Annotated in this window: 101 protein-coding genes (1 of these 101 only partly in view); 53 read left to right on the forward strand and 48 right to left on the reverse strand. The window is 72.4% G+C overall.

Annotated features, from left to right (window positions below; genetic code table 11):
* Positions 1-59 precede the first annotated feature (59 nt).
* The 4 genes from BSZ37_RS09045 to BSZ37_RS09060 all read left to right on the forward strand — a co-directional run bounded on the left by BSZ37_RS09045 (position 60) and on the right by BSZ37_RS09060 (position 3,895).
* Positions 60-1,031: an AAA family ATPase gene (locus tag BSZ37_RS09045; RefSeq protein ID WP_095512349.1), complete on the forward strand. Its 972-nt coding sequence runs from the start codon at positions 60-62 to the stop codon at positions 1,029-1,031.
* A gap of 69 nt (positions 1,032-1,100) precedes the next feature.
* Entirely contained in the window at positions 1,101-2,117 is a 1,017-nt protein-coding gene (gene hprK, locus BSZ37_RS09050; RefSeq protein WP_095510240.1) for an HPr(Ser) kinase/phosphatase, read from the forward strand.
* Positions 2,118-2,472: 355 nt separating this feature from the next.
* Positions 2,473-3,456: a M23 family metallopeptidase gene (locus tag BSZ37_RS09055; RefSeq protein ID WP_095510241.1), complete on the forward strand. Its 984-nt coding sequence runs from the start codon at positions 2,473-2,475 to the stop codon at positions 3,454-3,456.
* A gap of 220 nt (positions 3,457-3,676) precedes the next feature.
* Entirely contained in the window at positions 3,677-3,895 is a 219-nt protein-coding gene (locus BSZ37_RS09060; RefSeq protein WP_095510242.1) for a DUF2795 domain-containing protein, read from the forward strand.
* A 210-nt stretch (positions 3,896-4,105) separates the two neighbouring features.
* Here the strand turns inward: BSZ37_RS09060 and BSZ37_RS09065 are convergent, their stop codons facing one another.
* Both BSZ37_RS09065 and BSZ37_RS09070 read right to left on the reverse strand, forming a co-directional pair.
* Complete coding sequence (locus BSZ37_RS09065; RefSeq protein ID WP_095510243.1) at positions 4,106-4,324, reverse strand: hypothetical protein; 219 nt, start codon at positions 4,322-4,324, stop codon at positions 4,106-4,108.
* Positions 4,325-4,501: 177 nt separating this feature from the next.
* The gene (locus tag BSZ37_RS09070; protein WP_095510244.1) at positions 4,502-7,021 is read right to left on the reverse strand and encodes a hybrid sensor histidine kinase/response regulator; all 2,520 of its coding nucleotides are present in this window, start codon (positions 7,019-7,021) and stop codon (positions 4,502-4,504) included.
* 197 nt (positions 7,022-7,218) lie between these two features.
* Here BSZ37_RS09070 and rlmD point away from each other — a divergent pair, with 197 nt between their 5' ends.
* The 5 genes from rlmD (at position 7,219) to BSZ37_RS09095 (ending at position 11,365) form a co-directional block, all read left to right on the forward strand.
* Positions 7,219-8,685, forward strand: a complete 1,467-nt coding sequence (gene rlmD, locus BSZ37_RS09075; RefSeq protein WP_095510245.1) for a 23S rRNA (uracil(1939)-C(5))-methyltransferase RlmD — start codon at positions 7,219-7,221, stop codon at positions 8,683-8,685.
* A gap of 115 nt (positions 8,686-8,800) precedes the next feature.
* The gene (locus BSZ37_RS09080) at positions 8,801-9,883 is read left to right on the forward strand and encodes a M42 family metallopeptidase (protein WP_095510246.1); all 1,083 of its coding nucleotides are present in this window, start codon (positions 8,801-8,803) and stop codon (positions 9,881-9,883) included.
* Positions 9,883-10,161 carry a hypothetical protein gene (locus BSZ37_RS09085; protein ID WP_095510247.1) on the forward strand — a complete coding sequence of 93 codons (279 nt, stop codon included), beginning with the start codon at positions 9,883-9,885 and terminating at the stop codon, positions 10,159-10,161. Before BSZ37_RS09080 ends, BSZ37_RS09085 begins: the two co-directional genes overlap by 1 nt.
* Before the next feature lie 105 nt (positions 10,162-10,266).
* On the forward strand, positions 10,267-10,908 hold the full coding sequence (locus BSZ37_RS09090) for an HmuY family protein (RefSeq protein WP_095510248.1): 642 nt from the start codon (positions 10,267-10,269) through the stop codon (positions 10,906-10,908).
* Positions 10,909-10,999: 91 nt separating this feature from the next.
* Positions 11,000-11,365 carry a copper-binding protein gene (locus tag BSZ37_RS09095; protein WP_179299545.1) on the forward strand — a complete coding sequence of 122 codons (366 nt, stop codon included), beginning with the start codon at positions 11,000-11,002 and terminating at the stop codon, positions 11,363-11,365.
* Here BSZ37_RS09095 and BSZ37_RS09100 read toward each other — a convergent pair.
* Positions 11,362-12,081, reverse strand: coding sequence for a transporter (locus BSZ37_RS09100; protein ID WP_095510250.1), 720 nt, complete (start codon positions 12,079-12,081; stop codon positions 11,362-11,364). The two genes, BSZ37_RS09095 and BSZ37_RS09100, sit on opposite strands and share 4 nt — an antisense overlap.
* Before the next feature lie 57 nt (positions 12,082-12,138).
* On the opposite strand from BSZ37_RS09100, the gene BSZ37_RS09105 reads away from it, so the two are divergent.
* From BSZ37_RS09105 to BSZ37_RS09130, 6 genes are all read left to right on the forward strand, one after another.
* A complete protein-coding gene (locus BSZ37_RS09105; protein WP_095510251.1) occupies positions 12,139-12,807 on the forward strand; it encodes a metal-dependent transcriptional regulator in 669 nt (222 codons plus the stop codon).
* Entirely contained in the window at positions 12,804-13,796 is a 993-nt protein-coding gene (locus BSZ37_RS09110; RefSeq protein WP_095510252.1) for a metal ABC transporter solute-binding protein, Zn/Mn family, read from the forward strand. Before BSZ37_RS09105 ends, BSZ37_RS09110 begins: the two co-directional genes overlap by 4 nt.
* 10 nt (positions 13,797-13,806) lie before the next feature.
* Positions 13,807-14,616 (forward strand): metal ABC transporter ATP-binding protein, encoded by an 810-nt coding sequence (locus BSZ37_RS09115; protein WP_095510253.1) that lies wholly within the window; start codon positions 13,807-13,809, stop codon positions 14,614-14,616.
* On the forward strand, positions 14,613-15,764 hold the full coding sequence (locus BSZ37_RS09120) for a metal ABC transporter permease (RefSeq protein ID WP_218830457.1): 1,152 nt from the start codon (positions 14,613-14,615) through the stop codon (positions 15,762-15,764). Before BSZ37_RS09115 ends, BSZ37_RS09120 begins: the two co-directional genes overlap by 4 nt.
* Complete coding sequence (locus BSZ37_RS09125; protein ID WP_095510254.1) at positions 15,761-16,867, forward strand: metal ABC transporter permease; 1,107 nt, start codon at positions 15,761-15,763, stop codon at positions 16,865-16,867. Before BSZ37_RS09120 ends, BSZ37_RS09125 begins: the two co-directional genes overlap by 4 nt.
* 67 nt (positions 16,868-16,934) lie before the next feature.
* Entirely contained in the window at positions 16,935-17,654 is a 720-nt protein-coding gene (locus BSZ37_RS09130) for a hypothetical protein (protein WP_095510255.1), read from the forward strand.
* Position 17,655: 1 nt separating this feature from the next.
* Here BSZ37_RS09130 and BSZ37_RS09135 read toward each other — a convergent pair whose 3' ends face one another.
* The 5 genes from BSZ37_RS09135 to BSZ37_RS09155 form a co-directional block, all read right to left on the reverse strand.
* Complete coding sequence (locus tag BSZ37_RS09135) at positions 17,656-18,777, reverse strand: serine hydrolase domain-containing protein (RefSeq protein ID WP_095510256.1); 1,122 nt, start codon at positions 18,775-18,777, stop codon at positions 17,656-17,658.
* A 175-nt stretch (positions 18,778-18,952) separates the two neighbouring features.
* Positions 18,953-19,639: a hypothetical protein gene (locus BSZ37_RS09140; RefSeq protein WP_095510257.1), complete on the reverse strand. Its 687-nt coding sequence runs from the start codon at positions 19,637-19,639 to the stop codon at positions 18,953-18,955.
* Between the two features lie 100 nt (positions 19,640-19,739).
* Positions 19,740-20,858, reverse strand: coding sequence for a glycoside hydrolase family 2 protein (locus BSZ37_RS09145; protein ID WP_095510258.1), 1,119 nt, complete (start codon positions 20,856-20,858; stop codon positions 19,740-19,742).
* On the reverse strand, positions 20,855-21,556 hold the full coding sequence (locus tag BSZ37_RS09150) for a response regulator transcription factor (protein ID WP_095510259.1): 702 nt from the start codon (positions 21,554-21,556) through the stop codon (positions 20,855-20,857). Before BSZ37_RS09150 ends, BSZ37_RS09145 begins: the two co-directional genes overlap by 4 nt.
* On the reverse strand, positions 21,549-23,162 hold the full coding sequence (locus BSZ37_RS09155) for a sensor histidine kinase (RefSeq protein WP_095510260.1): 1,614 nt from the start codon (positions 23,160-23,162) through the stop codon (positions 21,549-21,551). Before BSZ37_RS09155 ends, BSZ37_RS09150 begins: the two co-directional genes overlap by 8 nt.
* 222 nt (positions 23,163-23,384) lie before the next feature.
* Between BSZ37_RS09155 and BSZ37_RS09160 the strand changes: the two genes are divergently transcribed.
* From BSZ37_RS09160 to BSZ37_RS09195, 8 genes are all read left to right on the forward strand, one after another.
* Positions 23,385-25,085 (forward strand): S41 family peptidase, encoded by a 1,701-nt coding sequence (locus BSZ37_RS09160; RefSeq protein ID WP_179299546.1) that lies wholly within the window; start codon positions 23,385-23,387, stop codon positions 25,083-25,085.
* Positions 25,086-25,337: 252 nt separating this feature from the next.
* Complete coding sequence (locus BSZ37_RS09165) at positions 25,338-26,102, forward strand: MotA/TolQ/ExbB proton channel family protein (RefSeq protein ID WP_095510262.1); 765 nt, start codon at positions 25,338-25,340, stop codon at positions 26,100-26,102.
* 60 nt (positions 26,103-26,162) lie between these two features.
* On the forward strand, positions 26,163-26,429 hold the full coding sequence (locus BSZ37_RS09170; RefSeq protein WP_095510263.1) for a hypothetical protein: 267 nt from the start codon (positions 26,163-26,165) through the stop codon (positions 26,427-26,429).
* A 72-nt stretch (positions 26,430-26,501) separates the two neighbouring features.
* Positions 26,502-27,053, forward strand: a complete 552-nt coding sequence (locus tag BSZ37_RS09175; RefSeq protein ID WP_095510264.1) for an ExbD/TolR family protein — start codon at positions 26,502-26,504, stop codon at positions 27,051-27,053.
* 100 nt (positions 27,054-27,153) lie between these two features.
* The gene (locus tag BSZ37_RS09180) at positions 27,154-27,606 is read left to right on the forward strand and encodes an ExbD/TolR family protein (RefSeq protein ID WP_095510265.1); all 453 of its coding nucleotides are present in this window, start codon (positions 27,154-27,156) and stop codon (positions 27,604-27,606) included.
* 202 nt (positions 27,607-27,808) lie between these two features.
* Entirely contained in the window at positions 27,809-28,828 is a 1,020-nt protein-coding gene (locus BSZ37_RS09185) for an isocitrate/isopropylmalate dehydrogenase family protein (protein ID WP_095510266.1), read from the forward strand.
* A 75-nt stretch (positions 28,829-28,903) separates the two neighbouring features.
* Positions 28,904-29,320, forward strand: coding sequence for a DUF4293 family protein (locus BSZ37_RS09190; protein WP_095510267.1), 417 nt, complete (start codon positions 28,904-28,906; stop codon positions 29,318-29,320).
* Positions 29,320-30,201: a DMT family transporter gene (locus BSZ37_RS09195; protein WP_095510268.1), complete on the forward strand. Its 882-nt coding sequence runs from the start codon at positions 29,320-29,322 to the stop codon at positions 30,199-30,201. Before BSZ37_RS09190 ends, BSZ37_RS09195 begins: the two co-directional genes overlap by 1 nt.
* Here the strand turns inward: BSZ37_RS09195 and BSZ37_RS09200 are convergent.
* Positions 30,182-31,228, reverse strand: coding sequence for a glycosyltransferase family 2 protein (locus BSZ37_RS09200; protein ID WP_095510269.1), 1,047 nt, complete (start codon positions 31,226-31,228; stop codon positions 30,182-30,184). The genes BSZ37_RS09195 and BSZ37_RS09200 overlap by 20 nt on opposite strands.
* A gap of 260 nt (positions 31,229-31,488) precedes the next feature.
* Between BSZ37_RS09200 and BSZ37_RS09205 the strand changes: the two genes are divergently transcribed.
* On the forward strand, positions 31,489-33,432 hold the full coding sequence (locus BSZ37_RS09205) for a RecQ family ATP-dependent DNA helicase (RefSeq protein WP_095510270.1): 1,944 nt from the start codon (positions 31,489-31,491) through the stop codon (positions 33,430-33,432).
* Here BSZ37_RS09205 and BSZ37_RS09210 read toward each other — a convergent pair.
* The 20 genes from BSZ37_RS09210 to BSZ37_RS09305 form a co-directional block, all read right to left on the reverse strand.
* Positions 33,429-35,021, reverse strand: coding sequence for a choice-of-anchor B family protein (locus tag BSZ37_RS09210; protein ID WP_095510271.1), 1,593 nt, complete (start codon positions 35,019-35,021; stop codon positions 33,429-33,431). The two genes, BSZ37_RS09205 and BSZ37_RS09210, sit on opposite strands and share 4 nt — an antisense overlap.
* A gap of 150 nt (positions 35,022-35,171) precedes the next feature.
* Complete coding sequence (locus BSZ37_RS09215) at positions 35,172-36,509, reverse strand: choice-of-anchor B family protein (RefSeq protein WP_095510272.1); 1,338 nt, start codon at positions 36,507-36,509, stop codon at positions 35,172-35,174.
* A gap of 43 nt (positions 36,510-36,552) precedes the next feature.
* On the reverse strand, positions 36,553-37,083 hold the full coding sequence (locus BSZ37_RS09220; protein ID WP_095510273.1) for an asparaginase domain-containing protein: 531 nt from the start codon (positions 37,081-37,083) through the stop codon (positions 36,553-36,555).
* A 9-nt stretch (positions 37,084-37,092) separates the two neighbouring features.
* Entirely contained in the window at positions 37,093-37,464 is a 372-nt protein-coding gene (locus BSZ37_RS09225) for a hypothetical protein (protein WP_143537608.1), read from the reverse strand.
* Positions 37,461-37,814: an AtuA-related protein gene (locus tag BSZ37_RS09230; RefSeq protein ID WP_095510275.1), complete on the reverse strand. Its 354-nt coding sequence runs from the start codon at positions 37,812-37,814 to the stop codon at positions 37,461-37,463. The genes BSZ37_RS09225 and BSZ37_RS09230 overlap by 4 nt, the downstream gene beginning before the upstream one ends.
* Before the next feature lie 105 nt (positions 37,815-37,919).
* Positions 37,920-38,843: an ATP phosphoribosyltransferase gene (gene hisG, locus BSZ37_RS09235; protein WP_095510276.1), complete on the reverse strand. Its 924-nt coding sequence runs from the start codon at positions 38,841-38,843 to the stop codon at positions 37,920-37,922.
* A 55-nt stretch (positions 38,844-38,898) separates the two neighbouring features.
* On the reverse strand, positions 38,899-40,008 hold the full coding sequence (locus BSZ37_RS09240; protein ID WP_095510277.1) for a DUF4837 family protein: 1,110 nt from the start codon (positions 40,006-40,008) through the stop codon (positions 38,899-38,901).
* Positions 40,005-40,823, reverse strand: a complete 819-nt coding sequence (trpA, locus tag BSZ37_RS09245; RefSeq protein WP_095510278.1) for a tryptophan synthase subunit alpha — start codon at positions 40,821-40,823, stop codon at positions 40,005-40,007. Before trpA ends, BSZ37_RS09240 begins: the two co-directional genes overlap by 4 nt.
* Complete coding sequence (locus BSZ37_RS09250) at positions 40,820-41,317, reverse strand: GNAT family N-acetyltransferase (RefSeq protein ID WP_095510279.1); 498 nt, start codon at positions 41,315-41,317, stop codon at positions 40,820-40,822. The genes trpA and BSZ37_RS09250 overlap by 4 nt, the downstream gene beginning before the upstream one ends.
* Positions 41,314-42,594, reverse strand: a complete 1,281-nt coding sequence (gene trpB, locus BSZ37_RS09255; protein WP_095510280.1) for a tryptophan synthase subunit beta — start codon at positions 42,592-42,594, stop codon at positions 41,314-41,316. Before trpB ends, BSZ37_RS09250 begins: the two co-directional genes overlap by 4 nt.
* Positions 42,595-42,837: 243 nt before the next feature.
* A complete protein-coding gene (locus tag BSZ37_RS09260; protein WP_095510281.1) occupies positions 42,838-43,473 on the reverse strand; it encodes a phosphoribosylanthranilate isomerase in 636 nt (211 codons plus the stop codon).
* Positions 43,470-44,294 carry an indole-3-glycerol phosphate synthase TrpC gene (trpC, locus tag BSZ37_RS09265; protein WP_095510282.1) on the reverse strand — a complete coding sequence of 275 codons (825 nt, stop codon included), beginning with the start codon at positions 44,292-44,294 and terminating at the stop codon, positions 43,470-43,472. The genes BSZ37_RS09260 and trpC overlap by 4 nt, the downstream gene beginning before the upstream one ends.
* On the reverse strand, positions 44,294-45,334 hold the full coding sequence (gene trpD / locus BSZ37_RS09270) for an anthranilate phosphoribosyltransferase (protein WP_095510283.1): 1,041 nt from the start codon (positions 45,332-45,334) through the stop codon (positions 44,294-44,296). The genes trpC and trpD overlap by 1 nt, the downstream gene beginning before the upstream one ends.
* Before the next feature lie 12 nt (positions 45,335-45,346).
* Positions 45,347-45,946: an anthranilate synthase component II gene (locus BSZ37_RS09275; RefSeq protein WP_095510284.1), complete on the reverse strand. Its 600-nt coding sequence runs from the start codon at positions 45,944-45,946 to the stop codon at positions 45,347-45,349.
* A gap of 28 nt (positions 45,947-45,974) precedes the next feature.
* A complete protein-coding gene (gene trpS, locus BSZ37_RS09280; RefSeq protein WP_095510285.1) occupies positions 45,975-46,994 on the reverse strand; it encodes a tryptophan--tRNA ligase in 1,020 nt (339 codons plus the stop codon).
* An 88-nt stretch (positions 46,995-47,082) separates the two neighbouring features.
* A complete protein-coding gene (locus BSZ37_RS09285) occupies positions 47,083-47,553 on the reverse strand; it encodes a hypothetical protein (protein ID WP_095510286.1) in 471 nt (156 codons plus the stop codon).
* Positions 47,554-47,631: 78 nt separating this feature from the next.
* Positions 47,632-49,173: an anthranilate synthase component I gene (trpE, locus tag BSZ37_RS09290; RefSeq protein ID WP_095510287.1), complete on the reverse strand. Its 1,542-nt coding sequence runs from the start codon at positions 49,171-49,173 to the stop codon at positions 47,632-47,634.
* Between the two features lie 194 nt (positions 49,174-49,367).
* Positions 49,368-49,805 (reverse strand): hypothetical protein, encoded by a 438-nt coding sequence (locus BSZ37_RS09295; RefSeq protein ID WP_095510288.1) that lies wholly within the window; start codon positions 49,803-49,805, stop codon positions 49,368-49,370.
* A 2-nt stretch (positions 49,806-49,807) separates the two neighbouring features.
* Positions 49,808-51,535, reverse strand: a complete 1,728-nt coding sequence (locus tag BSZ37_RS09300) for a L,D-transpeptidase scaffold domain-containing protein (RefSeq protein WP_095510289.1) — start codon at positions 51,533-51,535, stop codon at positions 49,808-49,810.
* 27 nt (positions 51,536-51,562) lie between these two features.
* Positions 51,563-53,320 (reverse strand): L,D-transpeptidase family protein, encoded by a 1,758-nt coding sequence (locus BSZ37_RS09305; RefSeq protein WP_095510290.1) that lies wholly within the window; start codon positions 53,318-53,320, stop codon positions 51,563-51,565.
* A 216-nt stretch (positions 53,321-53,536) separates the two neighbouring features.
* Here BSZ37_RS09305 and BSZ37_RS09310 point away from each other — a divergent pair, with 216 nt between their 5' ends.
* Positions 53,537-54,331: a hypothetical protein gene (locus BSZ37_RS09310; protein WP_143537609.1), complete on the forward strand. Its 795-nt coding sequence runs from the start codon at positions 53,537-53,539 to the stop codon at positions 54,329-54,331.
* 40 nt (positions 54,332-54,371) lie between these two features.
* On the opposite strand, the gene BSZ37_RS09315 is transcribed toward BSZ37_RS09310, so the two are convergent.
* Positions 54,372-55,418, reverse strand: coding sequence for a TerC family protein (locus BSZ37_RS09315; RefSeq protein ID WP_095512351.1), 1,047 nt, complete (start codon positions 55,416-55,418; stop codon positions 54,372-54,374).
* A gap of 252 nt (positions 55,419-55,670) precedes the next feature.
* Between BSZ37_RS09315 and BSZ37_RS21980 the strand changes: the two genes are divergently transcribed.
* Positions 55,671-55,832 (forward strand): hypothetical protein, encoded by a 162-nt coding sequence (locus BSZ37_RS21980; protein ID WP_179299547.1) that lies wholly within the window; start codon positions 55,671-55,673, stop codon positions 55,830-55,832.
* Positions 55,833-55,843: 11 nt separating this feature from the next.
* Here BSZ37_RS21980 and BSZ37_RS09325 read toward each other — a convergent pair whose 3' ends face one another.
* The gene (locus BSZ37_RS09325; RefSeq protein WP_095510293.1) at positions 55,844-56,350 is read right to left on the reverse strand and encodes a hypothetical protein; all 507 of its coding nucleotides are present in this window, start codon (positions 56,348-56,350) and stop codon (positions 55,844-55,846) included.
* Positions 56,351-56,495: 145 nt separating this feature from the next.
* On the opposite strand from BSZ37_RS09325, the gene BSZ37_RS09330 reads away from it, so the two are divergent.
* Positions 56,496-57,554 (forward strand): endonuclease/exonuclease/phosphatase family protein, encoded by a 1,059-nt coding sequence (locus tag BSZ37_RS09330; RefSeq protein ID WP_095510294.1) that lies wholly within the window; start codon positions 56,496-56,498, stop codon positions 57,552-57,554.
* Positions 57,555-57,653: 99 nt separating this feature from the next.
* On the opposite strand, the gene cysS is transcribed toward BSZ37_RS09330, so the two are convergent.
* Positions 57,654-59,189: a cysteine--tRNA ligase gene (gene cysS / locus BSZ37_RS09335; RefSeq protein ID WP_095510295.1), complete on the reverse strand. Its 1,536-nt coding sequence runs from the start codon at positions 59,187-59,189 to the stop codon at positions 57,654-57,656.
* A gap of 687 nt (positions 59,190-59,876) precedes the next feature.
* Between cysS and BSZ37_RS09340 the strand changes: the two genes are divergently transcribed.
* Together BSZ37_RS09340 and BSZ37_RS09345 are read left to right on the forward strand one after the other, a co-directional pair.
* Positions 59,877-60,881 (forward strand): DNA topoisomerase IB, encoded by a 1,005-nt coding sequence (locus BSZ37_RS09340; protein ID WP_095510296.1) that lies wholly within the window; start codon positions 59,877-59,879, stop codon positions 60,879-60,881.
* Between the two features lie 283 nt (positions 60,882-61,164).
* Positions 61,165-61,629, forward strand: a complete 465-nt coding sequence (locus tag BSZ37_RS09345; RefSeq protein ID WP_095510297.1) for a hypothetical protein — start codon at positions 61,165-61,167, stop codon at positions 61,627-61,629.
* 28 nt (positions 61,630-61,657) lie between these two features.
* Here BSZ37_RS09345 and BSZ37_RS09350 read toward each other — a convergent pair whose 3' ends face one another.
* The 3 genes from BSZ37_RS09350 to BSZ37_RS09360 all read right to left on the reverse strand — a co-directional run bounded on the left by BSZ37_RS09350 (position 61,658) and on the right by BSZ37_RS09360 (position 65,720).
* The gene (locus tag BSZ37_RS09350) at positions 61,658-62,830 is read right to left on the reverse strand and encodes a hypothetical protein (RefSeq protein ID WP_143537610.1); all 1,173 of its coding nucleotides are present in this window, start codon (positions 62,828-62,830) and stop codon (positions 61,658-61,660) included.
* Between the two features lie 204 nt (positions 62,831-63,034).
* Positions 63,035-64,975, reverse strand: a complete 1,941-nt coding sequence (dxs, locus tag BSZ37_RS09355) for a 1-deoxy-D-xylulose-5-phosphate synthase (RefSeq protein ID WP_095510299.1) — start codon at positions 64,973-64,975, stop codon at positions 63,035-63,037.
* 160 nt (positions 64,976-65,135) lie between these two features.
* Positions 65,136-65,720: a 5-formyltetrahydrofolate cyclo-ligase gene (locus tag BSZ37_RS09360; protein WP_095510300.1), complete on the reverse strand. Its 585-nt coding sequence runs from the start codon at positions 65,718-65,720 to the stop codon at positions 65,136-65,138.
* Between BSZ37_RS09360 and BSZ37_RS09365 the strand changes: the two genes are divergently transcribed.
* A complete protein-coding gene (locus tag BSZ37_RS09365) occupies positions 65,719-66,078 on the forward strand; it encodes a carboxymuconolactone decarboxylase family protein (protein WP_095510301.1) in 360 nt (119 codons plus the stop codon). The genes BSZ37_RS09360 and BSZ37_RS09365 overlap by 2 nt on opposite strands.
* Positions 66,079-66,125: 47 nt before the next feature.
* Here the strand turns inward: BSZ37_RS09365 and BSZ37_RS09370 are convergent, their stop codons facing one another.
* Positions 66,126-66,989, reverse strand: a complete 864-nt coding sequence (locus BSZ37_RS09370; RefSeq protein WP_095510302.1) for a carboxylesterase family protein — start codon at positions 66,987-66,989, stop codon at positions 66,126-66,128.
* Positions 66,989-68,254 (reverse strand): tryptophan 2,3-dioxygenase, encoded by a 1,266-nt coding sequence (locus BSZ37_RS09375; protein WP_143537611.1) that lies wholly within the window; start codon positions 68,252-68,254, stop codon positions 66,989-66,991. The genes BSZ37_RS09370 and BSZ37_RS09375 overlap by 1 nt, the downstream gene beginning before the upstream one ends.
* A 160-nt stretch (positions 68,255-68,414) precedes the next feature.
* On the opposite strand from BSZ37_RS09375, the gene BSZ37_RS09380 reads away from it, so the two are divergent.
* A complete protein-coding gene (locus tag BSZ37_RS09380) occupies positions 68,415-69,281 on the forward strand; it encodes a L,D-transpeptidase (protein WP_179299548.1) in 867 nt (288 codons plus the stop codon).
* Between the two features lie 217 nt (positions 69,282-69,498).
* Here BSZ37_RS09380 and BSZ37_RS09385 read toward each other — a convergent pair whose 3' ends face one another.
* The gene (locus BSZ37_RS09385) at positions 69,499-71,070 is read right to left on the reverse strand and encodes a T9SS type A sorting domain-containing protein (protein WP_095510305.1); all 1,572 of its coding nucleotides are present in this window, start codon (positions 71,068-71,070) and stop codon (positions 69,499-69,501) included.
* A 108-nt stretch (positions 71,071-71,178) separates the two neighbouring features.
* Positions 71,179-71,652: a hypothetical protein gene (locus BSZ37_RS09390; RefSeq protein ID WP_095510306.1), complete on the reverse strand. Its 474-nt coding sequence runs from the start codon at positions 71,650-71,652 to the stop codon at positions 71,179-71,181.
* Positions 71,653-71,918: 266 nt separating this feature from the next.
* Here BSZ37_RS09390 and ffh point away from each other — a divergent pair, with 266 nt between their 5' ends.
* The 9 genes from ffh to BSZ37_RS09435 all read left to right on the forward strand — a co-directional run bounded on the left by ffh (position 71,919) and on the right by BSZ37_RS09435 (position 81,746).
* Positions 71,919-73,271 carry a signal recognition particle protein gene (gene ffh, locus BSZ37_RS09395; RefSeq protein WP_095510307.1) on the forward strand — a complete coding sequence of 451 codons (1,353 nt, stop codon included), beginning with the start codon at positions 71,919-71,921 and terminating at the stop codon, positions 73,269-73,271.
* A gap of 78 nt (positions 73,272-73,349) precedes the next feature.
* Entirely contained in the window at positions 73,350-74,564 is a 1,215-nt protein-coding gene (gene rpsP, locus BSZ37_RS22640) for a 30S ribosomal protein S16 (protein WP_143537612.1), read from the forward strand.
* Positions 74,565-74,628: 64 nt separating this feature from the next.
* Entirely contained in the window at positions 74,629-75,189 is a 561-nt protein-coding gene (gene rimM / locus BSZ37_RS09405) for a ribosome maturation factor RimM (protein WP_095510308.1), read from the forward strand.
* Positions 75,190-75,241: 52 nt separating this feature from the next.
* Positions 75,242-75,952: a tRNA (guanosine(37)-N1)-methyltransferase TrmD gene (gene trmD, locus BSZ37_RS09410; protein WP_179299549.1), complete on the forward strand. Its 711-nt coding sequence runs from the start codon at positions 75,242-75,244 to the stop codon at positions 75,950-75,952.
* Between the two features lie 95 nt (positions 75,953-76,047).
* Complete coding sequence (rplS, locus tag BSZ37_RS09415; RefSeq protein WP_095510309.1) at positions 76,048-76,401, forward strand: 50S ribosomal protein L19; 354 nt, start codon at positions 76,048-76,050, stop codon at positions 76,399-76,401.
* A gap of 85 nt (positions 76,402-76,486) precedes the next feature.
* Positions 76,487-77,248: an MqnA/MqnD/SBP family protein gene (locus BSZ37_RS09420; RefSeq protein ID WP_095510310.1), complete on the forward strand. Its 762-nt coding sequence runs from the start codon at positions 76,487-76,489 to the stop codon at positions 77,246-77,248.
* A 94-nt stretch (positions 77,249-77,342) separates the two neighbouring features.
* On the forward strand, positions 77,343-77,798 hold the full coding sequence (gene smpB, locus BSZ37_RS09425; RefSeq protein WP_095510311.1) for an SsrA-binding protein SmpB: 456 nt from the start codon (positions 77,343-77,345) through the stop codon (positions 77,796-77,798).
* Between the two features lie 172 nt (positions 77,799-77,970).
* A complete protein-coding gene (locus BSZ37_RS09430; RefSeq protein WP_095510312.1) occupies positions 77,971-80,370 on the forward strand; it encodes a tetratricopeptide repeat protein in 2,400 nt (799 codons plus the stop codon).
* A 38-nt stretch (positions 80,371-80,408) separates the two neighbouring features.
* Positions 80,409-81,746, forward strand: coding sequence for a T9SS type A sorting domain-containing protein (locus BSZ37_RS09435; RefSeq protein ID WP_095510313.1), 1,338 nt, complete (start codon positions 80,409-80,411; stop codon positions 81,744-81,746).
* A gap of 39 nt (positions 81,747-81,785) precedes the next feature.
* On the opposite strand, the gene purE is transcribed toward BSZ37_RS09435, so the two are convergent.
* Both purE and BSZ37_RS09445 read right to left on the reverse strand, forming a co-directional pair.
* Positions 81,786-82,304 carry a 5-(carboxyamino)imidazole ribonucleotide mutase gene (gene purE / locus BSZ37_RS09440; RefSeq protein WP_095510314.1) on the reverse strand — a complete coding sequence of 173 codons (519 nt, stop codon included), beginning with the start codon at positions 82,302-82,304 and terminating at the stop codon, positions 81,786-81,788.
* 78 nt (positions 82,305-82,382) lie between these two features.
* Complete coding sequence (locus tag BSZ37_RS09445; protein ID WP_095510315.1) at positions 82,383-83,504, reverse strand: 5-(carboxyamino)imidazole ribonucleotide synthase; 1,122 nt, start codon at positions 83,502-83,504, stop codon at positions 82,383-82,385.
* Positions 83,505-83,756: 252 nt separating this feature from the next.
* On the opposite strand from BSZ37_RS09445, the gene dacB reads away from it, so the two are divergent.
* Positions 83,757-84,947: a D-alanyl-D-alanine carboxypeptidase/D-alanyl-D-alanine endopeptidase gene (gene dacB, locus BSZ37_RS09450; RefSeq protein WP_179299550.1), complete on the forward strand. Its 1,191-nt coding sequence runs from the start codon at positions 83,757-83,759 to the stop codon at positions 84,945-84,947.
* 32 nt (positions 84,948-84,979) lie between these two features.
* Here dacB and uvrA read toward each other — a convergent pair whose 3' ends face one another.
* The 6 genes from uvrA to BSZ37_RS09480 form a co-directional block, all read right to left on the reverse strand.
* Positions 84,980-87,985 (reverse strand): excinuclease ABC subunit UvrA, encoded by a 3,006-nt coding sequence (gene uvrA, locus BSZ37_RS09455; protein WP_095510317.1) that lies wholly within the window; start codon positions 87,983-87,985, stop codon positions 84,980-84,982.
* A 147-nt stretch (positions 87,986-88,132) separates the two neighbouring features.
* Positions 88,133-90,478 carry a TonB-dependent siderophore receptor gene (locus BSZ37_RS09460; RefSeq protein ID WP_095510318.1) on the reverse strand — a complete coding sequence of 782 codons (2,346 nt, stop codon included), beginning with the start codon at positions 90,476-90,478 and terminating at the stop codon, positions 88,133-88,135.
* On the reverse strand, positions 90,479-90,955 hold the full coding sequence (locus BSZ37_RS09465) for a hypothetical protein (RefSeq protein WP_095510319.1): 477 nt from the start codon (positions 90,953-90,955) through the stop codon (positions 90,479-90,481). It abuts the gene before it with no gap.
* Between the two features lie 61 nt (positions 90,956-91,016).
* Positions 91,017-91,718, reverse strand: a complete 702-nt coding sequence (locus BSZ37_RS09470) for a VWA domain-containing protein (protein ID WP_095510320.1) — start codon at positions 91,716-91,718, stop codon at positions 91,017-91,019.
* Positions 91,719-91,792: 74 nt separating this feature from the next.
* Positions 91,793-92,968: an MBL fold metallo-hydrolase gene (locus BSZ37_RS09475; protein WP_218830458.1), complete on the reverse strand. Its 1,176-nt coding sequence runs from the start codon at positions 92,966-92,968 to the stop codon at positions 91,793-91,795.
* 9 nt (positions 92,969-92,977) lie between these two features.
* Positions 92,978-93,793: an oxidoreductase gene (locus BSZ37_RS09480; protein WP_095510322.1), complete on the reverse strand. Its 816-nt coding sequence runs from the start codon at positions 93,791-93,793 to the stop codon at positions 92,978-92,980.
* A gap of 123 nt (positions 93,794-93,916) precedes the next feature.
* Here BSZ37_RS09480 and BSZ37_RS09485 point away from each other — a divergent pair, with 123 nt between their 5' ends.
* Together BSZ37_RS09485 and BSZ37_RS09490 are read left to right on the forward strand one after the other, a co-directional pair.
* Positions 93,917-94,363: a MarR family winged helix-turn-helix transcriptional regulator gene (locus BSZ37_RS09485; protein ID WP_095510323.1), complete on the forward strand. Its 447-nt coding sequence runs from the start codon at positions 93,917-93,919 to the stop codon at positions 94,361-94,363.
* A gap of 181 nt (positions 94,364-94,544) precedes the next feature.
* A complete protein-coding gene (locus tag BSZ37_RS09490) occupies positions 94,545-95,510 on the forward strand; it encodes a hypothetical protein (protein WP_095510324.1) in 966 nt (321 codons plus the stop codon).
* A gap of 108 nt (positions 95,511-95,618) precedes the next feature.
* Here BSZ37_RS09490 and BSZ37_RS09495 read toward each other — a convergent pair whose 3' ends face one another.
* Complete coding sequence (locus tag BSZ37_RS09495; protein ID WP_218830459.1) at positions 95,619-96,215, reverse strand: DUF1684 domain-containing protein; 597 nt, start codon at positions 96,213-96,215, stop codon at positions 95,619-95,621.
* A gap of 62 nt (positions 96,216-96,277) precedes the next feature.
* On the opposite strand from BSZ37_RS09495, the gene BSZ37_RS09500 reads away from it, so the two are divergent.
* The 10 genes from BSZ37_RS09500 to BSZ37_RS09545 form a co-directional block, all read left to right on the forward strand.
* Positions 96,278-97,774 (forward strand): PQQ-dependent sugar dehydrogenase, encoded by a 1,497-nt coding sequence (locus tag BSZ37_RS09500; protein WP_143537613.1) that lies wholly within the window; start codon positions 96,278-96,280, stop codon positions 97,772-97,774.
* 97 nt (positions 97,775-97,871) lie between these two features.
* Complete coding sequence (locus tag BSZ37_RS09505) at positions 97,872-99,353, forward strand: PQQ-dependent sugar dehydrogenase (protein WP_095510326.1); 1,482 nt, start codon at positions 97,872-97,874, stop codon at positions 99,351-99,353.
* Positions 99,354-99,426: 73 nt separating this feature from the next.
* A complete protein-coding gene (locus BSZ37_RS09510; protein WP_095510327.1) occupies positions 99,427-100,317 on the forward strand; it encodes a choice-of-anchor V domain-containing protein in 891 nt (296 codons plus the stop codon).
* 192 nt (positions 100,318-100,509) lie between these two features.
* Positions 100,510-102,717, forward strand: a complete 2,208-nt coding sequence (locus BSZ37_RS09515) for a sensor histidine kinase (RefSeq protein WP_095510328.1) — start codon at positions 100,510-100,512, stop codon at positions 102,715-102,717.
* A 27-nt stretch (positions 102,718-102,744) separates the two neighbouring features.
* A complete protein-coding gene (locus BSZ37_RS09520; RefSeq protein WP_218830460.1) occupies positions 102,745-103,164 on the forward strand; it encodes a hypothetical protein in 420 nt (139 codons plus the stop codon).
* A gap of 154 nt (positions 103,165-103,318) precedes the next feature.
* Entirely contained in the window at positions 103,319-105,691 is a 2,373-nt protein-coding gene (locus BSZ37_RS09525; RefSeq protein WP_095510329.1) for a prolyl oligopeptidase family serine peptidase, read from the forward strand.
* A 92-nt stretch (positions 105,692-105,783) separates the two neighbouring features.
* Entirely contained in the window at positions 105,784-107,532 is a 1,749-nt protein-coding gene (gene ggt, locus BSZ37_RS09530) for a gamma-glutamyltransferase (protein ID WP_218830461.1), read from the forward strand.
* Between the two features lie 208 nt (positions 107,533-107,740).
* The gene (locus BSZ37_RS09535; protein WP_095510330.1) at positions 107,741-110,689 is read left to right on the forward strand and encodes a Kelch repeat-containing protein; all 2,949 of its coding nucleotides are present in this window, start codon (positions 107,741-107,743) and stop codon (positions 110,687-110,689) included.
* 505 nt (positions 110,690-111,194) lie between these two features.
* Entirely contained in the window at positions 111,195-113,276 is a 2,082-nt protein-coding gene (locus tag BSZ37_RS09540) for a Kelch repeat-containing protein (protein ID WP_179299551.1), read from the forward strand.
* A gap of 272 nt (positions 113,277-113,548) precedes the next feature.
* A protein-coding gene (locus BSZ37_RS09545) for a TonB-dependent receptor (protein ID WP_095510332.1) crosses the window boundary here: on the forward strand, positions 113,549-114,022 show its beginning. The gene runs 2,655 nt beyond the window's last position; 474 of the gene's 3,129 nt are visible here — the first part of the coding sequence; it begins with the start codon at positions 113,549-113,551; its stop codon lies off the right edge, out of view.

The raw sequence follows: 114,022 nt of genomic DNA on the forward strand, positions 1-114,022 counted from the left end.
CCGCGCCCACCGAGGCGGCCGCTCCGGCTCCGGCCGACGCCGGGCCCGACCTCCACGCGCTGACGGCCCGCGTCGCCGAGCAGTCCCGGTTCGTCCGCCCCCTCCTCGACGCCGTAGGGAGCGTGGTCGTGGGGCAGAGCCACATGGTCGAGCGGCTCCTCATCGGGCTCCTCACCGGCGGCCACGTCCTGCTCGAAGGCGTCCCCGGGCTGGCCAAGACGCTGACGGTCTCGACGCTGGCGCGCGCCGTCGACGCCCGGTTCCAGCGGATCCAGTTCACGCCCGACCTCCTCCCGGCCGACCTTCTCGGCACGCTCGTCTACAACCAGGCCGACGCCACCTTCCTCGTCAAGAAGGGGCCCATCTTCGCCAACGTGATCCTGGCCGACGAGGTGAACCGGGCGCCGGCGAAGGTTCAGAGCGCGCTCCTGGAGGCCATGCAGGAGCGCCAGGTCACGATCGGCGAGACGACGTACCCCCTCCCGCGGCCGTTCCTCGTCCTCGCCACCCAGAACCCGATCGAGCAGGAGGGGACCTACCCGCTTCCCGAAGCCCAGGTCGACCGGTTCATGCTGAAGGTCGTCGTCGACTACCCGACGCGGGACGAGGAGATCGAGATCATGCGGCGGATGTCGCACGGGACGCCGCCGCCGTCCGTCTCGCCCGTCGTGTCGCCGGAGCAGGTCCTCCAGGCCCGCGCGGTCGTCGGGGAGGTCTACCTCGACGCACGCGTGGAGGAGTACGTCGTCGACCTCGTGCTGGCGACGCGGGAGCCAGAGCGCTACGGGCTCCGGGACCTCCGCGGGCTCGTGGCCTACGGCGCCAGCCCGCGCGCTTCCATCGCCCTCGCGCTCGCGGCGCGCGCCCACGCCTTCCTCGAAGGCCGGGCCTACGCCACGCCCGACGACGTCCGTGCCGTCGCGCTCGACGTGCTTCGCCACCGAGTGGCTGTGACGTACGAGGCCGAGGCGGAGGACGTCGCCTCCGACCAGATCGTCCGCCGCGTCCTCGACACGGTCGAGGTCCCGTAGAGGGATCGGGAACGAGGGTGGGCCATGAGGGCCTCATCCCTCGATCCCGCATCCCGCATCCCCCTTGACATGCGCAAGCCTCAGCCCTTCCGGCGCGACAAGATCCTGATCCCGGCGCTGCTGACGCGGCTCCGTGACCGCGTCGGCGTCGAGATCGAGGCGTGCGGGGGCGGCGACGCCGAGGACCGCGCGGTGACGGTCCGCCACGTCCACCGGCCGGGCCTCGTGCTGGCCGGCTACACCGAGCACTTCGAGCACCGGCGCGTCCAGATCCTCGGCAACACGGAGTGTCGGTACCTCGGCTGGCTCGAGCCTGAGGCGGCTCGGGATGGGTTCGACCGGCTCCTCTCGTTCGACCCGCCGTGCGTCATCCTCACGGCCGGCAACCGGCTCGACGGCGACCTCGAAGCCCTCGCCGCCGACTACGGCGTCCCGCTCTACCGGACGCCCGTCGCGACGGTCCCGTTCATGGGCCTCCTCCGTGACGTCCTCGACGACCACTTCGCGGAGCAGCTCACGGTCCACGGCTCGCTCGTCGATGTTTACGGCATCGGCCTCCTCCTGACAGGCCCGGCCGGGATCGGGAAGTCCGAGATGGCCCTCGACCTGGTCGAGCGCGGCCACCGGCTCGTGGCCGACGACGTCGTGATGGCGACGCGGACGGGCTCGGGCGTGATCATGGGCGCCGGCACCGACCTCGCCGAGCACTTCATGGAGATCCGCGGGCTCGGCATCATCGACGTCCGGTCGATGTTCGGCGTCCGCGCGATCCGGTACCAGAAGCGGATCGAGGTCGTCGTCCAGATCCACCCGTGGGACGAGGACGAGGAGTACACCCGGATCGACATGGTGACCGAGACGGACTCGATCCTCGGCGTCGACCTCCCGCTCGTCAAGCTCCCCATCACGCCGGGCAAGAACGTGACGGTCATCTGCGAGGTGATCGCCATGAACCACCTGCTCCAGCACTACGGCTACGACCCGGCCGAGGCGTTCTCGACGAAGCTCCGCCAGCGGATCGAGCAGAAGTCCGACACGCCCGGAGCCGGCCGCGGGATCGACTGGTTCGAGCACGACTTCGAGTAGGACGAGGCCGGATCCTAGTCTGCCGACGCGGCCCGCCGGGCGGCCTCGTCTTGGGCGGGAGGACTTCGGAACGATCGGGTTCCGATACGGAACGGAACGGCCGGCGTATCGGGGAGATAGGGGAAAGCCGGGGGTCGAGGTTGCCGAAAGCCCGAAAGGGCGTCTATGTTTACCCCGCCTGTGAGAGCGCTCCCACCACCGGCCGGGGTCAGTCCCGCCGAGCGCGAACCCGGAGCTTCGGCCCGGTTGTTGCGGAACGGGAGCGTGCGCACGGACCGCCCCCTCCTCCGTCCGGCCGCCGTCACCCCCCTGTGGGGCCGCACCGGGGAGCCGCACCACCGTCTCCCTCTCCCGCATGCCTGACAACCGATACTTCTACTACGACCACGACGCGTGCACCTTCGTCGAGGTCGAGCCGAGCCGGAAGGGGCTCTGGCTTAAAGTCGGCGCCATCGCCTGCCTCTCGCTCGTGCTCAGCGCCGTCGGCGTCGGCGTCCTCTCGACGTTCCTCACCTCGCCGACCGAGATCGCGCAGGCCGAGGAGATCGACGCCCTCCGCGGCCAGCTCGCCTCGACGCACTCGCAGCTCACGTCGTTCACCGAGGAGCTCGAGCACCTCGCCGAGACCGACCGCGAGATCTACCGGACGGTCCTCAACGCCGAGCCGATCTCCGAGGACGAGTTCCGTCTCGGGGTCGGCGGCTCCGAGAACAACCGGTTCGCCCGGTTCTCGACGCCCACGGCCGAGCTCCTCACCGAGACGTCCGAGACGTTCGACCGCCTCGAGCGCCAGCTCGAGCTCCAGAGCCGGTCCTACGACGAAATCAAGAGCCTCGCGAGCGACCGCGACGCCGTGCTCCGTCAGCAGCCGGCCATCCTCCCGCTCAAGAACGCCCGCCTGACCTCCGGCTTCGGGATGCGGTACCACCCGATCCTCCGCGTCTCCCGGATGCACGCCGGCGTCGACTTCCCGACGCCCGTCGGGACGCCGCTCTACGCCGCCGGCGACGGCCGCGTCCGGTTCGTCGGCACCCGCGGGGGCTACGGCAACGTGATCGAGATCGAACACCCGCTGGCCGGCAAGATCACGCGCTACGCCCACCTCTCCCGCGTGGCCAGTGGCATCACCGAGGGCGCGCTCGTCCGCCGTGGGCAGACCGTCGCCTACAGCGGCAACACGGGCCTCTCGACGGCCCCGCACCTCCACTACGAGGTCCGCCTGATGAACGCCGAGGAGTCGCCGATCAACCCGGTCGCCACGTTCGTCCCCGACGTCACGCCGGCCCAGTATCGCGAGCTCGTCGAGGCCGCCCGCTCGCAGACGGTCTCCTTCGACTGACGCCCGGCTTGGACCGATGGAGCGACGGCCCGGAGCAACGTGCTCCGGGCCGTTTCCCGTTTCGGGGAACGCGGCGGAGCGTCGCCCGTGTGAGGCGCCATCGAAGACCCGATGTGGACCGCGTGCCTCCGCACGAAGCTCACGGAGCCGCCCCGTTGCATTTCCACAGGCCCGGTCCTATCGTGCCGGCCGACTCCTTTCTCCTGACCCCTCAGACCGCATGTACTGGACGCTCGAACTGGCCGCGACGTTGGAGGATGCGCCCTGGCCGGCGACCAAGGACGAGCTCATCGACTACGCCGACCGCACCGGCGCCCCCGCCGAGGTGATCCAGAACCTCGAGGAGATGGAGGACGACGGCGCGCCGTACGAGAGCATCGAGGAGGTCTGGCCGGACTACCCGACCCACAACGACGACTTCTACTTCGAGGACGAGTAGCGTCGACCGACCCCGTCCGCCTCGGCCCCGAGGCGGGCCGACACGCGACGAGCCTCCGGCCCACCACAGGCCGGAGGCTCGTCGTTTGAGGGAGGGGTACGGCCGGACGGCTCGGGCGCGGACGCGCCCACCCCCGCCGTCCGGTCGCGGGCCAGCAGCAGCAGCCTCCTCCCCGGCGCGCCCCTCCTCGGAGCGCGGGTCAGGCGGAGGCTAGGCCGCGTACGCGTTCGAGGCCGCGGCGAAGGCGCCGAGGGCGTCGTCCACGAAGCGCCGCGCGGCGCGCTCGGCGGCGTGGGGCGACCGGAAGTCGGGGGCCGACGTGTGGAGTGTCAGGTCGCGGTCACGGATCTCGAACGCGAACGTGCCGGCCTCGGCGCGAAGGCGGAGCTGGAAGCCACGGTGGGCGAACACGGCGCGGGAGGGGCTCACGGAGCGAGAGAGGGAGACGGTCGGCAACGGACTGGGGGGGTATCGGGAGGATGGGGGGCCCGATTGAGAAACCGGCGCCCCTAGCCGTTCGAGCTCGTCCAGCCTCCCCATTTGCCGCCGCTGGCGTGACGTTGAGGCCGAGTGTATCGAACCGGACCCCCACCAGGCCGTCCCGTCTCAGCCGGAGACGGGCCCACCGTTGGTGGGGGTGGGGGCGCCATCCGGAGACAGGGCTGCCAGAGCAGCTTCGGCGGAGTCTCGGAACCCGCCGAGCGCCGCGTCGAGCGCCGCGACGGCGCCGGTCACGTCGCGACCCTCGCGGACGTCGCGCTCGACCTCGAACGCTGCATGCGAGAGGGCGTCGGCCCCGAGCGTCCCGCAGGCCGACTTCAACTTGTGCGCCGCGCCGCCCGGGTCGCCGCCGGTGAGTTCGGCGCGGAGCGAGGGCTCGGTGCGGAGGTAGGCGCCGAGGATCTCGGTCGCGAGCGCGTCGTCGCCGTCGGAGAGCGCGCGGAGGTGGGCCGCGATCGCCTCGGGGGTCGGGAGGGCAAGTGCGTCGGTCTCGGGCGTGCTCTCGACCGAACGGTCGGCCGGGGCGGGGACCGGAGGGGGCGCGTCGTCGGTCCGTTCGGAGACCCCGCCGGCGAGGGCGATTTCAGCGCGGAGGTCCTCCAGCCGGACCGGCTTGGTGAGGAACCCGTCCATGCCGGCCTCGCGGCAGCGGGCGGCGTCCTCCGCGAACGCGTTGGCCGTGAGGGCCACAACGCGCGGCTGGCGCGCGGCGGGGAGCTCGGCCCGGAGCCGCCGCGTCGCGCCGATCCCGTCGAGGACGGGCATCTGGAGGTCCATCAGGACAAGGTCGTAGCGGTCGCGCCGGAGCGCGTCGAGCGCCTCGGCCCCATTCTCGGCCACATCGGGCGCGATGCCGAGGCGGGCGAGGAGGCCCGTGGCCACCTTCCGGTTGACCTCGTGGTCTTCGACGAGCAGCACCCGCAGCGGCCCCTGGACCGGGCCGGTCGCGAGCTTTTTCGCCGCCGGCCGGCGGCTCCCGACGAGCTGGGCCACGACGTCGGCGAACCGGTCGGCGCGGAGCGGCTTGGTAAGGACGGCGTCGAACACGCCGGAGGCCACGACGGCGCTGCCGAGTGGAGCGAGGAGGAGGAGCGGGAGCCCCCCGAGGGTGGGGTCCGTGCGGAGCCGGTCGGCGAAGCCGAAGGCCCCCTGGCGGTCGGCGTCGGCGTGGTCGGGGCGGTCGTTGGCGTTGAGCGCGAGGGCGGCGAGGTCGTACCGCCCGCCGTCGGCGATCCAGGCGGCGGCGGCGTCGACCGTGGCGAAGGCGGCGACGCCGAGCCCGTAGCTCTCGGCGAGCGCGACGGCGGCGTCGCGGGCCGCCGTGTGAGGCTCGACGATCAGGAGCACGGCGCCGGCCGGCGTCACCGGGGCGGTCGGGGGGGCGTCGACCTCGGGCAGCGGGATCCGGATCTCGAACGTGGACCCAACGCCGACCTCGCTCTCGACCGACACGACCCCGCCCATCTGCTCCGCCAGCCGCTTCGTGATGGCGAGGCCGAGCCCGGTCCCCCCGAAGCGGCGCGTCGTCGAGGCGTCGACCTGCGTGAACGAGTCGAACAGGGTGTCGAGGTGCTCGTCCGGGATGCCGATGCCGGTGTCTGAGATGCGGAGGGAGAGCTCGACCGTTCCGCCGCGGCGGCGTCGGGCGTCGAGCCGGAGCGCGACCGTGCCCGCCTCGGTGAACTTGACGGCGTTCGAGAGGAGGTTGAGCGCGACCTGCCGGAGCCGCGCGCCGTCGCCGAGGACGATGTCCGGGACGTCGGGCTCGACGTGGCAGACGACCTCGACGCCGCGCTGCGTGGCCGTCTGCGCCACGACGGCGACCGCGTCGTCGACGAGCGGGCGGAGGGCGACCGGCTCCGACTCGAGGTCGAGGCGGCCGGCCTCGATCTTGGAGAAGTCGAGGACGTCGTTGATGACGCCGAGGAGCGCCCGGCCCGAGGCCTGGATCGTCCCGACGTAGTCGAGCTGGTCGGGCGAGAGGGGCGTGGCGGCGAGCACGTCGGTCATCCCGATGACCCCGTTGAGCGGCGTCCGGATCTCGTGGCTCATGGCGGCCAGGAACTCCGACTTCGCGCGGGCGGCGTCGAGCGCCTCCTCTTTGGCGTCGTGGAGCGTCTGGAGCGTCTCCTCGCGGGCCCGCGTCACGAACACGCCGAGCGCGCCGAGCGCGCCGAGCGTCGCCAAGAACGCCCCGCGCGGGACGCCGGGCGCGTCGAGCGTGTACGCGGCGAGCGCCATCGACCCGACGAACAGGACCGTGTAGGTCGCCAGCCACCGCGACGTCTGGATCCCGGCCGAGCACCCGAGGAACACGAGGAGCACCCCGAACGCGGCCGTCGGCGTGAGCCCGCCGACCGTGGCGACGTAGATCTGCCACGCCGAGACGATGAGGAAGAGGCCGTAGACGAGGACGTACGCCTTGCTCCGGATCGTCGTGCTCGTGAAGGTGAGCGTGCCCAACGAGAGGGCCGAGAGGCCGATGGCCAGACGCCCCGCCAACGGGTCGACCGTCGTCGGGCCGCCGAACTGGTACTCCCACCCGATGGCGACGAACGCCGCGCCGCCCACGAACAGGAGCAGCCGGTAGATCCAGATCGGGAGGGGAGAGTCGTCGGCGGACACGGCGGGTGTTTCGGAGCGCCCCGGGCGATTTGGTAACCACCACCGGGACGGAGAGGGCAGGAGAGAGCCGTGGGACTCAGTTGCAAACGGCGGTCCACCCACCCGAACGCGCGGCCGAGGCGGTCGGACTCCTCCATTCCTCACCCGCGGTGGGTGGGGCGGTTGCCATCTTCTCCTTTCGCCCCGCCCGACGCCCGATGCCGACAGACACGCTCGCCCCCTCCGACCTCAAGCGCGGCCGCGAGGTCGAACTCACGCTGACGGACTTCGCCGACCGCGGCAAGAGCCTCGCCCGCGTCGGCGAGGGCGACGGCGGGTTCGTCGTGTTCGTGGCCGGCGCCGTGCCGGGCGACCGCGTCCGCGCCCGCGTGTTCAAACGGAAGAAGGGGTTCGCCGAGGCGCGGCTGCTGGAGGTCCTGGAGCCGAGCGAGCTCCGCACGGAGCCGCGGTGCGAGTACGCCGCGTCGTGCGGCGGGTGCAAGTGGCAGCACGTCGAGTACCCGGCGCAGCTGGCGATGAAGGGAGAGCAGGCTGTCTCGGCGCTCACCCGCGCCCGCCTCGACCTCTCCGCCGCCGACGTCCGCCCGCCGCTGGGCGGCGGCGCCTACGACGGGTCGGGCGGCGTCTACTTCTACCGCAACAAGATGGAGTTCTCCTTCTCCGCCATGCGCTGGCTGACGGACTGGGAGATCGCGACGGGGGAGGAGATGGACACCGACTTCGCGCTCGGCCTCCACGTGCCGGGCCGGTTCGACAAGGTCCTCGACCTGAAGGCGTGCTACCTCCAGAGCGAGTGGAGCGCCCGCCTCGTCAACGGCGTCCGCGCCTTCGCCAAGGCGCAGGGGTGGTCGCCGTGGCACCCGCGCGAGCACACGGGCTACCTCCGCATCCTCGCCCTCCGCACGCCGGGCCACACCGACGACCGGATGGTCAACCTCGTGACGTCGTTCTACGACGAGCCGCGCATGGCGGCCTTCGCCGACTTCCTCCGGGCCGAGTTCCCCGAGGTCACGACGCTCGTCAACACGATCAACTCGGGCGTGGCGCAGACGGCGTTCGGGGAGGCGGTCCACACGGTGTTCGGGTCGGGCCTCGTGCGCGACAAGATCGGGCCGCACACGTTCGAGATCGCCTCGAACGCGTTTTTCCAGACCAACACGGTCGCGGCCGAGGGGCTCTACGCGGTCGCCCGTGAGTTCGCCAACCTCCAGCCCGACGACGTGGTCTACGACCTCTACTGCGGCGCCGGCACGATCTCGCTCTTCGTCGCCGACCAGGTGAAGAGGGTCGTCGGCGTGGAGCTGGTGGAGGAGGCGGTTGAGAACGCCCGCGCGAGCGCCGAGGCGAACGGGGTGGCCAACTGCACGTTCGTCGCCGGTGACATGCTGGAGCTGCTCAAGCCGGAGCTCGTGGAGGAGCACGGCCGGCCGGACGTCCTCATCGTGGACCCGCCGCGGGCCGGGATGCATCCGAAGGTGGTCGGCCAGATCGCCCACCTCCGGCCGGAGCGGATCGTCTACGTCTCGTGCAACCCGCAGACGCAGGCGCGCGACCTCGCCATGCTCCAGGAGGCCGCGGCCTACACCATCGAGGCCGTCCAGCCCGTCGACATGTTCCCGCACACGCACCACGTCGAGAGCGTCGTCGGCCTCCGGCTGACCTAGGGCGGCCCCGCCCGCCTCGGCGAGCTCCTCCGGTTGGCGACCGAGGCGGACCGACTCCGCTCGAAACCTCGCCCACGGCCCGGCGCGTTTCGATCTGCCCCCCGATACTCCAGTTATGCCGCTTTCTGACGACGACCGAACCTTCCTTTTCGACCTCCTCCGCACGCCCTCGCCGACGGGCTTCGAGGCCCCCGGCCAGCGGCTCTGGGCCGCCCGCGCCGCCGAGCGCTCCGACCGCGTCGAGAGCGACGCCTACGGCAACGCCTGGGCCGTCCGCGACGGCAAGAAAAACGCCCCGACGGTCCTCCTCGAGGCCCATGCCGACGAGATCGGCTTCGCCGTCAAGTACGTCTCCGACGACGGGTTCCTCCGCGTCGACAGGATCGGAGGGAGCGACCACGCGATCGCGCGAGCGCGCCGGCTCGTGTTCATGGGCTCGAAGGGCCCCGTGCCTGGCATCCTCGGCAACACGGCCATCCACCTCCGCGACCGGAGCAACGACGAGAAGGCCCCGAAGATCGAGGACCTCTACGTCGACGTCGGCGCCAGCTCGCGCGAGGAGGTCGCCGACCTCGGGCTCCGCGTGGGCCACCCCGCGGTCTACGCCGACGCGGTCGAGATGCTGACCGACACCCGCGTCACGGGGCGCGCGCTCGACAACCGGCTCGGCGGGTTCGTCCTGACGCAGGTCCTCGGCGAGCTCCGGACGGGCAAGAAGCACGCGGCGACCGTCACGGCGCTCAACGCGGTCCAGGAGGAGATCGGCGGGAATGGGGCGAAGATGGCCGCCTACGCCATCGAGCCCGACGTGGCCGTCGTCATCGACGTGACGCACGCGACGGACTCGCCCGGCATCGAGAAGGCCAAGCACGGGGAGGTCAAGCTCGGCGAGGGGCCGACCGTCACGCACGGGACCGTCAACCACCCGGCCGTGGTCGAGCGGCTCATCGAGGTGGCCGAGGCGAACGACATCCCGCTCCAGCACGAGTCGTCGAGCCGGTACTCGGGGACCGACACCGACGTCATCTTCACGTCGCGGCGGGGCGTCCCGAGCGCGCTCGTCTCGATCCCGATGCGCTACATGCACTCGACCGTCGAGACCGTCGACCTCGGCGACGTCGAGCACACCGTCGCCCTGCTGGCCGCGTTCGCGCGGTCCGTCCGTGCCGACGACACCTTCCGCACCGCCGTCCTCTGATGCCCGAGACCGACCCGTCCATCTCGCCCCAGTGCGTGCGCTGCGGCTCCGACGCCCTCATCCCCGACGCGTTCTTCTACGCGGAGGGCTACGGGGGAGCGAAGCTGTCGGTCGGCGTCTACAAGAAGCCGGAGGCGGCGCTGATGAAGGGGCCGGTGCGGACGGAGCTCAAGCTCTCGGTCTGCGGCGACTGCGGCCACGTCGAGGCCGAGGCGGCCGACTTCCGGGCGCTCTGGGCGGCCTACGTCGAGCGCCTCTCCCGCGAGTTCGGGCGGTAGCGGACCCGCCCGCCTCGGCGCCGAAGCGGGCCGAGCCGGGCGCGGCGGAACACCCGGCCGAGCCTCCGCGACGGATCTAGCTTGATGCCCCTCTCTACGCCGATCATGTCCCGTCCGCTCCTGTTCGTCGCCCTCGCCCTCGTCTGGGGGGCCTGCGGGTCGAGCGCCTTCGACGCCGAGCCCTACCGCGGCACCGAGGCGGACGTCGAGGCTGGCGACGGCGCCGACGTCACCCTCTACTCCCTCGGGCGGCCGACGGCGGACTCCACGGCAGTCCCCCGCGTCGTCCCCGCGTCCGACTCGGCGACGACGCGGTGGGACCTCGGTTTCCGCGGCACGGAGATCCTGCTCAACGGCGGGTCGAGCGGACCCGGCGCCGGCGTCGGCGTCGTGGTCGACGTCCCGATCGAGGAGGTCGACGACGCGCTGAACGACGACTACGTCTACCGCCGCGACGGCGAGTCGCCGTGCCCGAGCGGCCCGCCGCGCGCCGTCTGCACAGCCCCGGGCGACGGGTGGTTCGAGGAGGTGGGGCTGCCCGGCGGCGGCACAGCCGTCGTCCCGGTCGAGGGCCGGACGCTCCTGCTCCGCCTCGGCAACGGACAGGGCTACGCCAAGGTCCGGTTCGTGAGCTACTACCGTGGCGCGCCCGACGTGGCCGCGATCGACGACGACTCCGAGGGCGGGGTCTACACGTTCGAGTACGTCGTCAACCCCGATGGGTCGTCGTTCGTGGAGACCGAGTAGCGCTCGGATCCGGCGGAACCGTCGGTTCAGGGGCGGCGAGGAGAACCGGCCGAGCCCCGGGGCGTGCACGGCGCCCGGTTCCCCGTCGCCCATGCGTTTCCCACTCCTCGCGCTGGCCGCGCTCGTCGCCTGCTCCGACGTGCCTCCCGCCGAGCCGCCCTCGGCGACGCTCGTCGTCCGCGCGGTGTACGTCCAGCCGATGTATGGGGGAGAGGCCATGCTGGTCAACCACGAGGCGATACCCAACCGGATGCCCGCCATGCAGATGGCCCTCCGCGTCTACACGCCGGCCCTGCTCGACAGCCTGACCGAGGGCGCCCGGGTCGCGCTCACGCTCGACAGCGCGTCGCTCGAAGTCGTCAACGTCGAAACGCTCCCGTTCGACACGGTCCTCGACCTCGAGCCAAGGGACGCCAGCGGACGGGGCGGGATCGTCCTGCCCGACACCGGCGGCTAGAACCGGACGCTCAGCCCGAGACCGCCGAACGCGTCGGGCGCCGCCGCCGTCAGGCCGAGGCCGCCGTGCGCGTCGAGCTGGAGATCGGGCGAGAGGAGGAGAGTCGCGCCCGTGTGGGCGAGCACGGCCGCCCCGTCGGGCGTCGTGCCGGCGGCGACCTCGGCGAACCCGCCGACGTGCTCGGCGAGCGGCACCCCCAAGACGGCTGTTCCGCCGACCTCGGTGCGGTCGGTGGTCCGGTCCCACACGACCTCTGCCTGCGCCCCGAGCGACACTGCCCCGAGGTCGCGGCCCACGATGAGGATCGCCAGCGGACTCACGCTCGCGTCGCTGTCGACCGGGATCGAGACCTCCACGATGGCGGCGACGTCCCACTCTGCGAACCGGGCGAGCCCGGCTTTCGCTCCGAGAGCGAGGTCGGTGAAGCCCCGATCATCCGGGCGCGTCACGTCGGCGATGCGGTAGCCGGGCAGGCCAAGGCGGGCCTCGAACCCATCCGCCAGCCCGAGGCGGACGAGAGCCTCCGGCCCGGAGACCCCGAACGCGCCGCCGCCAGCGCCGGTGTCGACGACCTCGAACGACGCGCCGGCCTCCACCTGGACCCGAGCCGTCGGAACGGCGACGGCGCTCTCGGTGAAATCGGGCCGGTCGGTGACGAGCTGCGCCGAGGCGGGGAGAGCTCCGACGAGAAAGGAGAGGACGAGGGGCCGGAACATGGGCAGAGCAGACTGGTTTAGGGTGGCCTAAATTAGCCGAGCCTAAATCCGGTTCCCATGCCGTCTCCCGCCGTCGAGGATTATCTCAAGGCCATCTACCAACTCGGGCGCACCGGCGACCCCGTTCGGACGTCGGCGCTGGCGGATCACCTCGGCGTGTCTCCGGCGTCGGTGACGGGGATGCTGAAGAAGCTCGCCGAGGCGGGCCTCGTGGCCCACGAGACGTACCAGGGCGCGCGCCTCACGGAGCCCGGCCGGCTCGTCGCCGTCGAGACGATCCGCCATCACCGGCTCGTCGAGACCTACCTCCACCAGGCGCTGGGCGTGCCATGGGACCGTCTCCACGACGAGGCCGAAGCCTGGGAGCACGTGCTCTCCGAAGACCTCGAGGCCCGCATGGACGCCGCGCTCGGCCACCCGACCCACGACCCCCACGGGGCCCCGATCCCCACGCCCGACCTCGAACTCGACGAGGAGGACCGGCTCCCGCTCGCCCGCCTCGACCCGGGACAGGAGGCGACCGTCGCCGAGGTCAGCGACCATGACGGCGCGCTCCTCCGGGCCGTCGGCGCGGCCGGCCTGTTCCCGGGCGTCCGGTTCCGCCTCGACGCGGTCGCCGACGACGGCGCCGTGGCCGTCCAGCTCCTCTCGGGCGACCGGGCCGGCGAGACCGTCCACCTCGGCGCCGACGCGCCCCCCTTCCTGTTTCTCGACGACATCCGATGAGCCCCCCCGACCGCCAGCGCACGACTGCCGTTCTCTCCTCCCTCGGGGCCGCAGGCCTGGCCCTGCCCGTCGTGGTCCTGGCCCTGAGCCTCGTCGGCTGTGGGCCGGCCGAGGGCGGGGCCTCCGGCCCGATCGCCGAGCGGACCGTGAACGTCGTCGCCACGACGAGCATGATCGCGGACCTCGCTCGCGAGGTCGGCGGCGACCGAGTCGAGGTGGAGGGCCTCATGGGAGCGGGCGTCGACCCGCACCTGTACCGGCCGCGGGAGAGCGACGTGGCGCGCCTCGTCGGCGCCGACCTCGTGCTCTACAACGGGCTCGAACTGGAAGGGAAGATGGGCGAGGTGCTGGAGCAGGTCGAGGGCCGTGGGATCGTGGCCGAGCCCATCGCCGAGGTGATCTCCGAGGACGTCCTCCTCTCGCCGCCGGAGTTCTCAGGCAGCTTCGACCCGCACGTCTGGATGGACGTCGCCCTCTGGAAGCGCGTCTCGACCGCCGTCGCCGACGCGCTCGCGGCGCTCGACCCGACGCACGCGGAGACCTACGCGGCCAACGCGGCTGCGTACCAGACCCGCCTCGACTCGCTCGACGCCTGGGTCCGCCAGCGGGTCGCGGAGGTGCCCGAAGACCGGCGCGTCCTCGTCACCGCCCACGACGCGTTCAACTACTTCGGCGAGGCGTACGGCTTCGACGTCCGTGGGCTGCAGGGGCTCTCGACGGCGACCGAGGCGGGCACGGCCGACGTCCGCGACCTCGCGGCCTTCGTGGCCGAGCGCCGGATCCCGGCCATGTTCGTGGAGTCGAGCGTGTCGCCGCGGAACATCGAGGCGGTCCAGCAGGCCGTCCGCGCACGCGGCTTCGACGTCGCCATTGGAGGCAACCTGTTCTCGGACGCCCTCGGCGACCCCGGCACGCCGGAGGGGACCTACGAGGGCATGATCCGGCACAACGTGAACACGATCGTCGGCGCCCTCGCGCCGGCCGAGTAGCATGGAACCCATGCAGCGCTTCGCCGTCACGCCGGCCATCGACGTCGCCGACCTCACGGTCGCCTACCGGGACGAGCCCGTGCTGTGGGACGTCGACCTGCGGGTGCCCGAGGGCGTGCTCATGGCGATCGTCGGGCCGAACGGGGCGGGGAAGACGACGCTCATCAAGTCGATCCTCGGCCTCCTCCCGACGGCCGCCGGGCGGATCGAGGTGCTGGGCGCGCCGCTGGCGGAGCGTCGCCGCGACGTGGCCTACGTCCCCCAGCGCGGCTCCGTCGACTGGGACTTCCCGACGAGCGTGCTCGACGTGGTGCTCATGGGCACCTACGGCCGCCTCGGGTGGATCAAGCGGCCCGGCGCCGAGGAGCGGGCGCGGGCGTCCGAGGCGCTCGAGCAAGTCGGCATGGCCGACTTCGCGGACCGGCAGATCGCGCAGCTCTCGGGCGGCCAGCAGCAGCGCGTGTTCCTGGCGCGGGCCCTCGTGCAGGACGCCCGCGTCTACCTCATGGACGAGCCGTTCCAGGGCGTCGACGCGACGACCGAGCGCGCCATCGTCTTGCTCCTCCAGCGGCTCCGGGAGGAAGGGAAGACCGTCCTCGTCGTCCACCACGACCTCCAGACCGTCCCCGAGTACTTCGACTGGGTCCTGCTCCTGAACGTCCGCCGGATCGCGGCTGGGCCGGTCGACGAGGTCTTTACCGACGCCAACCTCCGCGCGGCCTACGGCGGGCGCGTCCCGTTCCAGGCCGGCGGCGCGTCGCTCGCCGACCCCGCCCGCCTCGGCACCGAGGCCGAGGGAGCTACGCCGCCCGTGCCGTGATCGAACTGGACTACACGCTGCGGACCGTCGCGCTGGGCGCGGCCGTGCTCGGGCTCTCGTCCGGGTCGCTCGGCGCGTTCGCCGTGCTCCGCGGGCAGTCGCTCCTCGGCGACGCCATCAGCCACGCGGCCCTGCCCGGCGTCGCGCTGGCCTTCCTGCTGACGGCGAGCAAGGCGCCGCTCGTCCTCGTCGTCGGGGCCGGGCTGGCGGGGTGGGTGGGGACGCTCTGCGTGAGCGCGATCGTCGAGCGGAGCCGGGTGCCATACGACGCCGCGCTCGGCATCGTCCTGTCGGTGTTCTTCGGGCTGGGGATGGTGCTCCTCACGTACATCCAGGCGCAGCCGGACGCGAGCCAGGCCGGGCTCGACACGTTCCTCTTCGGGCAGGCCGCCGCGCTCGTCGGCCGCGACGTCGTGACGATGGCCGTGCTCGGGGCGGTCGCGCTCGTCGCGATGCTCGTCTTCTGGAAGGAGTTCAAGATCCTCCTGTTCGACCCCGACTTCGCCGCGTCGCAGGGCTTCCCCGTCCGTGCCCTCGACGTCGGGCTGACGACCCTCCTCGTGGTGGCGATCGTGATCGGGCTCCAGACGGTCGGCGTGGTGCTGATGAGCGCGCTCATCGTGGCGCCCGCGGCGGCGGCCCGGCAGTGGACCGACCGGCTGTGGGGCGTCGTGGCACTGGCGGGGCTGTTCGGCGCGCTCAGCGGGGCGGCCGGGGCGCTCCTCTCCAGTGCCACGGCCCGCATCCCGACGGGCCCGACGATCGTGCTCGTGGCGACCGCCGTCGTCGGCGTGAGCCTCCTTCTGGCGCCAGGTCGGGGGCTCGTGGCGGCGTGGGCGCTGGGGATCCGGAACCGGCGCGTGCTCCGCGTGGCCGGCACGCTCGAGGACCTCTACACGCTCGCGCTCGCCCACGAGGACGTCCACTACCCGCACCCCGCGGCGACGCTCCAGACCATGACCGCCCGCCCCGAGGCCGTCGGCCCGACCCTCGACCGGCTTCAGAAGCAGGGCCTCGTCGAGCCCCGCGACGACGCCTGGGCGCTCACGCCGCGCGGCCTCGCCGAGGCCCGCCGCCTCGCCCGCACGCGGGCCGATGAGCACGACCCCGCCCACCTCGGCGTCGAGGTCGAGGGACCCACCCCATGACGCCGCAGCTCGAGATCCAGCTCATCGCCTCCGTCACGGCCGCCGCCTGCGCGCTCGTGGGGGCGTTCCTCGTGCTCCGCAAGACGGCGCTGCTGTCGGACGCCATCAGCCACGCGATCCTCCCCGGCATCGTGCTGGCGTTCTTCCACACCGAAAACCTCAACTCGCCGCTCCTCCTCGTCGCCGCGGCCGTGACGGGCGTGCTCACCGTCGGTGCGATCGAGGCGCTGGGGCGGACGCGCCTCGTGAAGCAGGACGCGGCCATTGCGCTCGTCTTCCCGGCCCTGTTCTCGATCGGCGTCGTGCTGATCTCGCGGTACGCGTCGGGCGTCCACCTCGACATCGACGCCGTGCTCCTGGGGGACCCGGCCTTCTCGTGGATCCAGCGATTTGAGGTCGGCGGGTGGGACCTCGGCCCGCAGTCGCTGTGGCTCATGGGCACCGTGCTCGTCCTCGTCGCCGCGTTCGTCGGGCTGTTCTACAAGGAGCTGAAGATCAGCACGTTCGACGCGGCACTCGCGGGCGCGCTCGGGCTCGCGCCGGCCGCCGTCCACTACGCCTTGATGACGCTCGTGTCGGTCGTCGCGGTAGGCGCGTTCGACGTGGTCGGGTCGATCCTCGTGGTCGGGCTGATGATCGCGCCGCCGGCCGCGGCGTGGCTCCTGACCGACCGGCTGCCCGTGCTGCTGGGCCTGTCGGTCGCCCTCGGCGTGGCGAGCGCCGTGTCTGGGTATTGGATGGCGCGCTTGTTCGACGTGTCGATCGCGGGGGCAATGGCCGTGATGGCGGGCGTCCTGTTCGCGCTGTGCTTCGCGTTCGCGCCGCACCGCGGGCTCGTGGCGCAGGCCCGCCGCCGGGCCCGCCAGCGCGTGGCCTTCGCCGAGCGGATGCTCCTCGTCCACCTCCTCCACCACGAGCACACGCCCGAGGCGGACCGGGAGTGCCGCGTGAGCCACCTCCAAGAACACCTCCACTGGGCGCCGGCCCTCGCCAGCCGTGCCGTCCGCGCAGCCGAGCGCGGCGGCGCCGTCCGCCGCTCCGGCGACCGCCTCGCGCTGACGGACGACGGCCGGACGGCGGCCCAGCGAGCGATGGTGGGGTAGGGGAGCCGAATCGCCTTCCGACGCACAGGGCAACCCTGTAGGTTCGAACCCTTTCCGCCCCGGCCTGATGCCCCGACTCTCGGCCCTGCTGCTGCTCCTCTCGCTACTCGCCTGCGGGTCTGCCGACCCTGTCGACACGACGCCGGATCCGGGGTTCAACGTCCTGTTCGTCGGCAACAGCCTGACGTACACGAACGACCTGCCGGGCATGGTGGGCGCGATGCTGCCCACGTTCGGGGGGGAGGACGTCCACATCGGCACCGTGGCGTCGGCCGACGTGTCGCTTGAGGACCACTGGTACCTCGGCGGGGCACGCGAAGCGATCGCCTCCGGCGACTGGGACGTGGTGGTGATGCAACAGGGGCCGTCGTCGGTGCCGCAGAATCAGGTCCACCTCGCCACGTGGGTCGGCCACTTCGCTGACCTCGCTGAGACGCACGGCGTCCGCCCGGCGGTCCTGATGGTGTGGCCGCCGGAGGGCGACGAGGCCCGCGTCGAGGCCGTCGTCACGGCCTACGCGACGGCCGCTCGCGAGGCCGACGCCGCGCTCTTCCCGGCCGGCGCCGCGTGGCGCCTCGCCCGCGCCGAGGGCACCGCCGACCCGTACGGCCTCGACCGCTTCCATCCGAGCCCGGCCGGCACCTACCTCGCCGCCCTCACCGTCGTCGGCGGTCTGACCGAGGGGTCGACCGTCGGCCTTCGCGCGCTCGGCGGCGTCTCTGCCCCGACGGCCCGCGCCTTGCAGGTGCACGCCGACGCCGCGCTCGCGGCGTACCTGAGCGAGTGACTCACTCTGCCTCGGGGGGCGCGGCGACGAGGCGGACGAGGTCGTCGGGTAGGCCCGGCTGGTGGGACAGCGCGAAGAGGTTCGCGTCGCCCGGGTTCTTCAGCAGGATGACCGCGCGCCCCTGATCGGGCAGCAACACGTTGAGGACGCCGAGCGCCCCGAACGTCCCCTGCCGTTCGATCACCCGCACCCTCGCGTCACCGATCGGCTTCGTGTACGACCACGCGCCCTGCGCCACGAACCCCATCTCAGAGGACGACGCCCAGAGTGCGTCGAGCCGGTCGGGCGGGAGGAGGTCGCCGCTGATCAGCGCGAGGTCGAAGCGGGCGAGGTCGGCGGCCGTGCCGTAGAGCGCGGCGGCCCCGCCGTAGCGCCAGCGAGCGAGACATAGGCTCGGCTCGTCGGCGGCGTAGGCCGTCGCCAGCCGCTCGACGGTGCCGCTGGGGCGGAGGAGGCCGGAGTCGGTCATCCCGAGCGGGTCGAGGATCTCGTGTCGGAGGAGGGCCTCGAACGGCTCGCCCGTTGCCGCTTCCATCACCGCCTCGAGGACGAGGTAGTCGGCGTTGTTGTAGGCGACGGTCCCGCCGGGCGTCGCGCGGAGCGGGCCCGATCCGAACAGGCGGATCACGTCGGCCGCGATCGCCAGCGTATCGGGCTCGCCGGGGAGCGGGCACCGCCAGGCCGCCCCGCCGTCGGCGTCGAGGTCGGGGAGGCCGGACGTGTGGTTCAACAGGTAGCGCACGAGGACCGAGTCGCCGCCGGCGATGAGGCCGGGGACGTACCGGGCGACGGGCGCGCCGAGGTCGAGCCGGCCGTCCATCTCCAGCCGGTGGGCGACCACGGCGGCGACCTGCTTCGTGATGGACGCGAGCGGGAACCGGACGTCGGGCGTCATCGGGATGCGCCACGTCCGGTCGGCCAGCCCGAAGGCGCCCTCGTAGAGCACGCGGGGGGCGGCGGGCGTCCCCTCGACCACGAGCACGACGCCGTCGAACGCGCCCGCCTCGTGGACGGCGCGGACCGCCGCGTCGATCTTCCGGCTGAGCGGGTCGACCGGCGCGCTGGCCAGCGGCTGGGCGTGGGCGCCGACGGTGAACAGGGCGGCGGCGAGCAGGGCGCGCATGGCGGCAGGGGAGGGGCGGCGGAGGATAGCGCCCAAACAAGGCGACTCCGCCCGCCTCGGCGTCGAGGCGGGCGGAGTCGGAAACAAACAAAGCCACCGGGGTCGGGCGCGGGGCGCCGTCTCCCGGTGGCCGGCGGGGCGCACGGACCAACGCCGCCCCGCGTCGCGGCCGCCGCTACCGAACGGCCGAGAACGTGCCGACTTGGAGCGCGCCGACGCGGCCGTCGGCCTCGCGCTCGAAGGCGAGCGGGGCGGGCGCCGCGTGGGCCGCGAACGTGTCGGCCGCGGTCTCGCGGACGGACCCGACGACGACGGGGCTCAGGCCGCGCGTGATCGTGACGAGCCGGCCGTCCTCGTCCCAGACGAACGCGGCCCACTCGGAGCCCCGGTCGAAGAGGACCTGGACGAGCGTGGCCTCGCGGCCGTCGATCTGGCGGAACGTCCCGACGACGCTGCCGGCGACGACGTCGCCGTGGCCGCGGATCAGCGCGCTGCGGTAGGCGGCGAGGTGCTCGGCCGCGTCGGCCTGGCGGGCCGGGCGGACGGCGCCGACGACCGTGTCGAGGTCGCCGAGGATCCAGGCATTGAGGAGCGCGTCGGCGCGGGCGTCGGTCGCCTCGTCGGAGGCGGAGAAGGCGGCGAGGCGGGCGGCGACGGGTGCGCCGTGGGCCACGAGCACGAGGCCGTCGCGGCCGTCGCGGACCTCGACCATTCCGCCGTCGGCGGCGTAGAGGCCGACGTACGGCGAGGCGGCCGGGGCCGCGGAGATCGGGGCGGCGGTGAACTGCACCTGGGCCGAGGCGACGGGGGCGACGGCGAGGAGGGCGGCGACGGAGAGGGCGAGGAGAGTGAAGCGGGCCATGAGAGGGCGGGGGCTGAGTGATGACTCAGGTTCGAGATCTGGCCCCCGCACGTTGTCATCCGCTCGCCCGTGTTCGTCACCGCCGGTCGGCGTCCTGTCATCAGTCGTCATCGCCGGTCCGCCGCCGACGTTCGGCGTAGGCCTCGGGCGTCATGAGGGCGACCGGGCCGCGGTAGATCCCGCCGTCGATCATCCCGTCGATCACGCGGACGGCGACGACGTTCTCACCTTCACGCAGCACCGACGCCGGGACGGGGTAGGCCCGCTCGATCTGCCACTCGTCGCCCCGGATCTGCCCCGTCTCGACGTCGCCCGTGCTCCCGACGCGGACGCCGTTGACGAACGTCTCGTCGAGGTCGTCGATGGCGCCCAGCACGAGCACGAGGTCCGCCTCGGCCGCATCGGCGCCGAGGCGGACCGACTTGCGGTACCACGCGACGTGCCCGAGCTCGGGGTAGCCCTGGGACTCCCAGGTCGCCGGCACGCGGAGCGTGTCCCATCGCGCGTCGTCGAGGTCGGGCGCGGCCCAGTCGCCGTCTCCGGGCGAAAAGCGCCAGTCGCCGGCGAGGTCGGCCACGACCGGGGCGCCCTCGGGGTTGCGAGCGGTCGGGACGGCGAGTGCGACGGGGCCTTCGAGGATGCCGCCCTCGAGGCCCTCGTCGTAGACGCGGACGGCGAGGACGTTGGGGCCGTCGGTACGGAGGAGGGCGGGGGGGAGCCGGTAGATGCGGAAGCCGAAGGCCGCCGTCTGGTACTTCGGCGGCATCCGCCCGCTCCAGCCGACGGGCTCGCCGTTGAGCCACACCTCGTCGGCGTCGTCGATGCGGCCGAGGAGGAGGAAGGGCGAGGTGCGGAGCACGTCGGCATCTTTGGCGTCGAGCGTGAACGTGGTGCGGTACCACGCGAAGCCGTCGTAGCCGTGGTATCCCTCGTCCTCCCACGCGCCCGGCACGGCGATCCGGTCCCACCCGGCGTCGGCGCCGCCGGAGGCCCACCGGCGGGCATCGCCGATCCGGAAGTCCCAGGTCCCCGCGAGGTCCACGACGGTCGTCCAGTCGTCGGGCGAGGGGGGGCTCGTCTTCCACGGGTCGTCCCACGACACGTCGTGCGTCGCGCCTTCCCACCCGTCGAGGCGGTCGAGGACCGACGCCGCGACGCGGACGACGAGGCCGACGACCGCGATCAGGATGAGGGCGAGCAGGACGACGCGGCCGTTCATGGGAGGAACTTGTAGCCCACGCCGTGGACCGTCAGGAAGTGGCGCGGCTGGGCCGGGTCCGGCTCGGCCTTCTGGCGGAGCTTCAGGACGAAGTTGTCGACCGTCCGCGCCGTCGGCGCCACGTCGGAGCCCCAGACCTCGTCCAGGAGGTCGTCGCGGGAGACGACGGCGCCGGGGCGCGCGGCGAAGTAGCGGAGGACCTCGACCTCGAGGTGCGTCATGGCGACGGGCTCGCCGTCGGACGTCGCCTGGTAGGTCCCGAGGTCGACCCGGAGGCGGCCCACCTCGACGACGTCGCGGGCGAGGCCAGCGGGCGAGGCCGTCTGGGACTCGGTCCGGCGGAGGACGGCCTTGATGCGGGCCAGCAACTCGCCGAGGCCGAAGGGTTTGGTCACGTAGTCGTCGGCGCCGAACTCGAGGCCCCGGACCGTGTCGAACTCCTCGGCCTTGGCCGTGAGCAAGATCACGGGCGTCGCGACGCCGGCCGCGCGCGCCTCGCGGAGGACCTCGAAGCCCGACCGCTTCGGCATCATGACGTCCAGGACGACGAGCCGGTAGGCGCCGCCGCGGAGCTTTTGGAGGGCCTCCTCGCCGTCGGCCGCCTCGTCGACGGCGTAGCCCTCGAACTCGAGGTTGTCGCGGAGCCCTTCGCGCATGGCGTGCTCGTCGTCGACGACGAGGATCGGGAGGTCAGGCATGGGAGGGGAGGGAGATCCGGAAGACGCTGCCGCCGCCGGCGCGGGCGGAGACCGTGGCCGTGCCGTCGTGGGCCTCGGCGATGCGGCGGACGAGGGCGAGGCCGAGGCCGGTGCCCTTGGCCGTGTGGACGAGCCCGTCGGCGCTGGCGGGCTGGACGCGGACGAACGGCTCGAACACGCGCTCGCGGTCGGCGGGGGGGATGCCGGGCCCGCGGTCGGCCACCTCGACGAGCGCCGAGCCGTCGGCGCGCCGGGCCGCGACCTCGACCGGGCCGCCGTCGCCGTACTTCACGGCGTTGTCGATGAGGTTGACGAGGGCCTCCGCGAGGGCGTCGTGGTCGCCGAGGATGGGGAGGGCGCTCTCGGGCAGGTCGAGTCGGAGCGCGCACCCCTCGCGCTCGACGACGGGCCGGTACCGCTCGCCGATCTCGGCCGCGAGCGCGCCGAGGTCGAGGGGGCGGCGGTCGATCCGGGCCGTCCCGCGCTCGAACCGGTTGAAGTGGAGCACGTTGCCGACGAGCCGGCTCAGGCGCTCGGTCTCGGCCACGATCGTGGAGTAGTAGCGCGGCTTCTTGTCGTCGGGCACGCGGCCTTCGGCGAGCGACTCGCCATACATCCGGATGAGCGCGAGCGGCGTGCGGAGTTCGTGGCTCACGTTCGAGACGAAGTCCTCCCGCAGCCGGGCGACCTCGACCTCCTGGCGCACGCCGCGCCACGCGAAGAGCGCGCCGGCCCCGAGCACCAGCGTCACGCCGCCGAACAGGAGGACGCTCTGCCACGCCCGCCGGCGCAGCGCCTCCTCGGCCGACCCCTCCCCGACGCGCACGCCGACGACGTAGCCCGGCAGGAGCCACAGCGGTCGCTGGCGCGTGATCTCGGCGCGGCTCATGGCGGCCGTCGAGGCGATGGGCTCGGCCTCGCCCTCTCGGAAGACGCCGAACTCGACGCCGCCGCGGCCGACTTCCCGCAGCGTGGGCATCACGACGGTCTCGACGAATGGGCTCGGGTCGACGGCCATCCCGAGGATCCTCGGCGTTGGGCCGTTCACCGGCGCCGCGGCGAAGACGAGGAGCAGGCCGCCACTGTCGAGCGCGACCGGCTCCAGCTTCCGGTAGCCGAGGGCCTGCTGGGCGAGCAGCCGCTCCACGAGCGCGTCCGGCAGCGTTTCCCGGACGTCGATTTGCTCGGCGCCGGTCGCATACGGAGCGTAGAGTCCATAGCCGGTCGTGTCGCCCTCGGTGCGGACGGGCGCCGGCAGGCCGTAGTAGAGGACGTCGGCGCGGGCCGGGCTTGTGGCAAAGACGAACCGGACGGCCGGGGTGGCCTCGAGGAACGCGCGGGCGGCCTCCGCCGAGGACGAGCCCGACTCGACACGGAAGGACGGCTGCCCGAGCCGGTCGGCCCACGTCGAGGCCACGTCCCACGCGTTCTGGTTGACCGAGAAGAGGAGCCCGTCGAGTTGCTCGTCGCGGATCTCGGCGAGCCGGGCCTCGCTCTCGCTCTGCACGACGGCCTGGGCGGCCGCGAACGCCAGCGCGGGCACGATGGCGAGGGCGAGGAGGGCGCCCGCCAGTCGGCGGAGCGCGCGGGGTGGGGAGGCGGGCACGACGGCAAGCTACCGGGAGCGCTGCCGGTCGCTGTCAGGCGGCGGTCCGGGGTTGTCATCAAATGTCATCGCGCCGGCCCGGTCGGCCTCGATGCCGAGGCGGGGAGGGTCGGGAGACCGCGTCCCCTATTTTGATCGCGCGGCGAACTGCCGATGCGTTCTGCCGTACGGCACTACCGGCCGCGCCCGGCCGTTGGGCCCCTCCCGACTTCCCCCGCCTCCATGCTCCGATCCCGCTTCACCCCGATCCTCGGCGCCGGCCTCCTGGCTGTGGCCCTTCTCGTCGGCGTCCAGGTTCAAGACGCCGAGTCCGCGTCCGAGGATATGGAGCAGGTCCGAAAGATCGAGGAGGCCTACGAGTACATCACGCGCTCGTACGTCGAGCAGGTCGACTCCTCGGAGCTGGCCGAGGCCGCCATCGAGGGGATGCTCGCCAGCCTCGACCCCCACTCGATCTACATCTCGTCCGAGGAGATGCGCCGCGTCCGCGAGAGCTTCGACGCGAGCTTCGAGGGCGTCGGGATCTACTACGAGTTCATCGAGGGCCCCGAGGAGGCCGACACGCTCGTCGTCCTGATGCCCATCGCCGGCGGGCCGAGCGACGAGGCCGGGCTCCAGCCGGGCGACCGGATCGTTGAGATCGACGGCCAGAGCGCCGTCGGGATCGATACGGATGGCGTCCAGAGCCGCCTGAAGGGCCCGCGCGGGACGTCCGTCGACATCGTCGTCGAGCGCCCGGGCTACCGCGAGCCGCTCGACTACACCATCATCCGCGACCGGATCCCGCTCAACACGGTCATCGCCTCGTACATGGTGGACGACCAGACGGGCCTCATCAAGCTCCAGCGGTTCGCGCGGACGAGCCACGACGAGGTCCGCAGCGCCATCCGTGACCTCCAGGGGCAGGGGATGGAGCGGCTGATCCTCGACCTCCGCGGCAACGCGGGCGGCCTCCTCGAGCAGGCCTACGAGATCTCCGATGAGTTCCTCGGGTCGGGCGAGATGATCGTCTACACCGAGAGCCGGCACCCCTCGAACCGTCGCCAGTACCGCGCCACGGCCGGCGGGATCTACGAGAACGGCCCGGTCATCGTGCTGATCGACGAGAACTCGGCCAGCGCGAGTGAGATCGTCGCCGGCGCGCTCCAGGACCACGACCGCGCCTACCTCATCGGCCGGCGCTCGTTCGGCAAGGGGCTCGTCCAGCAGCAATTCCCGATGACCGACGGGAGCGTTCTCCAGATGACCGTCAGCCGGTACTACACGCCGTCGGGCCGTCTCATCCAGACGCCCTACCATGTCGGCGAGAGCGACGAGGACTACTTCGAGTCGAAGCGCGCGCTCCGCGAGGAGGGCCTCGAGGCCGACCTCATCGCCAACGGCGGGGCCGTCGACGTCGGCGCCTTCGGCGCGGAGGTACCGGACTCGCTCGTCTACCGGACCGACGGCGGGCGGACCGTCTTCGGCGGCGGCGGCATCCTCCCGGACTACATCGTCGCGCTCGACACGCTGGCGCCCGCGCTTCGGACCGTCATCGGCAAGAACCTCGACAACGCGTTCGCCCGCGTTGACCTCGAGCGCCGCGGCGACGCCTTCCGCGAGCAGTGGGAGGGCCGCCAGACCGAGTTCGTCCGCACCTTCCGGCTGAGCGACGCCGACTTCGAGCGGTTCCTCGACTTCGCCGAGGCCGAGGGGACCCCCGTCGTGACGACGCGGCCCGAGGGCGAGGCGGAAGACGTGCTCGTCCGCCGCGAGGCCCTCGCCGTCCGCTCCGACATCGAGACGCGGATTCGGGCGTTTATGGCCCGCCGCCTCTTCAGCGCCGACGCGTTCTACCCGGTCGTCGGGCAGATTGACCCGGCGCTCCGGGAGGCCATGGCCCACTGGCGCGACGCGGTGACGCTCGCGCAGGCCATCCGCTAACTCGCTGCGTTTCCAGGTATGGGCCCCGGGGGGAGCAACTCCCCCGGGGCCCACGTGTCTCTGGGGGCGACGGTCGGGTGCCTTCGGCCGGCACGAACCCCGGCCCTTCGCGTCGCGTTGACATTCCTGAGGGCTGGATGGATATTGACCCCCACGTCTAGCGCAGCCGCGCTGCCCCTCTCGCTCGTCCCCGAAGGCCGCAGGTGCGGCCTCCCAGACCCCACCCGTTTCCCCACCCCGAGGTACTCACCCATGACGCTTTCCGCCCTGCTCCTCATGCAGGAGGCCGCTTCCGGCGGCTTCGCCAACGACCTGGTCTTCCGCTTCAATGAGGGCGGCCCGTACATGTGGCCCGTGCTCATCACCCTCATCATCGGCTTGGCCATCGCCTTCGAGCGGATCCTCTCGCTCAACCGGGCCGACATCAACGCGCCGAAGTTCATGGCCCGGGTCAAGGAGGCCCTCGACAACGGCGGCGTCTCGGCGGCCGAGGACGTGTGCGCCAACACGCGCGGCCCGGTGGCTTCGGTCGTCCAGGCCGGCCTCACGCGCTTCGACGAGGGCATGGACGCCGTCGAGAAGGCGGTCGTCTCCTACGGCTCGATCGAGATGAGCTTCCTCGAGCGCGGCCTCGTCTGGCTCTCGCTCGGCATCTCGCTCGCCCCGATGTTCGGGTTCCTCGGGACCGTCGTCGGCATGGTCGAGGCGTTCGACGCGATCGAGCAGGCCGGCGACATCTCGCCGTCGCTCGTCGCCAACGGCATCAAGATCGCCCTCCTCACGACGGTCTTCGGCCTCATCGCGGCCATCATCCTGCAGGTGTTCTACAACTACTGCGTCTCCAAGATCGACCGGATCACGGCGGACATGGAGGAGGCCTCGGTCGAGCTCATCGACTCGCTGGCCATGATGTCGGTCGGCCGCCCGGCCCTCTCGGGCCGCACGCGGGCCACGCTCCCGGACCCGAAGCGCGAGCTCGGCACCGGCGACGACCTGACCCAGACCGACCTCTCGTAAGTCCTGGCCCCGGCGCCGGCTCGAAGCCGGCGCCGGGGCCCCTCCCAGACCCCACCCCCGATGGTTCTCGCCCTCGTCTGGCTCTGTCTCGCCCTCATCGGCGTCTCCCTGCTGATGATGATCGGGTTCGGGCTCAAGAACGCCGGCAACGCGCTCAACCAGAGCAAGCTTGGCCTGGCCGCCTTCGCCCTCCCGCTGATCATCTTCGTCATCGCCTACCTCGTCGACGGCACGGCCACCGGCGCGGCTGTCGCGACGGCCATGTTCATGTCGCTCTCCGGCTTCATCGCCCTCGTCATCTCTGGCGCGCGGAGCCTGTTCACCTAGGCCGCTGAGTGCGTTCCGCCGGCACGACCGACGCCGGCGGAGCGTTCTCTCCGCGGACCCCACTGCAAATCCATGCCGCTCCTCAAGAAGCGCGTCAAGCGTGACGCCGAGATCCCGTCGGCCTCGATGGCCGACATCGCGTTCCTGCTGCTGATCTTCTTCCTCGTCACGACGACGATCAACGCAGACAAGGGGATCTACATGCAGCTGCCCCCGCCGCTCGAGGACACGGAGCCGCCGGAGATCAACCAGCGCAACCTCCTCAACGTCCTCGTCAACGCCGACGGGCAGGTCCTCATCGACAACGAGGTGACGAACGTGGCGGCGATCCGCGATATCGTCAAGCGCCACATCCTCAACAACGGTCGCGAGCCCCAGCTCTCGACCGCTCCCGACAAGGCCGTGACGTCGTTCAAGACCAAGCGCGGGCTCCCCTACGAGACCTACATCGCGGTCCTCGACGAGATCAAGTCGGCCTACAACGACGTCCGCGATGACGCATCGCGCCAGGAGTTCGGTGCGCCGTACGGCGAGTACAAGGCCCGCCTCGGGGACGACGAGGAGGACGTGATCGCCGAGCGCTACCCGCTCAAGATCTCGCTCGCCGAGCCGGACCCCGACTGAGTGATGCGTGATGGGTGAAGGGGAGGAGCGGGCCTGACCCCGCCGTCCCATTCGCCCACACGGTCGCCCATCACACCTCACTCCTCACTCATACCCCGCCATGTCCGCCCACTTCAAGAAGAAGAGCGCCGGCACGAAGCAGGAGATCCCGACGGCCTCGATGCCGGACATCATCTTCATGCTGCTGATCTTCTTCATGGTGACGACCGTGCTCCGGGAGACGGAGCTCCTCGTCAACGTGTCGATCCCGCAGGCCGAGGCCATCGAGAAGATCGACCAGAAGCGGCTCATCCAGTACGTCTACATCGGGCCCGAGAAGCTCGAGTCGGGCGGCCTCGGTGAGCCGGCCGTCCAGATCGACGACGCCATCGTCCGCGAGCGGACGAACATCCGCCAGTTCATGTATCGCGCGCTCCGCGAGGAGCCGCGGACCATCGTCTCGATGCGCGTCGACCGCGACGTCGAGACGGGCCTGCTCTACGACGTCCAGCAGGAGCTTCGCGAGGCCGAGGCCCTCCGCGTCAACTACTCGACGACGCGCGAGGCCGAGTAGCCTGCCGGCTTCGTCTGACCCCGCCGGGGCGCCTCAGTTGGGGCGCCCCGGTTTTTTGTAGCGGCCAGATGCAAGCCGCTGCGAAGACCGTCCGCGGCGTGGCCGGGGCGGGCACCGGGGCGTCCTGCCCGCGTTTCGCCCGGACTCCACGCCGGGCCCGAAGCGGCTCCGGGTAGCTTGACTGCGAACCGCCCTCGACTCCATGGCCTACTCCGCGACCCTCATCCCCGGCGACGGCATCGGCCCGGAAGTCATGGACGCCGCCGTCGAGGTCGTCGAGGCGACCGGCGTCGCGTTCGACTGGGACCGCCAGGAGGCCGGCATGGGCGCCTACGAGAGCACCGGCGACCCGCTCCCGCAGGCCACGCTCGACTCGATCGCCGAGACGCGGCTCGCGTTCAAGGGGCCGCTCACGACGCCTGTCGGGACCGGCTTTCGAAGCATCAACGTCCGGATCCGCCAGCACTTCGACCTCTACGCGAACGTCCGCCCGTGCGAGACGCTGCCGAACACGCACGGCCCGTTCGAGGGCGTCGACCTGATGCTCTACCGTGAGAACACGGAGGGGCTCTATGCCGGCATCGAGTACTTCGACGAGCGGAACCAGATCGCCGACTCGATCAACCGGATCACCCGGCGGGGCTCGGAGCGGATCCTCCGCTACGCGTTCGAGGACGCCGAGCGCCGCGGCCGGAAGCGGCTCACGCTCGTCCACAAGGCGAACATCCTGAAGGAGACCGGCGGGATGTTCCTGGCCATCGGCCGCGAGATCGCCGAGGACCATCCGGACATCGCGTTCGACGACCGGATCATCGACAACATGGCGATGCAGCTCGTCATCCGTCCCGACGAGTACGACGCGATCGTCACGACGAACATGTTCGGCGACATCCTGTCCGACCTCATGGCCGGCCTCGTCGGCGGGCTCGGGGTGACCGGCTCGGCTAACATCGGCGACGACTGCGCGGTGTTCGAGGCCGTCCACGGCTCGGCGCCCGACATCGCAGGCCAGGGGATCGCCAACCCGACCGCCGTCATCCGCTCCGGCGAGATGATGCTCCGGTACCTCGGCGAGACCGACGCGGCCGAGGCCGTCCGCAAGGCGCTCCACGACGTCTACTCCGAGCAGGCGAACCTCACGCGGGACCTCGGCGGCACGGCCTCGACGTCCGACTTCGGCGCCCGCCTCGCCGACCGCGTCCGCGCGCACGTCGCGGCGTAGCCCTCCGCGCCGGCTCCCCGAGGCGGGAGCCCTCGCGATCCCGGCCGATCTCCTCCTCCGACTTCTGACCCCGGAATGATCCAGCGCATCCAGTCCCTGTACCTCGTCGCCGGCGCCCTGCTGCTGGCCCTGTTCGTGGCCCTCGGCAGCACGTGGGCGACGGCCATCGCCCAGGAGCAGGCGTGGCTCGGGACGCTCGGCTACGTGCTGGCCGGCGTGACGGCCCTCGTGGCGCTCGTGGCCGTGTTCCTGTACAAGAACCGGGAGCTGCAGCGGAAGGTGATCCACGCGGCCCAGTGGCTCGACCTCGCGCTCGTCGTGGTCGTCCTCGTTGGGCTCTACCTCGCCTTCGACAGCGACGACTTCGTGGCGCCGGTCGGGTACTACCTCGTCGCGCTCCAGCCGATCGTGGCCTACGTCCTGCTCCGGATGGCCCGCCAGCGTGTGACGGCCGACATCCAGATGGTCCGGTCGATGGACCGGATCCGCTAGTGGCGAAGGCGCCGGCGCGCGTCTGGGCGCTCATCGCGTTCGGGCTGCTGGCCATCGGGTCGTCGCCCATCCTGATCCGCCTCGCGGGCGACGTGCCCGCGCTCACGCTCGCGGCGTGGCGCACGATGGCCGTGACGGCCGTGTTCGTCCCGATCGCCGCCATGCAGTCGCGCGACGAGATCGCCGCGTTCAGCCGGCGCGAGTGGGCGCTCGCCATCGGGGCCGGTGTCCTGCTCGGGCTCCACTTCATGGCGTGGATCGTGTCGGTCCAACTCACGAGCATCGCCAGCGCGTCGGTGCTCGTGACCATGAGCCCCATCTTCATCGCCGTGCTCGGGGCCGTCTTCCTGTCCGAGCGGCCGTCGAGGCGGACGGCGGCGGGCATCGCCGTCGCGGTCGTCGGCGCGGTGCTGATCGGGCTCAGCGAAGGGAACGAGGGCGGTGCGTATCCGAACCCGGCCCTGGGCAACGTGCTCGCGCTGACGGCTGCCGTCCTGGTGTCGATCTACCTCCTGATCGGCCGCGCTGTCCGTCAGAAGACGACGTTCGTGGCCTACTTCGCGCTCCTCAATGGAGCCGCCGCGGTCACGTGCCTCGTCGGTTGCCTCGTGGCGGGCGTCCCGCTGGGCCTCCCGCTGCCGGTCGCGCTGTTGGCGATCGCGATGGGGATCGGCCCCGGACTGATCGGGCATGGCTCGTTCGCCTACGCGCTGAAGTACCTGCCCGCCGCGCTCATCGGTCTGCTGAGCCTCGCGGAGCCCGTGCTCGCGTCGACCGTCGCCCTCTTCTCGTTCCAGGAGGTGCCGTCGGCGCTCGGGGCGCTGGGGATGGCGATCGTGCTGGCGGCGATCGCCGCCGTCGTCACGTCGCGGGAGGCGTAGGCCGCCACCCCGGCCGGAACGCCGAGGCGGGGAGATCCGAGAACCGGCGCCGGCCGCGGAGGAAATAGTCGAGGACGACGCTGCCGCGGTAGGGGGGGAGGACGGGGCGCTCCGCCTCGGGCGGCCCGTCGACGGAGCGGATCCGCTCGCGGGCCTCGCGGACGGCCCGTCGGATGGCGTCGGCCTCGGCACGGTCGCCGCCGATCCACGACCGCGCCGCCGCGACGGCGTCGAGCACGCGCCGGCCCCGGAGCGCGCGGCGTGCCTCCCGAGGGGGAAGGTTCTTGGCCAGCATCACGAGGCTGTTGCGGACGTTGAAGAACATCTTGCGCGGGTCGCCCTGCGGCAGCGAGGCTCCGCCGAGGTGGTAGACCTCCGACGCCGGCTCGACGCGGATCCGCCCGCCGGCGCGCTGCATCCGCCAGCACAGGTCGATCTCTTCCATGTGCATCCCAAACGCCTCGTCGAACCCGCCCGCCGTCTCGAACGCGTCGCGGCGGACGAGCAGGGCGGCGCCGGTCGCCCAAAAGACGTCGCAGGCATCGTCGTACTGGCCCGTGTCGGGCTCTAGCGTGTCGAACAGCCGGCCGCGCGTGAACGGGTAGCCGAAGGCGTCCAGGACGCCGCCCGACGCGCCGGCGTACTCGAACTGCGTCCGATCGCCGTGCTGGAGCAGCTTGGGCTGGACGGCGACGACGCCCGGATCGTCGAGCGCGGCGACGAGCGGCGTCAGCCACCCGGGGGGGACCTCGACGTCGTTGTTGAGGAAGCACACGAGGTCGCCCGTCGCGTACGGGACTGCCGCGTTGTTGCCGCCCGCGAACAACAGGTTCTCCGCGTGCCGGGCCATGACCACCTCCGGGTGTGCCTCGGCCAGCCACTCGGCCGTCCCGTCCTCGGACGCGTTGTCGGCGACGACGACCTCGAGGTCCGGGTAGTCAGTCGCGAGGACGCTCGGAAGGAACCGCTCGAGGAGCAACCGGCCGTTCCAGGTGACGATGACGACCGAGACGCGGGGGACGGACACAGGGGAGGGGGCAGCCTCTGAAAGCTACCCCCTCCCCACGTGCCGTCCCTGAAACACAACCGGCGCGGCCCCTTCGACCCCACCACGGGCCCGGGCCGCGCCGGCTACCACCTTCAACGGATGCCGCTAGTGCGACGCCGATCGGCACCGGCATAGACTCTCCAGGGAGTCCGGCCTAACCTCCGGCCCCAAACTTTTTTTCGAGCCGGCGTGTCGCCCCTCCCGACGAGCAGGTCGAGGTGGCGCCGGTAGCTTGTCTCATGGCCGCCGAGATCCCCGACGACGCCCTCCGCACCCTCAGGGAGGTCTGGGGCTACCCCGCGTTCCGGACCGGGCAGGACGAGGCCGTCGCCGCCGCGCTCGCGGGCCGGGACGTACTCGCGGTGCTTCCGACCGGAGGTGGGAAGTCGCTCGTCTACCAGGTGCCGCCGGTCGCCCGGCGCGGGCTGGCCCTCGTCGTGTCGCCGCTCGTGGCGCTGATGCATGACCAGGTGGAGGCGCTCGCCCGCCGCGGCGTCCGAGCCGCCGCGCTGCATTCGGGCCTGAGTCGCCGCCAGTCGGACCAGGTGTGGACCGATGCCGAGCACGGGCTCTATCGGCTCGTCTACCTCACGCCCGAGCGGCTGCAGACCGACCTGTTCGTCGCCCGCGCGCCGCGACTCGACGTGAGCCTGCTCGCGGTCGACGAGGCGCACTGCATCTCGGAGTGGGGCCACGACTTCCGCCCGGCCTATCGCCGGATCGCGGAGGCTCGCCCGCTTCTGACGACCGCCGACGGGGAGCCGGCGCCCGTCGTCGCGGTGACGGCGACGGCGACGCCCGAGGTCCGGCGCGACGTCCTCGACCAACTGGCGCTCCGCGACCCGGCGATCGTCGTGCGCGGGTTCGACCGGCCCAACATCACGTGGAGCGTCCACCACGTGCAGGACCCGGTGGGGCAGGCGCTCGACGTATTCCGCGCGGTGCCCGGCCCGGGCCTCGTCTACGCGGGGACGCGGCGGGCGACCGAGGCTGTCGCGGCCCGGCTCCGCCGGGAAGGGATCTCGGCCGAGCCGTACCACGCCGGTCTCGACCGCGACGTCCGCGAGGCCACGCAGCGCCGGTGGCTCGGCGATGAGACGCGCGTCGTGGCGGCGACGAGCGCGTTCGGGATGGGCATCGATAAGCCCGACGTGCGGGCCGTCGTCCACACGGCGCTGCCGCCGACGTTGGAGGCGTACTACCAGGAGGCCGGGCGCGCGGGACGCGACGGCGATCGGTCGTACGCCGCGCTCGCGCTCGGACCCGACGCCGAGGCGTTCCCCCGCGACATGGCGGACCGCGGTCACCCGACGCCCGCCGACGTGCAGGCCGTGTACGCGGCGGCGGGAAGCCTCGGCCAGATCCCCCTTGGCAGCGAGCCCGACGGCCCCGTCACGCTCGACGTCGCCCGCCTCGCCGCCGTCGCCGGCCGACCCGAATCGCTCGTTCGCACGGCCGTCGACCGCTTGGGGGCCGACGGCGCGTGGACGGTCGTGCCGCCGCGGCCCGGTGAGGTCCGCGTGCGCCTTCCGGCCGGGCGTGACGGGTTGATGCGCGCGGCCGAGGCCGAGAGCCCGGCCGTCCAGGAGTTCGTCGACGCGCTCGTGCGGCGGCTACCGCCTGAGGCGGGGGAGGGGGCCGCGCTCCGCACCGCGCCGCTCGCGGAGGCCCTCGGGCTCCCGGAGGACCGCCTCGACGCGGGGCTCGACTACCTCGCCGCCCGCCGGCTCCTCGAAGTCTCTCGTCCCGAGGGCGGCCTGACGCTGCTCTGGCACGGCGCCCGGGCCCGGAAGGCGCCCGTCGACGTGACGGCGCTCGACCGCGGCCGTCAGCGTGCCCACGCCCGCCTTGACGACGTCGTCCGCTACGCCAACGCGTTCGGGTGCCGGCGTCAGCACCTCCTGGCCTACTTCGGTGAGCCCGCCCCCGGGCGCTGCGGCCGGTGCGACGTCTGCCTCGGCCGCCATCGCCCCGAGGCGGTCACCCCTGCTGACGAGAGTGCCCTCCGTACGATCCTCGACGGTGTGGCCCGCGGCGAGCACCCCGCCGGCCCCGAGGCCCCCCGACGGGAACGCGCCCTCGCCGACTGGCTCGTCGCCGAGGGCTATCTCCGCCTGACCGACCCGCTGGCCGTCCGGTTCGAGCTCACGCCGAAGGGCCAACGCCGGGCGTCCGCCGCCTAGCGAGCGATGACGATCCGCCGCGCGGCCTCGAACGTCTCGCCCGTCACGCGGAGGATGTACACGCCGGCCGGTAGCCCCGTGCCCGAGACGGTGAGCCGGACGGCCGCGCCCGTCGCAGCCGCCCCGTCGAACACGGCGGCGACGCGCCGCCCGGCGGTGTCGAACAGGTCGGCCTGGACCCGTTGGGCGGTTTCGACGCGCAGCGTCAGGCGCGAGCCGGAGGCCGTCGGGTTCGGGACCGGCTCCGTGAGCGTGTACCCCGAGATCTCGGGGCCGTCGTTGCGGTCCGTGCCGAGCGTCGGATCGGGGCGGAGGATGAAGAGGCCGTAGTCGCCGTCGTTCGCGATTACGAGCCCGCTCTCGAAGTACGGGTAGTTGCTCCACTGCCCGTTAAACGAGATGAGGTCTGAGTCGGGGAACGTGTCGAAAAAGGCGGCCTCGGTGATCGCCCCGCTCGCGGCCTGCGAGACGTCGAGGATGCGGAGGCCCGTCTCGTAGTTGCTCTGGTACGAGTATCGGCCGCGGACGTATTGGTTGTGGTCGATCGTCGTCAGGCCGGAGTCGTAGATGGACGCGACCTCGGGGCTGCCGAGGTCTTGCACGTCGATCACGATGGTGCGTTGCGGGATGCCTTGCGTCGTCTCGTCCAACTCGTCGTCGGCGAGGAAGTACCGCTGGTCCTCCGTGAGCCACCCCTGGTGTGTATAGGCCGGGTTCGGGTAGAACGCCTGCGACACGATCTGGACGTCCTGCTTGTCGGTCACGTCGAAGACCGTCACGGTCTCCTCGTTCGACGCGAAGCAGAGCTGCCGTCCGGCGTACTCGGCATCCGGGCCGCGGTAGACGAGGCACTGGGCGTCGTGCGTATACCCCGTCGGCCCGTTCTCGCGCGGGTCGATGGCGACGTCCGAGAAGCAACTTGCGAACGTCGGGTTCTTGGGATCGCGGATGTCGATCGCGTGGAAGCCTGGGCTGTCGCACTCGGCCGGGAGGCCGAGGTTGGCCCGCTCGCCTTCGGGGTACCGGAACCCGACGGCATACGCGAACCCGCTCTCCTCGTCGATCACAATGTTGTGGGCCGAGCGGATCCCCGTGTACACCGCGTCGGGCGTGAACGTGACCGGGTCGCCCGTGACGCCGCGGAGCCGGGTGAGGTCGAACACCTGCATCCCGTGGTCCCGCGCGTTGTCGGCCACGACGAACGCGTGATCGGCGTAGACCTTGATGTCGCGCCATACCGGGGCCAGCTCGTTCGTCGCTGGGAGCTTGCCCACGAGCCTTGGGAAGGCCGGGTCCGAGAGGTCCACGAAGCCCGTCCCGTTGTATGTCCCGACGAGGGCGTACTCCGTCCCGGTCTCGGGGTCCGTCCAGCCCCAGATGTCGTTGTTGCCGGCGGCGGCCGGCGAGCCCGGCGTCGCGAAGGTCGCAACGGAGAGGTACCCCACGAGGTCGACCCGGTCGCACGGGAACGCGCCGACGTCGGGGAGGACGGCGACGCCGTCGACGCACTCGGCGAGGGGGTCTTGCGCGGCGCCGGGAGCGGCAGCGAGGACAAAAACGGCGAGGGCGAGGAGCAGTCGGGACGACATGTCTGGAGCGTATGAACAACCGTCCGCCTACGCCGAGGCCGGGCGCCGGTTCGTCACGGGACGGGGCAAAAAAGGAGGCGGGGAGCCCCGGCGTCCAGGGCTCCCCGCGGGAGGGCGTCCACCTCGGCATCGAGGCGGGTAGGCCTACGCTTACATCGCCACGCGCGGCATGAGCACGAAGAAGCCGTTGTCCGAGTCGCTGGCGACCACGATGCCGCTCTCGAAGTACGGGTAGTTGCTCCACTGGCCGGCAAAGTTGACCTCGGTGCTCTGCGGGTACGTGTCGAAGTAGGCGACCTCGGTCATGTTGCCGTTGAGCACGTCCGAGTGGTCGAGGATGCGGAGGCCCGACTGGTAGTTGCTCTGGAAGTTGAGGTCGCCGAGGACGTAGAGGTTGTGGTCGATCGTCGTGATCCCCGAGTCGTAGATGCCGATGAACTCGGGCTCGTCGAGGTTCTCGACGTTGAACAGGAGCGTCCGCTGCGTCGAGACGTAGCCGTTCGACTCGTCGAGCTCGTCGTTGGCGAGGAACGCGCGGCGGTCCTCCGTGAACCAGCCCTGGTGCGTGTAGGCGTCCTGCGGGTACTCCGCGATCGAGATGATCCGGACGTCATCCTTGTCGGTCACGTCGAAGAACGTGACGACGTCCTCGTTCGAGCCGGCGCAGACCTCGCGGCCGACGTAGTCCTCGTCGGGGCCGTCGTAGTTGATGCACTGGGCGTCGTGCGTGTAGCCCGGCGCCGCGACCGGCGACGTGTCCTTGGCCGCGTCCGAGAAGCAGGTCACGAACGTCGGGCTCTGGGGCTCCTGGATGTTGATGACGTGGAACCCCGGGGCGCCGCACTCGGCCGGGAGGTCGTCGCCGCGCGAGCCGGAGCCGACGGCGTAGGCGAAGCCCGAGTCCTCGTTGATCACGAGGTTGTGGACGTTCGTCACGCCCTCGTAGAGCGCGTCGGCCTCGAACTCGCCCTGGTCGGAGGTGAGGCCGCGGAGCCGCGTGAGGTTGAACACCTGCATCCCGTGGTCGCGGGCCTCGGAGACGACGAACGCGTGGTCTCGGTACACCTTGATGTCGCGCCAGACGGTCTCGACGGTGACCGTCGGGAGCTTGCCGAGGAGGACGGGGTTCATCGGGTCGGTCACGTCGATGAACTCGGTGCCGTTGGAGAGGCCGACGAGTGCGTACTCGCGGCCGGTCTCAGGGTCGGTCCAGCCCCAGATGTCGTTGAGCTGGTTGGCGTCGAACTCGGAGAGCGGGACGAACGAGACGAGGTCGATGTTCGAGCACTCGAACGGGCCGTCGGCGTCATCGGCCGGGTCGTCGGTCGGGAGCGTGGCCAGGCCGTCGACGCAGGCCGCGACGACGTCGCCCGAGGCGGGCATGTTCGGGCCGTCGTCCGAGCCGCCGGGGGCGGAGGGAGCGGTGCTGGCGCAGCCGGCGGCGAAGAGGGCCAGCGCGAGGGCGCCGGAGAGGGGCAAGCGGGTCATCTGCTGAGGGAGGGGTGGGGGCGAAAAATTTAACGACGAGACGTCACGAAGGGGAGGAGACGGGCTCGAAACGGTTCAGGTTGCGGTCTTTCCGGACGTGGTGGGGGTCGAAGACGCGCCCGTTCATGGCAACGTACGCCCCGGGCGGAAGCGTCTGCGCCGCGGCCGCCGCGAAGCCGACGTTGAACTCGGCATCGGTCGCCTTGAACCGGGCCGGGGCGAGGGAGCCGACGAACACGACGGTCTTGGCGGCCTCGGCAGCCACGAGGGCGGCCGCGACGACTCGGGCGGTCTCGGCCATCGTGTCGGTCCCGTGCGTCACGATCACGCGCTGGTGCGGCGTCGCGAGGATCCGGTCGGCGATGAGGTCGCGGTCGGCGTCGGTCAACTCGAGGCTGTCCTTCCGCATGAGCGCCTCGACGTGGAACGGGAACGCCACGCCGGCCTCGCGGAGGAGCGTGCCGATCTGGGGCTCGCCCACCTCGTAGGCGCTCTTCGCGTCGAAGTACTCCTTGTCGATGGTCCCGCCGGTGGTGAACACCTGGACGGTTTCGGGGGACGCGAGGTCGGACATGCGCGTGAGTCAGAAGCCGGGAGCCGGCGGTGCTTTGAGGGAGTCGGGGCGGGGCGCGGGCGACCCCTGGCGCTCGCGGACGAGCCGGGTCTCGACAGAGTCGTACGTGGCCTCGGCGAGGGCGGGGGCGCCGGCGAGGGCGTCGAGGCGAGTCTCGAACGCCGCCGAGTCGAGCCCGTGGGCCTTGAGGGCCACCCGGCGGAGGCTCTCGGCGAGAGCGGGACGCCGGGCCTCGACGGTGTCGAGCGCCGCGCGGGCGTCGGCGAGGTGGAGCTCGACGAGGGCGTCGACGAGGTCGGGGTCGACGTCGTCCCCGCCGTCGGCGCCGTCGCAGGCGGCGAGGCCGACGAGCGAGAGCATCGCCAGCAGCCCGCGGGTCACGCCGCCTCGGCGTCGAGGCGGGCGGCGTTGGCCGTCGCCGGCGGGGCCTCGACCTCCATCCGCAGCAGGTGCGCGGCGTACGTCTTGCCCTGGGCGTCGAGCTTGAGCGAGACCGTCCCGCCGCCGCCGAGCGACCCGTGGAGCATGAAGTTGAGCGCCGACAGGTTGGGCAGCTCGAACCGCTCGACCTCGCCCTCCACGCGCGGCCCGAAGTGGGCCTTCACACGCTCGGCCGTGACCGTCTCGCGGAGCCAGTCGTAGTGGGACGGGTCGCGCGCGATCAGGCCGACGTTGACGGCGTCGCCCTTGTCGCCGGAGCGGCCGAAGCAGAGGTCGAGGAGGCGGGGCATTGTGGGGGGCGATCGGGTGAGGGAGGATTGAGGGGCAAGATCGAACGTTGCGGCGGACGCTGGGCTCTCAATCGCCCGATCACCCATCACCCGATCTGAAATCCGCTAGGGGATCATCTTGTTGAGCGGGTACTCGATGAGGCCCTCGGCGCCGAGCCGCTTGAGCTCCGGGATGAGCCGGCGGACCTGGCGCTCCTCGATGATCGTCTCGACGGCGACCCACTCGTCCGAGAAGAGCGGCGAGATCGTCGGGTTCCGGAGGGCCGGGAGCGTCTCGACGATCGACTGGAGGTCGTCGCGGCGGACGTTCAGCTTGAGGCCGACCTTCCCCTCGGCGCGGATGGCGCCCTCGAGGAGGAGGGCGAGGTTCTCGATCTTCTCCCGCTTCCACGGGTCCTCCCAGGCGTCCTTGTTGGCGACGAGCTGGGTGTTCGAGCTCAGCAGCACCTCGACGATCCGCAGCTTGTTGGCGCGGAGCGAGTTGCCGGTCTCGGTCACCTCGACGATGGCGTCGACCAGGTCGGGCGCCTTGACCTCGGTGGCGCCCCACGAGAACTCGACGTCGGCCGAGACGCCGTGCTCGGCGAGCCACCGGTTCGTGAGGCCGACGACCTCGGTCGCGATCCGCTTGCCTTCGAGGTCCTGGACGGAGTGGATGTCGGAGTCATCCGGGACCGCCAGCACCCAGCGGACCGGCCGCATCGACGCCTTCGAGTAGATGAGGTCGGCCACAACGTGGACGTCGGCGCCGGTCTCGGCGATCCAGTCGAGCCCGGTGATCCCGGCGTCGAACACGCCGTCGGCGACGTACTTGCCCATCTCCTGGGCGCGGACGAGCATGGCCGTGAGCTCCTCGTCGTCGATCGACGGGAAGTAGCTCCGGGAGCGGACCGAGAAGCCGTAGCCGGCCTTCTCGAGCAGGTCGAACGTGGACTCCTGGAGGCTCCCCTTCGGCAGGCCGAGGCGGAGGACCTGGGTCTCGCCGTCGGTCTCGGCGTTCGAGGGAGCGGTGGTGGTCTGTGTGGACATGGGGTCGGGTGTGATGTGTCGGTTAGAGGGGGGGCGAGCGGCGTCCGTAGGGGGGCTAGGTGCCGGCCTCGGCCCGGAGGTCGGCGGCGGTGCGGAAGGTGTAGGCGACGGCCTCCATCTGGCGGAGGAACTCGCGCTTGTCGAGCGTCCGGTCGGGCGCGAACGTCATCCCGTAGTAGATGTAGAGGCGGTCCGTCGCCTCATCGCGGAAGGCGTAGCGGACGTACGAGCCGCCCATGACGTCGTTCGTCATGTACCAGAGGCCGCGCTGTTCCTGGGCCGGCCGGCCGGCGATCTCGGTGGAGTCGCGCGTCGTCGGGCGCTGGTCGTCGAGCTGGACGAACGAGCTGTCGTAGCTGCCGAGGGCGAACTGCTCCAGGAGGTCGTCCGTGATCTCGTCGATCCGCTCAGGCGGCGGGAGGGCCTCGACGCCGTCGACCGAGAACACGAAGAAGTCGCGCCACGTGTCGGAGAGGACGCGCCGGTAGCGGACGAAGCTGCCCTCGAGGTCGCCCGCCTCGGCGGTCGTGTCCTGGACCTGGACGTAGTCGTACTGGATCTTGACCCGGTAGCCCTGGTCGTCGAGGAGCTCCTGCTCGAGGTCGGTCTGTGCAAGGCGCGAGAACATCTCGCCGATGGTCCGCTCACGGGCGAGGCGGTTGTAGGCGGCGCGGAGCTCGGGCCCGCTCTCGACGATCTGCCGCGCGAGCGCGCTGTCCGTCGCCGCCGTCGCGATCGTCACGAGCTGGTTGTTCGCCCAGAGGTCCTCGCGGAGGTTGACGGCCGCGGCCTCCCCGGAGCGGACGGCCGCGAGGTTGCCCTCGCCGACGCGCGCGCGGATGAACTCGCCGATCTCGCCCTCGGCGTCGACCGGTGCCGCGAACACGAGGTGGGGCTGCATCTTGAGGTACTCGAACGACCGCGACGTGAGCGGCTGGAGCCGGAGCTTGAACGCGCCCTGGTTGTTCGGGAGCGTGGCGATCGGCTGCGCCAGCTCGGCGCGGAGCGCGTCGCCCACGGGGCCGTTCCAGGTCACGCTGTCGGTCACGACGATGACCGTCTCGGTGTCGCCGCGGGCTTCGGGCGGGCCGGTGATCGGGTCCTCGCAGCCCGCGACGGCGAGACCGACGAGGAGGACGGACAGCAGGGGGAGAGCTCGGGTCATGAGGGCTCGGGGGCTCCGGTCTTCAACGCGCGCGCCCAGTCGCCGATGTCCGCAAGACGTTCGGAATCGGTGAGATCCCCGTCGTCCCACAGGCGCTCGGCCTCGCGGATGAGGGCGCTGCCGACGATGAACCCGTCGGTGTGGCGCGTCAGCCGCTCGGCGTCGGCGTGGCTCTTGATCCCGAAGCCGACGAGGAGCGGCTGCTCCACGAGGCCGCGGGCGTGGGCGAGGTAGGCGTCGGTCGCGTCGTCGTCGCCGAGGCCGGACCCGGTCAGGCCCGTCACGCTCACGGCGTAGACGAACCCGGTCGAGCGGTCGTCGACGAGGCGGACGCGCGCGTCGGAGGTGTTGGGCGCGATGAGGTGGGTGATGGAGAGGCCGTGCTCGGCGGCGGCCCCCTCGATCTCGCCGGCCTCTTCGGGCGGGACGTCGGGCAGGATGAGGCCGTCCACGCCGGAAGACGCGGCGTCGGCGCAGAAGTCGCCCACGCCGTACCGAAACACGGGGTTCGCGTAGCCCATCAGCACGAGCGGCGTGTCGCTCTTGGCGCGGAAGGCGGCGGCCGTCTCGAACGTGCCGGCCATCGAGGCGCCCTGGCGGAGCGCTCGCTCCGACGCCATCTGGATCGGGAGGCCCTCGGCAACGGGATCGGAAAACGGCATCCCGAGCTCGATGAAGTCGGCCCCGGCGTCGTCGACGGTGCGGAGGATGCCGAGCGTCGCGCCGGGCGCGGGGAAGCCGGCGGTCAGGAAGAGGCCCATGGCCGTCTCGCCGCGCTGGCGGAGACCGTCTAGGTGGGCGCGGAGTCGCGTCATCGGGAGTCGGGGGCGCCCGCCTCGGTCCGGTCCGGGGCGGAGTCGAGGCGGGCGGGGTCGCGGTAGAGGGCGGCGTGGTCGATCGTCATGAACCGCTCGGGGAACGGGCAGCGCTCCCACCCGAGGCGCTCGTAGAAGGCGTGGGCGTCCTGCGTCGTGAGGAGCCAGCGGCGGAGGCCCTGGAGGTCGGGGTGAGCGAGGACGCACGCCATCAGCCACTGGCCGAGGCCGCGGCCCTGATGCGCTTCGAGCACGTACACGTCGTGGAGGTAGGCGAACGTGGCGCGGTCGCTCGTCACGCGGGCGTAGCCGACCTGGGCGCCGTCCGGGACGTAAAGCCCGAACGGCATCGAGCCGGCCGCCGCGCGCTCGACGACGTCGCGCGGTACGCCGGGTGACCAGTACGACCGCGACAGATAGCCGTGAACGGCCGAATAATCCAGCCGGCCGCGGTCGTCGGAGACCTCGTAGCCGTCGTCGCGCGTCCAGGTCATCCCGCCTCGGTGGGCTGGGCGGCCGAGGCGCCGAGGCGGGCGGAGTCGTCGTCGAAGAGGTGGGCCGAGATCGTGGCCATGTCCTTGTCGCCACGGCCGGAGCAGTTGAACACGAGCGTGCCGCCCGCGCCGATCTCTCGCGCCAGCGATTCGAGCACGGCGATCGCATGGGCCGTCTCGAGCGCCGGGATGATCCCCTCGGTTTCGCTCAGAAGCCGGACGGCGTCGAGCGCCTCGGCGTCGGTCGCCGTCCGGTACTCGACGCGGCCGGCGTCCTTGAGGTAGGCGTGCTCGGGCCCGACGCCCGGGTAGTCGAGGCCGGCGGAGATCGAATGCGCGATCTCGACCTGCCCGTCGGCGTCTTGCAGGAGGTACGTCATCGTGCCGTGGAAGACGGCCGGCTCGCCCTTCGAGAGCGTCGCCGCATGGCGCCCATCGAGCCCCTCGCCGCTCGCCTCGACGCCGACCAGCCGGACGTCCGCGTCCCCCACGTACGGCGCGAAGATGCCGATCGCGTTCGACCCGCCGCCGACGCAGGCGACGACGGCGTCGGGCGTCTCGGAGCCCGTCTGCTCCTTGAGCTGCGCCCGCGTCTCCTCGCCGATGACGCGGTGGAGGTCGCGGACCATCGCCGGGTACGGGTGCGGCCCGATCGCCGAGCCGATGATGTAGTAGGTCGTCGTCGGGTTCGAGACCCAGTCGCGGAACGCCTCGTTGGTCGCGTCCTTGAGCGTCTGGCTGCCCGACGTCGCGGGGCGGACCTCGGCGCCGAGCAGCCGCATCCGCTTGACGTTGAGGTTCTGCCGCTCGATGTCCTCGGATCCCATGTAGACGACGCACTCGATCCCGAAGAGCGCGCAGGCCGTCGCCGTGGCCACGCCGTGCTGGCCGGCGCCGGTCTCGGCGATGATCCGCTCCTTGCCCATCCGCCGCGCCAGGAGCACCTGCCCGATGGCGTTGTTGATCTTGTGCGCGCCGGTGTGGCAGAGGTCCTCGCGCTTGGCGTAGATCGTCGCCCCGCCGAGGCGCTCCGTCAGCCGGTCGCACCGCGTCAGCGGGGTCGGGCGGCCGACGTAGTCGCGGAGGAGGCGCCGGTACTCGGCCTGGAACTCGGGGTCGGCCTTGGCGGCCTCCCATGCCTCGCGGACGTCGGCGAGTACGGGCTGGAGGATCTCGGGCACGAACGCCCCGCCGAATCGCCCGAACCGGCCCCGGGCATCGGGGAGGGACGGGGGGGGGGAGACCGGGGAGGCGGGGAGTGCGGTCGTGGTGGGCATGGTGGGGGAGAGCACGGGGCGTCTCTGATTGTCATCCTGAGCGAGCGGAGCGAGTCGAAGGATCTCTGGTGCACCCGGTCTCAAGCTGGCGGTGAGAGCGCGCGGTGAGAGCGCGTATCGAAGCGAGTGCTCGCCAGAGATCCTTCGACTTCGCCACTTCGTGGCTTTGCTCAGGATGACATGCGGTGGGCTGTCGGTCGGGGAGTGGTAGGTCCGCCCGCCTCGGCGCCGAGGCGGAGGGAGTCAGCCGGCGGTGGCGGCGTGGAAGGCGTCGAAAAAGGCGGCCAGCTTGTCGAGGTCCTTGACGCCGGGGCTCTCCTCGACGCTCGACGAGAGGTCGACGGCGTAGGGGCGCATCGTCTGGATGGCCTCGGCCACGTTCTCGGCCGAGATCCCGCCGGCCAGGAACAGGTCGACCTCGGCCGACAGCTCGCGGGCCACGCGCCAGTTGAAGCTCTCGCCCGTGCCGCCCCACAGGCTCGTGTGGTGCGTGTCGAGCAGGATGAAGTCGACCACGTCCAGGTACGGCTCGACGACGGCGCGGATCTGCTCCGACGAGGCGTCGTGCGTCACTTGGACCGCCTTGATGACCGGCACATCGACGGCGGCGCAGACCTCCGGGGGTTCGTGCCCATGGAGCTGCGCCAGCGCGAACCCGACGCGCTCGCAAGTCCCGTTCACCTCCTCGGCGCTCTTGTTCACGAACACGCCGACCGGCTCCGGCCCGACGACCCAATCGATGATCTCCTTCGCCACGTCGGGCTTGACGTAGCGTGGGCTGTCCTCGTGCTGGATGAACCCCAGAAAGTCGGCCCCGGCGACGGCGGCGGTGCGGGCGTCGTGGAGGCGGGTGATGCCGCAGATTTTGACCTTGGTCATGGCGCGGCGGGGAGGGGTTGACCGGCGAGCGCGACGGCCGTCTCGCGGCGGAGGGCGGCGAGGGCGCGGCCGGGGTCAGGCTGGCGCATGAAATGGGTGCCCACGAGGAACGCGTCGGCGCCGGCGCGGCGGAGGCGGGCGGCGGCCTCGGCGTCGCGGATCCCGCTCTCGGCCACGCGGACGATCCGCTCGGGCAGGCGCGCGAAGATCCGCTCGGCGCGGCCGAGGTCGACTTCGAACGTCTTGAGGTCGCGGCTGTTGACGCCCAGCACGTCGACCCGGTCGAGGTCGAGCGCCTCGACCTCGGCGTCGTCGTGGACCTCCACGAGCACACCGAGGTCGAGGTCGCGGGCCGCGTCCAACAGGTCGCCGAGGTGGGCGGGGTCGAGGGCGGCGGCGATGAGCAAGACCGCGTCGGCGCCGTAGGCGCGGGCCTCGACGAGCTGGTAGGCGTCGACCACGAAGTCCTTGCGCAGCAACGGGAGGTCGACCGCGTGGCGGACGGCGGCGAGGTGGTCGAGCGAGCCCTGGAAGTGCGTCGGCTCGGTGAGGACGGAGAGGGCCGCGGCCGCCGCTTGCTTGTACTGGCGCGCGACGATGGCCGGGTCGTACTCCGCCCGGATCACGCCCTCCGACGGGCTCGCCCGCTTGCACTCGGCGATGTAGGCGGGGCCGTCCGGACGGCGGAGCGCGCGTGCCAGCGACAGCGTCGGCGCGTGGAAGGCCGGGCGGCGTTCGAGCGCCGCGGCCGGCGTGACCGCCTTCCGCTCGGCCACGAGCCGGCGCGTGTCGTCGAGGATGGTGTCGAGGATGGTCGCCATCAGGCCGCCTCGGCGAGCGCGTTGGACACCTCGACGAGCGTGTCGAGCTTTTCGAGGGCCGCGCCGCTGGCGACGCTCTCGCGGGCCGCCTCCAGGCAGGCGTCGAGGTCGCCGACGTCGCCGGCGGCGAGGAGGGCGTAGGCCGCGTTGAGGAGGACGACGTCGGCCTGAGGGCCGGCCTTGCCGCCGAGGACGGCGCGGACGATCTCGGCGTTCTCCTCGGGCGTCCCGCCCTGGAGCGCCGCCGCCGACACGCGCGCCAGGCCGAACCGCTCGGGCACGACCTCCTGCTCCAGCAGGCCGCCGTCGAAGGCGTGGCTTCCCGTCTGGTAGATCGTCGTCGGGCTCGTGGTCGAGAGCTCGTCGAGCCCGTCGTGGGCGTAGACCACGACGACGTGCTCGCTCCCGAGCCGCATCAGGATCTGCGCCATCATCCGCGCGACGCCGTCCGAGAACGCGCCGACGAGTTGACGCTTGACGGCGGCCGGGTTGCAGAGCGGCCCGAGGATGTTGAAGAACGTCCGGACGCCCAGCGCGCGGCGGACCGGCCCGACGTGGCGGAGCGCGGGGTGGAACTGCGGGGCGAACAGGAACGCGATGCCGGCCTCGTCGAGGCACCGGCTCACGCCGTCGGCGTCCAGGTCCGCGCGGACGCCGAGGCTGGACAGGACGTCGGCCGAGCCGGACGACGACGACACGCCCTTGTTGCCGTGCTTGGCGACGGGCACGCCGGCGCCGGCGGCCACGAAGGAGGCGGCCGTCGAGATGTTGAACGTGCCGGAGTGGTCGCCGCCCGTGCCGCAGAGGTCGATCGGGTTGAGGTCGGTCTCGACGGGCACGGCGTACTCGCGCATGACCTTCGTGAAGCCGACGAGTTCGTCGAGCGTCTCGCCGCGCGAGCGGAGGCCCATCAGCAGGCCCGCGATCTGCGCCGCCTCGGCCTCGCCCGAGAGCATCACGTGCATGGCCGACTCGGCCTGCGATTGGCTGAGCGTCTCGCCCTCGGCGACGAGTTGGAGAATCGGTTTGAGCGTCGTCATCGGGTCGGTCGGTCAGTCGGTGGTGGAAGCGGGGGCGGGCACGGCTAGCGCCGCGCGGACCCAGTTGCGGACGAGCTTTGGGCCCTCCGTCGTGAGGATCGACTCGGGGTGGAACTGGACGCCTTCGATCGGAAAGTCCTTGTGGCGGAGGCCCATGATGACGCCGTCCGCCGTCTCCGCCGAGACGTCGAGGACGGCCGGGAGCGTCGCCCGGTCGACCACGAGGGAGTGGTAGCGCGTGGCGACGAAGTCCTGCTCGACGCCCTCGAACACGGTCCGGCCGTCGTGGGACACCGTCGACGTCTTCCCGTGCATCAGCGTCGGGGCGTGGACGACGCGGCCGCCGAACACCTCGCCGATGGCCTGGTGACCGAGGCACACGCCCAGGATCGGCGTCGTCTCGCCAAACCGGCGGATGACGGCCTCCGAGACGCCGGCCTCGTCGGGGCGGCCGGGGCCGGGCGAGATGAGCACGCCGGCCGGGGCCAGCTCCGCGATCTCGTCGAGGCCGATCTGGTCGTTCCGCACGACCCGGTAGTCCTCGGTCACGCCGCCCACGAGGTGGACGAGGTTGTACGTGAACGAGTCGTAGTTGTCGATGACGAGGATCACGGGATCGGGGGCTGGGGCGGCGGGGCCGCTAGTTCAGGAAGCCGACGGCGTCGCGGACCTGGGCCGTCACGTCGGAGGCTCGAGCCCGGGCCGCCTCGGCGCCGGCCTGGAGGATGTCGCGGACGTCGTCGGGGCGGGCGGCCAGCTCGCGGCGGCGCTCGCGGGCCTCGCCGAAGTGCCGGTCGATCATCCCGAGGAGCGCCTTTTTGGCGTGCCCGTAGCCGTACCCGCCGGCGCGGTACGCCTCGGCGATCTCGGCCCGCTCGTCGTCCGTCGCGAAGTGGCGGATCAGGGCGAACGTGTTGTCGGCGTCCGGGTCCTTCGGGTCCTCCAGCGGCGTCGAGTCGGAGACGATCGACATCACCTTCTTCTTGAGGTCCTTCCCCTCGTCGAAGATGCCGATCGTGTTGCCGTAGCTCTTCGACATCTTCCGTCCGTCGAGGCCGGGGATGACCGAGACCTCGTCCAAGATGTAAGGCTCCGGGAGTGGGAAGAACGGGTCGTCCGGACAGAACGCCTCGTTGAACCGGCTCGCCGTGTCGCGGCTGATCTCGAGGTTCTGCTTCTGGTCGGCCCCGACCGGCACCACGAGGTCGCGGCCCGGCGCCGTGTACGCGAGGATGTCGGCGGCCTGGAGGATCGGGTACGTCAGGAGCCCGCCGTTCGCGGTCAGCCCCTGGGCCACCTTGTCCTTGTAGGAGACGCCCTTCTCGAGGATCGCCGTTGGCGTGAGGCAGAGGAAGATCCACGTCAGCTCCGTGAGCTGCGGCACGTCCGACTGGACGAAGAGGCTGGCCCTGCTGGGGTCGAGCCCGAGCGCGAGGTAGTCGAGCGCGACGTCGAGCGTGTACCGGCGGAGCGCGTCGGCGTCGCGGAGCGTCGTCAGCGCGTGGTAGTCGACGATGAACAGGAAGGCCTCGCTCCGAGCGGTCTCGTCGTTGGCGAGCGCGATGTTCTGTCGGATCGCCCCGAGGTAGTTGCCGAGGTGGAGCGTCCCCGACGGCTGGATGCCGGAGACGATGACGGGCAGGGGGGAGGAGTCAGACATGCAGAGGGTGCGGGGGCGCCGGCCGGCGCCTGCACGAACTGGGAAACGGCGGTCGGGTCGGTCCGCCTCGGCGCCGAGGCGGGCGGGGCTAGCGGGGGAGGTCGGCGGCGACGCCGCGGAGCAGGTCGATCCGGGACGTCGAGGCCTCGGCGTTGTGGCCGAGGATGGCCCGCGTCCGCTCCTGGTGGTGGACGGCGTCGACCTCCTCGCGGAGCATCCCGCCAAAGTCGTTCTCGGCGTCGAGGAGGCCTTGAACCCGGTTCCGGTCGGAGCCCTCGACCACCGCGAACGCCTCGCGTCCGGCGCCGGTCGGCGGGGCGCCGCCGAGGCTGAGGATCGTCTCCGAGATCTTGGCCGTCTCCGTGCGGAGGTACGGCATCATGGCCTCGACGCGCTCCTTGGCCGGGCCGTCGGCCATCCGCGCAAGCGCGGCCTGGTAGGTCTGGAGCAGGTCGAGGTGGCGCTCGGCGACGGGGCGGAGGCGCTCGACGCTCTCCTCGCGGGAGATGTAGCGGCCGGCGCCGCCCTTGTTGAGGATCGGTCGGAGGGCAGGGAACATGGCGGGGGAGGAGGGAGGGGGGATGCGGGACGGAGGGACGAGGGGACCGCGTGGCGCATCCCGGATCCCTCCTTCCCTCTACAGCAGGTCCGACGTGGCGGAGCGCATGGCGGCGAAGAGGGCGGCGGCCTTGGCCTTCGTCTCGTCGTACTCGGCGGCCGGGTCCGAGTCGGCGACGACGCCGGCGCCGGCCTGGACGTAGGCCACGTCGTCCTTCACGACCATCGTGCGGATGGCGATGCAGGTGTCGAGCGCGCCGTCGAAGCCGGCGTAGCCGACGGCGCCGGCGTACGGCCCGCGCTTGACGGTCTCGAGCTCGTCGATGATCTCCATGGCGCGGACCTTCGGGGCGCCGGAAACGGTCCCGGCCGGGAAGCACGCCGCGAGGACGTCCGTCGCCGGCCGCTCGCCGACGGCGCCCGACACCGACGACACGAGGTGCATCACGTGGCTGAACCGCTCGACCTCGGCGAACCGGTCGACGGAGACGGTCCCGGTCTCCGACACGCGGCCCATGTCGTTCCGCCCGAGGTCGACCAGCATGAGGTGTTCGGCGCGCTCCTTCGGGTCCTGGAGGAGGTCGGCCTCGTAGGCCGCGTCCTCGGCCGGCGTCTCGCCGCGGCGGCGGGTCCCGGCGATCGGGAGGACCAGCGCCCGCCGCTCCGGCCCGCGCGGCTCGACGCGCGTCAGGACCTCCGGCGACGAGCCGACGAGCGAGAAGTCGGCCCCGTCGGCCAGCCCGTCGACGTCGAGGTAGAAGAGGTACGGGCTCGGGTTGACCTGCCGGAGCGCGCGGTACAGGTTGAACTTGTCGCCGGCGAACGGCATCGCGAACCGCTGGCTGAGCACGACCTGGAAGATGTCGCCCTCGACGATGTACTCCTTGGCCGCGCGGACGGCGTCCTCGTAGGCCGAGCGCTCGACCGAGGCGGCCGGCTCCGCGGCCAGCAGCCGGACCGGCTCGCCGGGCACGCCGCCGTGGAACAGGTCGTCCTCCAACTCGAACAGCCGCTCGGTCGCCTCGGCGTACGCCTCGTGGAGGTCGGTGTCGGCGTCGACGAACACGGTCGCCATCAGGATGAGCTGGTGGCGGACGCGGTCGAAGGCGGCGACGGTGTCGTAGAAGCCCCAGACGGCGTCGGGCAGGCCGAGGAGGTCGAGCGGGGCCGGGGGCAGCGCCTCGAGCTGGCGGACGGCGTCGTAGCCGACGTACCCGACGGCGCCGGCCGTCAGGCGCGGGAGCCCGGCGACCTCGGCCTGCTCCGTCTCGGCGAGGATCGCGCCGAGCGCCTCGAAGATGGTCCCGTCGAGGGGCTCCACGTCGTGCGCGGCCCCGTCGCCGCCGACCACGCCGGCGGGCCGGTGGGCCCAAACGCGGTCGCCGCGGTTCTCGATCACGAGGTACGGGCTCTTGCCGATGAACGAGTACCGGCCGAGCCGCTCACCGCCCTCGACCGACTCCAGCAGGAACCCGAACTGGCCCTCTTCCCGGACCGCGAGGAACGCCGAGACCGGCGTCAGGAGGTCGGCCGACCGGCGGACGTAGACCGGCACGGCCAGCCGCCGGCCGTCGGCCGGGAGCTGCTCGCGCACGATCGTCTCGAACTCGGTGAGGGTCACGGGGTGAAGGTCGGATGGGGAGGGCCGGAGGGGGTGAAGCCGGCACCAACAAAAAAGCCCCCTGCTCGTCTGAACAGTGGGCTCGCGGAGGGGAAGCGCGTTCGCGTCAGGCCACAGGCCGTCTGCCCACTGAGGTCAGGGGGTGCCACCAGGGCCAGACGGTATGGGGCGCGCGGTGCGGCATCGGGATCAAGCTACGGCCGGTCGTCGGGCGGGGCAACCGGCGGGAGGGCGAGGAGGTCGCCGGGCGCGTCGAGGCCGCGGAACTGGCGCAGCCGCTCGCGCAGGTACGGGTTCGTGCGGAGCTCGCGGCGGAACTGGAGCGGGGCCGGGCGCCGGAGGCCCCGCGGCCGGTTCAAGAAGTCGCCCACGTCCGCCTCGGCGGTGAGGTCGACGTCCTCGGCGCAGACGTTCGGCATCGGGACCGGCTCTGGGCCGTCGAGGGCCAGGCCCGGCATCGGCACGGGGGTGACGTCGGGGGAGAGCGGGACGGCCATGTCGGCGCCGTAGCCGCAGTCGCGCGGGACGAGAAGGGAGGGCGTCGCGGGCTCGCCCGCCTCGGGCACGATGCGGACGTCCTGCGCGCTGGCGGCCGTTCCGAGGGCGAGGGCGGCGAGTGCGAGCGCGCGCATGGTCAGCTTGGCTGGTCGGTGGGGTTGGCCGGCAGTCTCCCGAGGCCGAGGGCCTCGGCGAGGCGGGCGTCGTAGCCGTACGGGTCGGCGTAGACCTGGAGCGAGCCGTCGGCCTCGGCCCAGGCCGTGAAGTAGGTGAAGTGGCTCAGGAACGGCCGCTCCAGCCGGACGCCCCGACGCGGGCCGCCGCGCCACGACCGCGTCGCGTCGCCCTCCTCCCAGCCGTTGACGGTCGTCAGCAAATACTCGGCTAGCTGGTCCGGGGCGCCGGCCTGGACGCAGCCGCTCGACATCGACGAGCCGGCGCCGTCCTCGAACGTGTACCGCTTGTTCGTGTCGTGGATGAGGATGGCGTACGGGTTGTGCATCAGGAATTTGACGCGCCCGAGTGGGTTCGCCGGGCCCGGCCGCTGCACGAACCGGAACTGGCCGACGGAGACCGAATCCCACGGCACGAGCCGGCTGTCGACCGGCGCGCCGTTCTGGTACACCTCGAACCCCTGGCGCCACAGCGCGAGGCTGTCGCGGACCGCCATCGGGAAGACGTTGGCCGCCGCGAGCGAGCGCGGGACGTACCACGCCGGCTGGAACTCGACGGTGTGGATGGAATCGGTGATGACGGGGGTCGTCCACCCGGCCGTCTGCGCGTTCCCGATGTTGACGGGCATGCGGAGGTTCTCGTCGTACGGCGCGCGGAGGTCGGTCGCGCCCGAGTCGCGCCGCATCACGCGGAGCTCGAAGGCCGGGAGGTTGACCCACACGAAGTGGTCGCCGAGGTCGTCGGGGAGCCAGCGCCAGCGCTCGAGGTTGAGGACGAGCCGGTCGCGGAGCGGGCCGAGGTCGGCGTTGAGCGCCTCGGTCGCGGCGGCGTCGAGGACCGAGTCGGCCGTCAGGCCCTGGGCCTCCTCGAAGCGGCCGAGCGCGGCGGCCAGCGAGTCGTCGTAGACGTAGGCGTCGGGGCGGGCCCAGGCGTCGAGGGTGTCGGCGGGGAGGTAGCCCCAGGCCGTCAGCCGGTCGCGGAGGTGCGGGACGCGGACCGACCGCTGGCCGGGCGCGAGGTCGGCGCCGGCGGGGATCGGGGCGAGGTCGGCCTGAAGGCCGCCGAGGCGGGCGCGGAGGCGGCGGTAGCCGTCGTGTGGCGGCCGAAGGGCGTCGAGCGCGTCGACGACGCCGCGGGCGTCCGACGCCTCGATGGCCTCGACGAGCGCGTCGAAGCCGGCGCCCGTCGAGTCGCGGAGGGTGGGGAACCACGAGTGCGTGTAGAGCCGGCGCGGGTCGGCGCGGCGGCCGCGGAGGGCGTCGCCGAAGCGGAGGAGCCCGTCGGTCAGGGCGAGGTCGAGCGCGGCGAGGCGGGCCGGGCGCGGGTCGGCCAGCGTGTCGCGGGCCTCGCCGTCGTGGGCGGCCCACTTCCGCTCGGCCGCCGCGAGGGCGATCCGGAGCGACGGGATCGCGTCGGCGTGGACCTCCTCGGGCGTGACGCCATCGGCCGGCGCGGCGTCGAGGAGGCGGGCGAGGCCGGCACGGGCGCGGGCGTCGGCCCAGACGAGGCGGGGGCGCTCGTAGACGTCGGGCGTCGCGGGGTGGAGCTTCGCGTTGCCGAGACGGAGCCCAACGGCCTCGGCGACGGCGCGCGCGTCGGGGGCGGCGATCTCCTCCGGCCCGAACCAACTGTCGAAAATGCCCCACCCGAGAAGGGCGACGAGGGCGAGTGGGTGCAGCAGAGTCGTCACAGACAGGGTCAATCGGGGGTGCGAACGCTAACGCCGTCCGGGGCGCGAAAGTACCCCGGCGGCCGTGGTGTCGGCCGTGTCCGACGGCGCCGCTGGGCGGGCCGGAAGCGGCCGGCGAGCCGTGTCACGCGGGGCGACCGGTGCCGCCTCGGCCGAGTCGGCGGGCAGGTCTGCCGTCTCCGACTCGTCCGCCTCGTCCTCGGTTTCGGGCACTTCCTCGTCCCCGATCGAATCGGCGATGAGCGTGGCGAGGACCGAACCGCCCTGATCGGGTCGCTCCAGCCCGAGCGCGTCCGCCAGCCGACCGTCGCGGCCGTAGACGTCGTCGTAGACCCGAAGCCGGCCGTTGGGGTCGACCTCGGCCGTGAAGTAGACGAGGTGGACCGGGACGGTCTTCTCGACCTGGACCCACTGCGTCGGCCACCACGAGCCGTTGAAGATGTCCGACACCTGCTCCTCCGTCCACCCGTTCGTCCGCGGCAAGAGGGCGCGGGCGAGCGCCTCGGGGTCGCCGGCGCGGACGCAGCCGTGGGACCGCGCCCGGTCGTCCACGCCGAACGCCCACTTCGTCGGCGTGTCGTGCACGTAGACGGCGTGGTCGTTGGGGAACAGGAATTTGACCCGGCCCATCGCGTTCCCCGGCCCGGGGCCGCGTTCCACGAACCCCTTGACGTACCCGTACGACTCCCGCTGGATCGAGGCCGGGACGATCCACGTCGGGTTGAACACGATCGTTTCGAGCGTGTCGGTAAAGGCCGGCGTCTGCCAGTCCCGCGCGCCGACGACCGTCACGAACCGGGTCGCCTCGGCCCAGTCGTCGCTCGGACCGGCGCCGGGCGCACGCTCGCGGACGGCCAACTCGAACCGCGGGACGTTGACCCAGACGTGGAGGTCGCCGAGGTCGGCCGGGAGCCAGCGCCAGCGCTCGAGGTTGAGGGCGAGGAGCGGGATGAGCTCGGGCCGGCGGACGTTGAGGACGTCGCGCGTCGGGCCATCGAGACGGCCGGTCGCGCGGAGCCCGCGGGCGCGCTGGAGGCGGCGGAGCGCGTCTCCGAGGGCGGCGTCGAACTGGGCGGGGGCCTCCGCCTCGGAGAGGTCGGTCTCGATGCCGAGGCGATCGCGGAGGCGGACGACGGCGAGGCCGGAGTCGCCGGGTGCGAGGTCCCTGCCGAGCACGAGCTCGGGCCGGTCCTCCAGATCCAGTTCGCGGGCGAGCGCGGCGCGGAGGCGGCGGTAGCCGGGGTGCTGCGGGCGGAGGCCGTCGGCCCAGAGGGCGAGCGCGGCGGCCGGGCTCGGCGCCGAGGCGAAAGCGTCGGCGAGGCGGACGGCGACGTCCGGCGGCTCGGGAGGGGAGGCCGTCCAGTGGATCCCGTACAGCTCGGTCGCGTCGGCGCGGGGTCTGGCCAGGGCGTCGCCGAACCGGAGGAGCGCGTCGGTTACGGCGAGGTCGGCGTCGGCGAGCGAGGCCGGGACCCTCGCCGTGTCGGAGAGCGCGCGGAGGCCGGCGAGAGACGAGTCGAGCGGGAGCGCGTCGCGGTCGGCGCGGGCGAGGAGGTCGAGGGCCGCGTCGCGGTCGGCGCGGGCGAACCACGCGGGCTGGCCGGCGCGGGCGGCGTAGACGTCGTGGACGCCCGGGTGGAGGACGCCCGCGGTGCTGTCGGCGGCGAGCCGCTCGGCGAGGAGCGGCGCGACGGTCGCCGGCGTGACGGCCGCCATCCTCTGGCGCGCGTACCCGGCCGAGGCCCCGCCGGCGGCGAGGACCAGCCCGACGAGAAGGGTGTACAAGAGCGGCCTGCGGCGTATCCGTTCGCGCATGGCGTGGGGGGTGTGTGTCGGCCTCGCGGACCCCTGCGGGCGAGTCGTCGTTGTCCCGCCGCTCCCGCCTGGGCCGCCGTCGCAATGTGCACGCGCCGCGGTCCCCGATCAAGCCGTTCGGCCCAGGATCCGTCCTTTAACCCGTCTTCAGGTATGTCCCCACCCGTTTCGCACAGTCGTTTGACCGTGCTGGACTTCGACCCGGCCCGCGACGGGTTCTCGTTCCCCAACCGTTATACCTGGACCGACGACGACCTCGACACGCTCGCGACCCGGCTCCGCGCGCTCTCGTCGGTGCCCGTCGCGCTGGGGGCCGGCCTCGGCGGGGCCGTGAGCGGACCCGTCGGCGGCATGGCGGGGCTGGCGGTCGGCGCGGCGCTCGGGCGGCTGGGGCTCGGCGATGGGGTCGTGCGTTCCATCGCCCGTCGGTGGTCCACGTTCGGGCTGTGCGGGGGGATGGCCCTCGCGGCTATCGAGCGGTGGCCGCGGGGGGAGGGCGCCGCGCCGACAGCGGAGCTTCGCCCGGCCCCGCTGCGGGCGCTCCTCCGCCGCCGCCAGGAACGGACGCTCCGGGCCTCGCTCCCGCGCTTCGCCGGGTGGTGGCTCCGGGCCCTCGCCTCCCGCGACCCCGACGGGTGGGCCGACGCCGTCGAATCGGAGCTCGACCGCGTGGAGGCCACGCTGAGCGCCGGCCGGCCCGCTCTCCTCGGCCTCGTGGGCGACGCGCCGGACCCGTTCGCGCTCCACCAGGTCGTCGGGTTCGGGATCGACCGCCGCGGGCCGCTCGACGCCACGCTCGACGTCTACGACCCCAACGCGCCCGGCGCGGCTCGGACGATCACCGTGACGCCCGGCACGCGTCCCGGCCGCGCAGCGATCTCGACGACGCTCCCGACGGGCCGCTCCGCCACGACCGGCCGTGCGCACATCTCGACGCGCCCCGGCCACCTCGCCCACGCCTTCGTCATCGACCTCCCCTAACGAGCCCCTGCGCCTCGGCGCCGAGGCGGGCCGTGTCGGGTTAGGCCTCGGACCGTTCGCTGTCCTCGACCACCGGCGGGCTCTGGGCGGCGCCGTCGCCGGCGTGGGGCTCCGGCGCGCCGGGTGGGGTCGGGATCGTCTCGCCCCGCCGCTCGCGGACCGTCGCCGCCCACGACACGGCGGCCGAGACCGTGATGCACCCGACCACGACGGCCAACGAGACCGACGTCGGGATCTCGAGCCCGCGCGGCTCCAGGAATGGCTCGGCCAGCATCTTCCCGCCGATGAACACGAGGACCGCCCCGAGCCCGATGTGGAGGTACCGGATCCGCTCGATGACGCCGGCCAGCAGGAAGTACAGCGCTCGCAGCCCCACGACGGCCATGATGTTCGAGCTGTAGGCCAGGAACGGGTCCGTCGTCACGCCGAGGATGGCCGGGATCGAGTCGACGGCGAACACGACGTCGGTCAGCTCGATCATCACGAGGACGAGGAACAGCGGCGTCACGAACGTCCGGCCCATCTTCCGCACGAAGAAGTGCTCCTCGTGATACCCCCGCGTCACCGGCAGCACCCGACGGAGCAACTTGAGGACCTTGTTCTGCGAGACGTCCTCCGGATCGTCGGACTCGACGAACATCCGGGCGCCCGTCAGGATGAGGAACGCGCCGAAGATGTAGAGGACCCAGTGGAACCGCTCGACCAGCGCGACGCCGAGCAGGATCATGACGGCCCGCATCACGATGGCGCCGAAGATCCCCCAGAACAAGACCCGGTGCTGGTACCGCGCCGGCACGGCGAAGAAGCCGAACAAGACCGCGATGACGAACAGGTTGTCGACCGAGAGCGACTTCTCGACGATGTAGGCCGTGAAGAACGTCAGGGCCGGGTCGTGCCCGTACACCCACCAGATGATCCCGTTGAGCGCCAGGGACGCGCCGACGAAGAAGGCCGAGAGCCACGCCGCCTCCTTCCACTCGATCTCGTGTGCCCGCTTGTTGAACAAGAGCAGGTCGACGAGGAGGAGGACCACCACGTAGCCGTTGAGCGCGGCCCAAGCCCAGGCGGGGACGTCGAGGTGTGGCATTCGGGGGAGGAGCGACGGCGCGGTGAACGCGGGCCCCCACCCGAGGTTCGGGTCGTCCGCACGCTTCACGCGCCGCTCTCAGTCCGATCCGGACCGTCCCCCCGAGCGCTCCGCCGAGCGCCCTCCGAGGCCGGGGCAGCCAGCCTCGACCCCCCGTCGGGGGGGCCTGACGGGGAAGGGACTGGGTGGGCTACCCTATGTCGGTGACATGTGGTATCGTCCGGCCTCAGCTCCTGGCAAGCGGAACCCGAGATGCACGACGACCCCACCCCCGACGAGATCCGACGAAAGGCGGACGAGTTGGAGTCGCAGGGCCAGCACGAGACGGCCCGCATCATGCGTCGCGTCGCCGACGACATCGAGGCTCAGGAGGGCGACGCGGAGCCGAGCGGGGACCCTCCGCCGGAGGCGTAGCCGTCGGAGCCTCAGCCCTCGGAGAGGTCCCGGTGCCCGAAATAGTAGAGGCAGTACCGGAGCTTCGACGCCTTCTGCGGTCCGAACCCGGGCAGCTTCTTGACCCGCTTCTCGACCGTCGCGCAGTCGCCGTCGGCCCAGAGGCGGGCGGCGTCGCCGCCGTACTCGTCGGCGAGGATGCGAGCGACGGACTGGGTCGTGTCGACCATCTTGTTCGTGAAGCGGTGGACGGCCGGCGACTGCGCGAACACCTCGGCGAAGGCGTCGCGGTCCATGTCGGCGATCCGGCCCATGTCGAGGTGGCCGAGCCGCTGGCGGAGCTTGTAGGGCCCGGCGAAGGCCGTTTCCGCGAGGACGCGCTGGTCGTAGAGCAGCCCCAGCAGGACGGCGTTGGGGTCGTCGCGGAGGTACTGGTCGACGTCGGGGTCCTTGGTCGCGGTGCCCTCGGCCTGGAGCCGGTCGAGCATGCGGACGAGGCCGCCTTCCAGGGCGGAGTAGTCGGAGGCGTCGAGGGGCATGGCGTGGGGGTGTCCGGGGTAGCGGAAAGGTAGCGAGGGCCTCCGCCTCGGCGCCGAGGCGGAGCGGGGCGGAGTAGCGCAAACGGACTACGTGGGGCGCCGAGGATGTCGCATCTTCTGGCCTCCCCTCCCACAGGTCACCCTCATGAACCGACTCCGACTCGCCCTCTGCGGGCTCGCTCTCCTCACGCTCACCGCCGGTTGTGACTCCGATGGCGGGGGGACCGAGGCCACCGTCCGCGTGATGAGCCAGAACCTTTACCTCGGCGGCGACCTGTTCACGCTGCTCGAGCCGCAGTGCGAAGGCAACGCCATCGTGGTCTGCGTCGCCCAGCTCTACGGGACCATCGAGGCCTCCGACCCGGCCGCGCGGATGGCGGCCATCGCGGCCGAGATTGCCCGCGTCGACCCCGACCTCGTCGGGCTCCAGGAGGTCTCGACGTACTACGTCCAGTCGCCCGCCGACAACCTGCCGGGCGGGCCGGCCACCGACGCCACGCAGGTCACGTACGACTTCCTCGACCTGCTCATGGACGCGCTCGACGCCGAGGGCGCCGACTACCGCGTCGTGTCGGTCTCGAACAACTCCGACGTCGAGTTCCCGGCCACGACCAACGGCAACACGTTCTTCGACGTCCGCTACCAGGACGCCGACGTGATCCTGGCCCGCGGCGACGTGACGACGAGTGCGCCGACCGAGCAGTCGTTCCAGTCGCTCCTCACGATCCCCGTCGGCGGCACCAATCAGACGTTCGTCCGCGGCTACCAGTCGGTCCGGGCGACGGTCGGCGGGTTCGACTTCACGTTCTTCAATACGCACCTCGAGGTCGGCGGGCAGGCCGAGCCGATCCAAGTGCTCCAGGCCGGCGAGCTCCTCGCACCCATCGGGGCGACGACGGGCCCGGTGGTCTTCGTCGGCGACATCAACTCGAACGGGAACGCGAACGGGACGAGCTACCAGACGCTGACGGTCCCGTTCGAGGACGCCTTCGCGGTCGGCTCGGCCGCGACGTGCTGCCAGGCGGCCGACCTCCGCAACGCGGCCTCCCAGCTCCAGACGCGGATCGACGTCGTGTTCTACCGCGGGTTCGACTCAGTCGGCGAGGCCGAGGTCGTGCTCGACGAGCCATCGGACCGCGTGGGTGGACTGTGGCCGAGCGACCACGCCGGCGTCTGGGCCGAGTTGGAGGCCGTCGTCCAGTAGCGGCCGGCTCCGCCCGCCTCGGCGCCGAGGCGGGCCCATCGGGTAGGGGCACACCGGCGGTGTGCCCCTACGTCGTGGATGGGAAGGCCGGCGGAGGCGTCAGTCCTTCCGCTTCCACTGGGGGCCGGACGGCGTGTCCATGACGTCCACGCCGAGCGCGTCGAGTTCGTCGCGGATGGCGTCGGCGCGGGCCCAGTCCTTGGCGGCGCGGGCCTCCGTCCGCTGGATGAGGAGCGCCTCGACCTGGGCCGCCAGTCCGTCGTCCTCGGGGGCGGCCTCGTCGGCCGCGCCCGTCCCCACGATGCCGAGGAGCGCCTCCACGTGGTCTAGGAACGCGCGGGCGGTGCGAGCGGACGCGCCGGACAGCGGCTCGGCCCGGTGGGCCTTGAGGACGTCGCCGGCCCCGCGGAGCGCTGCTGCGAGCGCGACCGGCGTGTTGAGGTCGTCGGCCATGGCTGCCAGGGCCTCGCCGTACGCTACGTCGAGTGGCCCGGCGAGGACGTCGTCGCCGGGCCGACCGGCGTCGAGCGCGTCGCGGACGGCGGCGTCGGCGTCGACGTACCGCTGGCGATTTTTCTGGGCGTCGGAGAGCGTCTTGCGGGTGAGGTTGAACGGCTTGGCGTAGTGACCCGAGATCAGCGCGAGGCGGAGCGCGAGCGGGTCGAGCGGGGCGCCCCAGTCCTCCCGCCCGCCGTCCTCCGGGGCGAGCGTCAGGTCGCGGACGGTCAGGAAGTTGCCCTTCGACTTCGACATCTTCTCGCCCTCGACCTGGAGGAACCGCGTGTGCATCCAGTAGCGCGAGAACGGCTGGCCCGTGAGCGCCTCGGCCTGGGCGATCTCGCACTCGTGGTGCGGGAACCGGAGGTCCTCGCCGCCGCCGTGGAGGTCGATCGTCTCGCCGAGGTACTTCTGGGCCATCACCGAGCACTCGAGGTGCCAGCCGGGGAAGCCCCACCCGTACGGCGAGAACCACTGCATGAGGTGCCCCGGGTCCTTCTTCCACAGGGCGAAGTCGCGCGGGTCCCGCTTGGCGTCGTCGCGGACGACCTCGCGGGTGCCCTCCACGAGCGTGTCGGCGTCGCGGTTGCCGCTGAGCTTGCCGTAGTCGGGGAAGCTCGGGACGTGGAAGTAGACGCCGTCGTCGGTCTCGTAGGCGTGGCCGCGCTCGACGAGCCCCTCGACCGCCTCGATCTGCTCGCGAAGGTGTTCGGTCGCGCGGGGGCGGACGTTCGGCTCGAGCAGGTTCAGGGCGTGCCAGTCCTCGACGAGGGCCGCCGTGTAGTGCCGCGCGAGGTCCCACACGGTCTCGAACTGTTCGCCCTCCTTCGACGCCAGCGCCTTGGCCATCTTGTCCTCGCCGGCCCCGTCGGCCACGTCGTCCTCGGTGAGGTGGCCCACGTCGGTCACGTTCGAGACGTAGCGGACGGCCCAGCCCAGCGCGGCGGCCGTCCGGACCACGAGGTCGGCCGTGAGGAACGTCCGGAAGTTGCCGATGTGGGCGTAGCTGTAGACCGTCGGGCCGCAGCTGTAGAACCGGAGGAGCGGCCGGCCGTCGGGCGCGGTGGCGACCGGCTCGACGGCCTCGACGGACCGGGAGAGCGTGTTCGTCAGGCGGAGGGGCGGCGTCTCGGACATGGGGCGGGGGGGAGGGGGCGTCAAGCTACCGGGCGTCCGACCCTCGGGGTCCCGCTTCCGAATCGAGACGGCCCGGGGAGTGCGGGTGGCCACCGGAACAGAGGGGCAGGGCTCAGATGTGGCAGATCGTGTTTTCTTCGGTCCTCTACGGGATCGATCGGGCCACGTGAGCTCTCGTTGGTCGTCGGAATGCCTGTCGTGCTTGTCGGAAGCGTCGTGTGGGCGTACCGCGACGCCGTGTGGTAGGGGCTGGCGTCGTCGTGGCCGCGTTCGTGGCGCTGGGAGCGTGGTCGCTCCGACCGCTCGACCGGGTCCGCAGGGTGCTCGTCGGGAACGTGGTCAAGCTCACCGAGGCGGGCGGGTGCGGGTTGCGGTCGCGACGGAGGCGGGCGCGGTGTCCGTCGAGGTGGCGGACACCGGCGTCGGGGTTCGGGCGGTGTGTCGCCCTCACCTGTTCGAGCCTTTCGGCTAGCCGTCTGAGGGAGACGGCCGGAAATACGCAGGCGCCGGCCTCGACCTCACGGTCGCCAAGCTTCTCGTCGACTGGATAGGCCGCGAGCTCACAGTTGTGAGCGCCGAGGGAGGGGAGAGCCTATTCATGGCCTGGCTGCCTCCAGCCAGCCAGGGGCGCGCCTGACGGTGCACCGGGTGGGACCCCGGCCGCCGTCGCGTCGTCCCAGGGCCGCCATGTCCGACACGCCCCCCGGCCTCCGCTACGTCGACGACGCCCGTCCGGGTCTCTCTCGCGTCCGCCGCGGGAGCGGGTTCTCGTACCACCGGCCCGACGGCTCGCTCGGATCCGACGAGACCCGCGACCGGATCGAGGCGCTGGCCATCCCGCCGGCGTGGGAGGACGTCTGGATCTGCTCGGCCTCCAACGGCCACCTCCAAGCGACGGGACGCGACGCCAGGGGCCGGAAGCAATACTGCTACCACGTCGATTGGGAGGCCCATCGCAATCGGCTGAAGTTCGACCGGATGGTCTCGTTTGGAGAGGCCCTGCCAGACATCCGGGCGCGTGTCGACGAGGACCTGAGGCGCCGCGGCCTCGGCCGCGAGACCGTCCTTGCTCTCTGCGTCCGGCTCCTCGACGAGACGCTCGTCCGCGTCGGAAACGAGCGGTACGCGACCGAGAACGGGTCGTACGGCCTGACGACGATCCGCGACAAGCACGTCTCGTTCGACGGGGCGGTGGTCCGGTTCGAGTTCGTCGGCAAGAGCGGGAAGACGCAGGCGTTGTCGCTGACGGACCGGCGTCTGGCGCGGCTCGTGAAGGCATGCCGGGACATCCCCGGCTACGACCTCTTCCAGTTCTACGACGAGTCCGGCCGCAAGCAGGACGTCGAGAGCGGCCACGTCAACGGGTACCTCCAGGAGACGACCGGCGAGCCGTTCACGGCCAAGGACTTCCGGACGTGGGGCGGGACGGTCGTGGCCGCGGAGGCCCTCGCGTCTCACGACGTCGTCGACGACGCCGACGCGCTCATCGTGCGGGCTGTGAAGGACACCGCGGCCGTGCTGGGCAACACGCCGGCCGTCTGCCGCCAGTACTACGTCCACCCCGACGTTCTCGACGCCTTCCGCGCGGGCGACCTCCGCGATCGCCTCCGGCGCCGGAACGCAGGCAACACGCCGGTCGGCCTCCGACCGCCCGAAGCCGCCGTGCTTGATCTGCTCCGGGACCGCTCGTGACGTTCAGCGGAGGCGCCTCCGCTGAGCGCCTCTGCTGCGGGGGAGAAAACGCACCGCCGGGGGGTAGAACGGGACGGTGTGATCCGGGGGCGGCCTGAATCCTGCGCCCGAGTACCGGTCGATCAACGGGCGTCCTCCGTCACGTTGCGGGCACACACACGACGTTGGAAGCCAGGAGGGTGGCCCGCTCCGACTCGGCATGCAGGCGGGGCACGAATCCTGCGGGGTGTGGACAAGCGAGGCCCGCAGGCGTCCTCTCTCGTCCACAACTCCGCACCCGACCATGGGCCAGCAGCAACTCCTCCTCCTTGTTCTCGGCATCGTCATCGTCGGCCTCGCCGTCGTGATCGGCATTCAGGCGTTCAGCGAGAACAAGACGAACTCCACCACCGACGCGATGAACAACGAAATCGTCCGGATCGCGTCAGACATCCAGACGTGGTCGCTCAAGCCGCAGGCGTTCGGCGGGCCCGTCGGGGAGTCCGGCTTCGAGGAGGTGACGTTTTCCGACCTCGGCTACGGGCTGACGACGTGGGACGGCGACGCCTCCGCCTACTCGACCCTGACGGCGCACTATCGGATCGCTGCGGGCTCGCCGGACTGCGTCGCGGTCCAGGCCATCAGCAACGACGGCGTTACCGGGGGGACCTCGAACGGGAACGCGTCGGCCGCGCTCATGAGCGTTCGGGTCACAGGGGCGGACCCGGACGACATCGAGTACGTCGGGGGGGAGCACGTGACCTGCTAGGTCGGCCTCGGCACCGAGGCGGCCGGGGTCAGGTTCCGGTCGACGTGAAGTCCCAGAGCGAGCGCTCGGCGCGGACGGTCGAGAGCAGTCGCTGCACCGCGCGGTACGAGTCGAAGCTTGTCGGGCCGGCGTCGGCCGTGACCCAGACGACGGTGAACGCGAGCGTCTCGCCGGCGCCGAGCGCGACCGGGCCGGCCGAGAGGAGCTGGCGGACGTCGGCGCCGACAAAGACGCCGTCCTCGTCGCGGCCGTCGAGCCAGCCCGTCTGGCCAAACGGGTCATCGTCGAATGCGAACCGCGACGGCTGGCCCGTCGTCGGGTCGATCATCGGGTCGCCCGCGTAGGACAGCCCGTCGAGCGCGCGGACGGCCTCTGTCGCGGACGCGGGCCCCTGCCCGAAGCCCTCAGGATCCTGCCACGTGTAGCGGCGGAGGATCCGATGGGAGAGGAGCGGGAGGTCGAGGAAGGTCGTCCCGGAGACCCAGGTCGAGCTATTCGTGATGCCGTCGTCGTCGGTGAACGGGAGCTGGTACACGTAGCTCAGGCCGGTTGCGGAGTCGAAGCCCACAGCGTCTTTGCCGTAGGCCGCGTAGCCCACATTCTCATAGGGGCCGGGCGACTCGGTGTCGGAGAACGTGCCGACGCGGAGGTCGGAGATCGGCGCGCTCCCCTCATTCGTCACCTCGTAGCGGACGAATACGGCGCCCGCCAGGTCGGCGCGGCGGTAGCGGTACGCCGCCACGTTCATGCGGAGGCCCCGGAGCGGGTCGGCGTAGCGGCCGGCCCACTGGCCTTCTCCGCCCGCGAATGGATTGGCCTCGGAGCAGAACGAGCCCCAGAGCATCTGGTCGCCGTAGACGCGCGGGCTCCCGTCCGCCTCGGTCGGTGCGCCAAGGTCGCGGGGCCACGCCTCCGTGTCGGTGTACGTCGTGTCGGCATCGAGGGCGAACACGCCCGTCGGGCCGTCCCCGCAGTCCGTCGTGAAGTTGCTCTCCCAGTAGACGATGCTCGACCGCGTCATGCCGTCCTGCGTGCCGCCGAGCCACACGCCCGATCGGGAGGCGGAGAACGGCGAGAAGTCCGTGGGATGGTAGCCCAACGCCCGCCCGCCGAAAAGGCCGCCGTCGGGCTCGAGTCCGAGGACGGATCCGTCGAGGTCGACCGTGGCGAACGGAGACTGGACGAGAAGCGGAGCGGTCACGTCGTCCGGCTGGGTCTCCGGGGGCGGGTCCGTGACCGGGTCCGCCGCATCGCAGGCGGCTAGCAGGACAATCAGAAGGAGAGGGGCAACGCGCAGCATCGGGGCGGTGGGATCAGGCACCCGCAACCAACCCTCGCCGAGGCGCACGGGGAGAGAAATCCACCCGAACCGTCGGGGCGGAGCCCGAACGAGCCGCGAGCCCTGCTAAGCGGCTTCGGCCTCGGCGCCGAGGAGTGCCCGTGCGGCCCGCACGATCCCGTCTGGCCCGATCCCGACCTCGTCGTGGAGCTGGCGCTGCGAGCCGTGCTCGATGAACCGGTCGGGCAGCCCGAGCCGCACGACCCGCGTCCCGTCGAGCGCGCCCGCGTCGGAGGCCCACTCGACGACGGCCGAGCCGGCCCCGCCGTCGCGGACCCCGTCCTCCACCGTGATCACGTGGGTGTGACGGCCGAACACCTCCGTCAGAAGTGCCGCGTCGATCGGCTTGACGAACCGGAGGTCGTAGTGGGCCGCCCGGACGCCGTCGGCGTCGAGCCGCTCGCAGGCCTCGACGGCGTACTGCCCGATGGAGCCGTAAGTCACGAACGCGAGGTCCGCGCCGTCGCGGATCTTCCGGCCCTTCCCGATGGGGATCGCCTCGAACCCGTCGCGGAGCGCCATCCCCGTCGCGGCCCCGCGCGGGTAGCGGACGGCGAATGGGCCGTCGTGCTGCAACGCCGTGTAGAGGAGGTCGCGGAGGTCCTGCTCGTCCATCGGTGCGGCGACGACCATGTTCTGGACGGCCCGCATGTACGAGACGTCGAGCGCGCCGTGGTGCGTCGGTCCGTCGGCGCCGGCGACGCCGGCGCGGTCCATGCAGAAGACGACCGGGAGGTCCTGGAGCGCCACGTCGTGGACCACGCCGTCGTAGGCCCGCTGGAGGAACGTCGAGTAGATGGCGCAGAACGGGCGCATCCCCTGCGTCGCGAGGCCGGCGGCGAACACGACCGCGTGCATCTCCGCGATCCCGACGTCGAACGCCCGGTCCGGCATCTCGGCCATCATCTTGCCGAGGCTGGTCCCCGACGGCATCGCGGCGGTCACGCCGACGACGCGGTCGTCCTGCTCCGCCAGTTCGATGAGCGCGTCGCCGAACACGTCCTGCCACTTGGGGGGCTTCGTGCCGGCCGGCGTCGGCGTGGCGAGGCTCTTGCCGGTGAGCTTGTCGAACGGGCTCGACTGGGCGTGCCACTTGACCTGGTCCGCCTCGGCGGGCGCGAAGCCCTTGCCCTTGACCGTGAGCGTGTGGAGGAGGATCGGGCCGCCGAGCTTCCGCACGCGCTGGAGCTGGCGGGCGAGGGCGACGACGTCGTGGCCGTCGACCGGTCCGATGTAGCGGAAGCCGAAGGCCTCGAACAGCATGCCCGGCGTGAGCGCCGCCTTGAGCCCGTCCTCGACGCGCGCCGCCAGCCGCTGGAGGTGCCCGCCGCCGACGCCCTTCAGCTTGTCGAACAGCTCCCAGACCTCGCCCTTGAGCGCGTTCCACTTGCCCGAGGCCGAGAGCGTCGCGAGGTACTCGTGGAGCGCCCCGACGTTGGGGTCGATCGAGATCCGGTTGTCGTTGAGGACGACGAGGAGGTCGGAGTCCGTCGCGCCGGCGTTGTTGAGGCCCTCGAAGGCGAGCCCGCCCGTCATCGACCCGTCGCCGATGACGGCGACCACCTTCTGGTCGGTCCCCTTGAGGTCGCGGGCCTTCGCCATGCCGAGCGCGGCCGAGATCGACGTGCTCGCGTGGCCCACGCCGAACGTGTCGTACTCGGACTCGGACCGCTTGGGGAAGCCCGAGAGCCCACCGTACTTCCGGTTCGTGGGGAACGCCTCGCGGCGGCCGGTCAGGATCTTGTGGCCGTACGCCTGGTGGCCGACGTCCCACACGAGCTGGTCCGAGGGCGTGTCGTAGGCCCAGTGGAGCGCCACCGTCAATTCGACGACGCCGAGGCTGGCGCCGAAGTGGCCGCCGTGGACCGACACGATGTCGACGATGAAGTCCCGGAGCTCGTCGCAGAGCTGAGGGAGCTGCTCGACAGAGAGCGCCCGGATGTCGGCGGGGGACTCGATCTGGGCCAGCAGAGGGCCGGGCGTGTGGGTCGGGGCGTCCTGGGGCATGGGCGAGGCGCGGAACGGCCAAAGATACCGGGCGCCCCCTCACACCCTTCCGCGCCCGGTGGGGTTTCAGGCCGTTTCTGACCGTCGGCCGCTCTCCGACACGCGGGAGGCCGGTTGGCCGCGCCGGTTTCGTCCACTCTCCGTCGCCACCGCGGCCGGGTTAGGCGCCGACGCGCACCGTCTCCGCCTCGGTGACGACCACGTCGAGGCGGGCGTCGTGAGACGCGGAGGGCACGGCGTTAACGAGGGCGTCGGCGAACACGACGCCGACGCGGAGCGCGGGCGTCTGGGCGAGGAACGTGTCGTAGAACCCGCCGCCGTAGCCGAGCCGGCTCCCGTCGCGGCCGACCGCGAGGGCTGGGACGAGGACGACGTCTATGGACCGCGGGCCGACGGGCGGGGCGCCGGGTGGCGGCTGCATCAGCCCCCATCTCCCGCGAGCCAGCGCGGTGGTCCCGAGGTACCGCCTGTGTACGAGCGCGCGGTCGCCGACGACGACGGGGAGGGCGACCACGACGCCACGCTGGCGGAGCGACTCGGCCAGCGGGCGGAGGTCGACCTCGAACGGGAGTGGCCAGAACAGGTGGACCGTGCCCGCCGCTTCGACCTCGGGCAGATCCCGCACACGCTCCACGATCCCTTGACTGGCGGCGGCGCGAGCTTCGGCGGGCATCGCCTCGCGGAGGGCGCGGAACCGCGCCCGCCACGCCGCCTTCTCCGCCGACACCGATTCCGACTCCGCCATGTCAGAGACCCGCCTCGACCGCTTCGACGCCTACCGCGCCCGCATGAACGCCCGCATCCTCGACGAGGGTGACCACCTCGGCGTCAAGCGGTTCTTCAACCTCGACTCCGCGGCCTACCGCGACGGCGCGCTCGACGGCCGTACCAAGGAGCTCCTCGGCCTCGTCGCGAGCGCCGTCCTCCGCTGCAACGACTGCATCGACTACCACCTCGAGCAGTGCGCCGAGGCGGGCTTCTCCGACGACGAACTCATGGACGCGCTCAACGTGGCGCTCGTCGTCGGCGGGAGCATCGTGATCCCGCACCTCCGCCACGCCGTCGAGACGATCGACATGATCCGGGACAGGGAGGCGGGGTAGAGAACGGGGGGAGTCAGCCGCTGGTCCCGCCGGTGGCTGGGGGGCCGTCATCGCCGGTGCGCGAAGAGCCACTCCATGAGGTCGGTGCCGGCCAGCAGACGCGGCGGGACGGCGTGCCACAGGCCGTCGACCTCCCAGAACCGGACCTCGGCGCCGGGCTCGGAGTGGAGGCGCTCGACCATCGCCCGGTCCGGCCCGATGGGGTTGGCCGTGTCGGCCGTGCCGTGGACGACCCAGAGCGGCGTCCGGGTGACCCGCTCCGCCTCGGTAAGCGCCGGGGGGACGCCCGCGATGGGGACGGCGGCGGCGAACAGGTCGGGCCGGAGCGCGAGCGCGTTCCACGTCGTCGAGGCGCCCATCGAGAAGCCGACGGCGTAGATCCGCGAGCCGTCGACCGGCAGCGATTGGCGGAGGCTGTCGATGAGCGCGAGCGCCGTGTGGAGCGGCGGGCCCGGGCGGGAGTAGCGGCCGGCCGTCTCGGCCGGGCCGTTGTAGATCGCCGACCGTTCGGGCATCTGGGGCGCGAGGACAAACGACGGAAAGCGCTGGCGGACTTCGGGCCGGGCCCACGTCTTCGGAAAGCGGTCGAGGTGGGCGAGGTTGTCCGTTCCAATCTCGCCCGCGCCGTGGAAGACGACGACCAGCGGGTAGGTCTCGCCGGGCTCCACCTCGGGCGGTGCGAGCAGTCGGTACCGGATCGTCGGCCCGGCAGGGGCCGAGAACGTGCCGGCCTCGAACAGGTCGGGGTCGAGTCCCTCGACCTCGGCGACGACGCGGGCCGCCGCGGTGCTGTCGGCGCCCGTCAGCCGGGGGACGATCTCGGTCCGGCCCGCCTCGGGCGCCGCCTCGGGTGGGCCGGCGCAGGCGCCGAGGCCGAGGAGGGCGACCGCGAAGACGGGGGAGAGACGCATCACAGCTCGAGGTCTTGCCACGCGACGAGGGCGGGGAAGAGCGGGAGCAAGTACCGCTGGCTCGTCACGAGGTACGGCATCCCGCCGCCGCCCGTGCCCGAGTCGTCGGCCACGTGGCGGCGGACGGTCCGGCGGTGGACGGTGAGGAACGTGCCGTCGGTGGGGGAGTGGAGCGCGTCGTCGGTGGCGGCGACCCGGGCGAGGATGTGAGCGAGCGCGCTCTTGGGGGCGCGGGCCTGGAGGTAGTAGGCGCCGGCGCGGGCGGCGTCCAGGCCGTCGCGCCGCTCGTTCTCGGCGTCCGCCGCCGCTTCGAGGTCCCGACGGAAGTCGTCGACGGCGCTCTCGGCAGCCTCGGCGTCCGCGGCCACGTCGGCCGACAGCCCGAGTGTGGCGCGGAACCGGTCGACGGCCCGGTCCACGTCGGCGGCGTGGATCCGGCGGACGGCTGGGGGCGGGGGGAGGTCGTCGCCGAGGCGGGGGAGGGCGGAGAGCAGCGCGTGGGCGACCGTGTCGAGCCGGCCCGCGCGGTGCGACGGGTGCGTCTCGGGCGGCGACGCCAGCTCGGCCCCGGACTGGAGGACGAGCGGGTCGGCAAGGGCGACGTGGCCGCACGGCGCGCCGGCGTAGTGGTGGCTGAGGTTCTCGCCCGGGAACACGCGGAGCCCGTCGAGCAGCGGCCCCTTGCCCAGCGCCCGCTGGACGAGGCGGAGCTGCGCCGCCTGGAAGCCCGACGACGGCACGAGGTGGGCCCGGAAGTGGGCGAACTCGACGCGCGAGAACAGGACGTCGTCGGCCGCGCCCGTCCCCATGAGCTCCATGATGGGGGGGAGGAGCCGGCGCGCGGCGTGGCGGAGCCGGTTCGACGCCGTGATCGCCGGGCGCCAGCACGCCGCGGCCTCCGAGTCAGGGTCGTCGACCTCGCCCTCGGCGAGCGTCAGCGCGACCCGCTCCGCCTCGGGCAGCCCGAGCAACCGCTCGAACGTGGCCGTCACGATGGCGAGGTCGAACGTCATCTGCTTAAAGACGACCTCGCACAGCTGGTGGACGATCACGAACGCCCGCTCGTCGGGCACCGACGACGACGGCGTCCCGGCCCCGAGCAACTCGCCGAGGCCGAGGTAGCCGGCGTAGTCGAGGCCCAGTCGGCCGCCGGGACCGGGCGGGTTGACGAGCGGGGCGCCGTGTTCGTCGCGGAGCCGGTTGGCGTCGGCGTCGGCGCGCGTGTCGGGGTCGAGGGCGAAGGCCCACCAGGGGTCGGGCGTCATCGGGGCGGGGCGTCGGGACCGTAGGGTAGTCACGGCCGCTGCCCCGGTCCGCCCTCGCGGTGCTTTGGCGTCGCCCGACTCCACGCCGACTCGACCGTTCATCCGAAACAGGCGGTCGCGCCCGCCGGTATGGAGGCGCCGAATCCACCGGTCCCGCCCCGTGCGTCTGCTTCCTCTCCTCCTCGCCGCGGTCGTCGTCGCTGTGCCCACCAGCGCGCAGCGGGCCTACGACCAGGCCGTGCTCGCCTCCCTCCTCGAGCGCGAGGGGCGCGTCCCGTCCCAGCCGATCGAGTACCGGCGGTACCGGATCGAACACGAGTCCGGCAACTCGGTCCTCGCCCGGCACGACCTCTACGACGAGCTCGGCGACGGCAACCGCGACCTCGGCCGCGCCCGGCTCACGATCGGGCAGATCCTCGGCCAGCCCGACGTCACGACGCTCCGGATCGGCGAGTCGATCGTGCTGCCCGCCCGCCCGGCCGACTTCGACCTCTCGCCGCTGGCCTACGCGCCCTTCCCGTCGGAGTGGCCCGGCGCCGCCGAGATCGAGCGGGCCGTCGTCGTGGACCTGACGACGCAGACGTGGGCCGCCTACGGGAACGGCCGGCTCCGCCGTTGGGGCCCGGCCTCGACCGGCAAGGCCTCCACGCCGACGCCGACCGGCCGCTACACCATGAACTGGCGCGAGATGGACCGCGAGTCGACCGAGGCCCCGCCCGGCGAGACGTGGCGGATGCGCTACGTCATGAACATCTACGCGGTGCGCGGCATCCACCTCCACCAGTACAACGTGGTCCCGAGCGGGCCGCCCGAGGGCCACGGCTGCGTCCGCATGGTCGAGGCCGACGCCCGGTGGCTCTGGGACTGGACCGGCGGCGACACGACGGCGCCCGGGACCGTCGTCATCGTCCAGGGCACGACGCCGACCGAGACGCCGGTCCGGTTCGTCGAGGGGCCGTCGGGCCCAGAGCGCGTGATGGTCAGCCTCCCGCCCGATCCGATGGCCGTCCCCCGCGGCGACCGGTAGCGCCAGCTCCGCCCGCCTCGGCGTGGGGAGTTGCCTGGCTAGCTAGGGCACGCGAACGGTGCCGCCGTCAGGCCCGTTCAGGTACCCGTCCGCGTACACCGAGTCGACACGAGTTGGACGCTGTTGCATCGTGTGCGGAAGGTGACGTCGGTCTCGGAGGGGGGAAGGGCGCGAGATGGCTCGTCCGGTCCGATGCCTACCGTCCCAGGACTGTTGCCTACCGTCCCAGGACTGTGATCACGCGCCCGTCGGTCCCCAACTCGGATGAGAGCCGCACAAGGTATGCCCCTGCGGGCACCAGCAGGTCGAGTTCCACCTGTGCCTGACCAGCCGGAACAGAGGAGGCAGCAGATGTGACCAAGCGGCCCGTCATGTCGTACACGTTGACATTGATGGTCTGAGAGCGCGCCGAGCGCACAGGGAACCGGACCGATCCCACCGAGGGGTTCGGCAAGGCCGAACCTACCCAGAAGGCGGCATCGTCGGGATTCCCCTCGGCGACGACGGCAACTCGTGGATTGTTCTGAAACGGATACAGGTATACGGCACCTGATCCCTCATTTGGCGCGCCGACTGTTAGTGTCTGGAAATCGAGTGCAGAGGAATAAGCGAGCACCGCCCCGAAGGACGGGTCTGCGGGGGCTGGCGCGGCATACTCGACCGGTTCATACGGGTCGGGCTGGAGATCGAACCGGTACTGACGGAGGGACGGAGCCCCGGGGGTCGTCACGACCGCGTAGACCCTTTCGAAAGACGTCGTGAGAAGGAACGTGGGAGAGAGCGCAGGCTCAGATGCGGCCGTCTCGATCGTGTCGGCCACGGTCCAGTCGCCGCCGTCATATGTTCGGACTTCCGTCCGCCCTGGCGCGTCGGGGAGTCCGACAAGAAGCCGGTCGAAGTCCTGAAGCTCTGAGACGCCGATATTGTGGGTCACCGCGGCTCGGCCGAACCCGGGCGGGCCCACGATCCGTTCCGTGAGCGTGACCCGCGGCGCACTCAGTGGGCAGCCGCTCGTCCCTGGTCGGGAGCGGATCACGGTGTAGACGTAGAGGACTCCGGCCCCGCCGGCCGACGTTGCCGAGACGAGAACGAGGGCCCCTTGGTCCGTCCCCTCATACACCGTTTCGAGGCTCACAGAATGACCGAAGGCAGAGTCCAAGGGGTCGCTCGGTGTGAGGGTGGTCGCGTAGGCAGGCTCCCCGACGGCCTGGCAGTACTGATCGTAGAAGTGGACTTCGCCCGCTCCGCCCCGCTCGGAAACGGCGATGAACCCCGAGCCCGTAGCGAGCCCGTCGCCGAAGGCCCCGGTTGTGGACGGCGTGGGGTCGGACAGCGGCCAGATCGACTCGGCCTCACTACCGCCAGCGACGTCCGCGAACTTCATTACGGTCACCGCGCGTCGCCCCGGGGCTCCGACGACAAGGATCCCATCGCTGTAGGACACGAGGGCGGCCCCGAACCGATCGCCCGGAGTCGGCGCGGGGTTCGGCACCGGTTTCACTTGGAGATCCTCCCTCTCGGTGCCGTAGCTCACATTCCTGTAGTACAGGTACGCGGTCCCTGGTCCGCCCCCCTCCGCCGGACCAGGAGCTCCGATGGCGACCCCGACTGACCTGAGGCACTGGCCCGTGTCGTCGCAGGATCGGAGCTCGATGTCCGCGAGGGCCGATCCGAACTTGGCGTTGGGGGGGAGGTCATCGGGCGCAAGCCGCACTTCTGGTTGGGCGGTGCTGTTGGGTATGGTGATGAGGACAACGGCTAGGACGGCGGCGATGTGGTAGAGGCGCAACAGAAGTGGGGTGTGGTGGAATCAATCAGTACTGTCAGGGAGGCGAGGCCCGAGCGCGAACTGCTGGAAGGTATGGGGCGGGGCAGAGGGAGGAGGTCGGCCAGTGGACTACGGCACCCGGACGGTCGTATCGGCTTGCCGGCACACGGCGCCGCAGTCGGGCCCATTCGGGTACTGGTCTACGTACACCGGGTCGACGCGCACCGACGCGAGATCCGCGCCATCGCGTCGGACGCGGATCGTCACGTCGTCGGCGAGGGGAGAGAACACCACCCGGACTCGCGTCTCCGCGTCGGTCGAGGGCATGAAGGCGAACAGGCCCTGGCACCCCTCGGACTCGCCGGACACCGAGATGTCGGTCTGGCCGGCGTCGGCCGAGACCGTGAAGGCGCACGACTCCGTCTCTCCGTCCGCGCTCGCTTCGACGGCGTAGCGGCCCGGCGTGAGGACGTCGCCCGCGGGCGCCAGCGTGACTGAGTACGCGTCGGCGCACCCTATGAGCGTGCACGCCCCCGTCGCCGGCGAGTCGCAGGCGGTGAGGGCGAGGAGGGCGGCGAGCGCGCCGAGGCGGGAGGAGGGCATAGGAGCAGGAGCGGGGGACCGCAGGGTCGGCGCGTCGCCTCCGGCTCGGAAAGGCCATTCGCTGCCCTCCAATCTCCGCTGCCCCTTCACCGGCTTGGGGTCGACGGTCTCCTACCTTGGGGTCTGCCTCGTCCCGGACACCTCGGGCAGGGCTACGGCCGCACTGGTGGAGGCTTCGGCACCCCGCGACCCCGCCCCGCCCGCGTGGCCCGCCAGCCTCGCTGGCGATCGCTGCGACACCACCGTCCCACCCGGCACCCCCCCGAATGTTCGACACCCTGTCCGACAAGCTCGACGCCGCCCTCAAGAATGTGAAGGGCGAGGGTCGGATCAACGACCTCAACATCGCCGAGACGATGCGCGAGGTCCGCCGCGCGCTCCTCGACGCCGACGTCAACTACCAGGTGGCCAAGGACTTCACCAACAAGGTGAAGGCGCACGTCACCGACGAGAAGGTCCTCCAGGCCGTCAACCCCGGCCAACAGTTCGTCAAGCACGTCTACGACGAGCTGGTGTACCTCCTCGGCGACGTCCACGTCGACCTCAACCAGGCCAAGCGCCCGCCGACGGTCATCCTCGTGGCCGGCCTCCAGGGCGCCGGCAAGACGACGTTCGTCGGCAAGTTGGCCCACTTCCTCAAGGCGAAAGGGCGGAGCCCGATGGTCGCCGCCGCCGACGTGTACCGCCCTGCGGCCGTCGACCAGCTCGAGACGCTCGCCGGCCAGGTCGGCGTGCCGGTCTTCGCGATCCGCGGCGCCGACGGGGTCCCCGTCAAGGACGCCGTGGCCGTCGCCGAGCAGGCCGTCGCCGAGGCCCGGCGGATGGGCCGCGACACGATCATCATCGACACGGCCGGCCGGCTCCACGTCGACGAGGCCATGATGGACGAGGTTGTCGCCATCAAGAAGGCGACCGAGCCCGACGAGATCCTGTTCGTCGTCGACGCGATGACGGGCCAGGACGCCGTCAACACGGCGAAGGCCTTCAACGACCGGCTCGACATCGACGGCGTCGTCCTGACGAAGCTCGACGGCGACACGCGCGGCGGGGCCGCCCTCTCCATCCGGAGCGTCGTCGAGAAGCCGATCAAGTTCGCCGGCACCGGCGAGAAGCTCGACGCGCTCACGGAGTTCTACCCCGACCGGATGGCCCAGCGCATCCTCGGGATGGGCGACGTGGTCTCGTTCGTGGAGAAGGCGCAGGAGCAGTTCGACGCCGAGGAGGCCGAGAAGCTGCAGCGGAAGTTCCGGACGCAGGAGTTCGACCTCCAGGACTTCTACGACCAGCTCCAGAAGATCAAGAACATGGGGTCCCTGAAGGACCTCCTGGGCATGATCCCGGGCGTCGGGAAGGCCATCAAGCAGATCGACGTCGACGACGAAGCGTTCCGCCACATCGAGGCGCTCATCCAGTCGATGACGCCGGTCGAGCGGGCCCAGCCCGAGATCATCAACGGCTCCCGGCGTCGCCGCATCGCGAAGGGCGCCGGCATGGAGGTCCAGGACGTCAACGCGCTCCTCAAGCAGTTCCGGGAGATGAAGAAGCTCATGAAGACCATGAGCAAGCTCCAGGGCAAGGGCCGCGCCGTCGACCCCACTCAGTTGCTCGCCGGTCGGTAAGCCGGCCGGCTGCGTGATGCGTGCTGCGCTGCAGCGCCCTCACGCGTCACGTATCACGCATCACCCCACCCCGAAAAGATGTCCGTCAAGCTCCGTTTCCGCCGCATGGGCCGCAAGAAGCTGCCCGTGTTCGGCCTCGTCGCCACCGACAGCCGCTCGCCCCGCGACGGCCGCTTCATCGAGGACCTCGGCCGGTACGAGCCGGTCGCCGAGCCGTCCACCGTCAAGCTCGACGCCGAGCGCATCGTGTACTGGCTGGGCGAGGGCGCGCAGCCGTCGCACACCGTCCGCAACCTGCTCCAGAAGGAGGGCATCCTCCTCCGCTGGGCGCTGACGCGGCAGGGCAAGGAGGCCGAGGAGATCGAGGCCGCCGTCGCCGAGTTCAAGGAGCGGCAGGCTGAGAAGGGCGCCGCCAAGGGCAAGAAGACGCGCGCCGAGCGCCGCGCCGAGGCCCTCGCCGCCGAGCGGAAGGCCGCCCAGGAGAAGGCCGCCGAGCTCGAGAAGGAGCGCCAGGAGCGCGAGGCCGAGCTCCGCCGTCAGCGCGAGGAGGCCGAGGCCGCCGCGCGTGCCGAGGCCGAGGCCGCCCGCGAGGAGACGGCCGCCGCCGCCGCCGACAGCGAGGCGCTGACGCAGGCCGCCGACGAGCCGGCCGCCGCCGACGAGCCCGCCGCCGCGGAGGAGACGGAGGCCGCGGGGCAGCCGACCGACGCCGACGCGGGCGAGCAGGCCGAGGCCCAGCAGGAGGCCGAGGCCGAGGGCGGCGACGCCGCCACCGCGGAGGCCACCGCCGAGACGGTCGCCGAGGAGGCGCCCGATACGGCCGAGGAGCAGCCCGCCGCGGAGGAGGAGACCGCCGAGGCCGTCGCCGACGACGCCGGCGAGGAGGTCGCCGACCAGACCGAGGCCGGCGCCGAGCAGGCCGACGAGGTCGAGGCCGCCCCCGCCGAGGAGCCGACCGAGGCCGCCTCGGAGGAGCCGGCGGAGGAGACCGCCGCCGAGCCGGAGGCCGCCGCCGAGGAGGTCGCCACGGAGGAGGCCCCCGCTGAGGAGGCCACCGAGGCCGACGACCTCAGCGACGTCAACGGCATCGGGCCGAAGTACTCCGAGATCCTGACCAGCGCCGGCATCACGACGTTCGCCCAGCTCGCCGAGACGTCGGTCGAGCGGCTCCAGGAGATCCTCACGGAGGCCGGCTCGACGACGGCCGGCAACGAGGAGACCTGGCCCGAGCAGGCCCGCCTCCTCGCCGCCGGCGACACGGAGGGCCACGCGGCCTACGTCGAGTCGCTCTAGCCGACCGCACTCTGGGGCGGGGCCGGCACGCGCTGGCCCCGCCCTTTTCTATCCCCTCGCTTCCATGGATCCGGATCGCCTCCTCCTGATGGGCCGCGTCGGCCGAACGCATGGCGTCCGCGGCGAGATGAAGGTCGTTCCCGAGACCGACGACGCCCAGCGCTTCGCCGACCTCGAGCGGCTGTTCGTCGGCGAGTCCGCCGCGACGGCCCGGCCGGTCGCCGTCGAGAGCGTCCGGTTCCAGTACCCCAAGGGGCGGACCGTCGTCCTGCTGGCGCTCGAGGGCGTCGACTCGCTCGAGGCCGCCGAGGAGCTCCGCAACGCGCACCTCTACGCCGACCCCGACGACCTCCCCGAGCTCGTCGACGGCGAGGCGTTCCTCCACGACCTCGTCGGCCTCGACGTGATCGAGGTGGACGAGGACGGGACCGAGGCGGACGAGCCGTTCGGGACGGTCCGCGACCTGTACGACGGCGCGCAGCTCCTCTTCGCGATCGCCCGCCCGGGCAAGCCCGAGGTCCTGCTCCCTGACGTCGACGAGTTCGTCGTCCGGCTCGACCTCGCCGCTCGCCGCCTCTACGTCCGCCTCCCCGAGGGGCTGGTCGAGGACGAAGAAGAGGGATGAGGGATGGAGGGGCACGCTCCCTTCGTATCCCGCATCCCGCATCCCTCCCCCCATGATCCGCTTCGACCTCGTGACGGCGCTGCCGGGCCTCGTGGAGAGCCCGCTCCAGCACTCGATCCTCAAGCGGGCGCAGGACAAGGGGCTCGTCGAGGTGGCCGTCCACGACCTCCGCGACTGGGGGCTCGGGCGGTACCGCCAGATCGACGACGCGCCGTACGGCGGGATGGGGGGGATGGTGCTCCGGCCCGAGCCGCTCTTCGCCTGCGTCGAGCACCTGCAGGCCGAGCACGGCCCCTACGACGAGGTCGTGTTTCTCACACCCGACGGCGAGACGCTCGACCAACCGATGGCGAACGAGCTGTCGCTCAGGGGCCGCCTCCTCCTCCTCGCCGGACACTACAAGAACGTCGACCAGCGGGTCCGCGACACGCTCGTGACCCGTGAGATCTCCGTCGGCGATTACGTGCTCTCTGGCGGCGAGCTCCCGGCGCTCGTGCTCATCGACGCCGTGGCCCGGCTCGTGCCGGGCGTCCTCGGCGATGCGGGCTCGGCGCTCTCCGACTCATTCCAGGACGGCCTGCTCGACGCGCCGTCCTACACCCGGCCGGCCGTCTTCCGTGACCAAGAGGTCCCGGCCGTCCTCCGCTCCGGCGACCACGACGCGATCCTCGCCTGGCGCGAGGCGCAGCGGCTGGAGCGGACCCAGACCCGCCGCCCAGACCTCTTGAAGGGGACCGGGTCGCCGGGCGAAGAATCCCCGTAGACCAGCTCGCGGCCCGTTTTCGGGCCGAGGGCTCCCTACCTTCCTCGTTCGCGCCCGAGGCAGACGGCGCGCACCCACCCCAGACCGACAACGCCATGGCGACCGACCTCATGGGCCTCGTGGAGGCCACCCAGCTCCGCGACGACACTCCCGACTTCGCCGCGGGCGACACCGTCCGCGTCCACGTCCGCGTGATCGAGGGCGACAAGGAGCGGATCCAGATCTTCGAGGGCGTCGTGATCGGCATCCAGAACGGCGGGACGGCCGAGTCGTTCACGGTCCGGAAGATCTCGAACGGCGTCGGCGTGGAGCGGATCTTCCCGTTCGCCAGCCCACGCATTGCGAAGGTCGAGGTCGTCCGCTACGGTCGCGTCCGCCGCGCGAAGCTGTACTACCTCCGCGGGCTCCGCGGCAAGGCCGCCCGGATCACCGAGCGCCGCCGCTCCTAAGGCCTCGGAGGGATACGGGATGGGGGAAGGAGGGACGCGGTCCCCCATCCCTCGCTGATCCCTCCATCCCAGCTCCCTCCGACTCATGCGCCTCGCCATCTGGCCCGTCCCGCCCGCCCGCGCGCTGGGCGCGGCCCTGGCCGACCTCGTCACCGAGGTGGTCGAGATCGAGCCGTTCGAGGCCCGCGCCGCGCTCGACGAGGGCGGCGTCGACCTCGCGCTCGTCCCGACGCTCGACGTCCTCCGCGGGCATACGGGGCTCGAAGTCGTCCCCGGCGTCGCCCTCGCGGGCGAGCGGAGCCCCCGCCGGCACCTCGTCGTCGGGAGCGCGCTCGACGCCATCGAAACCGTGGGGTTCGACCCGCGCGACACGCAGGAGGCGCTTCTGACGCAGCTCGTGATGCGCGAGCACTACGGGACGCAGGCGACGTTCGCCCTCAGCGACCCGGCCACGCCGCTGGCGGACGTGTTGGAGACGAACTCGGCCGCGCTCGTCGGCTACCGCGACCCGGTCCCGGAAGGCGCCTTCGCGCTCGACCCCGGGCAGGAGTGGACCGACCTCACGCTCCGGCCGTACCCGTGGGCCCTCCTCACGGCACTCGAGGGCACGCTCAGCGTCGTCGACGCGATGCGGATCCGGTCGGCCGTCACCGAGGCGCCCGTTAGCGACGCCCTGTTCCACGACGGCGTCGGGGTGTACCAGATCACGCTCGACGGCTACGTCAACGACGGGCTCGACCAGCTCGCCGAGTACCTCTTCGAGACCGGCACGCTCTCGGAGGTCCCGCCCGTCCCGTTCATCGCCATCCCGGAGGTGGACGAGGACGCGGACGACGACGAGGAGTAGGCCCGCCTCGACCGCCGTCGAGGCGGCCGGAGCCGAACCCGAGAGACCGCCTCCCGTTCAAGACGGCCCCGCTTCTCGTTCCCCTCGCTCCCCCATGGCCGACGGCACCCAGACGATCGTCACGAACCGCCGCGCGCGGTACGACTACGACATCACCGACCGGTTCGAGGCCGGCCTCGTGCTGACGGGGTCGGAAGTGAAGTCGCTCCGCAACGGGTCGGCCCAGATCGTCGAGGCGTTTGTGAAGGTGGGCCGTGACGGCCTCGACCTGATGAACGCGACGATCCCGCCGTACGAGATGGGCGGGTACTCAAACCACGAGCCCCGCCGCCCGCGCCGCCTGCTGCTCCACGGGTCCGAGATCGAGAAGCTCCGCAAGGGCATGGAGCAGAAGGGGATGACGATCATCCCGGTCAAGCTGTACTTCAAGAACGGGCGGGCGAAGGTCGAGATCGCTCTCGGCAAGGGGAAGAAGACCGTCGACAAGCGGCAGACGATCGCCGAGCGCGAGTCGAAGCGCCGGCTCGACCGCCTGCTCAAGAGTCACTAGCGTCGAGGCGAGGCCGCCCACCTCTGCGGCCTTCCATCGCGGTTCGTCTCAGGACCCGGGGCTGCGCCGTTGCCTTGACGGGGATCGTTCGAGGTCGGACGTTGGGACACCCCATCCCCCAGGCACAACGACGCGCCCCGCGCGCCCGTTGGGCCGATCCCGTTCGTTCCCGATGTACCGCTCCGCCCTCGTCGTTGCCCTCGTCCTCGCCGCCGCCGTCGCGCCGGCCGCCCAGTCGGCGCTGGAGCGGGGCGGGGAGGCGTACCGCGATGGCGACTACGCCGAGGCCGTCCGCCTGCTGGAGCGCGCCGTCGACAGCGCCCCCGACGACGCCGAGGCGCGCTACCTCCTCGCGCGCGTCCTCTTCGACGAGCGGAACCCGGACCGCGACGAGAACCGTGCGGGCCGTGAGATCGACCGGGCCCTCGAGCTCGACGGCGGCAACGTCCTCTACCTCGTCGCCCGGCTGGAGCAGCTCCGCGGCGACACGTGGAACTACTTCCAGGAGATGTACCGGCTCCGCCGCCGCCGCGAGCTGGCCCGCGAGATCCTCGCCATCGACTCGACCAACGGCTACGCCCACGAGGAGCTGGGCGCGCAGGCCATCGTTGACTACTACCAGTACCGGAACGCGATCAAGCTGCCCGGCCTCGCGTACCGCTCCGTCGAGCCGATGCAGACCGTCGCCGATGACATGGACGAGCAGCAGAACGGCTTCGAACAGGCCGGCACCTCGACCGGCGACCGCCCGACGGGCGTCGACCTGAGTCAGTCCCTCGGCGATCCGCTGTCTGCCGGGCTCGACGAAGCCATGGAGGGCCAGTTCGGAGAAGACATCGCCGACCGGTTCGACGTCAACGAGCTCCGGCGGCGGGGGGTGGCCGTGACCGACTTCGAGCCGCGCGCGCAGGCGGCCTACGACCGGGCCATCGGCCACCTCCGGCAGGCGCTCGCCTCGGACCCGCGGCGGCGGGACGTCTACGACCACGTCGTCCGGCTGGCGACGCTCTCGGGCGAGTACGAGGAGGCGCTGCCGGACCTCGCCGAGATGTACGTCCAGTTCCCCGAGGACGCCGGCATGTGGCTCTACACGGGCCTGGTGAACCACCGCCTCGGCAACTTCGAGGCCGCCGAGGTCGCCTTCGGCCGCGCCCTCCAGACCATGGACGAGGAGACGCGCGCGGCCTACACCGACCTCACGCTCATCCTCCCGCCGAGCGAGCACGACGCCTTCCGCGCTGACCCCGAGCGGTTCGCCGAGCGCTACTGGACGAGCCGCGACCCCCGCTTCCTCAACACGGCCAACGAGCGCCGGACCGAGCACTACGCCCGCCTCGTGACCGCCGAGCTCCTGTACCGCTCCGACGACCTCGGCATCCCCGGGTGGAACACCGAGCGGGGGCGGCTCCACGTCCGCTACGGCCTGCCCGAGACCGACGTGGTGATCGAGGGCGGGTTCGGGCTCGTCGTGAACCAGTTCGCCGGTCGCGACGCGTCGTTCGCGCCGGGCAACGACGACCCCGCTGGCGCCGAGGTGGCCAACCGGTTCAACGTGTGGGACTACGGCGACGGCGTCCGGTTCGTGTTCGAGGACCCCAACCGGAACGGCCGCTTCCGCCTGTACTCCGCGCCGGCCGACGTCTTCGGCCTCGCCTCGGTCCGCGACCCGGGCGCGATGGACTTTGTGATCCGGGCCCGGGAGGAGGTCCGTCGCCAGCCCGAGCGCTACACGTTCGAGGCGCCCGGCCGGGAGGTCCAGCTCCCGTACCGCGTGGCCGCCTTCAAGGGCGACGACGGGCGGACCGACCTCTACGTCAACTACGGCATCCCCGTCGCCGCGAGCGACGCGCCGAGCGACGGCGTTCAGGAGGACGTCGACGTGACGGTCAAGACCGGCGCGTTCCTCATCGGGCCCGACCGCGACCTCCTCGTCGAGCGGCGGCGGACGGTCTACGGCCTCCGCGGCGCCCAGATCGTCCCGTTCGAGCAGACACGCCTCTGGACGAGCACCGAGGAGATGAGCGCGCGCCCGGCCGACGGGTACGAGGTCTCGCTCGAGTTCGAGACGGCCTCGGGCCAGACGAGCGCTGTCCAGCGCCGCGCCGTCGACGTGCCGAGCTTCGAGGGCGAGGGGCTCAAACTCTCCGACCTCCTCCTGGCCTACTACGTCGAGGAGGCGGACCGGGGCGAGCCGGGCCGCGTGTTCCGCGACGGCGTCTCGGTCCAGCCCGCGCCGTGGGGCGTGTTCGGCGTCGGCGACCCGATCTACCTCTACGTCGAGGCGTATGGCCTCGGCGTCGCTGGCGACCGCACCGACTACGAGGTCGAGGCGAGCCTCCGCCCGAAGGACACGTCGCGCGGCGTCCGCCGCTTCTTCGGCCGCCTCTTCGGGGGCGACGGCGCGGCCGTCTCGTCGGCCTTCGAGGTCCAGGGCGACCGGGCCGATGACCCGATCTACCTGTTCCTCGACGCGACCGGCCAGGAGGCCGGGCTCTACACGCTGACCGTGACGGTCCGCGACCGCGTGACGGGTGCGGAGGCCGAGCGCGAGACCGACCTCCTCCTCGAATAGCGGGGCGAATCTGACCCATCCCACCCCCCGCTTTGTTCATGCCCCGTTCGCTTCATACGCCCGCGCGGCTCGCCTTCCTGCTCGCCCTCGGGCTCCTCACCCGCCCCGCCTCGGCGCAGTCGGGCTGTGGGGCGCCCGACCCGTTGCGCGTTCCGTTCCCGACGCTGGATGCCGCGCTCGACCAGGGGTTCACGCTGACCTCCCAGCGGTGGGACCGGGACGCTCAGGTTTGGGAAAACGAGTATCGGTCTACGTACCGACGCGAGGAGCTGCAGACCGGGGCGCGGCTCTTCGCTCGGTGGTCCTCGGAGACGGAGAGTTGGCTTGAGTACGTGCTCGACGCGGCCTACACGCTCGACGCGGATCGGCGGCTGGTCGAGACGCGCTACATGAACACCGAGGGGGAGCCGTACCAGCGCGATGTCGTGATCTACGGAACGGACGGGTATCCGTCTATCGAAACCCGCGAGGATCGGTGGGGGACCGGGTGGGTCGGCAACCGTCGGTACATCTATGACTACACCCCCGACGGCCAACTCGCGGGGTACCGGTTCGAGCGGAACTACGAAGGGTGGACCCTTTCCTTGGAGTACGAGGGCACGTTCGACGAGGAGGGCCGCCGTGTGCTCTGCGCGTTCCGCTCCGATACGGAGGGGCCGTTCACCAAACGAATCGAGACCACCTACGACGATCGAGACCGGCCTTTGAGCCTCATCGAGTTGGGATGGGACGGGGAGGCCGGCACGTACGTCCAGGTGGGCGATAGCATCGGGTTCACGTACCCCGAGGTCGGCCACTCGACGCAGATCGCCTACCACTACGTTGGGTTTCTGGACCTGTGGCGGCCGGAACGCCGGAGTATCCGCTCCTACGACGCGGCCGATCGCCTCGTCGAGGTCATCGGCGAGGTCTATGCGGGCTCCGATCCGGATCAGCCCGGTGAGTGGTTGTTGCGTCCGGTCGATCGCGTCCAGCTTGGCTACCACGACGACGGGCGGCTCGCGTCGCACACCCGGGGCCGGTACGAGGAGGACGCAGAGGCCTGGGTGAACGACCGCCGCTATCTCTTCGAGTACGCCTTCGGGACGGCGTCCGAGACGACGATGCCCTCCGCCTCGGGCCTCGCGCTGGCGGTCGCGCCGAACCCGTCGGCCGGCGCGTTCGTCGCCCGGCTCTCGGCTGACGGCGCCGCCGAGGCGCGCGTGGTCGTGTTCGACGCGCTCGGCCGGCGCGTCCGCATCGCGCACGACGGGCCGGTCGCGGCCGGCGAGACCGCGCTCCCGATCGACCTCAGGGGGCTGCCGGCGGGCGTCTACGTACTCCGTGCCAGGGTCGACGGCGCCATCGTGAGCCAGACGGTGACGGTCGTGCGCTAGGTCTCCACTCCGTCCGCCTCGGCGCCCAGGCGCGCGGGGCTACTCTGCAGCCTTAGCGGCGACCGACCGGTCCATCTCGCCGACGAGTGCGCGGAGCTCGGCCTTGTACGCGGCGAGGGCCTCGGCAAGGCGGTCGTCGGCGGTGGCGAGGATCTGGACGGCGAGGAGCCCGGCGTTCTTGGCCTGCCCGATGGCGACTGTCGCGACGGGCACGCCGCCCGGCATCTGGACGATCGACAGCAGCGAGTCCATCCCGTCGAGCGCCCGCGTCTGGACGGGCACGCCGATGACGGGGAGCGTCGTCGACGCCGCGATCATGCCGGGGAGGTGGGCCGCGCCGCCCGCGCCGGCCACGAGCACCTTCAGACCCCGCCCGCGCGCCGTCCGCGCGTAGTCGGCCATGGCGTCGGGCGTCCGGTGGGCCGAGAGGACGCGGGCCTCGAACGGGACGGCGAACTGGCGGAGGACCTCGGCGGCGGCCTCCATGGTCGGCCAGTCGGACTCGGAGCCCATGGCGAGGCCGACGAGGGGCGGGGCGGTCGTCGGAGCGTCAGGCATGGGGGTGTCGGTGGGGCGCGGTGGAAGCTCGCATCGAACGCCACGTCGGGTGCGGACCCCGTTGCGACGACGCTCCGATCACAGCCGGACGGCGGCGGCGGCGGCCTCGGCGCGCTCGCGGGCCGTGTCGACATCGGCGGCGGTGACGGTGACGTGGCCCATCTTCCGCTGGGGGCGGACCGTGGCCTTGCCGTAGAGGTGGACGCTCGCGCCGGGCACCCTCAGCGCGTCGTCGAGGTCGGGGGAGGCGGCGCCCTCGCGCTGGCCGAGGACGTTGACCATGCAGGCCGCCGGCACGCGAAGGCCGGAGTCGCCGAGCGGGAGCCCAAGCACGGCGCGCGCGTGGTTCTCGAACTGCGACGTGTGGTGCGCGTCGATCGTGAGGTGCGCCGTGTTGTGGGGGCGCGGGGCCACCTCGTTGATGAGGACCTCGCCCGTCCCGGTCACGAACAGCTCGACCGTCGCGACGCCGGTCGCGTCGAGCGCTGCGAGCGTGTCGAGCGCGACGCGCCGGGCGGTCTGCTCGGTCGCATCGGAGAAGCCGGCGGGGACCGTCGCGGCGTGCAGCCGGTGGTCGCGGTGCTCACTCCGCACGGCCGGGTACACGACGGCCTCGCCGTCGGCGCGACGGGCGACGGTGACGGCCGCCTCGGCCTCGAAGGCCACGAACGACTCGACGAGAAGCCCGTCCTCGGCCGCGAGGTCGTCCCAGGCGGCATCGACGTCACGTTCGGAGCGACACGTCGCGTTGCCGTAGCCGTCGTACGAGCCCTCGAACTGCTTGAGGACGGCCGTGCCGAACCGCTCGACAGCGGCCCGGGCCTCGTCGCGTGTGGCGGCGAGGACGTGCTCGGGCTGGGGGAGGCCGGCCTCGGCAAAGGCGCGTCGCTGGCGGCCCTTGTGGCGGACCGTGGTGAGCGTGGCCGCGCCGGGTCGGAGGCGGACGTCGGGGGCGACTGCGAGGAGTCGGTCGGCCGGGGCCCACTCGCTCTCGACCGTCACGGCGTCGCACCCGGCGGCCCAGTCGCGGAGGACGACCGGATCCTCCCAGTCGGCGATGGTGACGCCGGAGAAGGGGAGGCCGGTGCCCGTCTCGCGGTCGGCGAGGACGCGGACGGGGACGCCGAGGCGGGCGGCGGCGAGCGCCGTCATCCGGCCGAGCTGGCCGCCGCCGAGGATGCCGAGGGTGGGGAGGGCCACGAAATCAGGAGGAGGGGCGCCGAAAGCTACCTGGAGAGATCGCGCCGGGGGCGACGTACCGCTAGGTTCATGGAGCCGCACCGGGCGCGTTCGGGCCTGAGCGCGCGGCGGCGGTCCGCCTGACCGTCGTGCGGTAGCGACCGCGCCCGCCTCGGCGTCGAGACGGGGAGAGCCGCGCCGGGCGGACTTTCTCGCTTGGACCGGCACGGCTGTTGCACTCGACGCGTTGGTACGGCGCCTCCCCGATTTCCCGTGACCGCCCGTTCCCTTTTCGCCGCCCTCGCGGTCGTCCTCGCCAGCCTCCCCGCGCTCGCCCAGCCCACCTACACCCGGTGGGCGCTGGCCGACTCCATCGACGCCGTCCTCGGCGACGGCGACTTCACGCCCGGTCGCTGGGGCGCCCACGTCGTCGACCTCGAGACCGGCGAGGTGCTGTACTCGCGGGACGCCTACGCCCCGTTCATCCCGGCGAGCAACATGAAGCTCGTCACGACGGCCGCCGCGCTCGACGCCTTCGGCCCAGACCACCGGCTCGAGACGCGGCTCTACGGGGCCGGCACGGTCGCCTACGGGACGCTCGACGGGCCGCTCGTTGTCCGGGGAGCGGGGGACCCAGCGTTCGCCGGGCGGCGCTACCGGACCGAGCTGCGGGGGGTGTTCCAGGCCTGGGCCGACAGCCTCCGCGAGCGGCGCGTCCGGACCGTGTTCGGTCCCATCCTCGTGACCGACGACGCGATCCCGGACCCGGACGCCTATTTCGTCCAGCCGCTCATCGACGCGCTCGTCGAGGCGGACATCGAGGTCGTGGACCGGACGGTCCGGGTCGTCCCGCCTGAAGCGTTGCCCCGCGATCGCCCGCTCGTGCGCCTCGCGTCGCACCGCTCGCCCCCGATGACCGCGCTGGTGCGTCTTACGAACGAGGACTCAGACAACCTGTACGCCGAACGCCTGCTTTGGGCGACCACCGCCGCGGCCTACCCGGGTGTCGTGCCGCACTCCGAGCTCCGGGCGGCGGCCGTTGGGTCGTTCCTCCGCCGGATCGACGTCGACCCCCGCATGGCCGTCGTCGCCGACGGGTCGGGCCTCTCACGGGAGAACCGGCTCTCGCCGGCCGGCATCGTCGAGCTGCTGGCGGTCATGTGGACGCACCCGGCGCGCGCCACGCGCGAGGCGTTCGTCGCTTCGCTCCCGGTCGGCGGCGTCACGGGCACGCTGGAGCGTCGCTACCGGCGGGGTGACGCGCGCGGCAACGTCCGCGCAAAGACCGGCTACATCCGGGAGGTCCGGACGCTCTCGGGCTACGTCACGACGGCGGCCGGCCGCGAGCTCGCCTTCTCGCTCATGTGCAACGGCTACACCGTCCGCACGAGCCGCGTGAACCGGGCGCAGGACGCCGTCGTCGAGCTCCTGGCCGACTTCGAGGGACGCCCGCCGGGGGGCTGACCCGCTCCGGCTCGGCGCCGAGGCGGGCGGGGCTACGCCTCCTCCGTCTCCGGCTCGTCCTCCTCGACTTCGTCCTCGTCCGCGTCGTCGTCGCCGGACGCCAGCTGATCGAGGTCGATCTCGCGGACGTTCAGGCCGAGGTTGCCCTGCGACCGGGCCCGCTCGAGTTCCTCCGCCACGAACTTCGCCGTCGGCGTGTCCGCCTCGGCGAGCCCTTCGGGGGGGCCGGCGAAGAGGATCTGCCCGCCGCCCGCGCCGCCGTCCGGCCCGAGGTCGACGATCCAGTCGGCCTGCTTGGCCACGTCCGTGTTGTGCTCGATGACGAGGACCGTGTTCCCCTTGTCGACGAGCGCCTGGAGCACGAGCAGCAGGTGGCGGACGTCCTCGAAGTGGAGGCCCGTCGTCGGCTCGTCGAGGATGTAGAGCGTGCTCCCGGTGCCCGGCCGCGAGAGCTCCTTCGACAGCTTGATCCGCTGGGCCTCGCCGCCCGAGACCGTCGTCGCCTGCTGCCCGAGGCGGATGTAGCCGAGGCCGACGGCGTCGAGCGTCCGGAGCTTCCGCGCGATCCGCGGCTGGTTCTCGAAAAAGCCGAGGGCCTCCGAGACCGGCATCTCCAACACCTCGGCGATGTTCTTGCCCTTGAACCGGACCTGGAGCGTCTCGGCGTTGTAGCGCTTGCCCTTGCACGTCTCGCACTCGACGTAGACGTCCGGGAGGAAGCTCATCTCCAGCTTGACGATGCCGGCGCCCTTGCACGTCTCGCACCGCCCGCCCTTCACGTTGAACGAGAACCGGCCCTTGTCGTAGCCGCGGATCTCGGACTCCGGCAGCCGCGCGAAGAGGTCGCGGATGAGCGTGAACAGGCCCGTGTACGTCGCCGGGTTCGACCGTGGCGTCCGCCCGATGGGCGACTGGTCGATGGCGATGACCTTGTCGACGTGCTCCAGCCCCTCGATGTCGCGGTAGGGGAGGGGGACGGTCGTGGCGTTGTGGAAGTGGGCCGCGAGGACCGGCGCGAGCGTCTGGTTGACGAGCGACGACTTGCCCGATCCGGACACGCCGGTCACGACCGTGAGCGTCCCGAGGGGGAGCTCGAAGTCGACGTCGCGGAGGTTGTGGCCGCGCGCGCCGGTCAGTCGGATGGACGCGCCCGACCCGACCCGGCGCTCGTCCGAGGCGGGCGTGGGGACGGCGCGGAGGCCGGCGAGGTAGGCCGTCGTGAGCGAGTCCGGCGGGGCGCCGTCGCCCTCGAACGTCGAGATCTGATCCGGCGGGCCGGCGGCGAGGAGCTTGCCCCCGAACTCACCCGCGCCGGGCCCGAGGTCGACCACGAAGTCGGCCGCCTCGATCATCTCGCGGTCGTGCTCGACGACGAGGACCGAGTTGCCGAGGTCACGGAGCGCCTCGAGGCTGGCGATGAGCTTGGCGTTGTCGCGCGGGTGGAGGCCGATCGACGGCTCGTCGAGGACGTAGAGCACGCCCGTGAGCTGCGTCCCGATCTGGGTCGCGAGGCGGATCCGCTGGGACTCGCCCCCCGAGAGCGTCCGGGCCGGGCGGTCGAGCGTGAGGTAGTCGAGCCCGACGTTGAGCAGGAAGTCCAGCCGCTCCCGGATCTCCTTGACGATGGGCGTCCCGATCGTTCCCTGCCGGCCCTCCAACTCCAGGTCCTCGAACCACTGGCGGAGCGCGCGGAGGTCCATCCGCACGAGGTCGGCGATGGACTGGTCGCCCTCGTACGTCCCCGTGTTGCCGACGCGGAAGCTGAGCGACTCCGGCTTGAGCCGCCCGCCCCCACAGACGCGGCAGTCGCGGACGCGCATGAACGCCTCGGCCCACGTCCGCTGCGACTTGTTCGAGGCGTTGTCGAGCGTGTGCTGGACGTGCCCGTAGACGCCGCCGAACCGGTGCTGGTACGTGACCTGCCGGCCCTTGTACTTGTAGACGATGTCGAACTGCTCGTCGCCCGCGCCCTCCAGGATCACCTCCCGCTGCTTGTCGGTCAGGTCCTCGAACGGCGTCTCGTAGTCGAAGTCGTAGGCCGCGGCGACGGCCGCCAACTGGCTGTAGACCCAGACGTCGCGGGGCTTGCCGAGCGGCGCGAGGGCGCCCTGCTCGATCGTCTTGGCCGGGTTCGGGACGACGAGGTCGGGGTCGATCTCCTTCCGCACGCCGAGCCCGTTGCACGCCGGGCACGCGCCGTACGGGCTGTTGAAGCTGAAGGTGTTCGGGCTCGGGTCCTCGTAGCTCACGCCGTCCTCCGGCGCCGTGAGGTGGCGCGAGAACAGGACGTCGCCGGTCTCCAGTTCCGCCTCGTCGCCCGACTTGTCGACCTGAGCGATGAGCGTCCCGCCGCCCATGCCGAGGGCGATCTCGACGGCCTGCGAGATCCGCGGCCGGACGCCCTCCTTGATCACGAGGCGGTCGACGACGACCTCGACGTCGTGGACCTTGTACCGGTCGAGCTGCATCCCCTTCTCGATCGTCCGGATCTCGCCGTCGGCGCGGACGCGCTCGAAGCCTGATTTGGCCGTCTGCTCGAACAGGTCGCGGTAGTGCCCCTTCCGGCCGCGGACGACCGGCGCCAGCACCTGGACGCGCGTGCCGTCGGGGAAGGCCGCGATGGCGTCGATGATCTCGTCGTCCGACTGCCGCCGCATCGGGCGGCCCGAGACGTACGAGTAGGCGTCCGAGGCGCGGGCGTAGAGGAGCCGCATGAAGTCGTAGATCTCCGTCACCGTCCCGACCGTCGAGCGGGGGTTGCGGGAGACCGTCTTCTGCTCGATGGCGATGACCGGGCTGAGGCCGTCGATGAAGTCGACGTCGGGCCGCTCCATGACGCCCAGGAACTGGCGGGCGTAGCTCGAGAGCGACTCCATGTAGCGCCGCTGGCCCTCGGCGTAGATCGTGTCGAACGCGAGCGACGACTTGCCCGAGCCCGACAGGCCGGTGACGACCACCAGTTCGTTGCGGGGGATGTCGAGGTCGATGCCCTGGAGGTTGTGCTCGCGGGCACCGCGGATGAGGATGCGGTCGTCCATTCGGGGGGCGTCCTGTCGGCGGGAGGCGGCCAGTGAGAACCGGCCGTGCGGGGCGCCGTTCCGTCCGGCGCGGAGCGCCGATCTACGCACGCCGGGTGCCCCCGTCGTGTCACCCCGCCCGCTTCGGCGCCGAGGAGGGCCGGGCCGTCAGCGCACGATGGCCACGCCGAGGCGGATGTCCCGCGGGCGCGTCGGCCAGGCGACGAGGAGCGGCTCACCAGGCCGGCCGGGGCGCGTCTGGGCGGCCGTGTAGCCGCGGGCGTCGAGCGCGTTGCGGACGTCGAGCCGGAGCCCGACGCCGTGCCCGAGCGCGATCTCGGCGCCGAGGTCGACGAGCGCGTGGGCGGGGAGATCTACCGTTCCACCAAGGCTGCCGGACCGCGTGCCCTGCGTCCACACGCCGCCCCTCAGCGCGAGACGCCCAGTCTGCCACTCGGCCCAGGCGCTGCCCGCGTGGCGGGGCGCGTACGGGAGCGGCGTGCCCGGCGCCACGTTGTCGTCCTCGACCACCTCGGCGTCGAGGCGGGCGTAGCTGGCGAGGACGGTGAGGCCGGGGAGGGGCTCGGCGCGGAGGTCGACCTCGACGCCTCGGCTCCGCTGGCGGCCCGTCTGGTCGTAGAAGCCGCCGGGGCCTGCCGTAAGGGCGTCGTCCTTACGGATCCAGAAGGCGGCGAGTGTGGCGGCGGCGCGGCGGCCGTCGACCTTCAGCCCCCCCTCGACCTGCACGCCGCGCGTCGGCTCGAACGGCTCGCCGTTCCGGTCGACGCGCTCGACGATCGGGTTAAACGAGGCGCCGGTCGAGGCGTAGAGCGCGAGGCCCGGCGCCGGCTCGACCACGAGCCCGGCCGACGGCGTGACGGCCGTGACCTGCCCGTCGCGTTCGCTCGTGCCGGCCGGCGCGTCGGGCGTGTCCGCGAGCGCGAAAATGGTGGCGCCGTAGCGGACGTGCGACAATCGCGCCGCCGCGACGGCATGAATGGCCACGCGGCCGATTCGGAGCGTCGCCCGGTCCTGCACGAACGCGCCGACGTCGAGGCCGCGGACGGTGGCGTCGAGGTAGGACGTGTCGCGCGAGCGGTCGACGCCGGTTGGCGTCGGGTTTAGGAGATCGACAGGGGGGAGGGTGGCGAAGTCGAGGCCGTCGGGCCCGGCCTCGAGGCGGGCGGAGCCGTCGGCCTGGGCCCAGGCGCGGATGCCCTCGGCGCCGAGCGTGACCTCGTGGGCGACGGCCCCGGTCTCGGCGCGGAGGTCGGCGAAGGCCGTGGCCTTGAGGTAGGTGAAGCCGAGGCCTTCGCGCTGGAGCGTCCGCGCGACCGAGGGGGGCGCGGCGGCCGCCAGCCCGTCGAGTTCGAGCGCGTCGCGGTCGAGGACGTAGCGGCCGATCGACAGCCCGCCCCGCAGGCCGAACGATGGCCGCCGCCGCCAGCTCGCGCTCGTGAACAGGGCGGCGGAGCGCCAGCGGTGCACGGCGTCGGGCTCGCCGAAGAAGCGGTCGGTGGGCACGGCGTCGAGATCGTCTGCGTCGGCGCCGAGGGCGGCGAGGCCGGGGTCGAACGTCGTCTCGGCCGCGACCGCCTCGGCGTCGGCGTCGAGGGTGAGGGGGCCGCGCTGCCATCGGACGGCCGGGGCGACGAAGGCCGTCGTCCCCGCCACGTCGCCCCGAACCACGTCGCGCTCGGCCGAGGCGTCGAGCCGCGTGGCGAGGCCGCCGACGGGGCCGCCCGCCTCGATCGCGATCCGGCCGCTCCCGAGCGATCCGCCCGTGCCCTCGACCGCGAGCTGGCGACGGCCGAGCGGCCCTTTCGTCACGAAGTTGACCACGCCGCCCGGCTCCAGCCGCCCGTACAGCACCGACGCCGGGCCGCGCAGGACCTCGACGCGCGCGACGTTGGCCTGGAGCCCGTCGAAGAGGTACGGCACCTCGACGCCGTTGCGGCGGACGCCGCCGCCCGTCCGGTCGGTCTCGAAGCCGCGGAGGACGGGGCGCGCGCCGGGCTCGCCTTCGGCGCGGACCGCCACGCCGGGCACGTTGCGGAGGGCGTCGGCGGCGTCGCGGGCGCCCTGGGCGTCGAGGACCGCCGCCGACAGCACCGACACGGCCTGCGGCACGAGGAGCACGGGCGCGTCGGCACGGGTGGCCGTCTCGGTCCGCCGCGCCTGGACGACGACCTCGGCGGCCGTGAGCGCCTCGGGCACGAGCGCGAGGTCGAGCCACGTGGTCTGCCCAGCGACCACGACCACGATCGTGTCGAGGCGGGCGTACCCGAGCGCGCGGACCTGGACTGAGGCGCGGCCGGCGGGTACGTCGAGCGCGACCCGGCCCGCGGCGTCCGTCGCGCGGGCACTCCCGGCGCCGTCGACCTCCACTCGGACGGCAGCGCCGACGACGGGGACGCCCGCCTCGGCGTCCGTGACGACGCCCTCGAGGCGGCCCGTCTGCGCCCCCACGGAGGCCGCGAGGAGCGCGGCGAGCACGACGGCCGCGCGCCGCACCTACTGCCGGGCGATCCCGAGGACCACGTCGCCCTCGAACCCGATCTGGAGGTTGCCGAGGAGCTGCTCGACGATGACGGCCGGGGCGGTCAGCGTGACGCGGTCCTCGCTCGTGGCGTCGGCGCGGAAGGTCGGCGCGAGCGTCGTGCCGCCGGCGGCCACGAGGAGCGAGAGCGTCTTGGCCGCCGCGACGGCCTGGTACGTCCCCGTCTGCGTCACGTCAGCCTGGCCGGCGGCGTTGACGAGGGCAGAGAAGTCGGCGATGAGCTGGAACGAGCGGTCCGACTCGAAGTCGACCGCGAGGTCGTCGAGGAGGGTCTGGATCTCGGCCGTCCGGTCGCCGGAGTCGTCGGCGATGCTGACGAGCGTCCACGAGCCGACGTAGAAGTCGGCGTCGAGGGTGAGCTCGTCGCCGGTGCTGTCGCAGCCGGCGGCGGCGAGCGCCAGGAGCAGGAGGGGGAGGAGGCGGGGGCGCATCGGGGTGGGGGTGGGACGCCCGAAGGTAGGCCGCCCCCGCCCGGATCGATCCGCCTCGGCGTCAGCGCCGGTCGACGTACGTCCCCCCGTTGGCCTCGGCGAGGCGGCGGAGGAAGTCGGCGTCCTGGTCCGGCCCGAGGCCGATGGTGTGGAGCGTGACGCCGCCGCGGTTGAGCTGGCGCGAGCGCTGGACGATCTCGTCGGCCGAGGCGTCGGTCGGCTGGCCGTCGGTCATGAGGAAGACCGTCGTCACGCCAGGCACGCCGAAGGTCCGCTCGAGCGCCGCCAGGATGGGCGTGCCGCCATTCGCGTCGAGGGCGTTCACGTGCGTCATCGCGAGCGACTTGTTGTTGCCCGCGGCCGCGACCGGCGTGTCCCGCCAGAAGTCGTGGGCGTCGCCGAACGTCTGGACGGTAAACAGGGTCGAGTTGTCGAGCCCGCGGATGACTGGGATCAGTTCGCGCTTGGCGCCGCCGAGCTTGGTCGCCTCGCCGCGGACCTGGCCGCCGAGGAGCCGCCCGACGCGCCCGCCGACGGTGTTCTGGACGGCGTCGCCGGCCTCGCGCGCCGCGACGCCGCGGGCCTGGTCTTCGAGCGTGCCTTCCTGCTTGCCCTCCATGCTGCCCGAGACGTCGATCACGAAGACGACGGTCTCGCCGGGCAGGGTGGTGTCGATGCCGTAGTAGTCGGACGAGGCCTGGACTGCGTAGCACCCCGACAGGAGCGCGAACGCGAGGAGAACGGGGGGGATGCGGCGGGACATGGCGGGAGGGGGAGGATGATTCCTCCATCACCCGAAATCGTCCTCCGGGGCATCACGTCGGCGCCCCGTTTTCGTCAGGCCGCCTCCGAGAGCCCGGCCTGGGCGACGGCCCCGTCGAGGCCGGACGAGACAACGGGCGACTCGTCGGCGGACTTCCACGGGAGCTCCGGCCACCAGCGCTCCACGGCGGGCGGTGCTGTCGGCTCGATCGACTCGCCCGGGCGGGGGACGCAGACGGGCACGCCCGCGGCCTCCGCCGCGACCACTACGCGCTCGGCCGGCTCCGTCCACCCGTGGAACGCGAGGTTGAACGTGCCCCAGTGGACCGGGACGAGCAGCCCGCCTCGGGCCTCCTCGACGGCCCGGACGGCCTGCTCCGGCCCCATGTGGACGTCCGCCCAGGTCGCGTTGTACGCGCCGACCTCGGCGAGCGTCGCGTCGAACGGGCCGAGTCGCTCGCCGACCTCGGAAAAGTGCGGGCCGAAGCCGCCGTCGCCGGTCGCGTAGAGCCGCGCCTCGTCGGCGAGGACCGCCCAGCCGCTCCACAGCGTCCGGTTCCGGTCATCCAGGAAGCGGCCCGAGAAGTGGCGGGCCGGCGTGCACACGAGGCGGATGCCCGCGACCTCGGCCTCGTCCCACCAGTCGCACTCCGTGATCCGGTCCGCCGGCACGCCCCACCGCTCGAGGTGCGCGCCGACGCCGAGCGGACACACCCACCGCGGCACCCGATCCGCTAGCCGGCGGACCGTCGCGTGGTCGAGGTGGTCGTAGTGGTCGTGCGTCAGGACGACGGCGTCGAGGTCGGGGACCTCGGCAAGCCGCAGCGGCGGCTCGAAAAAGCGGGCGACGCCGAAGAGCGGACCCGGCGATGCGTTCCGGCTGAACACGGGGTCGATCAAGAGCCGCCGGCCTGCGATCTCGACGAGCGTCGTCCCGTGCCCGAGCCACGTCAGGCGGAGCCGCTGCGGCGCCTCGAAGTCGGCGCGGGTGCGGGCGACGGTGGGAATGGGCGCGTCGGGCGTGCGGAGGCCGTCGCCGCCGAAAAACCACTCCCAGATGGCGCCGGGCGAGCCGGATGACCGCATCGGGAGCGGGTTGCGGAACGCGCCACCGTCCCACTGCGGGGACCGACGCATCCGGTCGAGGCGGGCGCCCTCGGGCGCGGCGCCGAACGTCGGGTGGCGGAGGGCGGCGAGCGTGCCGCCGACGGCGCCGGCGACGAGGCCGCCGGCCACGAGATTGCGGGACAAGGACATCGTCTACTTGAGTTGAGAGCGGAGGAGAGTGTCGAAGGCGCGGTCGGGGAGGAGGGCGCGAGCGGTCAGGAGCGCCCGCGCGTTGGCGCCGGCGACGTAGCGCGTCTTGGGCGAGTCGGCCTCGACGGCCTCGACGATCACGTCGGCGATGACGGTCGGCGGGGAGCCCTCGGACCCCTCGAACAGCCGCGTCATCTTGGCGGTGAGGTCGGCGTAGGGTCCGGACCCCGACGTCTCGTCCATGTGGTCCTGGGCGATGTCGCTCCACTCCGTCCGGATCGCGCCAGGCTCCACGATCACCACGTCGACGCCGTGCTCGGCGAGCTCCATGCGGAGGCTGTCGGAGAACCCCTCGAGGGCGTGCTTCGTGGCGTGGTACCAGGCGCCGAGCGGGAAGTAGACCTTGCCGCCCATCGACGACACGTTGACAATCGTCCCCGACTTCTGCGCGCGCATCGACGGGAGCACGAGCTGGATCATCCGCGCGAGGCCGAACAGGTTGACCTCGAACTGGCGGCGGGCCTCGTCGATCGGGACCTCCTCGACGGCGCCGTAGGAGCCGTACCCGGCGTTGTTGACGAGGGCGTCGACCCGCCCTTCGGCGTCGAGGATCGTCTGGACGGCGGCCTCCATCGAGGCGTCGTCGGTGACGTCGAGCGCGAGGGCGTGGCCGCCGCGCGCGCCGAGGTGGGCCATCCGATCGACGCGGCGGGCGGCGCCGTAGACCGTGTGGCCGCGCTCGAGGAGCGCCTCGGCCGTCGCCAGGCCGATGCCCGACGAGGCGCCGGTGACGAGGATGACCTGCTTGGACGTCGACATGGGAGGCGGGGGAAAGGAGAGCTCTCTACCGGGCGCGCCCCTTGATGTTTCAAAGATTGAACCATCCGATTGTGAAACCACCGTGCGCCGTTTCGGTACCTTCCGGCCCGCCTCGACGCCCCGGTGCCCGACCCCACGCCCGACCAGCTCCACGCCTTCGCGGCGTCGCTCCGCACGCTCAGCGTGCTGTTCGCCCGCGTGGCCGCCGAGCAGTCGGCCGCGCACGGGACGTTCGGGAAGCAGGAGCTCCGCGCGCTCGACGTGCTGGGCGTCCGCGGGCCGAGCCGGATGGGGGAGCTGGCCGAGCACCTCGGGGTGGGCCAGAGCGCCGTGACGCCGCTCGTCGACCGGCTCGTGGAGGCGGGCACCGTCCGCCGGCGGCAGAGCGAGGCCGACCGCCGCGTGTGGCTCGTGGAGTTGACGGACGACGGCGAGGGCGTCTTCCAGGCCGAGAGCGCGGCGTACGAGCGCGTCGCCGCGGCCATGCTCGACCCGCTCACCGAGGCGGACCGGGAGGCGCTCCTCGGGCTGTTGGCGCGCGTGGGCGAGGCCGTCGAAGCGAAAGTGTGAGATTGAGCAGTGAGGGGCGTCCAACGAGGAGGACGATCTGCGCGCGTCTGGGCGGGTTTCGTGGCGTCTGGGGCGTCGGCATGGCGGTTGTGTCACGAGAGTGTGACCTCGCCCGCTCTTGTCGCGGCTCTCTCCGTGCGCCCCACCCAGCGCGACTGCGACCCCACCACTCTCCCCAGTCATGAACCGATCGCTTCTTACGACGGCCGCACTCGCCGGCCTCTTCGCGCTGACCGGCTGTGCTAGCTACGGCCCCTATGGCGGTTACGGTGGCTATGGCGGCTCCGGCGACTACCGACGCGCCCCGAACCACGACGGCAACTACGGCCGGACCTCGGAGTACCGGCGGAACGTCGAGCGCGACGCGAACCAGTACGTCAACGAGCTCGACCGTTACCTCCGGATCTCGAACCGTGAGGAGCGCGCCATCCGCGACCTCCTCGTCCGGCGGACCTACGACCTCCTCGACCGGACGTCCTACGGCCGCCACGGCGGCGTCTACCCGTTCCCCCGCCGCGCCGGCCGCGCGCGGAGCTGGTGGTCGCAGGTCGACCGCGACATCGAGCGGATCCTCGACCGGCGCTACCGCGAGCCGTACCGCTACTACAACCAGCACGGTGGCCAGCGCTACAACGAGTACTACCGTCACCGCCAGTACGACGATCGTCGCGGCTGGTACGACACGCGCCGCGACAACCGCTACGACCGGCGAGACGACCGCCGTGACGATCGGTACGACCGCCGCGATGACCGCAGAGACGACCGTCGCGACGACGCCCGTCGGGCCCGCGAGCGCGACCAGCGCCGAGCCGCCGAGCGGCGGGCCGAGGAGCGTCGGGAGCAGCAGCGCCGCGAGGCGCGACGCGCCCAGGAGCGCCGCGAGCAACAGCGCCGGGAGGCCCGCCGCGCTGAGGAGCGCCGCGAGGAGGCCCGCCGTGAGGCGCGCCAGCGTGCCGAGCGCGACCAGCAGCGCCGCGATCAGCGCCGCCGCGCCGAGCGCCGTGACGACCGGCGGGACGACCGCCGCACGGAGCCCCGCCGCGACACGCGCGAGGAGCGTCGGCAGTCCGAGCGCCGCGACGACCGCCGAGAGGACCGGAGCGACCGCCGCCGCGACCGCCGCCGCGGCGACAACGACGACGATTGAGCTCGGGCCGGAGTCGTCCCCCCACGCGCCCGCTTCGGCTCCGGCCGGGGCGGGCGCCGTCGTGTCGGGCCGCCTCGGCGCACCGGTGGACCGAGGCGGACGGGCCCGCTACGGGTAGCGCTCGCCGGCGGTGACCGCCAACTCGAGTCGGTTCTCCGGCGGCGGGAGCGGGCACGAGTACGTCGGGTTGTAGACGCAGTACGGGTGGTAGGCCCGGTTGAAGTCGAGCGCGTAGCGGCCCGCGGGCTGGAGCTCGAGGTCGAGGTAGCGCCCACCGCCGTACGTCCGGCGGCCGTTCGTGGCGTCGGTGAAGGGAACGAAGAGCCGCGGGTTCGGCCCCTCGACCGTCTCGAAGGCCTCCAGGCGTCGCTGGACGCCGCCGGCCTCGAAGACGAGGTCGCCCGCCGAGACGTAGCGGCGGAGCTCGCCTGTCGTCGTCGGGAAGCGGACGGTGTCGCGGTCGAGGGACGGCGCGAGGGCGGCCGGGACGGCGAACGTGGAGTCGTAGTCGAAGTACGTGAGGCCCTCGAACGCGGTGAGCGAGTTGGGGAGGAGCGGCGTGGTGGGCGAGCGGAAGAGCGAGTCGCGGTCGGCCACCCACCGCTGCCAGTCGGCCTCCAACGCGGCCCAGTCGAGGGCCGGCCCGGCCGGCTCGGAGGCGCAGCCGGCGGCGACGATCAGGAGGAGGAGGAGAAAGCGGCGCACAGAGAATGGGACGGAACCGCGACCAAGCTACCGTCTACCTTGATTCCCCTCCCGCCACCGCCATGTCTCGGCCCGCTCTTCTCACCGCCGTCCTGCTCGCGTGCGCCCCGCTGGCGGCCCAGCCCGTCGACGTCAGCGTCGCGACGCCCGGCGTCACGTTCGACCTCCCGCTCGGCGTCGAGATCGAGCCGGACGCGCCCGGCGCCCTCCACCCGGACCGGATCTACGTGCTCGAAAAGGGGCGGGAGAGTGAGCAGAGCCCGCTCCCGGCTCGCATCATGACGCTCGTCCCCGGCGAGCCCGCGGCGACCGTGTTCCTCGACCTCGGCGACCGTGTCGACGCAGCGGGCGAAGGCGGTCTCCTCGGCCTGGCGTTCCACCCGGACTATGCCGACAACGGCCGGCTCTTCGTCTCCTACACCGCGCCCGTCGACGCCCCCCAGCCGGGCGTTCTCGCGATGGTCTCCCGGCTGTCCGAGTTCGCCCGGTCGGAGGCCGACCCGCTGGCGGTCGATCCCGAGAGCGAGCGGATCCTCCTCGAGGTCGACCAGCCGTACAACAACCACAACGCGGGGACCGTCGACTTCGGCCCCGACGGCCTCCTCTACTACAGCCTCGGCGACGGTGGCTTCGGCGGCGACCCGTTCGGGAACGGGCAGGACCCGACGACGCTCCTCGGGTCGCTCCTCCGGATCGACGTCGACGACGCGCCGGAGGGGGCGCCGTACCGGATCCCCGACTCGAACCCGTTCGCGCTGACCGACGGGCCCGAGCGCGACGAGATCTTCGCCTACGGCTTCCGCAACCCGTTCAAGTTCGACGTGAGCGAGGCCGGCGTCTGGGTCGCCGACGTGGGGCAGGACACGTGGGAGGAAGTCAACGTGGTCGAGGCCGGCGGGAACTACGGGTGGAACGAGGTGGAGGGCCCCGACTGCTTCCCGCCGGGCTCATCCTGCGACCCCGGCCTCTACGAGGCGCCGCTCCACGTCTACCCCCATACCTTCGCGACGGGCGGGTTCTCGATCACTGGCGGCTACGTCCTCGACGACGTCGACCTCCCGCTCTCCGGGTCCTACCTGTTCGGCGACTACGTGACGGGCCGGCTGTGGGCGCTCGACCGCGGCTCGAACGAGGTCACGGTCGTGCTGGAGTCGGCCGACTTCCCTGGAGCCGGCGGGACCGTGAACATCGCCTCCATTGACCCGGCCCCAGAGGGCGTCGACATCCTCGTGACGGACCTCACGAGGGGCCGGATCTACCGCATCGCCCGGGCCGGGACGCCCACCGAGGCGGGCCCGGATGTCGCCCGTGTGTTGTCGCTGGCCGGCCCCAACCCGTTCCGCCTCGGGACGGCCGTCCGCTTGGACGTCCCGGTCGGGGCGTCGGCCCGCGTCGCGCTCGTCGACGCGCTCGGCCGCGAGGTCGCCGTGCTCTGGGACGGCCCGGGGGGCACCCGGACGCTTCCGCTGACTGGGGACGATCTGGCGCCCGGCGTCTACACCGTCGTCGCGACGGCTGGAGACGGGCGGCAGGTCGTCCGCGTCGTACGAGCCCGGTAGAGAGACTCCCCACTCCAGACCTCCGCACGACCGGACCGGCGCCGGCGTGTGGGTCCAGCGTCGACGGCGAATACGTCGACTCGTCCTCCGATCCCCCATGATCCGACCGATTGCCTCGGCGGTCCTGGCGCTCGCCCTCGCCGCGTCGCCCGCCGCTCAGCCCGCCCCCGTCACCATTGAGGAGGCGACGCCCGGCACGTCGTTCCGCCGCCCGGTGGGCGTGGAGCAGGCGCCCGGCCAGCCGGACCGCCTCTACGTCATCGAGAAGGGCGTCGCGGACCGCGAGCCACGCATCGTATCGGTCGTTCCGGGTGAGGTCTCACAGGCCGTGTTCCTCGACCTCGATGGGAAGGTGTACACCGAAGGCGAGGCCGGCCTCCTCGGCCTCGCGTTCCACCCGGACTATGCCGACAACGGCCGGGTGTTCGTCTATTACACGGCGCCCGTGGGGGAGCCGGAGGTCGGCGTCCGGGTGATCGTGTCGCGCGTGGTCGAGTTCACTCGCTCCGAGTCCGACCCCCTCCGCGTCGATCCCGAGAGCGAGCGGCTCCTCCTGGCGGTCGACCAGCCCGAATACTACCACAACGCGGGGACGATTGACTTCGGCCCCGACGGCCTCCTTTACATCGCGCTCGGCGACGGGGGCGGCGTCGGCGACCCGTTCGGGAACGGGCAGGACCCGACGACGCTCCTCGGGTCGCTCCTCCGGATCGACGTCGACGACGCGCCGGAGGGGGCGCCGTACCGGATCCCCGACTCGAACCCGTTCGCGCTGACCGACGGGCCCGAGCGCGACGAGATCTTCGCCTACGGCTTCCGCAACCCGTTCAAGTTCGACGCCGGCCCGTTCGGCGTGTGGGCGGGGGACGTGGGGGCCGGGGACTGGGAGGAGATCGACCTCGTCGAAGCCGGTGGGAACTATGGTTGGAACCGCGTCGAGGGGCCCGACTGCTACTGCCCCCCTGGGCCGACTTGCGACCCCTGCGACCTCGATGCCTACGAGGCGCCGGTCTACGCCTACCCCCATACGCCCGAGTTCGGCAACTCGATCACGGGCGGGTTCGTGGTCGAGGACCCCTCGGTCGCGCTGTACCGGCACTACGTCTACGGCGACTTCGTGACGGGCCGCGTGTGGGCGATGCCCATCGACGACCCGGTGCCCTTCCTCCTCGCCGAGACCTTCCCCAAGGAGGACGGGAGCGAAGGGTCCATCAACGTGTCGTCGATCGATCCGGCTCCGGGCGGGGGCCTCTATGTCACCGACTTTATCGGCGGGACGATCTACTCCCTCAACCTGCTCGCCGTCGCCACCGAGGCGGGCCCGGACGCGCCGGCGGTGCTGTCGCTGGCCGGCCCGAACCCGTTCCGCCTCGGGACGGCCGTCCGCCTGGACACGTCCGGCCCCGTCCGCGTCGCGCTCGTCGACGCGCTCGGCCGCGAGGTCGCCGTGCTCTGGGACGGCCTGGCGCCGGACCGGGCGATCCGCGTCCCCGGCGCCGACCTCGCGCCCGGCGTGTACGCGGTCGTCGCGACGATCGGTGGCCGCCGCGACCTCCTCCGCGTCGTGCGCACGCGATGACGCCGCCGGGCCGTTGGCCGCTCAACTCACCGTTTCGCCCGTCGATACTCGGGCTACCGCTCCCGATCCCACCATGTCGATTCGCACGCTCGCGTCCTCCGTCGTGGCGGCCGGCGCCGCCCTGGCCCTGTCCGCCGTCGTCGTCCTCGCGCCGACGCCGGCCGCGTCCAAGGCGAGCGGCGCGGTCGCCGGGTTCGCGGGCGATCCCGGCTCCAACGGCGGCGACCGGGCCTGCACGCTCTGCCACGGCACCAACGCGCTGAACTCGGGCGAAGGCGGCGTGACCGTCGAGGTCGACCCGATGGTGGAGCCGGGTGCGACGGTCCCGATCACGGTCACGGTCGACAACCAGACGGAGCCGGCGTCGGAGGGCTCGCGGCGGCAGGGGTTCGAGGCCGTCGTCCGCGACGCCGAGACGGGGGAGCTGTGGGGCCGCGCGGTCCTCACCGACGCGACGGTCACGCGCTACGCCGAGGGCGACACGGACGAGGCCTACGTCACCCACACCCTGGAAGGGACCTCTAAGTCGTCGTGGACCTTCGCCTGGGAGCCGGGGATGGAGCGGAGCGGGACAGCCCGCGTCTACGTGGCCGGCAACGCGGCGGACGGGAACGGCACGAGCTCCGGCGATCACATCTACACGACGACCTCCGACGTGGTCGTGGGTCCGGTGGCCGCTGAGGGCGGGCCCGAGGCGGCGTTCGCCGTCGGCGCGGCCCGACCGAACCCGGTCCGCCGTGGCGCCGCCGCCCGCCTCGCGCTGTCGCTCGACCGCCCCGGCCCGGTCGCGGCCACCCTCGTGGACGGCCTCGGCCGGACGGTCCGCCAGGTCGCCGAGGCGGAGCGGGCCGCGGGCGCCTCGGTGCTCGCCGTCTCGGCGGCCGGCCTCGCGCCCGGGACCTACTTCGTGGTCGTTGACGGCCCGGGGGGACGGCGCACGCAGCCCCTGGTGGTCATCCGGTAGGGACGATCGGGGCGTAGGACGCCCTGGGTTCCGTACCGGACCTCTGTTCAGTCGAGGGGGAGTCCCGCCGATACCGGGGTTCCGCACTCTCTCGGGACCCTGGTCGATCCTCATTCCACAGCGCCACACCCGGAGGGGCCGTCGCCCCCGCCGGTCGAGGCTGGCCTCCGCCTGATCACCCACCGGCTCGCCGTGCCGGCGGCGCTCCTGTTCGCCGCCGACGCGGGGGGCGCGCTCCACGTCGTGGCCGCCGTCGGGACGTGGGGCGGCGACGCCGTCGCGCTGCGCGCCCTCGCCGAGACGCTCGGCGGCGACGGCGTCGACGTGCTCGACGTCGCGGGCGCCATCGAGGGCGCCCGGTTCGCCGCGGGCGCCCGCCTCGGCGACGGCGAGGGCGTCCTCCTCGTGCTCGCCCCCGACGACCGGGTCCCCGACGAGGCCTGGACCGAGGCGTTCGCGACGTCGGTCCAACTGGCGCTCGGGCTCGTCCGGTCCGTCCCGAGCCGCCTCGTCCCGGGCCGCCTGCTCCACGAGGTGGCCGTCCACCCCGGCACGTTCGAGGACCGGCTCGACCTCGCCCTCCAGCGGGCCGCCGAGACGCTCGGCCTCGACGGCGCGGCCTTCGCCCTCGTCGAGGACGGCCAGTGGGCCCCGCACACCGTGTTCGACCCTGCTGGCGCCCTCGTCCCGATCCGGCCCGTCCCGGCCGAGAGCACCTTCTGCGCCGTCACGGCCCGGACGGACGGCCCGTTCGCCGTCGAGGACGCTGCCGCGGCCCCGCTCGGCATCGACACGCCGGCGGCGTATCTCGGGGCGCCCGTGTTCGTCGGCGGCCGGTGCGTCGGGACCTTCAGCGTGGTCGGGCGGACGCCCCGGCCAAAGCCGTTCTCCGACGACGACCGCGCGCTCGTGGAGTCGCTGGCGCGGTGGGTCGGCTCGTCGCTCAACGGCGTCATGACCGCCCGCCGGCTCGCCGACCGCGAGGCCGACCTCGCCGCCTTCTTCGACGGCGCCCCGATGGGGATGGGCGTGACGCGCCTTCTCGACGGAGACCTCCTGTTCGTCCGCGTCAACGCCGTCGCGGCGGCGGCGCTGGGCTCGACGCCGGACGCCATCGCGGGCCGCCTCGCCTCCGAGCTCGGCCTCGGCGGTCGGCTCGGCCGCGACCTGGCCCGGCGCTGGCTCGACGCGTCGCGCGCCGCGCTCGCCGAGGGGACGCCCCAGGCCTTCGACGCCGAGGTCGAGACCGACCGCGGGCTCCGCACCCTCGCCGCGACCGTCTCGCCCATCGTCGACGTCGAGGGCGACGCCCGGTGCGCCTTCGTGGTGGAAGACGTGTCGCGCCGCCGCGCCGCCGAGCGGGCGCCCACGAGTGACAGCCCCGTCGAGGCGCTCCTCGCGCTGGCGCCCCTCGCCCTCTTCGCCACCGACTCCAAAGGCCGCCTCGTCCTGAGCCGCGGACGGGCGCTCGACCTCCTCGGGCTCGACGCCGAGACGTCGGCCGGCCGGCCGCTCGCCGACCTGTTCGCCGACGCCCCGGGCGCGGCCTCCGGAATCGCCGCCGCGCTCGCCGGCGGCGACGCGACGTGGACCGCCGACGTCGGCGACCGAACGTTCGAGGTCCGCATCTTGGCACGTTCGGGGCGCGGCGGTCGGCCTCAAGGCCTCGTCGGGGTCGCGCTCGACGTGACCAACCGCACCGGCGGCCCACCGGACTCCTCTGAGGCCCGCCGCGAGCTCCTCAAGCACCTCGACCGCGAAATCCGCTCCCCGCTCACCTCGATCCTCGGCTACGCCGACCTCATCGGCGCCGACGCCTCAGCGGAGGACCTCTGCGAAGTCCGCGGGGTGATCGAGCGGGCCGGCGACCGGCTCATGGCCGCGCTCGACGAACTGGCCCTTCTCGGCGGCGACGCCGTCGTGGCCCAGCCGACCCCCACCGACGTCTGCGCGGTCGTGACGCGCGTGGCGGAGGAGAGCCGCCCCGCTGCCGAGGCCCGGCGGATCGCGATGAACGTGTGGTGCACGCTGCCCGAGGCCCCGCTCCTCGTCGACGCCGCCCTGTTCGAGAAGCTCGTCCGGCACCTCGTGAGCGGCGCCGTCGCCGCCGCCGACGGGCCCCGCGTCGACGTCGAGGTGCGCGCCTTCGGCCCGGAGGCCTTCGAGTTTTCCGTCACCGGCGGCGTTCCGACCGACGCGCTCGGGCTCCGCGCGGGCTACGTCCCCCGGCTCGCCGAGGCGCTCGGTGGGACGGCCCACCGCATCGAGGGCGCGCGCCCCGGCTGGGCGCTCCACCTGCCCCGCCAGCCCGTCCCGTTCGTCGAGATCCCCGAGCCCTGGAGCGCCGACGGGACGCCCGGTGAAGCCCCGGCGATGGCCCTCGTCGATCCGGCGGCCTAGGTTGGTCGGGCACCGCCGCCGCGACCCGTGCCTGACCAGCCCTTCGTCCCCGAGTACGCCAAGCCGGACGCCCCGGGCGTCCACATGGGCTTCGACAACACCGTCGCGATCTACCACGTCGTGGCGCCGGAGGACACGTTCGAGCAGGCCGCGCAGGCCGTGTTCGGCCTCCTCCGCGACGCCGAGGCCCGCTTCCCCGGCTGGCCCCGCGCCTTCTACGTCGACGTGGCCGGCCACGAGGGCGACGCCGGTGGGTTCGACGCCGACTTCTACGAGTTCCAGCAGGACTTCTGGTTCGCGACCGTCGCCCCGTTCGTCCAGGTCTTCGAGCTCCCGCTCACGGGGCCCCTCGCCAACCCGGAGCCCCAACGGAACGACGTCCCCGACCGGCTGACCATCGGCGAGGACACGCGGCCGCACGCCGGGCAGGTCATCGGCGACCACTAGGCCGGCCTCGGCGCCGAGGCGGAGGGAGCAGGGGAGGCGCACTACGGCTGGCTCGATCGACCGGAGGCGTACTCCGGCGCGATGGAGGCGTTTCTGAGCGGACTGCCGTAGAGCGGGACCGGGCCGATATTGCGGAGTCGCTCACCGCTCGTCCATGCGCCCCGCCCTCGTCTTCGCCCTGCTGGCCCTCGCCGGCCCCGCGCTCGCGCAGCGCATGTCGCCGCTCACCATCGAGCAGATCACCCAGCGGCCCGAGGACTGGATCGGCGCGTGGCCGTCGGAGCCGTACTGGACCGAGGCCGGCGACGCGGTCTACTTCGAGTGGAACCCCGACGGGCGCTTTCCGGCCGACTCCCTCTTCCGCGTCGACCCGGCCGGCGGCGAACCCGAGGCGGTCCCGGCCGACGTCCGCCGGGGCCTCCCGCCGCGCTTCGAGGGCTGGGCCGCCGACGGCCGGTACTCGCCCGACGGCACGCGCCGGGCGTTCACGCGCGGCGGCGACGTCTACGTCTACGACCGCGCGACCGGCCGCACGGAGCGGATCACCCGGACGCCCGCCCGCGAGTCGTCCCCGCGCTACCTCGCCGACGGCGCGCTCGTCTTCCGCCGGGGGGACGCGCTCGTCGGACTGGTGGGCGGCGCGGTCGTCCAGCTCACCGACCTCCGGACGGGCACGGAGCCGGCTGACCCGTCGCCGTCCGACCGCGCGGCCTACCTCCGCGACCAGCAGCGGCGGCTGTTCGACGTGATCCGCCAGCGCGCGCTCCAGGACTCGCTCGCCGAGGCCGCCCGCGAGCGCGAGGCCCTCGACGCCGACGCCCCGCCCACGTTCTACCTCGGCGACCAGTCCGTCGGCCAGCTCGCCGCCGACGCGGGCGGGCGGTTCGTGGCCTTCACGCTCTCCGACCAGCCCGACCCCGAGCCGACGCTCCTCATCAACTACGTGACGGAGACCGGCGTGGCCGCCGAGATCGAGGCCCGGCCGAAGGTCGGCGCCCCGCGCGTCGGGGCCGACCTCTACGTCCAGGATCTCGCCCGCGACACGACGGTCCGGATCGACCTCACGACACTTCCCGGCGCCTTCGACCCGTCCGATTTCTCCGACGCCCCCGCCGACTCCGCCCGGATGTTCCAGCCGTGGCTCGCGTGGAGTCCCGAGCCCGGCGTCGCCGTCGTCGACGTCCGGACGATCGACAACAAGGACCGCTGGATCGCCCGCCTCGACGCCGCGACGGGCGTCCTCACGACGCTCGACCGCCAGCGCGACGAGGCGTGGGTCGGCGGGCCCGGCATCTCGTGGTGGGGCGGGTCGAGCGCAGGCGGCTTCCTCCCAGACGGCCGCTACTGGTTCCAATCGGAGCGGACCGGCTGGAGCCACCTCTACGCGGCCGACCTCGCCCGCGGGACGGTCGAGGCGCTGACGGAGGGGCCGTTCGAGGTCGAGGAGGCGATCCTGTCGGCCGACGGCGAAACGTGGATCCTCGAAACGTCGGAGGGGGACCTCGGCCAGCGGCAGGTCTGGACGATGCCGAACGCGCGCGGCGGCTTCGCGCGGCGGCGGCAGGTCACGGAGGCAGTCGGGAAGTGGGACGTGGCCGTCGCGCCCGACGGCGAGCGGCTCGCGTTCCTCCACTCGACCTCGACGCGGCCGCCGGAGGTCCACGTCGGCCGCCTCGGCGGCGAGATCGAGCGGGTCACAGACTCGGTGCGTGACGAGTGGGCGGCGTACCCGTGGCGCGAGGCCGAGATCGTCGAGATCCCGGCGTCCGACGACCTGGCGGTGCCCGCGCGGATCTACCGGCCCGACGACCCGAACGGCGCGGCCGTCCTGTTCGTCCACGGCGCCGGCTACCTCCAGAACGCGCACCGCTGGTGGAGCAGCTACTTCCGCGAGTACCAGTTCCACAACCTCCTGGCCGATCTCGGCTACGTCGTCCTCGACGTCGACTACCGGGCCTCGGCCGGCTACGGCCGCGACTGGCGGACGGCCGTCTACCGTCACATGGGCGGGCGCGACCTCCAGGACTACGTCGACGCCAGCGCGTGGCTCGGCGACGAGTTCGGGATCCCGCCAGAGCGCGTCGCGATCTACGGCGGCTCGTACGGCGGCTTCCTCACGTTGATGGCCCTGTTCACGGAGCCCGAGCACTTCGGCGGCGGCGCCGCGCTCCGCAGCGTGACCGACTGGGCCCACTACAACGACACGTACACGCGCAACATCCTCAACACGCCGCTCCAGGATCCCGAGGCCTATCGGCGGTCGTCGCCCATCGAGTTCGCCGCCGGCCTTGAGGACCCGCTCCTCATGACCCACGGCCTCGTCGACGACAACGTCCAGCCGCAGGACATCTTCCGGCTGACGCAGCGGCTCATCGAGCTCGGCAAGCGGGACTGGGAGCTGGCGATCGCGCCCGTCGAGCCCCACGGCTACGTCGAGCCGACGTCGTGGGCCGACAAGCTCCACCGGATCCTCGACCTGTTCGAGCACGCCGTCGGGCCGGAGCGCGGCGACGAGAGCGAGGGCTGACCCCGCCCGCCTCGGCGCCGAGGCGGGCGGGGCGGAGGCCCCTCCGTGACGGAGGCGGTAGGTTGGCGACGCCCCTCCCGATCCCGCCCCGAATGCGCCGCCGTCTCCCGCTCGTCCTGTCCGTCCTCCTCGTCGCGTCCGCGTGCCGCGCGCAGCGGTCGCCGACGGCGGACCCCGCGCGGGCCGAGCGCGGGATGGTCGTCTCGGCGGAGATCAACGCCTCCGAGGCCGGCGTGGAGGTCATGCGGGGGGGCGGCAACGCGGTTGACGCGGCGGTGGCGACTGGCTTCGCGCTCGCCGTCACGTTCCCCGTGGCCGGCAACATCGGCGGCGGCGGGTTCATGGTGATCCGGTTCCCCGACGGGACCGCCACGACCATCGACTACCGCGAGACGGCGCCCACCGGCGCCACGCGCGACATGTACGTCGACGACTCGACGGGCCAGATCCGGCCCGACCTCAGCCGTCGAGGGCACCTCGCGAGCGGCGTGCCGGGCGCCGTCGCCGGCCTCCTCAAAGCCCATGAGCAGTATGGTCAGGCGCCGCTCGCCGACGTGATGGCGCCCGCCATCCGGCTCGCGGAGGGCTACCCGCTCAGCCGCGCCGAGGCGGAGCTGATGAACGCCTACGCCGGCCGGTTCTCGGCGTACCCCGGGACGGTCCGCCACTTCACGCAGGAGGGGGGCTACGAGGCCGGCGAGACGTTCCGCCAGCCTGAGTTGGCCGCCGCGCTCCGCCGGATCCGCGACGAGGGCCGCGACGGGTTCTACCGCGGCGAGACGGCCGACCTCCTCGTCGCCGAGATGGAGCGGGGGGGAGGTCTCATCGACCACGCCGACCTCGAGGGCTACGAGGCCGTCGAGCGCGAGCCCGTGACGGGCGACTACCGCGGCCACCGCATCATCTCCATGCCGCCGCCGTCGTCGGGCGGCGTGGCGCTCATCCAGATGCTCGATTCGGTCGAGCCGTTCGACGTCGGCGCGCTCGGGTTCAACTCGTCGGCGACGGTCCACCTCCTGGGGGAGGCGATGCGCCGGGCCTTCGCCGATCGCGCCGAGTACCTCGGCGACCCCGACTTCTCGGACATCCCGACCGAGGAACTCATCGACGAGGACTACACGCGCGAGCGGATGGCGTCGTTCGACCCCGTCAAGGCCGACTCCAGCACGGGCGTCGGCGCCGGCCTCCACGAGTCGATGCAGACGACGCACTACTCGGTCGTCGACGCCGATGGGATGGCGGTCTCGGTCACCACGACGCTCAACGGCGGGTTCGGCTCGCTGGTCGTGGTCGAGGGCGCCGGGTTCTTCCTCAACAACGAGATGGACGACTTCACGTCGGCGCCCGGCGAGCCCAATATGTTCGGGCTCGTGCAGGGCGAGGCCAACGCGATCGCGCCGGGCAAGCGGATGCTCTCGTCCATGACGCCGACGATCGTGGAGGACCCCGAGGGCCGGCTGATGCTCGTCGTCGGGAGCCCCGGCGGCCCGCGCATCATCACGGCCGTGTACCAGACGATCCTCAACGTGATCGACCACGGGATGGACGTCCAGGAGGCCGTCGCCGCGCCGCGCGTCCACCACCAGTGGCTCCCCGACGAGTTGGACTACGAAAACCAGGGGCTCGCGCTCGACGTGGTCGTCGCGCTCCAGGAGCGCGGGTGGGCGCTCGACGAGTCGGGCGGCTACTGGGCCCGCGTCGATGCCATCGAGGTCGTCTACGACGAGGCCACGTCCACGACCGACCCCTCCGGCCTCGACGCCGTGACCGCCGAGGCGGCGGGGCGCGTCCTTTACGGCGGCGCCGATCCGCGCGGCGAGGACGCGGCGGCGGGCTACTGACCCGGCCCGCGACAGGCCCGAGGCGGAGGGGACGGCTCCGCGCGTGGGGCCGTGGGGCGCAAAAAAAGCCGGGGCGGCATCATCCTACCCGCGCTCCAACGAGTAGACTCGGTCCCGCGGCCTGGCCCTCCCGGCCTGGCTGCAAGTCCCATCCCGTCTTCACGCTGGGAGCGCCGGGGCGGCCTCCTCCCAGGGTGCCTCTCCAGCCATGCCCTTTCGGCTTCCAGCCGCGGCCCCCCGGGCCGCCGCCTGCGTCCTCCTCACCCTCTCGCTGGTCGGGGGCCCTGGCGCTCCTGTGGCCCTGGCGCAGTCGGGGGCGGGCAGCGCGCCCTGGACCCTCCTGGCCCCGGCCCTCGAGCCCCGCGTCGAGGCCCCCGGCGTGGTCGTCGAAGGCAAGCTCTACGTCTTCGCTGGGTTCACCGACGCCGACCTCCACGTCACGGGCAGTGTAGAGGTCTACGACCCCGTGCAGAACACCTGGACCCCACGGGCTCCCATGCCTCGGCCCGTGACCCACGTCGGTACGGCGGTCGTCGGCCGGGAGGTGTGGTTCGTCGGCGGCTTCGAGGGCGACAACCCCGGAAGCGCCGTCAAGGCCGTGCAGGTCTACGACACCGGCACAGACACCTGGCGGGTAGGGCCCCCTCTGCCGGCCCGCCGAGCGTCGGGGACGCTGGCGGCCGTCGGCCGGACCCTCCACCACATCGGGGGCCTCCTCCCCGACCGGCAGACCGACGTGGGCGACCACTACGTGCTGAACCTGGACCGGCCGCAGGACGGGTGGAGAACGGCGGCGCCGCTCCCGGTCCCACGCAACCACCTCAGCAGCGCGGTCTACGGCGGCCGGATCTACGCCATCGGTGGCCAGCAGGGCCACGACGAGGGCCGCCGGTTCCGGTCCGAGCTCCACGCCTACGACCCGGCGACCGACACGTGGGCGCGCCGGGCCGACCTCCCCATCCGGCGCTCGCATTTCGAGCCGGGCACGTTCGTCTGGGACGGTCGGATCGTCATCGTGGGTGGCGTGGGCCGGGGCGCGGACAACAACCGCGCGATGGACCAGATCACCGCCTACGACCCGCAGAGCGACACGTGGACGGAGCTCGACCCGCTCCCGGTTCGGCTCCTCGGACCCGTCGCCCAGGTGATCGATGGCCAACTCATCGTCACCCACGGGGGCCTCGACCTGACGGAGGACCCGCAGAACACGGCCCGGTCGCGGTCCCTGAACCAGCCGCCGGTGGCCTCGTTCGCGGCGGCTCCAGACGGGGCCTCGCCCCTGACGCTCCGCTTCGATGCGTCGGACTCGTCGGACCCGGACGGTTCGGTCGTCGGGTACACGTGGGCGTTCGGCGACGGGGCGACGGGGTCTGGGAAGACTGTGGCCCACACCTACGCCGCGGCGGGGACGTACACGGCCACTCTCACGGTGACCGACAACGGCGGCGCGGCCGGGACGGCCCAGCAGACGGTCACGGCGGGGGGGGCGGGGCCCGGCCCGTTCGTCGAGGCCGACGGGCTCGTCGTCGCCGAGGCCGAGCACACCCACGAGTCGGTCGCCCGCGGGGGCCAGTCGTGGACGGCCACCCCAGCCTCGGGCGCCGTCGGGACGGCCCTCGGCGTACTCCCGAACACGGGGGCCAACATCAACGCCGGGTTCGTCGACACGTCGCCCGAACTCCGGTTCCGGGTCCGCTTCTCGACGCCGGGGACGTACTACGTGTGGGGCCGCGTCCTCGCCGGCTCCGACGACGACGACTCGTTCCACGCTGGGATCGGCGGGGCGGGCCCGGCCTCGGCCGACCGGATCTTCACGACGGATCGGGCCCAGTTGGTCTGGGCGAACCGGACGATGGACCAGAATTCGAGAGCGACGATCACCGTCGCCTCAGCCGGCGAGCACGTCGTCAGCGTGTGGATGCGGGAGGACGGGCTCGTCCTCGACCGGCTCCTCCTCACGACGAGCGCGTCGTTCACCCCGTCCGGGGCCGGCCCGCCCGAGAGCGCCCGCGGCGCTGGCGGCGCCGGGCCGGTGGCCGAGGCCGGCACCGTGACCGTGTCTCAGCCGAGCGGCGACGCATGGCACGCCGTGCCCTTCGAGCGCCCGTTCACCGATCCCGTCGTCGTCGCTGGCCCCGCCTCGTCCGAGGGCTCCGACCCGGTCACCGTTCGCGTCCGCAACGTGACGCCGACCGGGTTCGAGCTCCAACTCGACGAGTGGGACTACCTCGACGGCCGGCACGTGGCGGAGACGGTGTCGTGGCTCGCCGTCGAGAGCGGCGTGCACCAGCTCGACGGCGGCGGGCTGATCGAGGCGGGGCTCGTCGGGGCCAGCGAGACCATGAAGACCTACGGCCTCGGCGCCGGCTTCGCCTCCGCGCCGGTCCTCGTGAGCCAAGTCGTCACAGCAGGCGGGGGCGCCGTCGTGACGCGCCAGCGGAACGTCACGGCCGGGTCGTTCCAACTCCGGATCCAGGCGCAGGAGTCGGCGGACTACCCCGGCGCAGAGACGGTGGCGTACGTGGCGGTCGAGGCCGGGGCCGTCGCGGGCGTGCTCGAGGCGGGGCGGACGCCCGACGCCGTGGGGGACCTCTTCCACGAGGTCGGCCTGGGGACCGGCTTCGCCTCGGCCCCCGCGCTCCTGGCGTCGATGCAGACCTTCGACGGGGCCGACCCGGCCACGCTGCGCTACCGGGCCCTGACGGGCTCCCGGTTCGAGGTGCGCGCCGAGGAGGAGCAGTCGGCCGACGAGGAGACGGACCACACGGACGAGGTCGTCGGGTACCTCGCCATCGCCCCGGGCGGTCTCCTCGGCACTCCGCTGGCCGGGGCGCTCGAGGCCTCGGCGCCCACGGGTCCCGCCGGAGCCGGCGCGCTCTTGGAGTCGGAGCCGGCCGGGTACGCGCTGGAGCCGCCCTTCCCGAACCCGTTCCATTCGGTCACGTCCCTCCACTACGCACTGCCCGAGGCCGCCGACGTCCGCCTGGACGTCTTCGACGCGCTCGGGCATCGCGTCGCGCTCCTGGTCGACGGGCGCGTCGAGGCCGGTCGGTACGTGGTCCGCTTCGATGGGGCCGGCTTCGCCAGCGGCGTCTACTTCTTCCGGTTCCAAGCGGGCCCGTTCTCGGAGACCCGGCGGATGGCGCTGCTCCGGTAGGGGCCCCGCGTGGCGGCGGGCCGGCGCTGCACACCAGGGTTGCGCACGCCATCGGCACGACACGGGCGGCCCCACCGCGAATCCGGCGGTCCGCGCGAGTCGCCGCGCTGGACGAGTCGTCACTACACGACCGACCTGTCCGGCCTCGACGCTGCCGTGGGCGAGGCCGAGGGCCGCGTCCTGTACGGCGGCGCCGACCCGCGCGGCGAGGATGCCGCGGCGGGTTCCTGGCCCCCCCAGGGGAGCTAGGCGAAGCGTGTTCGCCCCGATGGACTCGTGTTGAGACGGCGATTTGAGATGGGGAGTGGCAGAGGGCGCCCTCCGCTCCGGGAGTGGCGCCCCATCCTTCGGTCGCGGCGCCCCAGGCTCGGCCGCGTGTCCCGACTCGTCTGCACGCTGGAGACGCCGGGACGACCTCGTCGTGGATCTCGCCCTCTCCATGTCACCCATCCGAGCCGCCGCCATTCGGGCGACAGCCTGCGTTCTTTTCCTGTCTGCCGGAGCCGTGCGTGTCCCCCCGGCCCTGGCCCAGGATGGGGCGGGTGGCGCGTCGTGGACGCTCCTGGCCCCGGCCCTCGAGCCCCGCGTCGAGGCCCCCGGCGTGGTCGTCGAAGGCAAGCTCTACGTCTTCGCCGGGTTCACCGACGCCGCCCTCCAGATCACGGGGACCGTCGAGGCCTACGACCCCGCGACGGACACCTGGGCCCCTCGGGCCCCCATGCCCCAGCCCGTGACCCACGTCGGGGCAGCGGCGGTCGGCGGCGACGTCTGGTTCGTGGGCGGGTTCGAGGGCGACAACCCCGGCAGCGCCGTCCGCGCCGTCCAGGTCTACGACACCGCGACGGACAGGTGGCGTACGGGCCCCGCCCTGCCGGTCGCCCGCGCGTCGGGGACGCTGGCCGCCGTCGGCCGGACCCTCCACCACATCGGGGGCCTCCTCCCCGACCGGCAGACCGACGTGGGCGACCACTACGTCCTCGACCTCGACCGACCGGAGGCCGGGTGGACGAGTGCGGCGCCGCTCCCGATCCCGCGGAACCACCTCAGCAGCGCCGTCATCGGCGGCCAGATCTACGCCATCGGGGGGCAGCAGGGCCACGACGAGAGCCGCCGGTTCCGGTCCGAGCTCCACGTCTACGACCCGGCGACCGACACGTGGGCGCGCCGAGCCGACCTCCCCGTCCGGCGCTCGCACTTCGAGCCGGGGACGACGGTCTGGGACGGTCGGATCCTCATCGTGGGCGGCGTGGGCCGAGGGGCCGAGAACAACCAGGCGATGGACCAGATCACGGCGTACGACCCGCAGAGCGACACGTGGACGGAGCTCGACCCGCTCCCGGTTCGGCTCCTCGGACCCGTCGCCCAGGTGATCGGCGGCCAGCTGGTCGTCACGCATGGGGGGCTCGGGCGGACGGAGAACCCCCAGGACGTGGCCCGGTCGCGTCCCCTGATGTCCGTGCGGACCGATTCGCTCATCGGCGAGGCTGGGTGGGCAACGGTTGAGCAAGACGGCTCGTCCGAGTGGCACCTCGTCTCTTTCGCGCGCCCCTACGCCGACCCGGTCGTCGTGATGGGCCCCGCCTCGTCCAATGGCGCCGAGCCGATTACCGTCCGGGTCCGGAACGTGACGGCGGCCGGGTTCGAGTTCCAACTCGACGAGTGGGACTACCTCGACGGCCAACACGGGACTGAGACCGTCTCGTGGCTCGCCGTCGAGCGGGGCGTGCACCGGGTCGGGGAAGGCCGGCTGCTCGAAGCGGGGCTCGTGACGGCCAGCGGGGCCCCAGAGAGCTTCGGCTTCGGTGCCGACTTCGCCTCGGCGCCTGTCCTCTTCAGCCAGGTCTCGACGGCGGCCGGCGCGGGGGCCGTCGTGACGCGCCAGCGCGACGTCTCGGCCGGGTCGTTCCAGCTCCGGCTCCAGGGAGAGGAGTCGACGGATCACCAGGGCGTGGAGACGGTGGCGTACGTGGCGGTCGAGGCCGGGGCCGTCGCGGGCGTGCTCGAGGCGGGACGCACCCCTGCCCCCATCGATCACTCGTACGCCGCGGTCAGCCTGGAGGACGGTTTCGCATCGGCCCCGGCGCTCTTGGCCTCGATGCAGACCCTGAATGAGAGCGACCCCGCGACGCTGCGCTACCGGGCCCTTACGGGGGCCGGGTTCGAGGTCCGCGTCGAGGAGGAGCAGTCGGCGGACCCGGAGACGGACCACACGGGCGAGGTCGTCGGCTTCCTCGCCCTCGCCCCCGGCGGCCTCCGCGGCACGACGCTGGCCGGCGGGGGCACGACGAATCCCACGGCCACCTCGCCCGCTCCCTCGGGCGCGGGAGTGCCCCGACTGGAGGCGGCCTCGCCAAACCCGTTCCGTTCGGCCACGGCCATTCGCTACGCGTTGCCGGTGGCCGCCGACGTCCGCCTCGAGGTCTTCGACGCGCTGGGGCAGCGCGTGGCGCTGCTGGTCAGCGAGCGCATAGAGGCTGGCCGCCACGAGGCCCGCTTCGATGGGGCCGGCTTCGCCAGCGGCGTCTACTTCTTCCGGTTCCAAGCGGGCCCGTTCTCGGAGACCCGGCGAGTGGCGCTGCTCCGGTAGCGCTCCGTTTGGCGGGGGGAGGCCGGACTCAGCCCGACGAGCGACCGAGGTGGCCTCCCTGAGGCGAGCAGACGGTCGGTCGCCGAGCCACCGTGGCGAGCCGTTACCGGTCTGTAACCCTTCAGTGAGGACCGCGTGAGCGTGGCGTGGCGCCCGCATAAAGAAGGGAACGATCATCCCGCCTCCATCGAAGGGGCGTCCCCAGAGGCATAGGTTCGCCGGCGATCCCTGGCCGGACCCCTCGGCCGTCCCCCCCACACGCACCACCCTCTATGACCAGCGTCACGATCCGCCGCCTCGCGATGGCCCTGCTGGCCCTCGTTGCGGCCCCTGCCTTCTCGCAGGGCGTCACGACGGCCGCCATGAACGGGACCGTCACGGACGAGGCTGGCCTCGGCCTCCCCGGCGCGACCGTCCTCGCCGTTCACGAGCCGTCCGGCACGCAGTACGGCATCTCCACGCGCGCCGACGGTCAGTTCGACCTCCGCAACCTCCGCGTCGGTGGCCCCTACACCGTCACCGTCTCGTTCGTCGGCTACACCACCGTCCAGCAGACGGGCATCACGCTCGAGCTGAGCGAGAACGAGCAGGTCGACGTCCAGCTCACGCCGGCCGACGCGACGATCGGCGAGGCCGTCGTCACGGCGGAGGGCAACGCGATCATCTCGTCGTCGAACATCGGCACGGGCACGAACGTCTCCGAGGAGGAGATCGAGCGGCTCCCGACGATCACCCGGAGCCTCACG

This window comes from Rubrivirga marina, from assembly GCF_002283365.1.
Lineage (GTDB): Bacteria > Bacteroidota > Rhodothermia > Rhodothermales > Rubricoccaceae > Rubrivirga > Rubrivirga marina.

Excerpts from the sequence above, each read along its gene's own strand:
- BSZ37_RS09505 (WP_095510326.1), top strand. The coding sequence starts at position 97,872 with ATGATCCGACCGATTGCCTCGGCGGTCCTGGCGCTCGCCCTCGCCGCG.
- BSZ37_RS09345 (WP_095510297.1), top strand. The coding sequence starts at position 61,165 with ATGGGCCAGCAGCAACTCCTCCTCCTTGTTCTCGGCATCGTCATCGTC.
- BSZ37_RS09330 (WP_095510294.1), top strand. The coding sequence starts at position 56,496 with ATGAACCGACTCCGACTCGCCCTCTGCGGGCTCGCTCTCCTCACGCTC.
- BSZ37_RS09190 (WP_095510267.1), top strand. The coding sequence starts at position 28,904 with ATGATCCAGCGCATCCAGTCCCTGTACCTCGTCGCCGGCGCCCTGCTG.
- BSZ37_RS09110 (WP_095510252.1), top strand. The coding sequence starts at position 12,804 with ATGAGCCCCCCCGACCGCCAGCGCACGACTGCCGTTCTCTCCTCCCTC.
- BSZ37_RS09145 (WP_095510258.1), bottom strand. The coding sequence starts at position 20,858 with ATGAACGGCCGCGTCGTCCTGCTCGCCCTCATCCTGATCGCGGTCGTC.
- BSZ37_RS09060 (WP_095510242.1), top strand. The coding sequence starts at position 3,677 with ATGTACTGGACGCTCGAACTGGCCGCGACGTTGGAGGATGCGCCCTGG.
- BSZ37_RS09090 (WP_095510248.1), top strand. The coding sequence starts at position 10,267 with ATGTCCCGTCCGCTCCTGTTCGTCGCCCTCGCCCTCGTCTGGGGGGCC.
- smpB (WP_095510311.1), top strand. The coding sequence starts at position 77,343 with ATGGCCGACGGCACCCAGACGATCGTCACGAACCGCCGCGCGCGGTAC.
- BSZ37_RS09360 (WP_095510300.1), bottom strand. The coding sequence starts at position 65,720 with ATGGCGGAGTCGGAATCGGTGTCGGCGGAGAAGGCGGCGTGGCGGGCG.
- trpD (WP_095510283.1), bottom strand. The coding sequence starts at position 45,334 with ATGACGACGCTCAAACCGATTCTCCAACTCGTCGCCGAGGGCGAGACG.
- BSZ37_RS09055 (WP_095510241.1), top strand. The coding sequence starts at position 2,473 with ATGCCTGACAACCGATACTTCTACTACGACCACGACGCGTGCACCTTC.
- BSZ37_RS09490 (WP_095510324.1), top strand. The coding sequence starts at position 94,545 with ATGAACCGATCGCTTCTTACGACGGCCGCACTCGCCGGCCTCTTCGCG.
- uvrA (WP_095510317.1), bottom strand. The coding sequence starts at position 87,985 with ATGGACGACCGCATCCTCATCCGCGGTGCCCGCGAGCACAACCTCCAG.
- BSZ37_RS09525 (WP_095510329.1), top strand. The coding sequence starts at position 103,319 with ATGCGCCCCGCCCTCGTCTTCGCCCTGCTGGCCCTCGCCGGCCCCGCG.
- BSZ37_RS09230 (WP_095510275.1), bottom strand. The coding sequence starts at position 37,814 with ATGCCCCGCCTCCTCGACCTCTGCTTCGGCCGCTCCGGCGACAAGGGC.
- BSZ37_RS09210 (WP_095510271.1), bottom strand. The coding sequence starts at position 35,021 with ATGTCGTCCCGACTGCTCCTCGCCCTCGCCGTTTTTGTCCTCGCTGCC.
- BSZ37_RS09325 (WP_095510293.1), bottom strand. The coding sequence starts at position 56,350 with ATGCCCCTCGACGCCTCCGACTACTCCGCCCTGGAAGGCGGCCTCGTC.
- rplS (WP_095510309.1), top strand. The coding sequence starts at position 76,048 with ATGGCGACCGACCTCATGGGCCTCGTGGAGGCCACCCAGCTCCGCGAC.
- purE (WP_095510314.1), bottom strand. The coding sequence starts at position 82,304 with ATGCCTGACGCTCCGACGACCGCCCCGCCCCTCGTCGGCCTCGCCATG.
- BSZ37_RS09205 (WP_095510270.1), top strand. The coding sequence starts at position 31,489 with ATGGCCGCCGAGATCCCCGACGACGCCCTCCGCACCCTCAGGGAGGTC.
- rlmD (WP_095510245.1), top strand. The coding sequence starts at position 7,219 with ATGCCGACAGACACGCTCGCCCCCTCCGACCTCAAGCGCGGCCGCGAG.
- BSZ37_RS09080 (WP_095510246.1), top strand. The coding sequence starts at position 8,801 with ATGCCGCTTTCTGACGACGACCGAACCTTCCTTTTCGACCTCCTCCGC.
- BSZ37_RS09130 (WP_095510255.1), top strand. The coding sequence starts at position 16,935 with ATGCCCCGACTCTCGGCCCTGCTGCTGCTCCTCTCGCTACTCGCCTGC.
- BSZ37_RS09185 (WP_095510266.1), top strand. The coding sequence starts at position 27,809 with ATGGCCTACTCCGCGACCCTCATCCCCGGCGACGGCATCGGCCCGGAA.
- BSZ37_RS09115 (WP_095510253.1), top strand. The coding sequence starts at position 13,807 with ATGCAGCGCTTCGCCGTCACGCCGGCCATCGACGTCGCCGACCTCACG.
- BSZ37_RS09095 (WP_179299545.1), top strand. The coding sequence starts at position 11,000 with ATGCGTTTCCCACTCCTCGCGCTGGCCGCGCTCGTCGCCTGCTCCGAC.
- BSZ37_RS09285 (WP_095510286.1), bottom strand. The coding sequence starts at position 47,553 with ATGTTCCCTGCCCTCCGACCGATCCTCAACAAGGGCGGCGCCGGCCGC.
- dxs (WP_095510299.1), bottom strand. The coding sequence starts at position 64,975 with ATGCCCCAGGACGCCCCGACCCACACGCCCGGCCCTCTGCTGGCCCAG.
- BSZ37_RS09160 (WP_179299546.1), top strand. The coding sequence starts at position 23,385 with ATGCTCCGATCCCGCTTCACCCCGATCCTCGGCGCCGGCCTCCTGGCT.
- ffh (WP_095510307.1), top strand. The coding sequence starts at position 71,919 with ATGTTCGACACCCTGTCCGACAAGCTCGACGCCGCCCTCAAGAATGTG.
- BSZ37_RS09430 (WP_095510312.1), top strand. The coding sequence starts at position 77,971 with ATGTACCGCTCCGCCCTCGTCGTTGCCCTCGTCCTCGCCGCCGCCGTC.
- cysS (WP_095510295.1), bottom strand. The coding sequence starts at position 59,189 with ATGTCCGAGACGCCGCCCCTCCGCCTGACGAACACGCTCTCCCGGTCC.
- BSZ37_RS09315 (WP_095512351.1), bottom strand. The coding sequence starts at position 55,418 with ATGCCACACCTCGACGTCCCCGCCTGGGCTTGGGCCGCGCTCAACGGC.
- trmD (WP_179299549.1), top strand. The coding sequence starts at position 75,242 with ATGATCCGCTTCGACCTCGTGACGGCGCTGCCGGGCCTCGTGGAGAGC.
- rimM (WP_095510308.1), top strand. The coding sequence starts at position 74,629 with ATGGATCCGGATCGCCTCCTCCTGATGGGCCGCGTCGGCCGAACGCAT.
- BSZ37_RS09215 (WP_095510272.1), bottom strand. The coding sequence starts at position 36,509 with ATGACCCGCTTGCCCCTCTCCGGCGCCCTCGCGCTGGCCCTCTTCGCC.
- BSZ37_RS09180 (WP_095510265.1), top strand. The coding sequence starts at position 27,154 with ATGTCCGCCCACTTCAAGAAGAAGAGCGCCGGCACGAAGCAGGAGATC.
- BSZ37_RS09500 (WP_143537613.1), top strand. The coding sequence starts at position 96,278 with ATGTCTCGGCCCGCTCTTCTCACCGCCGTCCTGCTCGCGTGCGCCCCG.
- BSZ37_RS09250 (WP_095510279.1), bottom strand. The coding sequence starts at position 41,317 with ATGACCTGGACGCGCGACGACGGCTACGAGGTCTCCGACGACCGCGGC.
- BSZ37_RS09465 (WP_095510319.1), bottom strand. The coding sequence starts at position 90,955 with ATGCGCCCCCGCCTCCTCCCCCTCCTGCTCCTGGCGCTCGCCGCCGCC.
- BSZ37_RS09510 (WP_095510327.1), top strand. The coding sequence starts at position 99,427 with ATGTCGATTCGCACGCTCGCGTCCTCCGTCGTGGCGGCCGGCGCCGCC.
- trpS (WP_095510285.1), bottom strand. The coding sequence starts at position 46,994 with ATGTCTGACTCCTCCCCCCTGCCCGTCATCGTCTCCGGCATCCAGCCG.
- BSZ37_RS09365 (WP_095510301.1), top strand. The coding sequence starts at position 65,719 with ATGTCAGAGACCCGCCTCGACCGCTTCGACGCCTACCGCGCCCGCATG.
- BSZ37_RS09375 (WP_143537611.1), bottom strand. The coding sequence starts at position 68,254 with ATGACGCCCGACCCCTGGTGGGCCTTCGCCCTCGACCCCGACACGCGC.
- BSZ37_RS09085 (WP_095510247.1), top strand. The coding sequence starts at position 9,883 with ATGCCCGAGACCGACCCGTCCATCTCGCCCCAGTGCGTGCGCTGCGGC.
- BSZ37_RS21980 (WP_179299547.1), top strand. The coding sequence starts at position 55,671 with ATGCACGACGACCCCACCCCCGACGAGATCCGACGAAAGGCGGACGAG.
- BSZ37_RS09240 (WP_095510277.1), bottom strand. The coding sequence starts at position 40,008 with ATGACCCGAGCTCTCCCCCTGCTGTCCGTCCTCCTCGTCGGTCTCGCC.
- hisG (WP_095510276.1), bottom strand. The coding sequence starts at position 38,843 with ATGTCCACACAGACCACCACCGCTCCCTCGAACGCCGAGACCGACGGC.
- BSZ37_RS09105 (WP_095510251.1), top strand. The coding sequence starts at position 12,139 with ATGCCGTCTCCCGCCGTCGAGGATTATCTCAAGGCCATCTACCAACTC.
- BSZ37_RS09535 (WP_095510330.1), top strand. The coding sequence starts at position 107,741 with ATGCCCTTTCGGCTTCCAGCCGCGGCCCCCCGGGCCGCCGCCTGCGTC.
- BSZ37_RS09175 (WP_095510264.1), top strand. The coding sequence starts at position 26,502 with ATGCCGCTCCTCAAGAAGCGCGTCAAGCGTGACGCCGAGATCCCGTCG.
- BSZ37_RS09260 (WP_095510281.1), bottom strand. The coding sequence starts at position 43,473 with ATGACCAAGGTCAAAATCTGCGGCATCACCCGCCTCCACGACGCCCGC.
- trpC (WP_095510282.1), bottom strand. The coding sequence starts at position 44,294 with ATGGCGACCATCCTCGACACCATCCTCGACGACACGCGCCGGCTCGTG.
- trpA (WP_095510278.1), bottom strand. The coding sequence starts at position 40,823 with ATGACGCGACTCCGCGCCCACCTAGACGGTCTCCGCCAGCGCGGCGAG.
- BSZ37_RS09140 (WP_095510257.1), bottom strand. The coding sequence starts at position 19,639 with ATGGCCCGCTTCACTCTCCTCGCCCTCTCCGTCGCCGCCCTCCTCGCC.
- hprK (WP_095510240.1), top strand. The coding sequence starts at position 1,101 with ATGCGCAAGCCTCAGCCCTTCCGGCGCGACAAGATCCTGATCCCGGCG.
- BSZ37_RS09420 (WP_095510310.1), top strand. The coding sequence starts at position 76,487 with ATGCGCCTCGCCATCTGGCCCGTCCCGCCCGCCCGCGCGCTGGGCGCG.
- BSZ37_RS09150 (WP_095510259.1), bottom strand. The coding sequence starts at position 21,556 with ATGCCTGACCTCCCGATCCTCGTCGTCGACGACGAGCACGCCATGCGC.
- trpB (WP_095510280.1), bottom strand. The coding sequence starts at position 42,594 with ATGCCCACCACGACCGCACTCCCCGCCTCCCCGGTCTCCCCCCCCCCG.
- rpsP (WP_143537612.1), top strand. The coding sequence starts at position 73,350 with ATGTCCGTCAAGCTCCGTTTCCGCCGCATGGGCCGCAAGAAGCTGCCC.
- BSZ37_RS09220 (WP_095510273.1), bottom strand. The coding sequence starts at position 37,083 with ATGTCCGACCTCGCGTCCCCCGAAACCGTCCAGGTGTTCACCACCGGC.
- ggt (WP_218830461.1), top strand. The coding sequence starts at position 105,784 with ATGCGCCGCCGTCTCCCGCTCGTCCTGTCCGTCCTCCTCGTCGCGTCC.
- BSZ37_RS09135 (WP_095510256.1), bottom strand. The coding sequence starts at position 18,777 with ATGCGCGCCCTGCTCGCCGCCGCCCTGTTCACCGTCGGCGCCCACGCC.
- BSZ37_RS09480 (WP_095510322.1), bottom strand. The coding sequence starts at position 93,793 with ATGTCGACGTCCAAGCAGGTCATCCTCGTCACCGGCGCCTCGTCGGGC.
- BSZ37_RS09100 (WP_095510250.1), bottom strand. The coding sequence starts at position 12,081 with ATGTTCCGGCCCCTCGTCCTCTCCTTTCTCGTCGGAGCTCTCCCCGCC.
- BSZ37_RS09295 (WP_095510288.1), bottom strand. The coding sequence starts at position 49,805 with ATGCGCGCGCTCGCACTCGCCGCCCTCGCCCTCGGAACGGCCGCCAGC.
- BSZ37_RS09390 (WP_095510306.1), bottom strand. The coding sequence starts at position 71,652 with ATGCCCTCCTCCCGCCTCGGCGCGCTCGCCGCCCTCCTCGCCCTCACC.
- BSZ37_RS09340 (WP_095510296.1), top strand. The coding sequence starts at position 59,877 with ATGTCCGACACGCCCCCCGGCCTCCGCTACGTCGACGACGCCCGTCCG.
- BSZ37_RS09165 (WP_095510262.1), top strand. The coding sequence starts at position 25,338 with ATGACGCTTTCCGCCCTGCTCCTCATGCAGGAGGCCGCTTCCGGCGGC.
- BSZ37_RS09470 (WP_095510320.1), bottom strand. The coding sequence starts at position 91,718 with ATGTCCCGCCGCATCCCCCCCGTTCTCCTCGCGTTCGCGCTCCTGTCG.
- BSZ37_RS09435 (WP_095510313.1), top strand. The coding sequence starts at position 80,409 with ATGCCCCGTTCGCTTCATACGCCCGCGCGGCTCGCCTTCCTGCTCGCC.
- BSZ37_RS09125 (WP_095510254.1), top strand. The coding sequence starts at position 15,761 with ATGACGCCGCAGCTCGAGATCCAGCTCATCGCCTCCGTCACGGCCGCC.
- BSZ37_RS09170 (WP_095510263.1), top strand. The coding sequence starts at position 26,163 with ATGGTTCTCGCCCTCGTCTGGCTCTGTCTCGCCCTCATCGGCGTCTCC.
- BSZ37_RS09370 (WP_095510302.1), bottom strand. The coding sequence starts at position 66,989 with ATGCGTCTCTCCCCCGTCTTCGCGGTCGCCCTCCTCGGCCTCGGCGCC.